Origin of the sequence: Chryseobacterium salipaludis (assembly GCF_022968825.1) — a bacterium.
Taxonomy (GTDB): Bacteria; Bacteroidota; Bacteroidia; order Flavobacteriales; family Weeksellaceae; genus Kaistella; species Kaistella salipaludis.
Genome location: NZ_JALHKS010000003.1, coordinates 57,672 through 173,014, shown reverse-complemented (window position 1 = coordinate 173,014; position 115,343 = coordinate 57,672). Strand labels below are relative to the sequence as shown.

Annotated in this window: 108 protein-coding genes and 2 tRNA genes (2 of these 110 cut by a window edge); 57 read left to right on the top strand and 53 right to left on the bottom strand. The window is 44.1% G+C overall.

Annotation, left to right across the window (positions count from 1 at the left end; translation table 11 throughout):
* From MVI27_RS06315 to MVI27_RS06295, 5 genes are all read left to right on the top strand, one after another.
* On the top strand, window positions 1–705 hold the 3' portion of the coding sequence (locus MVI27_RS06315; RefSeq protein ID WP_246959965.1) for a TolC family protein. Its footprint begins 702 nt before the window's first position; only the last 705 of its 1,407 coding nucleotides appear in the window; its start codon lies off the left edge, out of view; its stop codon occupies window positions 703–705.
* An 83-nt stretch (window positions 706–788) separates the two neighbouring features.
* Window positions 789–1,748 (top strand): HlyD family secretion protein, encoded by a 960-nt coding sequence (locus tag MVI27_RS06310; RefSeq protein ID WP_246959964.1) that lies wholly within the window; start codon window positions 789–791, stop codon window positions 1,746–1,748.
* A gap of 24 nt (window positions 1,749–1,772) precedes the next feature.
* Window positions 1,773–2,981, top strand: coding sequence for an ABC transporter permease (locus MVI27_RS06305; protein ID WP_246959963.1), 1,209 nt, complete (start codon window positions 1,773–1,775; stop codon window positions 2,979–2,981).
* A 187-nt stretch (window positions 2,982–3,168) separates the two neighbouring features.
* Window positions 3,169–3,729, top strand: coding sequence for a Crp/Fnr family transcriptional regulator (locus tag MVI27_RS06300; protein ID WP_246959962.1), 561 nt, complete (start codon window positions 3,169–3,171; stop codon window positions 3,727–3,729).
* 37 nt (window positions 3,730–3,766) lie between these two features.
* Complete coding sequence (locus MVI27_RS06295) at window positions 3,767–4,222, top strand: DUF1569 domain-containing protein (protein ID WP_246959961.1); 456 nt, start codon at window positions 3,767–3,769, stop codon at window positions 4,220–4,222.
* Window positions 4,223–4,271: 49 nt separating this feature from the next.
* Here MVI27_RS06295 and MVI27_RS06290 read toward each other — a convergent pair whose 3' ends face one another.
* On the bottom strand, window positions 4,272–5,486 hold the full coding sequence (locus MVI27_RS06290) for a 3-oxoadipyl-CoA thiolase (protein WP_246959960.1): 1,215 nt from the start codon (window positions 5,484–5,486) through the stop codon (window positions 4,272–4,274).
* Window positions 5,487–5,757: 271 nt separating this feature from the next.
* Between MVI27_RS06290 and MVI27_RS06285 the strand changes: the two genes are divergently transcribed.
* From MVI27_RS06285 to MVI27_RS06275, 3 genes are all read left to right on the top strand, one after another.
* Window positions 5,758–7,458, top strand: a complete 1,701-nt coding sequence (locus MVI27_RS06285; RefSeq protein WP_246959959.1) for a sensor histidine kinase — start codon at window positions 5,758–5,760, stop codon at window positions 7,456–7,458.
* Window positions 7,455–8,090 (top strand): response regulator transcription factor, encoded by a 636-nt coding sequence (locus MVI27_RS06280; protein ID WP_246959958.1) that lies wholly within the window; start codon window positions 7,455–7,457, stop codon window positions 8,088–8,090. Before MVI27_RS06285 ends, MVI27_RS06280 begins: the two co-directional genes overlap by 4 nt.
* A 125-nt stretch (window positions 8,091–8,215) precedes the next feature.
* Window positions 8,216–9,601 (top strand): glycosyltransferase family 2 protein, encoded by a 1,386-nt coding sequence (locus MVI27_RS06275; protein ID WP_246959957.1) that lies wholly within the window; start codon window positions 8,216–8,218, stop codon window positions 9,599–9,601.
* Window positions 9,602–9,704: 103 nt separating this feature from the next.
* Here the strand turns inward: MVI27_RS06275 and tatC are convergent, their stop codons facing one another.
* Window positions 9,705–10,526, bottom strand: coding sequence for a twin-arginine translocase subunit TatC (gene tatC / locus MVI27_RS06270; protein WP_246959956.1), 822 nt, complete (start codon window positions 10,524–10,526; stop codon window positions 9,705–9,707).
* 108 nt (window positions 10,527–10,634) lie between these two features.
* Window positions 10,635–11,594, bottom strand: coding sequence for a KpsF/GutQ family sugar-phosphate isomerase (locus tag MVI27_RS06265; RefSeq protein ID WP_246959955.1), 960 nt, complete (start codon window positions 11,592–11,594; stop codon window positions 10,635–10,637).
* 258 nt (window positions 11,595–11,852) lie between these two features.
* Here MVI27_RS06265 and recQ point away from each other — a divergent pair, with 258 nt between their 5' ends.
* Both recQ and MVI27_RS06255 read left to right on the top strand, forming a co-directional pair.
* The gene (recQ, locus tag MVI27_RS06260; protein WP_246959954.1) at window positions 11,853–14,054 is read left to right on the top strand and encodes a DNA helicase RecQ; all 2,202 of its coding nucleotides are present in this window, start codon (window positions 11,853–11,855) and stop codon (window positions 14,052–14,054) included.
* Window positions 14,041–15,141 (top strand): glycosyltransferase, encoded by a 1,101-nt coding sequence (locus MVI27_RS06255; RefSeq protein WP_246959953.1) that lies wholly within the window; start codon window positions 14,041–14,043, stop codon window positions 15,139–15,141. Before recQ ends, MVI27_RS06255 begins: the two co-directional genes overlap by 14 nt.
* On the opposite strand, the gene MVI27_RS06250 is transcribed toward MVI27_RS06255, so the two are convergent.
* On the bottom strand, window positions 15,138–15,662 hold the full coding sequence (locus MVI27_RS06250; RefSeq protein WP_246959952.1) for a hypothetical protein: 525 nt from the start codon (window positions 15,660–15,662) through the stop codon (window positions 15,138–15,140). The two genes, MVI27_RS06255 and MVI27_RS06250, sit on opposite strands and share 4 nt — an antisense overlap.
* A 263-nt stretch (window positions 15,663–15,925) precedes the next feature.
* On the opposite strand from MVI27_RS06250, the gene lpdA reads away from it, so the two are divergent.
* Together lpdA and MVI27_RS06240 are read left to right on the top strand one after the other, a co-directional pair.
* Complete coding sequence (lpdA, locus tag MVI27_RS06245; RefSeq protein ID WP_246959951.1) at window positions 15,926–17,329, top strand: dihydrolipoyl dehydrogenase; 1,404 nt, start codon at window positions 15,926–15,928, stop codon at window positions 17,327–17,329.
* 114 nt (window positions 17,330–17,443) lie between these two features.
* Window positions 17,444–17,917, top strand: coding sequence for a hypothetical protein (locus MVI27_RS06240; protein WP_246959950.1), 474 nt, complete (start codon window positions 17,444–17,446; stop codon window positions 17,915–17,917).
* A 2-nt stretch (window positions 17,918–17,919) separates the two neighbouring features.
* Here the strand turns inward: MVI27_RS06240 and MVI27_RS06235 are convergent, their stop codons facing one another.
* The gene (locus tag MVI27_RS06235; protein ID WP_246959949.1) at window positions 17,920–18,936 is read right to left on the bottom strand and encodes a catalase family protein; all 1,017 of its coding nucleotides are present in this window, start codon (window positions 18,934–18,936) and stop codon (window positions 17,920–17,922) included.
* Window positions 18,937–19,023: 87 nt separating this feature from the next.
* On the opposite strand from MVI27_RS06235, the gene MVI27_RS06230 reads away from it, so the two are divergent.
* A complete protein-coding gene (locus MVI27_RS06230; protein WP_281432078.1) occupies window positions 19,024–19,863 on the top strand; it encodes a CvfB family protein in 840 nt (279 codons plus the stop codon).
* Between the two features lie 30 nt (window positions 19,864–19,893).
* On the opposite strand, the gene MVI27_RS06225 is transcribed toward MVI27_RS06230, so the two are convergent.
* From MVI27_RS06225 to MVI27_RS06205, 5 genes are all read right to left on the bottom strand, one after another.
* Window positions 19,894–19,967: transfer RNA gene (locus MVI27_RS06225), tRNA-Pro, on the bottom strand.
* Between the two features lie 140 nt (window positions 19,968–20,107).
* Window positions 20,108–24,067, bottom strand: a complete 3,960-nt coding sequence (locus tag MVI27_RS06220) for a T9SS type B sorting domain-containing protein (protein ID WP_246959948.1) — start codon at window positions 24,065–24,067, stop codon at window positions 20,108–20,110.
* 25 nt (window positions 24,068–24,092) lie between these two features.
* Window positions 24,093–24,440 carry a hypothetical protein gene (locus MVI27_RS06215; RefSeq protein ID WP_246959947.1) on the bottom strand — a complete coding sequence of 116 codons (348 nt, stop codon included), beginning with the start codon at window positions 24,438–24,440 and terminating at the stop codon, window positions 24,093–24,095.
* Between the two features lie 90 nt (window positions 24,441–24,530).
* Window positions 24,531–25,496 carry a 23S rRNA (adenine(1618)-N(6))-methyltransferase RlmF gene (rlmF, locus tag MVI27_RS06210; RefSeq protein ID WP_246959946.1) on the bottom strand — a complete coding sequence of 322 codons (966 nt, stop codon included), beginning with the start codon at window positions 25,494–25,496 and terminating at the stop codon, window positions 24,531–24,533.
* A gap of 165 nt (window positions 25,497–25,661) precedes the next feature.
* Window positions 25,662–27,440, bottom strand: a complete 1,779-nt coding sequence (locus MVI27_RS06205; protein ID WP_246959945.1) for an AMP-dependent synthetase/ligase — start codon at window positions 27,438–27,440, stop codon at window positions 25,662–25,664.
* 166 nt (window positions 27,441–27,606) lie between these two features.
* On the opposite strand from MVI27_RS06205, the gene MVI27_RS06200 reads away from it, so the two are divergent.
* Genes MVI27_RS06200 through MVI27_RS06190 form a run of 3 tightly spaced genes read left to right on the top strand, consistent with a single transcriptional unit; the run spans window position 27,607 to window position 29,413 of the window.
* Complete coding sequence (locus MVI27_RS06200) at window positions 27,607–28,752, top strand: acyl-CoA dehydrogenase (protein ID WP_246959944.1); 1,146 nt, start codon at window positions 27,607–27,609, stop codon at window positions 28,750–28,752.
* A 12-nt stretch (window positions 28,753–28,764) separates the two neighbouring features.
* Window positions 28,765–29,127: a hypothetical protein gene (locus MVI27_RS06195; protein WP_246959943.1), complete on the top strand. Its 363-nt coding sequence runs from the start codon at window positions 28,765–28,767 to the stop codon at window positions 29,125–29,127.
* 55 nt (window positions 29,128–29,182) lie between these two features.
* Window positions 29,183–29,413, top strand: a complete 231-nt coding sequence (locus tag MVI27_RS06190) for a hypothetical protein (RefSeq protein ID WP_246959942.1) — start codon at window positions 29,183–29,185, stop codon at window positions 29,411–29,413.
* Here the strand turns inward: MVI27_RS06190 and MVI27_RS06185 are convergent.
* A complete protein-coding gene (locus MVI27_RS06185) occupies window positions 29,382–30,554 on the bottom strand; it encodes a DUF4349 domain-containing protein (RefSeq protein WP_246959941.1) in 1,173 nt (390 codons plus the stop codon). The two genes, MVI27_RS06190 and MVI27_RS06185, sit on opposite strands and share 32 nt — an antisense overlap.
* A gap of 89 nt (window positions 30,555–30,643) precedes the next feature.
* The gene (locus tag MVI27_RS06180; protein ID WP_246959940.1) at window positions 30,644–32,239 is read right to left on the bottom strand and encodes a peptide chain release factor 3; all 1,596 of its coding nucleotides are present in this window, start codon (window positions 32,237–32,239) and stop codon (window positions 30,644–30,646) included.
* Between the two features lie 130 nt (window positions 32,240–32,369).
* Between MVI27_RS06180 and MVI27_RS06175 the strand changes: the two genes are divergently transcribed.
* The 3 genes from MVI27_RS06175 (at window position 32,370) to pheS (ending at window position 34,877) form a co-directional block, all read left to right on the top strand.
* Window positions 32,370–33,203, top strand: coding sequence for a CPBP family intramembrane glutamic endopeptidase (locus MVI27_RS06175; protein WP_246959939.1), 834 nt, complete (start codon window positions 32,370–32,372; stop codon window positions 33,201–33,203).
* A 9-nt stretch (window positions 33,204–33,212) separates the two neighbouring features.
* Window positions 33,213–33,791 (top strand): RdgB/HAM1 family non-canonical purine NTP pyrophosphatase, encoded by a 579-nt coding sequence (gene rdgB / locus MVI27_RS06170; RefSeq protein ID WP_246959938.1) that lies wholly within the window; start codon window positions 33,213–33,215, stop codon window positions 33,789–33,791.
* Window positions 33,792–33,866: 75 nt separating this feature from the next.
* Window positions 33,867–34,877, top strand: coding sequence for a phenylalanine--tRNA ligase subunit alpha (gene pheS / locus MVI27_RS06165; protein WP_246959937.1), 1,011 nt, complete (start codon window positions 33,867–33,869; stop codon window positions 34,875–34,877).
* A gap of 70 nt (window positions 34,878–34,947) precedes the next feature.
* Here pheS and MVI27_RS06160 read toward each other — a convergent pair whose 3' ends face one another.
* Window positions 34,948–35,715 (bottom strand): DUF3108 domain-containing protein, encoded by a 768-nt coding sequence (locus tag MVI27_RS06160; RefSeq protein WP_246959936.1) that lies wholly within the window; start codon window positions 35,713–35,715, stop codon window positions 34,948–34,950.
* A 140-nt stretch (window positions 35,716–35,855) separates the two neighbouring features.
* Here MVI27_RS06160 and MVI27_RS06155 point away from each other — a divergent pair, with 140 nt between their 5' ends.
* From MVI27_RS06155 to xth, 3 genes are all read left to right on the top strand, one after another.
* Complete coding sequence (locus MVI27_RS06155) at window positions 35,856–36,908, top strand: NAD(P)/FAD-dependent oxidoreductase (RefSeq protein ID WP_246959935.1); 1,053 nt, start codon at window positions 35,856–35,858, stop codon at window positions 36,906–36,908.
* Window positions 36,909–36,928: 20 nt separating this feature from the next.
* The gene (locus MVI27_RS06150; RefSeq protein WP_246959934.1) at window positions 36,929–37,261 is read left to right on the top strand and encodes a 2Fe-2S iron-sulfur cluster-binding protein; all 333 of its coding nucleotides are present in this window, start codon (window positions 36,929–36,931) and stop codon (window positions 37,259–37,261) included.
* Between the two features lie 114 nt (window positions 37,262–37,375).
* Window positions 37,376–38,143 (top strand): exodeoxyribonuclease III, encoded by a 768-nt coding sequence (gene xth, locus MVI27_RS06145; RefSeq protein ID WP_246959933.1) that lies wholly within the window; start codon window positions 37,376–37,378, stop codon window positions 38,141–38,143.
* Here xth and MVI27_RS06140 read toward each other — a convergent pair whose 3' ends face one another.
* The 5 genes from MVI27_RS06140 to MVI27_RS06120 form a co-directional block, all read right to left on the bottom strand.
* The gene (locus MVI27_RS06140) at window positions 38,144–38,866 is read right to left on the bottom strand and encodes a DNA-formamidopyrimidine glycosylase family protein (RefSeq protein WP_246959932.1); all 723 of its coding nucleotides are present in this window, start codon (window positions 38,864–38,866) and stop codon (window positions 38,144–38,146) included. It lies immediately after the preceding gene.
* Window positions 38,866–39,987: a DNA topoisomerase IB gene (locus MVI27_RS06135; protein WP_246959931.1), complete on the bottom strand. Its 1,122-nt coding sequence runs from the start codon at window positions 39,985–39,987 to the stop codon at window positions 38,866–38,868. The genes MVI27_RS06140 and MVI27_RS06135 overlap by 1 nt, the downstream gene beginning before the upstream one ends.
* Before the next feature lie 3 nt (window positions 39,988–39,990).
* Window positions 39,991–40,155 carry a phosphatidate cytidylyltransferase gene (locus MVI27_RS06130; protein ID WP_246959930.1) on the bottom strand — a complete coding sequence of 55 codons (165 nt, stop codon included), beginning with the start codon at window positions 40,153–40,155 and terminating at the stop codon, window positions 39,991–39,993.
* Between the two features lie 45 nt (window positions 40,156–40,200).
* On the bottom strand, window positions 40,201–40,635 hold the full coding sequence (locus MVI27_RS06125) for a DUF6526 family protein (RefSeq protein ID WP_246959929.1): 435 nt from the start codon (window positions 40,633–40,635) through the stop codon (window positions 40,201–40,203).
* Between the two features lie 177 nt (window positions 40,636–40,812).
* On the bottom strand, window positions 40,813–42,360 hold the full coding sequence (locus MVI27_RS06120) for a M20/M25/M40 family metallo-hydrolase (RefSeq protein WP_246959928.1): 1,548 nt from the start codon (window positions 42,358–42,360) through the stop codon (window positions 40,813–40,815).
* Between the two features lie 127 nt (window positions 42,361–42,487).
* On the opposite strand from MVI27_RS06120, the gene MVI27_RS06115 reads away from it, so the two are divergent.
* From MVI27_RS06115 to MVI27_RS06100, 4 genes are read left to right on the top strand one after another with little or no spacing between them, the layout of a single operon-like run.
* Window positions 42,488–42,826 (top strand): phage holin family protein, encoded by a 339-nt coding sequence (locus MVI27_RS06115; RefSeq protein ID WP_246959927.1) that lies wholly within the window; start codon window positions 42,488–42,490, stop codon window positions 42,824–42,826.
* Between the two features lie 27 nt (window positions 42,827–42,853).
* A complete protein-coding gene (locus MVI27_RS06110; RefSeq protein WP_246959926.1) occupies window positions 42,854–44,734 on the top strand; it encodes a M1 family metallopeptidase in 1,881 nt (626 codons plus the stop codon).
* Window positions 44,735–44,736: 2 nt separating this feature from the next.
* Window positions 44,737–45,228 carry a PH domain-containing protein gene (locus MVI27_RS06105; protein ID WP_246959925.1) on the top strand — a complete coding sequence of 164 codons (492 nt, stop codon included), beginning with the start codon at window positions 44,737–44,739 and terminating at the stop codon, window positions 45,226–45,228.
* A 27-nt stretch (window positions 45,229–45,255) separates the two neighbouring features.
* A complete protein-coding gene (locus MVI27_RS06100; protein WP_246959924.1) occupies window positions 45,256–47,253 on the top strand; it encodes a S9 family peptidase in 1,998 nt (665 codons plus the stop codon).
* Between the two features lie 46 nt (window positions 47,254–47,299).
* Here the strand turns inward: MVI27_RS06100 and MVI27_RS06095 are convergent, their stop codons facing one another.
* Window positions 47,300–47,869, bottom strand: coding sequence for a hypothetical protein (locus tag MVI27_RS06095; RefSeq protein ID WP_246959923.1), 570 nt, complete (start codon window positions 47,867–47,869; stop codon window positions 47,300–47,302).
* 403 nt (window positions 47,870–48,272) lie between these two features.
* Here MVI27_RS06095 and queA point away from each other — a divergent pair, with 403 nt between their 5' ends.
* The 5 genes from queA (at window position 48,273) to MVI27_RS06070 (ending at window position 53,058) form a co-directional block, all read left to right on the top strand.
* Window positions 48,273–49,322 (top strand): tRNA preQ1(34) S-adenosylmethionine ribosyltransferase-isomerase QueA, encoded by a 1,050-nt coding sequence (gene queA, locus MVI27_RS06090; RefSeq protein ID WP_246959922.1) that lies wholly within the window; start codon window positions 48,273–48,275, stop codon window positions 49,320–49,322.
* Window positions 49,323–49,413: 91 nt separating this feature from the next.
* Window positions 49,414–50,442: a dual-specificity RNA methyltransferase RlmN gene (gene rlmN / locus MVI27_RS06085; protein WP_246959921.1), complete on the top strand. Its 1,029-nt coding sequence runs from the start codon at window positions 49,414–49,416 to the stop codon at window positions 50,440–50,442.
* A complete protein-coding gene (locus MVI27_RS06080) occupies window positions 50,442–51,158 on the top strand; it encodes a YoaK family protein (protein WP_246959920.1) in 717 nt (238 codons plus the stop codon). The genes rlmN and MVI27_RS06080 overlap by 1 nt, the downstream gene beginning before the upstream one ends.
* Window positions 51,155–52,018 (top strand): hypothetical protein, encoded by an 864-nt coding sequence (locus MVI27_RS06075; RefSeq protein ID WP_246959919.1) that lies wholly within the window; start codon window positions 51,155–51,157, stop codon window positions 52,016–52,018. Before MVI27_RS06080 ends, MVI27_RS06075 begins: the two co-directional genes overlap by 4 nt.
* Before the next feature lie 62 nt (window positions 52,019–52,080).
* Complete coding sequence (locus MVI27_RS06070; protein WP_246959918.1) at window positions 52,081–53,058, top strand: polyprenyl synthetase family protein; 978 nt, start codon at window positions 52,081–52,083, stop codon at window positions 53,056–53,058.
* Here MVI27_RS06070 and MVI27_RS06065 read toward each other — a convergent pair.
* The 5 genes from MVI27_RS06065 to MVI27_RS06045 all read right to left on the bottom strand — a co-directional run bounded on the left by MVI27_RS06065 (window position 53,055) and on the right by MVI27_RS06045 (window position 57,994).
* Window positions 53,055–55,559: a copper-transporting P-type ATPase gene (locus MVI27_RS06065; protein WP_246959917.1), complete on the bottom strand. Its 2,505-nt coding sequence runs from the start codon at window positions 55,557–55,559 to the stop codon at window positions 53,055–53,057. The two genes, MVI27_RS06070 and MVI27_RS06065, sit on opposite strands and share 4 nt — an antisense overlap.
* An 80-nt stretch (window positions 55,560–55,639) precedes the next feature.
* Entirely contained in the window at window positions 55,640–56,197 is a 558-nt protein-coding gene (locus tag MVI27_RS06060) for a helix-turn-helix domain-containing protein (protein WP_246959916.1), read from the bottom strand.
* Window positions 56,181–56,588 (bottom strand): acyl-CoA thioesterase, encoded by a 408-nt coding sequence (locus tag MVI27_RS06055; protein ID WP_246959915.1) that lies wholly within the window; start codon window positions 56,586–56,588, stop codon window positions 56,181–56,183. Before MVI27_RS06055 ends, MVI27_RS06060 begins: the two co-directional genes overlap by 17 nt.
* Window positions 56,589–56,602: 14 nt before the next feature.
* Window positions 56,603–57,361 carry a peroxide stress protein YaaA gene (yaaA, locus tag MVI27_RS06050; RefSeq protein WP_246959914.1) on the bottom strand — a complete coding sequence of 253 codons (759 nt, stop codon included), beginning with the start codon at window positions 57,359–57,361 and terminating at the stop codon, window positions 56,603–56,605.
* Window positions 57,362–57,382: 21 nt separating this feature from the next.
* Window positions 57,383–57,994 (bottom strand): L-threonylcarbamoyladenylate synthase, encoded by a 612-nt coding sequence (locus MVI27_RS06045; RefSeq protein WP_246959913.1) that lies wholly within the window; start codon window positions 57,992–57,994, stop codon window positions 57,383–57,385.
* A gap of 90 nt (window positions 57,995–58,084) precedes the next feature.
* On the opposite strand from MVI27_RS06045, the gene MVI27_RS06040 reads away from it, so the two are divergent.
* Window positions 58,085–58,157, top strand: a tRNA-Met gene (locus MVI27_RS06040).
* A 38-nt stretch (window positions 58,158–58,195) separates the two neighbouring features.
* Here MVI27_RS06040 and MVI27_RS06035 read toward each other — a convergent pair.
* The gene (locus MVI27_RS06035) at window positions 58,196–58,891 is read right to left on the bottom strand and encodes an SIR2 family NAD-dependent protein deacylase (RefSeq protein ID WP_246959912.1); all 696 of its coding nucleotides are present in this window, start codon (window positions 58,889–58,891) and stop codon (window positions 58,196–58,198) included.
* 90 nt (window positions 58,892–58,981) lie between these two features.
* Here MVI27_RS06035 and MVI27_RS06030 point away from each other — a divergent pair, with 90 nt between their 5' ends.
* From MVI27_RS06030 to MVI27_RS06005, 6 genes are all read left to right on the top strand, one after another.
* Window positions 58,982–59,497 carry a GNAT family N-acetyltransferase gene (locus tag MVI27_RS06030; protein WP_246959911.1) on the top strand — a complete coding sequence of 172 codons (516 nt, stop codon included), beginning with the start codon at window positions 58,982–58,984 and terminating at the stop codon, window positions 59,495–59,497.
* 62 nt (window positions 59,498–59,559) lie between these two features.
* Window positions 59,560–61,089, top strand: coding sequence for a 2,3-bisphosphoglycerate-independent phosphoglycerate mutase (gpmI, locus tag MVI27_RS06025; RefSeq protein ID WP_246959910.1), 1,530 nt, complete (start codon window positions 59,560–59,562; stop codon window positions 61,087–61,089).
* A gap of 109 nt (window positions 61,090–61,198) precedes the next feature.
* Entirely contained in the window at window positions 61,199–62,176 is a 978-nt protein-coding gene (locus MVI27_RS06020; protein ID WP_246959909.1) for an acyl-ACP desaturase, read from the top strand.
* 63 nt (window positions 62,177–62,239) lie between these two features.
* Window positions 62,240–62,671, top strand: coding sequence for a BT0820 family HAD-type phosphatase (locus MVI27_RS06015; protein WP_246959908.1), 432 nt, complete (start codon window positions 62,240–62,242; stop codon window positions 62,669–62,671).
* Window positions 62,672–62,695: 24 nt separating this feature from the next.
* Window positions 62,696–63,505 (top strand): type I methionyl aminopeptidase, encoded by an 810-nt coding sequence (map, locus tag MVI27_RS06010; RefSeq protein ID WP_246959907.1) that lies wholly within the window; start codon window positions 62,696–62,698, stop codon window positions 63,503–63,505.
* Entirely contained in the window at window positions 63,505–64,272 is a 768-nt protein-coding gene (locus MVI27_RS06005; protein WP_246959906.1) for a class I SAM-dependent methyltransferase, read from the top strand. Before map ends, MVI27_RS06005 begins: the two co-directional genes overlap by 1 nt.
* Here MVI27_RS06005 and ligD read toward each other — a convergent pair.
* Entirely contained in the window at window positions 64,269–66,830 is a 2,562-nt protein-coding gene (ligD, locus tag MVI27_RS06000; RefSeq protein ID WP_246959905.1) for a DNA ligase D, read from the bottom strand. The two genes, MVI27_RS06005 and ligD, sit on opposite strands and share 4 nt — an antisense overlap.
* Window positions 66,830–67,618: a non-homologous end joining protein Ku gene (ku, locus tag MVI27_RS05995; RefSeq protein WP_246959904.1), complete on the bottom strand. Its 789-nt coding sequence runs from the start codon at window positions 67,616–67,618 to the stop codon at window positions 66,830–66,832. The genes ligD and ku overlap by 1 nt, the downstream gene beginning before the upstream one ends.
* 157 nt (window positions 67,619–67,775) lie before the next feature.
* Between ku and era the strand changes: the two genes are divergently transcribed.
* The 5 genes from era to MVI27_RS05970 all read left to right on the top strand — a co-directional run bounded on the left by era (window position 67,776) and on the right by MVI27_RS05970 (window position 73,715).
* Window positions 67,776–68,654, top strand: coding sequence for a GTPase Era (gene era / locus MVI27_RS05990; RefSeq protein ID WP_246959903.1), 879 nt, complete (start codon window positions 67,776–67,778; stop codon window positions 68,652–68,654).
* Window positions 68,655–68,696: 42 nt separating this feature from the next.
* Window positions 68,697–69,128: a DoxX family protein gene (locus tag MVI27_RS05985; protein ID WP_246959902.1), complete on the top strand. Its 432-nt coding sequence runs from the start codon at window positions 68,697–68,699 to the stop codon at window positions 69,126–69,128.
* A gap of 100 nt (window positions 69,129–69,228) precedes the next feature.
* On the top strand, window positions 69,229–71,625 hold the full coding sequence (locus tag MVI27_RS05980; protein WP_246959901.1) for a S9 family peptidase: 2,397 nt from the start codon (window positions 69,229–69,231) through the stop codon (window positions 71,623–71,625).
* A gap of 346 nt (window positions 71,626–71,971) precedes the next feature.
* Entirely contained in the window at window positions 71,972–72,475 is a 504-nt protein-coding gene (locus MVI27_RS05975; protein WP_246959900.1) for a hypothetical protein, read from the top strand.
* 61 nt (window positions 72,476–72,536) lie between these two features.
* Window positions 72,537–73,715 (top strand): acyl-CoA dehydrogenase family protein, encoded by a 1,179-nt coding sequence (locus tag MVI27_RS05970; RefSeq protein WP_246959899.1) that lies wholly within the window; start codon window positions 72,537–72,539, stop codon window positions 73,713–73,715.
* A 28-nt stretch (window positions 73,716–73,743) separates the two neighbouring features.
* Here MVI27_RS05970 and MVI27_RS05965 read toward each other — a convergent pair whose 3' ends face one another.
* From MVI27_RS05965 to rsmG, 3 genes are read right to left on the bottom strand one after another with little or no spacing between them, the layout of a single operon-like run.
* Window positions 73,744–76,464: a PD-(D/E)XK nuclease family protein gene (locus MVI27_RS05965; RefSeq protein ID WP_246959898.1), complete on the bottom strand. Its 2,721-nt coding sequence runs from the start codon at window positions 76,462–76,464 to the stop codon at window positions 73,744–73,746.
* Between the two features lie 59 nt (window positions 76,465–76,523).
* A complete protein-coding gene (locus MVI27_RS05960) occupies window positions 76,524–76,943 on the bottom strand; it encodes a hypothetical protein (protein ID WP_246959897.1) in 420 nt (139 codons plus the stop codon).
* A 40-nt stretch (window positions 76,944–76,983) separates the two neighbouring features.
* The gene (gene rsmG, locus MVI27_RS05955) at window positions 76,984–77,613 is read right to left on the bottom strand and encodes a 16S rRNA (guanine(527)-N(7))-methyltransferase RsmG (protein WP_246959896.1); all 630 of its coding nucleotides are present in this window, start codon (window positions 77,611–77,613) and stop codon (window positions 76,984–76,986) included.
* A 92-nt stretch (window positions 77,614–77,705) separates the two neighbouring features.
* Between rsmG and MVI27_RS05950 the strand changes: the two genes are divergently transcribed.
* Window positions 77,706–78,911 carry a pyridoxal phosphate-dependent aminotransferase gene (locus tag MVI27_RS05950; protein ID WP_246959895.1) on the top strand — a complete coding sequence of 402 codons (1,206 nt, stop codon included), beginning with the start codon at window positions 77,706–77,708 and terminating at the stop codon, window positions 78,909–78,911.
* 54 nt (window positions 78,912–78,965) lie between these two features.
* Here MVI27_RS05950 and MVI27_RS05945 read toward each other — a convergent pair whose 3' ends face one another.
* Both MVI27_RS05945 and MVI27_RS05940 read right to left on the bottom strand, forming a co-directional pair.
* Complete coding sequence (locus tag MVI27_RS05945) at window positions 78,966–79,745, bottom strand: zinc ribbon domain-containing protein (protein ID WP_246959894.1); 780 nt, start codon at window positions 79,743–79,745, stop codon at window positions 78,966–78,968.
* A gap of 3 nt (window positions 79,746–79,748) precedes the next feature.
* The gene (locus MVI27_RS05940) at window positions 79,749–80,846 is read right to left on the bottom strand and encodes a Nif3-like dinuclear metal center hexameric protein (protein WP_246959893.1); all 1,098 of its coding nucleotides are present in this window, start codon (window positions 80,844–80,846) and stop codon (window positions 79,749–79,751) included.
* A gap of 56 nt (window positions 80,847–80,902) precedes the next feature.
* On the opposite strand from MVI27_RS05940, the gene MVI27_RS05935 reads away from it, so the two are divergent.
* A complete protein-coding gene (locus MVI27_RS05935; RefSeq protein ID WP_246959892.1) occupies window positions 80,903–81,733 on the top strand; it encodes an ion transporter in 831 nt (276 codons plus the stop codon).
* A 384-nt stretch (window positions 81,734–82,117) separates the two neighbouring features.
* Here MVI27_RS05935 and MVI27_RS05930 read toward each other — a convergent pair whose 3' ends face one another.
* The 3 genes from MVI27_RS05930 to MVI27_RS05920 all read right to left on the bottom strand — a co-directional run bounded on the left by MVI27_RS05930 (window position 82,118) and on the right by MVI27_RS05920 (window position 84,917).
* Window positions 82,118–83,173: a peptidylprolyl isomerase gene (locus tag MVI27_RS05930; RefSeq protein ID WP_246959891.1), complete on the bottom strand. Its 1,056-nt coding sequence runs from the start codon at window positions 83,171–83,173 to the stop codon at window positions 82,118–82,120.
* A gap of 84 nt (window positions 83,174–83,257) precedes the next feature.
* Window positions 83,258–83,770 carry an FKBP-type peptidyl-prolyl cis-trans isomerase gene (locus tag MVI27_RS05925; RefSeq protein WP_246959890.1) on the bottom strand — a complete coding sequence of 171 codons (513 nt, stop codon included), beginning with the start codon at window positions 83,768–83,770 and terminating at the stop codon, window positions 83,258–83,260.
* A gap of 73 nt (window positions 83,771–83,843) precedes the next feature.
* Window positions 83,844–84,917, bottom strand: coding sequence for a branched-chain amino acid aminotransferase (locus MVI27_RS05920; RefSeq protein WP_246959889.1), 1,074 nt, complete (start codon window positions 84,915–84,917; stop codon window positions 83,844–83,846).
* A gap of 84 nt (window positions 84,918–85,001) precedes the next feature.
* Between MVI27_RS05920 and mnmC2 the strand changes: the two genes are divergently transcribed.
* Window positions 85,002–85,676, top strand: a complete 675-nt coding sequence (gene mnmC2 / locus MVI27_RS05915) for a tRNA (5-methylaminomethyl-2-thiouridine)(34)-methyltransferase MnmC2 (protein ID WP_246959888.1) — start codon at window positions 85,002–85,004, stop codon at window positions 85,674–85,676.
* Window positions 85,677–85,721: 45 nt separating this feature from the next.
* The gene (locus MVI27_RS05910; RefSeq protein ID WP_246959887.1) at window positions 85,722–86,138 is read left to right on the top strand and encodes an NUDIX hydrolase; all 417 of its coding nucleotides are present in this window, start codon (window positions 85,722–85,724) and stop codon (window positions 86,136–86,138) included.
* Here the strand turns inward: MVI27_RS05910 and MVI27_RS05905 are convergent.
* Together MVI27_RS05905 and MVI27_RS05900 are read right to left on the bottom strand one after the other, a co-directional pair.
* Window positions 86,133–86,924, bottom strand: a complete 792-nt coding sequence (locus MVI27_RS05905; protein WP_246959886.1) for a S1/P1 nuclease — start codon at window positions 86,922–86,924, stop codon at window positions 86,133–86,135. The two genes, MVI27_RS05910 and MVI27_RS05905, sit on opposite strands and share 6 nt — an antisense overlap.
* Before the next feature lies 1 nt (window position 86,925).
* Window positions 86,926–87,630, bottom strand: a complete 705-nt coding sequence (locus MVI27_RS05900; protein WP_246959885.1) for a DUF4294 domain-containing protein — start codon at window positions 87,628–87,630, stop codon at window positions 86,926–86,928.
* A gap of 57 nt (window positions 87,631–87,687) precedes the next feature.
* Here MVI27_RS05900 and MVI27_RS05895 point away from each other — a divergent pair, with 57 nt between their 5' ends.
* Both MVI27_RS05895 and rpe read left to right on the top strand, forming a co-directional pair.
* Window positions 87,688–88,764 carry a M42 family metallopeptidase gene (locus tag MVI27_RS05895; RefSeq protein ID WP_246959884.1) on the top strand — a complete coding sequence of 359 codons (1,077 nt, stop codon included), beginning with the start codon at window positions 87,688–87,690 and terminating at the stop codon, window positions 88,762–88,764.
* Window positions 88,765–88,786: 22 nt separating this feature from the next.
* A complete protein-coding gene (gene rpe, locus MVI27_RS05890) occupies window positions 88,787–89,437 on the top strand; it encodes a ribulose-phosphate 3-epimerase (RefSeq protein WP_246959883.1) in 651 nt (216 codons plus the stop codon).
* A gap of 59 nt (window positions 89,438–89,496) precedes the next feature.
* Here the strand turns inward: rpe and MVI27_RS05885 are convergent, their stop codons facing one another.
* The 6 genes from MVI27_RS05885 to cphA all read right to left on the bottom strand — a co-directional run bounded on the left by MVI27_RS05885 (window position 89,497) and on the right by cphA (window position 96,557).
* On the bottom strand, window positions 89,497–89,916 hold the full coding sequence (locus MVI27_RS05885; RefSeq protein ID WP_246959882.1) for a nucleoside-diphosphate kinase: 420 nt from the start codon (window positions 89,914–89,916) through the stop codon (window positions 89,497–89,499).
* A 177-nt stretch (window positions 89,917–90,093) separates the two neighbouring features.
* Window positions 90,094–91,020 (bottom strand): ribosome small subunit-dependent GTPase A, encoded by a 927-nt coding sequence (gene rsgA, locus MVI27_RS05880; RefSeq protein ID WP_246959881.1) that lies wholly within the window; start codon window positions 91,018–91,020, stop codon window positions 90,094–90,096.
* 2 nt (window positions 91,021–91,022) lie between these two features.
* A complete protein-coding gene (locus tag MVI27_RS05875; protein WP_246959880.1) occupies window positions 91,023–92,090 on the bottom strand; it encodes a chorismate mutase in 1,068 nt (355 codons plus the stop codon).
* 24 nt (window positions 92,091–92,114) lie between these two features.
* Window positions 92,115–92,483 carry a hypothetical protein gene (locus MVI27_RS05870; protein ID WP_246959879.1) on the bottom strand — a complete coding sequence of 123 codons (369 nt, stop codon included), beginning with the start codon at window positions 92,481–92,483 and terminating at the stop codon, window positions 92,115–92,117.
* A 254-nt stretch (window positions 92,484–92,737) separates the two neighbouring features.
* Window positions 92,738–93,826 carry a DNA polymerase III subunit gamma/tau gene (gene dnaX / locus MVI27_RS05865; protein ID WP_246959878.1) on the bottom strand — a complete coding sequence of 363 codons (1,089 nt, stop codon included), beginning with the start codon at window positions 93,824–93,826 and terminating at the stop codon, window positions 92,738–92,740.
* 100 nt (window positions 93,827–93,926) lie between these two features.
* Entirely contained in the window at window positions 93,927–96,557 is a 2,631-nt protein-coding gene (gene cphA, locus MVI27_RS05860) for a cyanophycin synthetase (RefSeq protein ID WP_246959877.1), read from the bottom strand.
* A 194-nt stretch (window positions 96,558–96,751) separates the two neighbouring features.
* On the opposite strand from cphA, the gene MVI27_RS05855 reads away from it, so the two are divergent.
* The 3 genes from MVI27_RS05855 to MVI27_RS05845 all read left to right on the top strand — a co-directional run bounded on the left by MVI27_RS05855 (window position 96,752) and on the right by MVI27_RS05845 (window position 98,756).
* Window positions 96,752–97,642 (top strand): cyanophycinase, encoded by an 891-nt coding sequence (locus MVI27_RS05855; protein ID WP_246959876.1) that lies wholly within the window; start codon window positions 96,752–96,754, stop codon window positions 97,640–97,642.
* Window positions 97,643–97,654: 12 nt separating this feature from the next.
* Window positions 97,655–98,497, top strand: a complete 843-nt coding sequence (locus MVI27_RS05850; RefSeq protein ID WP_246959875.1) for an isoaspartyl peptidase/L-asparaginase — start codon at window positions 97,655–97,657, stop codon at window positions 98,495–98,497.
* A gap of 76 nt (window positions 98,498–98,573) precedes the next feature.
* The gene (locus MVI27_RS05845; protein WP_246959874.1) at window positions 98,574–98,756 is read left to right on the top strand and encodes a hypothetical protein; all 183 of its coding nucleotides are present in this window, start codon (window positions 98,574–98,576) and stop codon (window positions 98,754–98,756) included.
* A gap of 37 nt (window positions 98,757–98,793) precedes the next feature.
* On the opposite strand, the gene MVI27_RS05840 is transcribed toward MVI27_RS05845, so the two are convergent.
* Entirely contained in the window at window positions 98,794–99,816 is a 1,023-nt protein-coding gene (locus MVI27_RS05840; protein ID WP_246959873.1) for a 3-oxoacyl-ACP synthase III family protein, read from the bottom strand.
* Window positions 99,817–99,902: 86 nt separating this feature from the next.
* Here MVI27_RS05840 and MVI27_RS05835 point away from each other — a divergent pair, with 86 nt between their 5' ends.
* Window positions 99,903–100,805, top strand: coding sequence for a CorA family divalent cation transporter (locus MVI27_RS05835; RefSeq protein ID WP_246959872.1), 903 nt, complete (start codon window positions 99,903–99,905; stop codon window positions 100,803–100,805).
* Between the two features lie 34 nt (window positions 100,806–100,839).
* Here MVI27_RS05835 and MVI27_RS05830 read toward each other — a convergent pair whose 3' ends face one another.
* The 8 genes from MVI27_RS05830 to pdhA all read right to left on the bottom strand — a co-directional run bounded on the left by MVI27_RS05830 (window position 100,840) and on the right by pdhA (window position 109,915).
* The gene (locus tag MVI27_RS05830) at window positions 100,840–103,563 is read right to left on the bottom strand and encodes a sodium-translocating pyrophosphatase (RefSeq protein WP_246959871.1); all 2,724 of its coding nucleotides are present in this window, start codon (window positions 103,561–103,563) and stop codon (window positions 100,840–100,842) included.
* Window positions 103,564–103,694: 131 nt separating this feature from the next.
* The gene (locus MVI27_RS05825; protein WP_246959870.1) at window positions 103,695–104,306 is read right to left on the bottom strand and encodes an inorganic pyrophosphatase; all 612 of its coding nucleotides are present in this window, start codon (window positions 104,304–104,306) and stop codon (window positions 103,695–103,697) included.
* Window positions 104,307–104,315: 9 nt separating this feature from the next.
* Window positions 104,316–104,825 carry a DUF7935 family protein gene (locus MVI27_RS05820; protein ID WP_246959869.1) on the bottom strand — a complete coding sequence of 170 codons (510 nt, stop codon included), beginning with the start codon at window positions 104,823–104,825 and terminating at the stop codon, window positions 104,316–104,318.
* A 28-nt stretch (window positions 104,826–104,853) separates the two neighbouring features.
* The gene (locus MVI27_RS05815; protein WP_246959868.1) at window positions 104,854–105,729 is read right to left on the bottom strand and encodes a hypothetical protein; all 876 of its coding nucleotides are present in this window, start codon (window positions 105,727–105,729) and stop codon (window positions 104,854–104,856) included.
* The gene (radC, locus tag MVI27_RS05810; protein ID WP_246959867.1) at window positions 105,726–106,403 is read right to left on the bottom strand and encodes a RadC family protein; all 678 of its coding nucleotides are present in this window, start codon (window positions 106,401–106,403) and stop codon (window positions 105,726–105,728) included. Before radC ends, MVI27_RS05815 begins: the two co-directional genes overlap by 4 nt.
* 60 nt (window positions 106,404–106,463) lie before the next feature.
* Window positions 106,464–107,129, bottom strand: a complete 666-nt coding sequence (locus MVI27_RS05805) for an ABC transporter ATP-binding protein (RefSeq protein WP_246959866.1) — start codon at window positions 107,127–107,129, stop codon at window positions 106,464–106,466.
* 103 nt (window positions 107,130–107,232) lie between these two features.
* Complete coding sequence (locus MVI27_RS05800; RefSeq protein WP_246959865.1) at window positions 107,233–108,867, bottom strand: pyruvate dehydrogenase complex dihydrolipoamide acetyltransferase; 1,635 nt, start codon at window positions 108,865–108,867, stop codon at window positions 107,233–107,235.
* Between the two features lie 43 nt (window positions 108,868–108,910).
* Window positions 108,911–109,915 (bottom strand): pyruvate dehydrogenase (acetyl-transferring) E1 component subunit alpha, encoded by a 1,005-nt coding sequence (gene pdhA / locus MVI27_RS05795; protein WP_246959864.1) that lies wholly within the window; start codon window positions 109,913–109,915, stop codon window positions 108,911–108,913.
* A gap of 123 nt (window positions 109,916–110,038) precedes the next feature.
* Here pdhA and MVI27_RS05790 point away from each other — a divergent pair, with 123 nt between their 5' ends.
* Together MVI27_RS05790 and MVI27_RS05785 are read left to right on the top strand one after the other, a co-directional pair.
* Window positions 110,039–110,626 carry an ABC transporter permease gene (locus MVI27_RS05790; protein ID WP_246959863.1) on the top strand — a complete coding sequence of 196 codons (588 nt, stop codon included), beginning with the start codon at window positions 110,039–110,041 and terminating at the stop codon, window positions 110,624–110,626.
* A gap of 55 nt (window positions 110,627–110,681) precedes the next feature.
* Complete coding sequence (locus MVI27_RS05785; protein WP_246959862.1) at window positions 110,682–112,460, top strand: DUF4153 domain-containing protein; 1,779 nt, start codon at window positions 110,682–110,684, stop codon at window positions 112,458–112,460.
* 51 nt (window positions 112,461–112,511) lie between these two features.
* Here MVI27_RS05785 and MVI27_RS05780 read toward each other — a convergent pair whose 3' ends face one another.
* Entirely contained in the window at window positions 112,512–112,859 is a 348-nt protein-coding gene (locus MVI27_RS05780) for an RNA recognition motif domain-containing protein (protein ID WP_246959861.1), read from the bottom strand.
* Between the two features lie 303 nt (window positions 112,860–113,162).
* Between MVI27_RS05780 and MVI27_RS05775 the strand changes: the two genes are divergently transcribed.
* Together MVI27_RS05775 and MVI27_RS05770 are read left to right on the top strand one after the other, a co-directional pair.
* Entirely contained in the window at window positions 113,163–114,626 is a 1,464-nt protein-coding gene (locus tag MVI27_RS05775) for a T9SS type A sorting domain-containing protein (protein ID WP_246959860.1), read from the top strand.
* 160 nt (window positions 114,627–114,786) lie between these two features.
* Window positions 114,787–115,343 carry the 5' portion of a sigma-70 family RNA polymerase sigma factor gene (locus MVI27_RS05770; protein WP_039344711.1) on the top strand. Its footprint extends 310 nt past the window's final position, so the window shows 557 of its 867 coding nt (coding positions 1–557); it begins with the start codon at window positions 114,787–114,789; its stop codon lies beyond the right edge, outside the window.

Below are 115,343 nucleotides of genomic sequence, written 5' to 3'. Positions count from 1 at the left end.
CATTTACTGACCGGGATCGACCGGGATCGACTTGCGGCGATCCAGCCACAACTCGAGCGAATTACTTACGAAATAATTGACGAAAATATCGAGAATAGGGTAGAGATCAAAGCACTGGATCACGGCATCACCGCCACCGAGTATAAAATTAAAGCAGAAGAAAGATGGTGGGTTCCGAAAGTGCAGGCGCAAACGTCATTGAGCTATTTCGGTTTATATAACAATGCGATTGATGCTTCCCAGACATTAGTACCGAGTTTAACAGGAAAACTGAATGCAGAGTTGCCGAGCAGTCGGATCTTCCCACTGTTCCAGGCAGGGATTGGTATTAAATGGGACGTATTCGACGGAAACGAAGGCAAACACCTGACCGAGAAAGCCAAGATTGAAAAAGAAGTGTTAGAAAATAAAAAACGGGACGCGCTGAAAAAGTTACAGCTGAATCTGGCAAACAATAAAACCAACTATAATATTGCGGAAGCACAAATAAAACTAAAACAAAAGTCCCGCGACATTGCAAAACAAGGCCTCGAGCAGGTGGAAAAAGAATTCCGGTATGGAACGAAAACTTCCGCTGCACTGATTGATGCGGAGAACGACTTAGAAAATGCAGAACTGGAATTGAAAACCGCGGTCTATAATCAGCGACGAAGTGCTATTGAGCTCATGAAATCCACCCAGAATTTACAGATCGATAAACTATAAAGCGTAGATAAAAGAAATGTTAGTGCTCATCTCTCTGAACCTTGAAATTAAACTTGACCATTAAGAAAAAATAAAATACAAACATGAAAAATACAGTATTTACTTCCCTTCTTTTAATCGCAGTGCTTGGCCTGACGGGCTGTAAGGAATCCAAACCTGAAAGAGATATCGTTGGTAAAACGAAAAAAGAAGTAGTTTCCTTTGCGCCAAAACTCACCGGAAGAATATTAGCGATTAAGGTAGAAGAAGGCCAGGCTGTGAAAGTCGGTGACACACTGGCCATCCTCGATGTGCCTGAAGTTTCTGCAAAAATTGCACAGGCGCAAGGTGCAACATCTGCCGCGCGGGCACAGGTGCAAATGGCGCAAAACGGCGCCACAGCAGATCAACTGCGCCAGCTGAAAGCAAAGCAAAGCGGGCTGCAACAGCAGTTTCAGTTTGCACAAAAATCGTTTAACCGCGCAAAGAACATGTACCGGGACAGTCTGCTTTCTCCACAAGCGTATGACGAATATTTTGCAAAGTACCAAGGCGCCAAAGCCCAGCTTGATGCAGTGAACGCTGAGTTGCATGATGTACAACAGGGCACACGTTTAGAAAAAATCGAAATGGCACAAGGCCAAGAAAGCCAGGCCCGCGGTGCACTGCAGGAAGCGACGATCGCCAACGCTGAAAAATATATTATTGCGACCAATGACATGGAGGTCGAAACCATTGCGCTAAACAAGGGCGAGCTGGCAACAGCTGGATATCCCTTATTCACGGGTTATATTCCTGCATCAGCATACTTCCGGTTTACAATCCCCGAGTCGAAAATCGGGAAGTACCAAAAAGGACAATCAGTGAAGATGGTCGTAAATTATAATAAAAAAGAATTATCCGGTAAAATAATTTCCATCAAACAACTGGCGAAATATGCGGATATCACCACAGCGTTTCCGGACTACGAACCGGAAGAGGCGGTCTATGAAATTAAAGTGGTGCCGCAAAATAAAGAAGCAGCGAAGGATATTCTCGTTAATTCCAATGTGACTTTAAAGTAGCAAAAACGCAGAAAAAAGTACCTCATGAAGCAGATCAGATATTTACTGAAAAGAGAGTTCACATTATTTTTAACAAACAGGACACTGCTGTCCGTTTTCTTTTTGGCGCCGGTTTTTTATGCTTTGTTGATCGGCTTTACCTACAAATCGGGAAAGGTGGAGAACATACCGGTAATCGTGGTGAACCATGATCGCACGCCACTCTCCGACCAGGTAGTGGAAATGCTGCAGGACAATAAAACGCTGCACATCCTGAATTATGTGGAGGAACCTGCCAGCCTGAAGGACGAAACCATCAGAACGGAAGCGGCGGCTGTCATCATCATTCCCGAGCGTTTCGAAGCGATGATGCTGCAGAAGAAATACCCTGAGCTAAACGTATATGTAAACACTTCCAATGTGCTGACCGCAAATTTCGCCGCCAAGGCAATTCAGGTAACACTGGGAACTTTTTCTGCGGGAGCCGAAATGAAAGCTTTGCAGAAACAGGGCATGAATGCGGAGCTCGCCAAAACGCGGTACGAGCCTTTCAAGGCAAATTACATCACGCTGTTCAACACAACGAGCAATTATCTCATTTTTATGTGGCCCGCGATGATGGCTGTTGTATTACAGCAGGTCATATTGCTGGCAATGGCAGTTTCTTTTTCAGAGGAATTTAAAAGAGCGTCTTTTGTACGCGATTTTGCCGGTAAGGAGAAATATGCCGTGTTTGTCATGACAATCAAATGCCTGCCGATTTGGGTGTTCGCGAATTTTAATATTCTTTTCTTTTACTTGTGCAGCTTATACTTTAAAATTCCAGTACCGGATAATGCGTGGAATTTCTTCTTAATTACAGCCGTTTTCGTGGTCGCCGCAACCAATCTAGGGGTGCTGGTGAGCATTTTAGTCCCCGATGCGCTGAAAGCCACGCAAGTATTGATGGTGATTGCGTCTCCGGCATTTATTATCAGTGGGTTCACGTGGCCTACTTTTGCCATGCCGGAATTTATAAAAAAATTCACTGCTATAATCCCGCTCACGCCGTATCTGGAGGCGCTGAAGATTATGGTAGTTCAAAATGGCTCTGCAGTTCTGACTAAGAAATATTTGCTGCATCTCTTCATTTTGGGTTGGGTTTATTTTCTGGCAGCCTGGATTGCGCTCAAAATCAAAATTCACTTTTTATTTAAAAAATATAAAATTACTACAAGCGAGATAGCCATAGAAGATATTCCCGAATCTGAGTAATCTCCGCATTACATCCATAGCATTTAAACTGTCATTTTAGTTATGACGGCCGCTTTTCTTTAATTTATAAAAATTATCACTTAAGATACTGTTTGAGCTAGCCAACTGCACGAAGGTTACTTTTTTCCGACCAAATGAGAATGTTTATGCTCCATACTTTTTCATTAAATTCGCGAAAAACCTTTTAATGGAATTGATCGAGGTGCTGCCTGCGACTTTAAGGACCAAGCCTGAAATTCAGAAATTTCTTGCCGAAGATTTTAACACAGTGGATTATAAAAAAGGGGAACGGATCAGCAAGACGGATCAGTACAACAGGAACGTTTATTTCGTAAAGAAAGGACTCGTGCGCGCTTTCTATTATGAAAACGGGAAGGAGGTAACTATTAGATTTTACACCGAAGGGAGTTTAATGGCCAATACGGACACCCTGTTTCGGGACAGCCCCACGAGGTATAATTTCGAAGCGATCGAGGACAGCACTGTGCAGTCCTGTAATTACGCCCGGCTTGAAGCGCTGTGTGCTGTATCCCTGGAAAGTGCCAATTTTAGCCGGTTTGTGTTGGGAAGTATTTTAACGCAAATGACCGAACGTGTAGAATCGCTCCAATTTCTGACGGCGCGGGAAAAATACTTAAGATTGATGCAACAAAATCCTGATATCATCCTGCGTGCACCTTTGGGGATGATCGCCTCTTACCTGGGAATATCTCAAGAAACCCTGAGCAGAATCCGCAGCGAAATATAAATCACAAACCATTCTCGAAAAACTTAAAAGCTACAAAATGCAGGACATCTTTAATAAAAGTGTAGCGCAAAGCTATATTGACCGCATCAATCGACTACGACCTTATTCTCCAGCCCAATGGGGCACGATGAACGTCTCACAAATGCTGGCGCACTGTTGCGTAACCTATGAAATGGTGTACGAGCCCCAATTGCACCGGCCTGTGGGCGGACTGGCCAAGTGGATTCTTAAAAACTTCGTGAAGAAAAAAGTAGTCGGTGAAAAGCCATACCCGCATAGTACACCCACGGCGCCGCAGTTTCGCATTACGGGTACGCCCGATTTTGACGAGCAGCGAAAACGGCTCGTGGGTTATATTCAGAAAACTCAGCAACTGGGCCGCAACGCTTTCGATGGAAAAGAGTCGTTCTCCTTTGGTAAACTGACCGGGCAGGAGTGGAACAATATGTTTGCAAAGCACCTCGACCACCATCTGCGGCAGTTTGGGGTATAAAAAATGCTGATCGCTTGATCAGCATTTTCAGTTTTATAAAGTAAAAGAATTACAACGTTGCATTTTCCAGAACTACCGCATATCCCTGACCGACGCCGATACACATGGTAGCCAGCGCATACCGCTTGCCGGTTTCTTTCAGTTCCAGCGCAGCACTGTAGGTAATTCGTGTGCCGCTCATGCCCAGGGGATGCCCCAGCGCGATGGCACCTCCGTTCACATTGACCCGCTCATCGTCCGCCGCAATTCCCAGCTCTTTCAACACCGCAATACTTTGTGCCGCGAAGGCTTCATTCAACTCAATAATGTCGATGTCTTCCAGCTGGAGTCCTGCGCGCTCCAGTGCAAGTTTCGAAGCCGCGACCGGTCCGATTCCCATAATGCCGGGCTCAGTACCGGTTACTGCCGAACTCACAATCCGGGCCATCGGTGTGAGGCCATATTTTTCCACTGCTTCTCCGGATGCAACGATGACCGCTGCCGCACCATCATTCAGGCCGCTGGAATTTCCGGCAGTTACGGTGCCATTTTCTTTTACGAAAGCGGGACGCAATTTGGCAAGTCCTTCCACCGTTGTATTCGGTTTTAAGAATTCATCTTCCTGAACGATAATCGGATCTTTCTTTCTTTGCGGAATGCTGATCGGGCAAATTTCTTCCTGCAGCCTGCCGCTTTCCTGTGCCGCTCTGGCTTTAAGCTGTGACTGCGCAGCAAATTCATCCTGCTCCTCACGACTGATATTGTATTTTTCCGCCAGGTTTTCGGCTGTTTTACCCATCGCCTCCGTTCCGTACATTTTTTCCATTACCGGGTTGATAAAACGCCAGCCGAAGGACGAATCATACATTTTGGAATCAGTTCCGAAAGCAGTTTCCGGCTTGGAAATGACATAAGGTGCTCTGGACATTCCCTCGACACCGCCGGCGATGAAGAGGTCGCCTTCGCCGGAACGAATGGCGCGCATCGCCTGCACAATGGCACTCATCCCTGAGGCACACAGTCTGTTAACGGTTTCGCCCGGCACCGTTACCGGCAGGTCCGCCAGGAGCAGAGCCATTCGGGCCACGTTGCGGTTATCTTCACCCGCCTGATTGGCGCAGCCAATAATCACATCATCAATTTGATCGGCCGGCACTTCCGGATTTTTTCCCATCAGATGTTTAATAATGGTGGCCATTAAGTCATCCGGCCGCACGGTTGCCAGCTTTCCTTTAAAATTTCCAATAGGCGAGCGGGTCCCGTCGATAATGTATGCGTTTTTCATTCTTTAAATTTAATCAGCGTAAATTTAGGAAATTAAAAAAGGATTGTTTCCTGTTTGAACGATCATCATTTCAAGCCAAGCAGTAAAATTTTTGATAAAATCATGAGACAATTTTAATTTACATTTATTATTAAAATCGCATGAAAGCCCCTCTGTAAGGCAATCCGTGAACATGTTCGGCAGAGATTTTGCTGTGCGTACGGATTTACTGAGAATTATTTTTAGATTCTGTCGTGCAGTAATTGAGGCGGCTATTCTTAAAAACGTGCTATTGAAATTTAAATACAGACAACTTATTCATTATGCGCTTATTACCTGTGCAGTCTGCATTCAGGCAATTATCTGTATTTTTATTTACAATGAATACTTTAACGGCAAAAAACTTGAAGATATCCGCAGGCAAATTCAGCAAACGGAGGTGCTGAAAAAATTAATGCAGGATTCCAGGAAAAATCTGCTCGACGCACAGGACGAACTGCAGCGCTATGTGTACGGAAATGATCAGGAACATCTGGAAGCTTATTTTCTCTCGTTGCGAAGGTTAAATTCTAACCTGGACAGCATTACGAGTTACAAAAACATTAACCCCGGCCTGCGTACTTTTATTGACAGCAGGAAAGATGAACTTGCAAAATTACCGGATCTGCAAAAATCGATCAATTCGGTGTACAGCGAATTCAAAAAGCCGGCACCGCAGAAGAAAGAATTTAAAATTAAAGATTTCAAAGTCAAAAGCTATCCGAAAATTTATGACACACAAATTGAGTACAAACTCGATAGCGTCGAGAAGAAAAGTTTCCTGTCCCGGCTTAAATCTGCAGTGAAAAATGACGTAGAAATCCAGCGTGAACTGATGGTTATTTCCACCAGATATGGTGATTCGGTTAACACCAAACAATTAAAAAAAGACATTGACAGTATCATCAATGCCGTGAGTTCCCACTACGTCGGCGAAATGAAAAAATATGAATCCGGCATCAACGCCTCCAAAGCGAAAAATGACAAACTATATCAGATTTACGACCAGCTGATAGCATACAGCAACAATTGGATGGGCATTTACGATATTGCGGTGCATGACTTTAGTAAAAATCTGGAAAAGGAGTATTATGAGCAAAATTCGGCCAACAATAAGATCCGGAAATATGCCGTGCTCGGACTGATGGTGCTGATGTTTTTTGTGATCCTGAGTATTGTGTACTACAACAGGCAATCTGACCTCGATGAAAAGCGGCTCGCGCTGGCGTATCAGGAAATCAATAAAAATCTTAGCTTTAAAAATAAGATCCTCGGCATGCTGAGTCATGAGATCCGGTCGCCACTGAAGATTATCAATATTTTTCTGGACAGAATCAGCCGTAAAACACAGGATGAAACGATTTCGGATTATCTTAAAACTATTAAATTTACCAATAATTCGCTGCTCATTCAGGCAAACCAAATACTGGACTTCACCCGAAATCAGGAAAAACCCATGGAGCTGCAGCCGGTGGAATTTAATTTAAGAAAGGAAATAGAAGCGATTCTTACAGCCTTTGAACCGTACATTGAATCGAAAAATAATCAGTTTATAATAGAAGATAAAATTCCTGCCGGCATCAAGCTTTTTGCAGACAAGATCAAAATTTATCAGTTGTTTACCAATATTCTGGGTAATGCCAATAAGTTTACCGAAGGAGGTGAGGTCAGAGTGAATCTTACTTTATCTGAAATTCAAAACAATATTCAAAATTTGAAAGTGATTATCAGTGATACCGGGACGGGTATATCCAGATCCGATCTTTCGAAAATATTTCAGCCGTATTTTCAGGGCGCAGGAACTGCCGATATTGAAAACGTCGGTGCGGGCCTGGGATTAAATTTATGTAAAGAGATTATTGATTTATTTCGCGGCACCATCTCCGCTGACAGTATCTTGGGGCAGGGGACAACCGTATCTTTCACCATTCCACTTCAAGTATTACATTCATGAAAACATTTCGGATTTTACTGGGTGATGACCATCATATTGTGCGGCAGGGCCTGCAGTTAATTATTGATGATGTAATTCCGGACGCAGAAATTGTCCATGCCTCAAATCTGTCGGAGTTGCTCCGTGAAGTCGAAAAGTCACCATTTGATCTGGCGGTGGTAGATGCACAGTTTCCCGACGGAAATTCTTTGTCTGTCCTGCCTGAACTAAAACAATTTCAGCCGCATCTGAAAATTTTAATCTTTACAAGTTTTGAGGAAGAAATGTATGCGTTGAAATTTGTTGAAGCCGGCGCCGACGGTTTTTTAAACAAGCTGAGCACGGAAGAAGACATCGAATCTGCGCTGCGTGAAATAAAAGAAACCGGAAATTCATTCCCACCGCTTACCAAAAAGTTACTCCAGTTACCAGAGGAACAAGTAGCCTTACTAAATCCCCTGCATCAATTGAGCGACCGCGAACTGGAAATTGCAGTCTTATACGCTGACGGCTTAGGTAATCTGGAAATCGCCAATCAACTGGCTATCCGGCAAAATACCGTAAGTACGTATAAAAAAAGAATTTTTGAGAAACTTCAGATACACACATTAATTGAATTAACAGACCTGATCCGTTTGCATCATTCGCTTTAAAAAACCATCCTTTCGATAAATATCTACAAAGCCTTCGATAAACATCGACAGGCTTTTTTACAAATTGCGAAACTGTTCCTCTTACTTTGTGTGTGATTTTAATTCACGATACCAAAGCTAACAGAATGAGTAAAGTAAATATCCAAAGAGTGCCGGCCATGCGGTTGTGGTTTTACCGCAAGTTTTTAAAAAATAAATCTTTAAATCCGAAAGAATTCAGTGTTTTAGTATTTGCGCAGATTCTAATGTTCAGTGCCATCTACTCACTATTCAGGCTGAGTCCGTACTACGAACAATTGCATTTGGCCAGGATGCAAACTACGGCGGGGCAAGTACTAGTGTATTCTTTACTGGCGGTGTTACTATTTCAGGTGGTGTTTCTGCTGTATATCGCGTATCAGTTTTATAAATATAAACCCGTTGAATCGGTAAGCGATGCCGAATTGCCTACGTGCACGGTGATTGTTCCGGCCTACAATGAGGGCAGACTCGTTTATTCCACCTTATTAAGTATTGCTGCCAGTGATTTCCCCGCAGAGAAAATGGAAATTATCGCAGTGGATGACGGTAGTAGCGATGATACCTGGTATTGGATTAATAAAGCAAATGAAGATCTGAACAGACGCATCACCGTGTACAAACAACCCCAAAACCGCGGAAAAAGACATGCACTGCACCTGGGGTTTACCACCGGAACCGGGGAGATATTTATATCAATCGACAGTGATTCTGTGGTGGAAAAAGACACCATTCGTAATCTGGTGAGTCCGTTTGCAGTCAATGACAATTGCGGTGCTGTTGCCGGAAACGTGAAGGTTTTAAATAAAAAACAAGGCATGATTCCGCGGATGCTGAATGTAAGTTTTGTTTTCAGTTTTGAATTTATGCGGGCCGCGCAAAGCTCACTTGGTTTCGTATTATGTACGCCGGGAGCACTGTCAGCATATCGTCGCGACGCTGTGAAGCATTCCCTGGAAGACTGGATCAGTCAGAAATTCCTGGGCCGTGAAGCGACCATCGGTGAAGACCGCGCAATGACGAATTTAATTTTAAAACAGGGGTATGACGTGTTGTTCCAGAGAAATGCAAATGTGCTCACCAATACGCCGGTTACCTTCAGGACGCTGCATAAAATGTTCACGCGCTGGGGGCGCAGTAACGTCCGCGAAACACTGATGATGAATAAATTTGTCTTTAAAAACTTCAGAGTCAACCATAAAGCAGGTGCACGGTTTGTTTTTTTAAATCAATGGCTGAATCTGCTCTCTGCGGTGCCGCTGTTTTTATTGATGTTTTATTTCCTGTTTACACATCCGGTTTTATATGTCTGCTCGGCTTTATCCGCAACCTTTATTTTTGCCAGCATTCAGATGTTGTTTTTTGGAAAGAAATATAACTTCGCTGATGGTTTGTGGGCATATCCGTACAGTGTTTTTTATCTTTTTGGCCTTTTCTGGATTTATCCTTTTGCCATCGCTACGGTAAAAAACGGCGGCTGGCTGACAAGATAAATAAATACGTGTTATATGAATTAAAAATCCCTTATTCGCTGTGGAATAAGGGATTATTGTATAAGCAGTTGGTTAAAAAAACCTGTAATTTTTATAAAATAAATTATTCACGTACGGCCAGCGTTTGCTTCTTCTGAACACGCTTATAGGTATACGCACACATCATAATACTGAATTCATACAGCAATACCAACGGAAATGCAGCCATCAGCATACTTAAAACGTCCGCGGGTGTAATAATCGCGGCAACCACCATAATGAGGACAATCGCGTGGCGGCGGTACATCCGCATAAACTTAGGTGTAAGAATCCCGATCAGCGTGGTGAAATAAACCAAAACCGGAAAGAGAAAAATCAGTCCCATCCCGAGCACCACCTGCATAAATAAAGTAGTGTAATCCGTCAGGTCAAAAAGCTGCGTGATCGTGTCTGATACTTTAAATAACAATCCGAAATTAATCGCAAACGGCAGAATCAGGAAATACCCGCACAAAACGCCGGTCATAAAAAGAATCCAGATAAAATTAATCAGAAAGACGGAATTTTTTCTTTCGTTCGGATGTAAAGCGGGCGAGATAAACCGCCACAGTTCCCAGACCAGATACGGAAAAGCGGCCACCATACCACCAAAGATGGAAACGGCCATCATCACATTAAACTGCTCAAAGAGTTTTTTCTGCTGCACCGCGAAATTATCGGGCAGCATAATACTGTTTTCGCCAATCAGTTCACGCGAGAAATGATTAACCACGCGGAAGGTAAAAAAGTCATTGCGGGTCGGGCCGAAAAAAATATGGTCCATGATCCAGTTAACGTTAAAACCCACGACAATGGCACATACAATCACAGCAATCAGCGAACGAATTAAATGCCCGCGCAATTCGCCAATGTGGCCCCAGAATGACATATCTTTTGCTTCACTCACAAGATGTTATTTTTATGGTAGGCAGCCAGTTACTTTTCGGGCTGCGACTGCGAATTTACTGATTTAGCCTGGTTTCAGGAAATGCCGGAAGCAGCAAATGCTTTGGTCTTAATTAATTCCTTCGTCCAGCAATCTGTGCAGATCGATAATTCCTGAATAATTCCCTTGTTCCGTTACAATAAGCTGCCCGATATTATTCTGCTTCAGTATTTGCATTGCCTCGCGGGCGAGTGCGTCCTTATCAATACTTTTCGGATGATTACTCATAATATCTTTTGCCTGAATCTGCGAAAAATCCTGCTCGCTCATAAGCATTCGCCGCAGGTCACCATCCGTAATAACACCTGTTATATTTTCGCCGTCCGACACCACCGTAATGCCGTGCTTGGAACTGCTGATAGAAATAATAATATCGCGCAATCCTGCTTCGGGTGCCACCATTGGCTTTTGTTCAGATAAAAACTGACTCACACGAGCGGTGAGATTTTTCCCTAAGCTGCCGCCCGGATGAAACTTCGCAAAATCCTTTGGCTGAAACTGGTTAAGTTCCATGAGGGCTACTGCCAGAGCATCGCCCATCGCCATTTGTACTGTGGTGGAGCTGGTGGGCGCCAATTTGATCGGGCAGGCTTCTTTCTGCACTCTCGTATCCAGCACTACATCCGCGCCAAGTGCCAGTTTGCTGTCGCGGTTGCCGGTCATGCCGATCAGCGCAGCGGAATAATCTTTAAGAAAAGGAACCAGCGTTACAATCTCCGGTGAGTTGCCGGAATTGGAAATACACAGCACCACGTCCGATTTTTGAATCACGCCCAGGTCACCGTGAATGGCTTCTGAAGCATGGAGAAACTGCGCCGGAGTTCCTGTAGAATTTAAAGTCGCAACCATTTTATTACCCACGTGCGCTGACTTCCCGATTCCAACAACAATGAGTTTTCCGGCAGCCGCCCGGATCAGGTGTACTGCTTTTGCAAATTCTTCACCGAGGCGCTGTTCCAGCAGCTGCATTTCTCCAATTTCAGTAAGCAGTGCTTGCTTTCCGGCTTCAATAATTTCCTGGTCGGTCATGGTTTGTCTTTTGTGTGATATTTAACTTTTAATAAAAAATGTATCTAAAAACCGATTACAATAAGCCGCATCTTTTCTATTTAATGATAATTATCAATCAGAATTACCGGTTTCAGTTTAAAGCCATATTGGCATTTGTGATTTTTATTTTTTATCTTTGAATTTAGTGCAAATTTAAAAAAGAATAGCCAGACCACAGGTTGAATTTTTAGGGTTCAGCCTCTTCACGGCTTTAAGCACTTATTTACTTGAACGACAATGAATACATCTTACACCGATTTATCCCAGGAGTTAAAAAAATATTTCGGTTTTTCAACATTTAAAGGTCATCAGGAACGAATTATAGAAACGCTGCTTCAGGGTAACGATGTTTTCGTGCTGATGCCGACAGGTGGCGGAAAATCACTTTGTTATCAGCTGCCCGCACTCATTTCCGAAGGAACTGCGATTGTGGTGTCACCGCTGATTGCCCTAATGAAGAATCAGGTAGACGCCATCAATGGTTTGTCGCCGGTGGAGGGCGTGGCGCATGTTTTAAATTCATCGCTTAATAAATCACAGACCAAACAGGTTTTTGATGACATCCGTGCAGGCGTGACCAAACTGTTATATGTGGCACCCGAGTCCTTGATAAAAGATGAATATCTTGATTTTCTGAAAGACGTTAAAATTTCTTTCGTGGCAATTGATGAAGCGCACTGTATTTCGGAATGGGGACACGATTTCCGGCCGGAATACCGCAACCTGAAATCCATTATTGATAAAATTGCAGATGTTCCGGTGATTGCACTTACCGCTACAGCGACGCCGAAAGTACAGGATGATATCCAGAAAACGTTGGGCATGACCAAAGCAGTGGTATTTAAGGAAAGCTTTAACCGGCCGAATCTTTTTTATGAAGTACGCCCCAAAGTTAATATTGATCGCGAGATTGTAAAATTTATTAATCAGCGAAAAGGCAAGTCGGGCATTGTGTATTGCCTGAGCCGCCGCAAGGTGGAAGAGTTTGCCCAATTGCTACAGGTGAACGGAATTAATGCTTTGCCATATCATGCTGGATTAGACCAAAAAACAAGGGTGGCCAATCAGGATAAATTCCTGATGGAAGAAGCGGACATTATTGTGGCGACCATTGCCTTCGGGATGGGAATTGACAAACCCGATGTTCGGTTTGTCATACATTATGATATTCCAAAATCGCTGGAAAGTTACTATCAGGAAACAGGGCGTGCCGGTCGCGATGGTGGCGAAGGATATTGCCTGGCTTTCTATGATCCCAAGGACATTGAAAAACTCGAGAAATTCTTGGCGCAAAAACCCGTTTCTGAGCGCGAGATTGGTTTGCAGCTTTTAAATGAGGTGGTAGGGTATGCGGAAACATGCATGAGCCGCCGACAATATATATTATATTATTTTGGTGAACAGTTTGACCCGGTGAATGGTCTGGGGGCAGATATGTGTGATAACTCAGTGAATCCACCGGTGCTCAAAGATGCCGGCAATGCTTTACAGAAAATTCTGAACGTCGTAAAAGATCTGGAAGAGAAGTTCCGCACAAAAGATCTGATTGCCGTTCTTGCCGGGAAAGAAAATCCGGTGGTGAAATCCTATAAACTCAATACCTCAAAACACTTTGGCTCCGGTGCGGCTGAAACTGAAAATTACTGGAAATCGGTGATTCGCCAAGCAACGGTGCAGAATTATCTGCAGAAAGATATTGAAACCTACGGCGTACTGAAACTTACAGAAAAAGGCAGAGTAGCGCTGCAGGGAAATCACCAGCCCTTTATGATTGCGGAAGACCGTGAATATAATCTGGAGCAATCACGCGCTGATTCCGAGCGTGGTGCGGGCAAAGCAGTTAATACCATGGATGAAAAACTGTTTGCACAGCTTAAAGAGCTTCGCAAGAATATGGCGAAAAAGCTCGGTCAGCCGCCCTATACCATTTTTATGGATGCCAGCCTGGAGGATATGACACTGCAATACCCGACGACTGTGGAGGAAGTTGCTAACATTTATGGAGTGGGCGATGGCAAAGCGCGTAAGTTTGGGAAAGAATTCGCCGCGTTCATTAAAAATTATGTCGAAGAAAACGGCATTGAGCGCATGCAGGATATGGTGATGAAAACCGTTGCCAAAAAAGGCAGTCATAAAGTTTTTATCATTCAGAGTACTGATAAGAAAATTGACCTGGAAGATATTGCCAAAGCCAAGAATCTCTCCATGGATGATCTGCTGAAGGAAATGGAGCAAATTGTGTATCAGGGAACCAAACTGAACATAGATTATTATATCGATGAAAACTTCGACGAAGACATCGTAAGCGATTTCATGGACTTTATGAATGAAAGCGACAGCGACAGCATGAAAGTGTTGCTGGCAGAATTCGGGGATGATCTGAGCGACGAAGAAGTGCGGATGCTGAGGATTAAATTCATCTCGGATGTCGCAAACTAAAAGTGCTGCAGCAGGTAAACCGCTGCAGCTTATTTTTATACTTCCGGATCTGGAGGCTGGCGGTGCGGAAAGAATTGTGACAACCCTCGCCAATAACCTGCCGCGAGCATATTTTCAGCCAAAGATTATGCTCATGCGCAAAGAAGGCCCGTACCTGGCTTTTTTGCAAGATGATGTGGAAGTCATCGATTTGAGAGTTAAGCGTATTCGCTCTTCTTTATTTCCAATCCTCAGGGAAATCCGAAAACGGCAGCCTGATATTGTCTTTTCAGGTTTCGGCGAGGTGAACGCCTATCTTTCTCCCTTCATCAGATTATTTCCGAAAACAAAATTTATCGCGAGGGAAACCAACGTGGTTTCTGAGCATGTTACGCGCAGAAGTATTCGTTTTTTCTATAAGTTTTATCCGTCATACCATCGTATTATCTGCCAGAGTGATGACATGAAAAATGACCTGTTGAGTAATTTTAAACTTAAGGAAAAAAAGCTTATTAAAATTAATAATCCGGTTGATTTTGATTTTATAGAGAACCAGTTAGAAGGGCAGGAGCAACCTGTTGTGTACAACGGCGGACAAAAAAATATAGTCGCGGTCGGGAATTTATCTGCGCGCAAAGGTTTTGATAATTTGCTGCGCGTATTTGCTCATTTAAAAGATGAAAATATCCACCTGCATATTTTGGGCAATGGTGCAGATAAAGAAAAGCTGTTGACATTGCAGAAAGAACTTGGTTTGCAAAAAATATTTTTTCACGGACAGCAATCCAATCCCTATCCATATTTAAAATTTGCAGATGCGTTCGTATTATCTTCGCGCTATGAAGGTTTTCCGAATGTTTTGCTGGAAGCGGGCGCCTGCGGAACAATAGCGGTGGCAAATAATTGTCCGGGCGGAATTACTGAAATTATTGAGGACGGAATTAATGGCTACACAGGCAATATCGATGACCATACTGCCTTCGCGGAGCTTATAAAGAAAGTTCTTGATGAACCGGGGAATTCCGTCCGCATTAAAGAAAGCATTCACCGCAGATTTTCGTTACCGGTAATTTTGACCCAGTACGAAAAAGCATTACTAAGCCTTTAATTTTCCGCAACAAAAAGCTGCCAGTTTTCTTCAGAGCTATACTTTACTACCCACGACCGATCCGCTGGCGCCAGGAAAATTTCGCCATGCCATTGATTAAATAATTCCGCGGAGTAACGTTCCACCAATTGCTGTAAACTTATCTGAACCGTGCAGCCATATTTTCTATATTCAAGCGTAATAGCAGAATCATTTTTGTGCAGAAAGGAACTAATGTAGAGGAGTAAATCCTTGCCTTTTCTTTCTGTGCGATGCTCCTTAAGTTCAGAAAAGCTTAAAGTCGTTGTGTCAGTGTCAATACGTCCGAAACCGTAACGCGTAAACAGCGGTTTTTGGAAAAGATTTGCTACTGTCTTTTTATCTGCTGTATCAGGAATCGACAGGCGTACGATCCGATAGGAAATTTGCTGGTGGTGAAGCTCTTCCAGAATATCCAAGCAGGGCATTAATTGTTCGCGTATATAGCAATCGGTCGCAAGCCGCAGTTGTTTCACTCTTTTTTCATCATAAAAAGTTTCCATTTTTTTTCATTTGTGTGTTGCCGCAAATACACCCTGTTTCATAAGGTATATAAACATGAAGAAATAAAATTTGCCCATTGGCAAAAAAGCATTAAAATTTATAAAAGTCAATACCTATTATTAGGTATATTTACGATTTTTATTGAAATCAGGTTTTCAAGCTGGCGATATTCAAAAACCATATTTTGCCGAACTTCTATAGGCGTGGCTTAAATATTTTGTAAATTTGCAGCAGTTTTATTTAAATCTTAAACAAAAGAAATATGAGTCAGTTTGATGTTACCGTGATTGGTTCCGGCCCCGGAGGGTATGTGGCAGCCATCCGTTGTGCACAGTTGGGAATGAAAACCGCTATTATCGAAAAATATCCTACCATGGGCGGTACCTGCCTGAACGTGGGATGTATTCCTTCCAAGGCTTTGCTGGACAGCTCGGAGCATTTTGAAAACGCCTCAAAACATTTTGGGCAACACGGGATTATCATTGATACACCGAAAGCGGATATCCAACAAATGGTCGCGCGCAAAAATGAAGTAGTGGATCAAACGACCAAAGGAATCCAGTTCCTGATGGACAAAAATAAAATTACCGTTTTCGAAGGAGTGGGAAGTTTCGAATCTGCCACGAAGATTAAGGTTACAAAAAATGACGGCAGCTCAGAAGAGATTGAAAGTAAGTACACCATCATTGCTACCGGTTCCAAACCCAGCACACTGCCTTTTATTACCATTGATAAAGAAAGAATCATTACTTCTACTGAAGCCTTAAACCTGAAAGAAATTCCAAAGCACCTGATCGTGATCGGTGGTGGCGTTATCGGCCTGGAGCTCGGTTCTGTTTATAAAAGACTGGGTTCCGAAGTGACCGTGGTGGAATACATGGACAAAATCATTCCAACCATGGACGGCTCCTTATCTAAAGAACTTCAGAAAGTGCTGAAAAAGCAGGGAATGAAATTCAACCTTTCTACTGGTGTGAAAGCAGTAGAGAGAAACGGTGACACCATCAAGGTTTCCGCTACTGATAAAAAAGGAAAAGAACTGGAACTGGAAGGTGATTATGTTTTGGTTTCTGTTGGAAGAAAACCTTATACAGACGGTCTTGCACTGGATAAAGCCGGTGTGGATATGGATGAAAGAGGCCGTGTGAAAGTAAATGATCATCTTCAGACGAACGTTTCCAATATCTACGCAATCGGAGATGTGGTGCAGGGTGCTATGCTCGCGCACAAAGCTTCCGAAGAAGGCGTGCTGGTGGCTGAAACCATTGCCGGCCAGAAACCGCACATTGATTATAATTTAATTCCGGGCGTAGTCTACACCTGGCCGGAGGTAGCTGCAGTTGGCAAAACCGAAGAGGAACTGAAGGAAGAAGGCAGAGCTGTGAAAATCGGAAACTTCCCGATGCGTGCTTTGGGCCGCAGCCGTGCCTCCGGTGATACGGATGGTTTCATTAAAATCATCGCTGATGAAAAGACAGATGAAGTGCTTGGCGTACACATGATTGGTGCCCGCGCGGCTGATATGATTGCTGCGGCCGTTACGGCAATGGAATTCCGCGCAAGTGCGGAAGATATCGCGAGAATGTCGCATGCACACCCAACCTTTGCGGAAGGAATCAAAGAAGCTGCATTGGATGCAACCGCGAAGATCGCTATTCATTTCTAAGAGCAGTGGCCGATAAATTTAAAGGGAAGCAAATCCGCTTCTCTTTTTTTTGTGATAAAACTCAGAACCGCTTTTCAAATCTTGTTTGTAACTTGCTGTTTCAAATTTGTGAAAATGAAAAAAGGCATCATTATTCTTCTGGTTATTTCCATTCTCATTAATATTTTTTTGCTGTATCGTTTTTTTGCGGGCAGCACGGCTGAACTGAAGGAGGACACGCGCACAGTAATTACCATCAGCAATACCAATCGCGATTTTGTGATGGCTGAGATGCGTACCTTCCTGGAAGCAGTTCAGCATATTCAGGAAGGACTGCGGACGAACGATTATTCCAGAATTGAGAAGAATGCTGCCAATTCAGGCTTGTCGGTAGCCGAGCATGTGCCGGGCGAACTGTTCCGCACGTTGCCGGTACCTTTCAAAACGCTGGGCGCAGACACGCATACGAGATTTGATAAAATCGCTGAACTTGCCCGCCAAAATGCTAAGAAGGAGCAGATTAATGAGGAACTTTCCGGTGTCTTAAATAACTGTACTTCTTGTCACAGAACGTATAAACTGTCCGCGAAAGAATGGCAAACTCAATAATTTTAGGGCTGAGTAGGTTTTTGATTGATGAGGTTTCTGGTCCTGACAGAGATATCGTAGATCTTTTTCCGCGTTTGCTGCATACGGCCGACTGGTTGCAATATTTGCGGATTGTAAAAAGGATTAAAATTAATTTGCTCGGTTGCAGGTGCTGTGGGTTCTAGCAGATGATTAGCCGGCAGGGTTATTTTTCCTAATACAATTTCGGTTGCATCTTTCCATTCCTTCATTAAATCATTAATTGGCTGCTTTTCCAGATCACTGCACATCCTTAAAATCAGGTCACAGTGTAAATCATAATGGGTAAGATAATCCAGAACCGCATTCCCGGCGTTCTTATCCTTAATCTCTTTCACCGGATGCGGCCGCAGTTCGAGCTTCATTACATAATCGCCGATGCGATAGCAACCTATTCCTGAGTATTTAAAATTAAAGAAGAAATTTTTGCGTTTGCTTAAGTAGCCGGCACTCTTCTTTAACACATCAAAAGAAAAAAGCCCTCCGAAAAGTTTCACGCTTCTGGCAAGCAATAAAGGAAGGTCAAAGGCAGCGACCAAAAAGTTATCCTGTTTCGCAACGAGATAATGATTAACCGACGTAAAAAATTTCAGAAAATCACTAACCGAGTTGGTCGGAAATAAAGGAAAATTCACCAGCGGAAAGTTAGCATCTTCTCCCGCAACATCATGTATTTTTAAAGAAAAGCCATACAGCGGAATATCGGTTCCGGCTTTATTGATGACCAGGTTTGCATTGGAAAATCTGGCTGTGACTTCATATTTTTCTCCGGTGAAAATTTCTTTCACAAAATCCGGCAGGTCTTCCGCAACAATCAATTTCCCTTTAGCTACCGCATATGTTTTCGAATGTGCGTCACGGGTTGCATATGGCACTTTACTAATCGCGGCTGAACTGATAATAAACTGTTTCACGGAACGGGCTGCACGAACCAAATCCTTTTTTTCATCGCTGCTCAGCCGGTCAATTTCCGGTGTGTAGGGTACAAATTCTCTCATCATGTTTTTCCCGAAACCGCTGCAACAACTGTTCCCAAAGGATTGCGGGTAAATAACGTAACTTTGCAGAATTACCATTAAACTTCTTTTATGATATATCCCGGCAAAACACAATTACTAACTGTTAAAGAAAGAAACAGCTCCGGACTGATTCTCACCGATCATGACGGAGAACAATGTTTTCTTCCCAAAGTGTTTGCGCCCGCAGAAATTGCGGAAGGAACCGACCTGGAAGTTTTCGTCTATCAGGACGACGACAAACTGAAGGCAACTACCGAAAAGCCGTACGCAGAAGTAGGGGAGTTTGCAGTGGTGACGTGTGTGCAAAGTCTGCCGAGCGGCGCCTTCGTGGACTGGGGAATTATCAAAGACCTGTTTGTCCCCTATAAACAGCAGAAGGCAAAGATGGTCGAAGGCAAAAGGTATCTGGTTTATATCTATATTGATGAAGCCTTAGGCCTGGTAACAGGGACCACCAAGTTTAAGCGCAATCCGCAATATGATGACTTGCCGTTTAAAAAAGGGGATGCCGTGCAGCTTCTTATCATGGGTGAAGGAGAACTTGGCTGGAACGTGGTTATTAATAAAAAATACATCGGACTGGTGTACGCATCTGATGTCTATAAAAAACTCTACCCACTTTCAGAGGAGAAAGGTTATATTAAAACCATCAGGGAAGATGGCAAAATTGATGTTTCGCTCCAGCCGCAGGGATATGAAAACATCGATGAGTTCCAGCAAATTATACTCGATAAGCTGCACGAGAATTATGGACTGCTGTACTTGTCCGATAAATCAACTCCTGAAGAGATTCGTGACGAGTTAGAGATGAGTAAGAAAAACTTTAAGAAAGCGATTGGCGGCCTGTACCGCGATCACAAGATCGAAATTCTGGAAGATAAAATACGCCTCGCCGACGAAGGAGAATAAAAAAGAGCAGTACACACTGCTCTTTTTCAGTCGGGATGACTGGATTCGAACCAGCGACCCCTTGCACCCCATGCAAGTACGCTACCAGGCTGCGCTACATCCCGTTTTTGGTGGAGCAAAAGTAAGGATATTATTCAGATTTTGAAAGAGGTTTTCTGTGTATCATATCATCCGTCGTTTTGCGCCGGCGCACGCAAAGATTGTAGAACCGGCTGGTGGTTGAATTTCGGTGGAAAAGCAGCATTTACCTGTTTGTTAAATGCAGCCAGCCTGTAAACTGTCTTCCATCAGAAATTTTAATGCTGTACCAATAACTTGCAGTGGGTAACGGCCTTCCGCCGAAAGTTCCGTCCCATTCGAAATTATTATTTACAATTTTAAAAAATACTTTATTTCCATAGCGGTCGTAGACATGAACTTCACTACCGGGATAATTTTCGATGCCATCAATTTTCCAGGTATCATTAATTCCGTCCGCGTTGGGCGTAAAACTGTTCGAAATATTAAATAAGCTAAAATTAATCTGGCCGATAATACAATCTCCGGAAGTTTTTACATACGCTGTATAATTTCCATTACTGAGGCCTGAAAATGTATCATTGGTCTGCCAGGTACGGTTATCTAGTGAGTACAGGAAACTGCCGTTTTCGGAAAGTACAACTCTTGCTGTATTATTGCTTACATCCACGCGGATAATTGATGGTTGCGCTGCATAACTGACGACGACATCAGAATTGCTGCTACATCCAAAAATATTCTTCACCTCGATGGTATATATTCCCGCTTTTGTGACAGTTAAGTACTGAGAGGTGGAAAGTGGAGCAGGCGAGCCTTTTAAAGTCCATATATAAGCGGCAAAATCTTCGCCCGCATCCAACTCTGCACTCTGCCCTAAACAAAATTCTTTAACAGTATCAATGACAAGCTCGGATTTCGGATTTAAGATTAAGGTTAAGGTCTTCTGCACAAAACACCCGAGCGAGTTCGAGATCTTTACATTAAATACAGTTGTACCAACTGCAATTAGTGTATTTGATGGGTGTAAGATAGGCTGATTAGAGACATCAAAAAATTCAAAGATTAAACCTGCTGTATTGCTAATTAAATTGTTTTTATATTCATTGAGATTTACTATTTTGTTACCTCGTAGGTTGTCGCTACAAAGATTTACGTCAGCGTTGGTTGCGGGAATTCCTCCATCGGTAACTGCAACCTTTACGGCTAATTTTCTGCTGCTCTCACAGCCATTTACCGTTTGCGTACCAAAATACACCTGACCGTCAACAAGGGGAGTGTCAGGAGAAAAAATTGATCCGGCAGTATTATACCAGATAAGATTTTGACCAGTTGCCTGCAAATTTGCCACAGTTGGATTTTGCGCAGCACAAAATTCCTGCTCAGCATTTCCTGCAGGAGGAGCAGGATCACTTACTGTGACCGTTATTTCCACCTTTGCACTTTCGCAACCATCGACAGTTTGGGTGGCGAAATAGGATGTGCCATCAATAAGGGCTGTATTTTGATCCAATGTATTTCCCGCGGCATCGTACCATTTAATATCTGTGCCGATGATAGCAATATCTTTGATGGTGGGGTTGGTGGATTTGCAAAAAGTAGTATTTCTATCTCGTATAGGTTTGTCTATCCCTTTAACAATAACTTTTTGTTTTTGGCTGAGTGAAGTTCCATCCAAATCAGTATACGTCCACGTGATTAGATAGGTTCCTGGCGTGGTGTAAATCAGAGAATCGTTAGTTACACCGTAAACCTTTATTCCACAACCTGTTGTTGCTGTTGGAGTAGTACTTACTACGACAGTACAAAATGCTTCGATATCCGGAAGCGACAAATTGTCCAGTTGTAAAGGTCTGGTGTTTCCCACATGTACCCTGACAGAAAATATCCCTCCACACGACTGTCCTCCGGTCATCCGGACAAAATATTCGCCGGAATCATTTGCCTGGGCATTAATTATGGTTGGATTTTGTTCATAACTTTTAAATCCATTTGGTCCTGTCCATTCATATGTCGAACCACCGGAGGCAAATAACTGGAGATTTTGCCCAATGCAAGTTGGTGATGCCGATATATTTACTATTGACTCACAGTCTGCAAACTTAACTATGAACTGGTCATTGGTACGGTAATCCGTCGTTTGTTGGAAAGCGCCAGGAGTTGCGATGCCCGCTGTGTTTCTCGAGGACATCCCAGTAAGGTATAAATAACCTTCGTTATCCTGGGCCAAAAGACCGATTTGAGTTCCACCGTTTCCGGCGTAAAAGGTTGACCATACCTTGTTGAAGTCCAAGTCGTACTTCGTAAGAAAGATATTAGCTGAGCCATTATGCGCAGGCATGTACGCGTTGGGCGTAGTTACCGTCAGCAGTCTGGGATGATCGGCATCAGCTCTTCCGGTGACGAATATGTTTTTTTGATCATCGATATAAATTATTCCCGCGGTGTTTATGACATTAACTTCCTTATAGCTTTCAATAGTGCTTGTATTTGTGTTGATTAAGTAATAACAGAATGCGATTCTGTCCTGAATTCTTGCTCCAAGTAGAAGAGTGTCACCGAAACGCCGCCCATGGAGAAAAAGATATTCCGATGTATCATTCCCTAAATAGCTGGAACGTAGCAGACTGCCGCTTAGATTAAATTTTGCATAAATTCCGGTTAATTTTTTTCGGGTTTTTAACGGCTGGAAAGCTCTAATTTGTGGGAAATCTGTACTTGAGCTTGTACCAAGCAATTCGATACCAGAATCATTAATGCTGATGATGTTTTGGACCATCGTACCATGATTGCCGGTGAGATAAGTGAAATACTCTGGCGCTGCAGTAACAGCATCAAATTTGAGAAGAAAACCGGCTGTGTACATCATTTTATTTTCTTGAAATGCTCCGGGCGTTCCTAAATTTTCGACTACCGTATCCCCTACAAAATAAATTTTTCCATTGTAATATTTTACATCTGTTATGTGTGCTTCATCTTGATATGCGCCGTAGGCCTCATTCCCGGCTTCACTCCCATATTCATATATATTTTTAAAGGAGCCATTTTCTGAAAGAATTAAAAGCGTAAACTTTTGATGAAAGTAATATCGATTTCCGGGGTAACGCGGATTTGGTTTTTGCGAGGTAATACCAATATATACATTTGACTCTTCGTCAAAGTCAAGAGAACCAGCGTCATCAAAATAAGGCCTTCCATAATAAGTACCCCAAATTTTTCTTCCGTTTTTGTCAATTTTTATGACAAATGCATCAACAGCCTTCAAGTTATTTTGATATGCACCAGCAGTAGCAATATTATTAGAACTTCCGGTCCACCCATGGAAATAAATGTTGTTGTATTTGTCTGCTTTAATTTTGCCAAATTCCTCACCGTTTCCTCCCAGGTAACTACCCCAGATCCTCGTGGGTACCGGATCAATCACAATCTTCTGTTCTGATGTATCGATGTCTGATGCAAAGCGATAACGGTTTTTCCCAGTTTCTTTGAAAGTAACATCAAGTGCCTGCTTGCCGGAAATATTCTCTGTCCAGGACTGCGGGATTTCCTCTTCCATTTCGCCAAATAACATTTTCATCGCAATTTTTCCTTTCTTCAGCCGGGTTTTAGCACCTTTAAATTCAAACTGAATATCGGAAATTCTTCCACCCGGATGAATGATAAAATTATATTCTATTGCTTTTAAGCTATCATCCGGCTGAAAAAAAACGAGATCTACCTGTGGGTAAAGGTTTTTGTAAGTAAGTTTTTTGTAGCGATAAACCTTTTCAACAGACCTCACATTATCGGAAAAGTTGTGGTAATTGTCATAATCCGCGGATTTTCCTTCTACTAATATTTTGGGATTTGCGTTTGCATTTATAAAATCAATATCGACCCGATGAAAACGCTTCTTTCCCGCATCTTTAGCGTTTCCGAAAATTACTTCTTTCCCGGCAGTACGGTCATCTTGCCCTGATTTTTTCGCAATGATTCGTTCATAAACATCGTACGAAAATCCATTTTTCCGAAGCTGTACATTTAATCCGGGAGAAGTAAAAAGATATTTTACCGCCGTATTTTGATTGCCGTTTTGATCAATAATCTGTCCTTTATTTTCTTGAAAAGGGAAATCAGAAGAAGGTGCCTGTTGGCTTACTGTGTAAGAAGAAAATAGAATAAAGAAAGAAATAAGTAAATCTTTTATCATACAATGTATTTGCCGCCAAATATAATTATTCTTTCCGCACTACCAAGATCCAGTCCTCTTCCAGTAGTTTATAACCAATATCATAGACGAAGCGGTACTCAGCGCCATTTTTGTACACTTTGAGCGAAGTAAAGTATTCGAAGTCGAAGCCTTCCGAGATCAGTTTGTTGCGGGTTGTCTTTGCCTTGCCGTCCACGAAGTTAATATCGGCCAGGATGCGGTGGTTTTTGCGCAGTTTGTTATTGATGTTGCGCATCAGATTCGTTGCATCTTTATTGTGCCGGTTGTTGTAGGAATTGCGGCAGCCATCATTGCAGAACTTTTTATCGCTGCGGCCAAAAATCGGATCATTACATTCAAGGCATTTTTGCATGGCAGTAGTTTGATACTCAAAGATATCAAAATTAATGATGGACATACTCCTAAAAAGAAGGCACACCGCCGCAAAGAAATTTCGGTAAAATTATGCTTTCTTCCAGCGGGCTGCGCGCCATTCCTGCTGTTCTTTTTTGTCCAGGAAAGACCAGCAGATGATCCGGCTTACTTTATTGCCGGTTCCCATCGGAATTGTTTTTACGGACATTACTTCGTGATCCGTCAACGTTTTATAAATACTTTTTAGGTTCGACTGTTTCGAGACCAGTGTGGAAAACCAGTAGATGTTTTTGCCAAATTCGACACTTTCGCTGATCATCTTTTTAATGAAACCCAACTCACCCCCCGGACAGACCAATTCTTTGCTTATGCCACTGAAATTAAGTGCAGGCCTTTTAACATGCTTTCCGAAAAGATTATTTGTTTTTCGCCGGGTTCCGTTCGCTGCTTCTTCCGTGCTGGCATGAAAAGGTGGATTACACATGCTGAAATCTACACGCTCGCCTTCGTTGATGATATTTTTAAAAATTTTCGTCTCATCCGGCTGCAACATGCAACGGACGCGCTCAGCCAACTGTGAATTTACAGCAACAGTCTGCTCTGCTGATTCCACCGATTTAGCGTTAATATCAGCGGCGATGAAATTCCAGCCATACTCAGCCACTCCGAGTACCGGATAAATGCAACTTGCACCGGTACCAATGTCCAGCACAGTGATTTTAGAGGCCGGCGGTATAACACCGAAGTTGCTCTGCGCCAGCAGGTCGGCCATATAATGAAGATAATCCGCGCGGCCCGGCACCGGTGGACACAGGTTCTCATCCGGAAAGTTCCAGTTTTCGATCCCGTAATAATGTTTGAGCAATGCTTTGTTCAGCAATTTTACCGCAGCAGGTTGCGTGAAATCAACGGACAGCGCACCATATTTGTTTGGTTTTATATACTCTGAAAGTGCCGGTACAGCCGCCGCCAAAGCTTTTAAATCATAAGGTTCCCTGTTGCGGTTGCGTTCATGCAGGCGTACTTTTTCAGCCGTTTTTCGTGGTTCAGACATAGCAATTACTTGTAGCCGCGAATGTAGAACAATTTGACCGGTTTATTGCAAAAGGTCCTTCGCTATAACATTCGTCTGGTAGAGGAGTATAATAAATAACCGCTTCAATTCAGAAGCGGTTTAAAGATAAATTCTCTACGAAGGAGGAGCAGTATTCGGCCAGTATTAATTTTGATGACCGTACATCTTGTCATATAAATCAATGTATTTTTCTTTCACCGCTTTTCGTTTGAGTTTAAGGGTAGGGGTGAGCAATCCCAGGTCTATCGACCAGACGTCCGGCGTTAGCTCAAAGCGCTTGATTTGCTCCCAATGTCCCAGCTTGGTATTCAGGTAATCGATTTCTTTTTTGATGCGGTCGTGCAGCACGGTGCTTTTCGCAATTTCTTCGGCAGAAGTCCCGAGGTCATGTCCTTTCCTTTCCGCCCAGTTTTTCGCGAAGTTAAAATCCGGTTGGATTAAGGCACACGGCATTTTTTCGCCGTCGCCCACCACCATGATCTGTTCGATAAACTTGGAACCTTTTGCCAGGTTTTCGATCACCTGCGGCGCAATATATTTACCGCCTGAGGTTTTAAACATTTCTTTTTTACGATCCGTAATGTGCAGATATCCCTCATCATCTATATGGCCAATGTCACCGGTTTTGAAGTATCCGTCATCGGTGAACACCTCCCGGGTCATTTCTTCGTTTTTAAAATATCCTTTGAAAACAGAAGGGCCTTTTACTGTAATTTCACCGTCTTCCTGAATTTTAACATCCACATTATCCAGCGGGTGCCCCACAGTTCCAATTTTAATTTTCCCGAAACTGTTCACTGCAATTACAGGCGAAGTTTCCGTAAGTCCGTATCCTTCCAGAATAGGAATACCTGCATTCTGGAATAATTTATTCAGTCTTGCCGAGAGCGCGGCGGAACCTGAAACCAGCGTAATAATATTTCCGCCCAGGCCTTCGCGCCATTTCGAAAATACCAGTTTATCTGCAATGATTTCTTTCAGTCCGGATGGTTTTCCGATCCCTTTTTTGTTTTTATTGACGCCCAGTGCCCACAGGAATATTTTGGTTTTCAAACCACCCGCGCTGGTTCCTTTGTCATAGATTTTATCGTAAACTTTTTCAATGAGCCGCGGGACCACCGACATAATGTGCGGCTGGACTTCCTTAATGTTTTCGCCCATTTTATCAATACTTTCAGCAAACCAGATTGCATAGCCGTTGTGCTGATAAAGATAAAACAGCATCCGTTCAAAAATATGGCAGATCGGCAAAAAGCTTAGAATACGCATGCCGCTGTGCTGCATTCCTTTAACGACAGGAATCCGCGGATTGGAACCCAGCACATTGGAAACAATATTCTGGTGGGTAAGCATTACACCTTTTGGCCGGCCCGTTGTTCCGGAGGTATAAATTAGTGTCGCTATATCCTCTGAATTAATAGAATTGGATAAATCTTCCACTTCTCCCTGTGTGGCATCATCCGCGCCCAGATCCAGAATCTCGTGCCAGTTCGCTACGCCTTCAATTTCATCGAAGCTAAAAACGCCTTGCAACGTCGGCACATTCGGACGGATTTTGGCTACTTTCTCATAAAGCGCTTCGTCAGAAAGAAAGCAATATTTTACTTCGGCATTATTAAAAATGAAATCATAATCTTCCGGCGAAATGCTCGGATAAACCGGAACTGTGATGGCACCAATCTGTGCAATCCCGAGATCCATAACAGCCCACTCCGTGCGGGTTGCTGTGGTAATGAGTGCAATCTTGTCACCCGGCTGAATGCCTAATTTAAGTAACCCTCTGGAAATAGCATTTCCTCTGGCCAGGAAATCGGCAGTGGACGTTTTGTGCCATTTGCCATTATATTTTGTGACAAACATATCCTCTCGAGGATATTTCTGTAATGCATTATGTGCAAAATCAAAGGTTCTTCTTATAGTCATAGCCAAGCGGTGTTGATTAAACTTTCAATATTGCCGGTAGGTCCGGTGCAGTTGTAAAAATATCAATTTTATTTAAACCTGCAACATTCCTAAAATTTTTAATAGAATTATATTTTTTCCGTTTTTTTATTTATCGTATTTTTACAGCCAAACAATTTATTTTTCTATGAACTTTAATTTATCTGAAGAGCAGCTGATGATTCAGCAGGCTGCCAGAGATTTTGCACAGGCGGAGTTACTTCCGGGCGTGATCGAGCGCGATAACGAACAGAAATTTCCGCACGAGCAGGTTAAAAAAATGGGCGAACTCGGTTTTCTGGGGATGATGGTTGACCCGAAATACGGAGGTGCCGGTATGGACAGTGTTTCATACGTTCTGGCGATGGAAGAGATTGCCAAAGTGGACGCTTCCGCAGCAGTCGTCATGTCGGTTAACAATTCACTGGTATGCGCCGGCCTCGAAAAATTCTGTAATGAAGAACAGAAACAAAAATATCTGACGCCACTGGCAAGCGGTGAAGTGATTGGTGCTTTTGCATTATCTGAGCCGGAAGCAGGTTCCGATGCGACTTCGCAGCAAACTACGGCAATCGATAAAGGTGACCATTATCTGTTAAATGGCACCAAAAACTGGATCACCAACGGCGGAAATGCAACGTATTATATTGTAATTGCGCAAACCGATGCTGAAAAGAAACATAAAGGAATTAATGCTTTTATCGTAGAACGCGGCTGGGAAGGTTTCGAAATCGGACCGAAAGAAGATAAGCTGGGTATTCGCGGCAGTGATACGCACTCACTTCTTTTCACCGATGTAAAAGTTCCAAAAGAAAACAGAATTGGTGACGACGGCTTTGGATTTAATTTTGCGATGGCAGTGCTGAATGGCGGCCGAATCGGAATTGCGTCACAGGCTTTGGGAATTGCATCCGGTGCTTATGAACTTGCGCTGAAATATGCCAAAACCCGCAAAGCTTTTAAAACCGAAATTATTAACCACCAGGCAATTGCTTTTAAACTGGCCGATATGGCGACGCAGATTACAGCGGCGCGGATGCTTTGCTTTAAAGCAGCTGTTGAAAAAGACGAAGGAAAAGACATCAGCGAAAGTGGCGCGATGGCGAAACTATATGCTTCACAAGTTGCGATGGATACAACCATTGAGGCCGTACAAATCCACGGAGGGTACGGTTATGTGAAAGAATACCACGTGGAGCGTATGATGCGCGACGCGAAGATTACGCAGATCTATGAGGGGACTTCCGAAATTCAAAAGATTGTAATTTCCCGCAGCCTGGCGAAAAACTCTTAATTTTTTCAGTAGATGAAATATCTGTGGATTGTTATTGCAGCGCTGCTTCTTTTTCTGGGTGGTTTCATCTGGTACCGGTACTTTTTTGTATTCGGGGAAGGGGTGAAATCCGGCTACCTGAATTATGCCATGAAAAAAGGATACGTCTGGAAAACCTATGAGGGAAAACTCATTCAGGAAGGATTTGGTCGCGGCAAAACCGGTGGTCTCACCTCATATGAATTTGAATTCTCTGTTGAAAATGAAAGCGTATTCAAGGAACTGGAAGAAAACAGCGGCAAGCATTTCGATCTGCATTACAAGGAATACAATGGCGTGCTGCCTTGGCGTGGCAACACACGCTACATTGTGGACCGCGTAATCAACAAAAAATAATTATTACAACAATAAATCCTTTCTTTGCGGAAAGGATTTGTTTTTAAAAAGAACTATGGAAAATACTCCCAATCCGCGCCGGCGCGTGTACCACTTCTTATCCCTGGCGGTCATTGCTTCCTCGATTTTTGTGGAAGAAGCAGCTTTCAAAATCGCCTTACTGCTGTTGGGGATTACCGGTTTGCTGTTAATTGCCGTGGCAAATAAGCAAAAAACGTTGATTTTTATTTACGCCGGTTTAATGGCAGTTGCTGTTACGGTCTATTTCCTGTTCCTGCGTCGTTAGGATTTTGGTTGCCCGGCATGAAGCGGGAATAATCATCATCTGATTTCGCATGTTTGACTTCGGCATCAGCACGGTCAGCGGCTGGCTCGCCAGTTATTTGCTGTACTTTCTGGGCAGCTTCTTTTTTCGCTTCACGGTGCTCCTCAAATCGTTCTTCGGCCGGTGTTTCCACGTATCCTTTGCGTTTATTGTTATGGCTTTTCACAATAAGAACGGCGATGACACATAGCAAGAGAAGCGGAACTGCCAGCAAAAATTTCGTTAAAGTCCCTTCAGTTTTCTCGCCTTTATCTTCCTGAAAATCGGCTAACGGCGCATCCTGTTCCGCAGTCGGTATTTGTTGAAATCCGGTGGAAGCCAGCTGCGCATCGGCAACCAGCATAATTTCCACTTCACTTTCTGTGGCACGGCTGTCCTGCATCATCGTTTTGCTTTTAACGATACCGGGAATTGCCGCCACGGCATTATAAAAGTTTCTGTAATCTTCCGACGGAACGCGCACCTGCACAATTTCCTGTTGCTGGCGTTCATCGTTGCTGTATTTTTCTGCGATAATATCTGCGTTGTAATTAGCAGCAGCCTGTGCAATTTCGCTTTTTGCTTTGCTTAGATCTGCCACCTGGATTTCCAGCGAGGCCTGCTGCCTAATGGTTCCGGGCGGTACCGGTTCGGAACGGAACGGTTTTTTTTCCTGATCAGAATCAGAACTGCTACCGGTGTATTCTTTGGTTTGCTGTAAAATCCGGTCAGCGGTTTTACTCAAAACGCTCAATGCATTTTCACCATTTTTCAGCATACTGTTCGCCGAGTCCAGCGTGCGCGCAACATCGCTTCCGGCTTTCACATTTTTCGTGAATTCACGAACCTGCACACGCATCGAATCAATTTTCCAGCTTTTATTTTTAGCAAGGCTATCAATTTTTCTGGCTTGTCTTTCAATTTCCGGCACAACTTCTTTTTTTACCGCGCCGCTTGAATCAGTGATGCGTTTCGTGATGGACTCAATCGTTTTCAGGCTTTGGTTTGCTTTGGTGAACAAACTGTCGGCTTTGTTAATGGAGTCACGCGTTTCTGTGAATTCCTGTTTACTGCAGGAGAATGCCAGGAACAGTGTGCAGAAGGGTATGATGAGTTTTTTCATTTCTTTATTTTTACGACCCAGAATAATCAAATTCTGTTCCCTTAACATAAAAAAATACGCCTGGTTTCAGGCGTATGTAAGAGTTCATTTTAAACGTTGGCAAATTCACTGATGAAGTGCAGTTTCACATTGGGAAACTTTTCCTGTGTCATGTGGATCGTGAAAGCCGAGTCAGCCAGGAAAACCAGCTGGCCATATTTGTCTCTGGCCATGAAGCGCTGTTTAAGCCGTGCGAATTCCTTAAATTCTTCTGATTTCTCGTCAGCTTCGACCCAGCAGGCTTTGTGAATGGATAATGGTTCGTACGAACATTTTGCACCATATTCATGCTCGAGACGATATTGAATAACTTCGTACTGAAGCGCGCCCACGGTTCCGATTACCTTTCGGTTGTTCATTTCGAGCGTAAAGAGCTGTGCCACCCCTTCGTCCATTAACTGATCGATTCCTTTGGCAAGTTGTTTTGCTTTCAGCGGATCATCATTATTAATGTAGCGGAAATGTTCCGGGGAGAAATTGGGAATTCCTTTAAAACTTAGTTTTTCTCCGGCCGTCAGTGTATCGCCAATCCTGAAATTCCCGGTATCGTGCAGACCGACAATATCACCCGGGAAACTTTCGTCCACCACTTCTTTCTTATCAGCAAAGAAAGCATTCGGTGAACTGAATTTCATTTTTTTGTTCTCGCGGACCAGCAGATAATTTTCATTTCTTTTAAAAGTTCCGGAAACGATTTTCACAAAAGCCAGCCTGTCGCGGTGCTTCGGATCCATGTTGGCGTGAATTTTAAAGATAAAACCACTGAAGTTTTTTTCTTCCGGTTTTACAATGCGGATATCGCTTTCCTTTGCCTGCGGATTTGGTGCAATTTGGATAAAGGCATCCAGCAGTTCCCGTACACCAAAGTTATTTAGCGCGGAACCAAAGAATACCGGCTGCAGGTTACCCGCCATATAATCTTCGCGGTTAAATTCTGGATACACTTCCTGAATCAGTTCCAGTTCTTCGCGCAATGTTTCCGCGGCTTTCTTGCCGATGGCTTCATCTATCGCTTCATCATTGATATCATCAAAGCGGATGGTTTCACTCACCTTCTGTTTCTTTTCCTCCAGGAATAACTGAATATTATGTTCCCAGATGTTATAAATACCCTGGAATTCACTTCCCATCCCGATAGGCAAGGAGAGTGGCACCACAGAAAGTCCCAGCTTTTGTTCCACTTCATCTAGCAGGTCAAAGGCGTCTTTTCCTTCGCGGTCCAGCTTATTGATGAAGACGATCATCGGGATATTGCGCATGCGGCAAACCTGTACCAGTTTTTCAGTCTGTTCCTCAACCCCTTTGGCAACATCTACCACCACAATCACGGAATCTACGGCGGTCAGCGTACGGTAGGTGTCCTCTGCGAAATCTTTGTGGCCTGGCGTATCGAGAATATTAATTTTATGCCCTTTATATTCAAAAGCGAGTACGGAAGTGGCTACGGAAATCCCACGCTGCCTTTCAATTTCCATAAAGTCAGACGTTGCACCTTTCTTGATTTTATTGGATTTCACGGCGCCTGCTTCCTGAATTGCACCACCGAATAACAGCAGTTTTTCCGTCAACGTGGTTTTCCCGGCATCGGGGTGTGCAATGATGCCAAATGTTTTTCTTTTCTGTATCTCTTTCAGAAGTTCTGCCATAGCTAAATTTGTGGGTGCAAAAATCGTGTTTTTTTATGAATTCTGAAAATCAGCGTTTTGTCATTCTTTCATTTGGAAAGTTACTGTCCGTTTCCCCACTGTATGTTTATATTTGTGGAAATTTAAAATTATGAAGGACCGTATACAAAGTGGTTTTACCTTCGGTTGGCTGGGCGGATTGCTGCTGTTTGTGGGAATGATGGCGGGGAGTTTGGTGGCAAGCGTACTCATATCATTATTAATGTCAATGCTGCCGGCGAATAGCTTTTTAGAAAATTTTAATTTATTGATTACAAACGCCGGTGGCTTCCTGGGTTCTATTTTCGCCTTTGATTATTTTATAGTGCGCCCGCAAACCGGGAAAAAACTGAGCTTCAATATGTCCACGGCCAATTTTGGCACGTATCTTTTAATTTTTCCGATGATGGCAGGCATGATGCTCATTGCGGAATTTTTCACCAATCTCATCCCGACAACCGGCCCGTTCTTCGGTCCTGCGTTTGACATTTTCCAAAAATTAATGGACAGAATGACGACAGACCCTGCGACCTTGGTTGTGCTGGCCGTCTTCATGGCGCCGCTCTTCGAGGAAATTGTGTTCCGGGGAATTATTCAGAAAGGACTGATTAGAAAAGGAATGAAGCCGATGTACGCAATTTTGCTTTCTGCTGTTCTTTTCGGATTGGTCCATGCCAATCCGTGGCAGTTTGTCGGGGCAGTTTTACTTGGCTGTGTGATGGGTCTGGTGTATTATAAGACTAAAAGCCTGCTGATGCCTATATTGCTGCACGCCTTTAATAATCTGATCAGCAGCTTACTGATATTTTACACTACTTCCGAAATTATTTCGGAGGCTACCGGGCTGAAACCTTATTTCTTACTTGCGATTGGAATCATCATATTTGCCTTGTTCACTACTATTTTTCTGCGCAGGAACAGAATTCATTATCGCGAAAACGACTAAAAAAATCATATGAAAGAATTATTGGTTGCCACTCATAACCAGCATAAAAAAGAAGAAATCCAGCAAATCTTGAACAGCCAGTATGTAGTGCGCTCACTCACAGATTTTGATTTGTACGAAGAAATTGTCGAGGATGGTGCCACCTTCCATGAAAATGCCTGTATTAAAGCAAAATATTGTTTTGAAAAAACAGGTAAAGCAAGCGTGGGTGATGACTCCGGTCTCGTCGTGGAAGCGCTGGACGGACGGCCCGGGATATTTTCGGCACGGTATGCCGGTGATCATGATTTTGCAAAAAATATAGAGAAGGTTTTAGAAGAAATGGAAGGTATTGAAAACCGCCGCGCTTATTTCGTGACGGTGATGTGCCTGGCAGATCAAACCGGCGAGCGCTATGTTGAAGGTCGCGTGTACGGTCATCTGACCACGGATACAAAGGGCGTTCAGGGATTTGGATATGACCCCATCTTTGTGCCGGACGGCCACCAAATCACTTTTGCCGAAATGCCCGCCGCCGAAAAAAATAAAATAAGTCACCGCAAACATGCGCTGGACTCCTTGCTTATCCAGTTGCAACAAAATGCGTGAAGACAAAGAATTCTGTGCCACGCGCTTTATACAATGAAAAATTGTATTTTTGCTTCTTCAAATTAAACCTTAGAAATGTTAGAAAAAATACAGGAATTATTGCAGGAAGTTGACGCGTTCACCTCATCAGACGCAGCAGAAATCGAACAGTTCCGCATTCGCTTTAGCGGAAAAAAGGGTATCCTGAATGATATTTTTTCTAAGTTTAAAGAAGTTCCGAACGACCAGAAAAAGGAATTTGGCCAGCGCATCAATCAGCTAAAGCAGGCGGTGGAACAAAAACTGGCAACCCTGAAAGAAGGCTTGGTTACCGAAACTGCAGAACAGAAGGAAGATCTGACCAGACCGGGTTTCCCGACTGAGCTCGGTTCCCGCCATCCGATCAGCCTGATACGAAACCGCGTTATAGAAATTTTCCGTTCGATTGGATTTGCTGTCGCCGACGGTCCGGAGATAGAGGACGACTGGCACAATTTTACCGCTCTGAATCTGCCGGAATATCATCCGGCGCGCGATATGCAGGACACTTTCTTCATTGAAACCAATCCGGATATTCTGCTTAGGACACACACCTCGTCTGTGCAGATACGTTATATGGAGCAGAATGAACCGCCAATTCGTATTCTTTCGCCGGGTCGCGTGTTCCGTAATGAAGCTATTTCCTCGCGGTCGCATTGTATTTTCCATCAGATAGAAGGGCTGTATATCGACCAGAATGTGAGCTTTGCTGACCTGAAACAAACGATCCAGTATTTTACAACCGAACTTTTCGGGAAATCTAAAATCAGGTTAAGACCGTCATATTTCCCGTTCACCGAGCCAAGTGCGGAAGTGGATGTGTACTGGGGCCTGAATTCGGAGACCGATTATCGCATCACCAAAGGAACCGGCTGGCTGGAAATTATGGGTTGTGGTATGGTGGACCCGGCCGTTCTGACCAATGTCAACATTGATCCTGAAAAATATTCCGGTTACGCATTTGGAATGGGAATCGAGCGAATTGTAATGCTGCTGTACCAAATGAGCGACATTCGCATGTTCTTCGAAAACGACAAGCGAATGCTTCAGCAGTTTAAAAGTTTATAAAGATCATTTTAGAAAAAACAAAGCCGTTTCGTCAACAGATAAAACGGCTTTTTATGTTTAAGATCTAAAGCTATTTCGTAAATCTCAGTGGATACTTCACATTGCTGTATCCATCCAGATCGGCCTTCAAACTTCCCACGGCCAATTCTGCTTTAATAGAAACCGGAATATGATTGGCATCATTACTCACCCAAAGTGTCACCCCTTCCTTGTCTTTGAAAACACGGCCGCTGATGACCTGCGGAACTATCTTTAAGCAATTGATGTAACCGTACTTGGTTTTCACATTTTCGGTACCGGTCACGCGCAGCTGAAACGGAAACATTTCATCGTCAATCCAAACGCTCAGTCGGTGGGTACTGCCGGGCCGCAGTTCCTGATTGCTCATCGTTCGCAAAAAATAGAAAGCCGACAGCATATCCTGCATTCCTTTCACCGAGGGAAGCGTGCGCACGGTATTCTTCTCCTTGTCAGTTAAGGAAAGGGTGTTATTGTTATGATTAAAAGTGGTCTGGAAATGCTGAGTATAAGTTCCTTCCTGCACGTTGCGCACATAATAACTTGGCAGGCCGGTATTGTAGTTAATATAGCTTTCGTATAAATCTTCTACTTTAAAAAACGCACGCACCGCACCGGTAGTTCGTCCATATCCTTTCACATATAGATGCGGCTGTCCACGGTAGTTTGTTTTTAGGGTAGTGAGTGTGGCATTACCGGCTGTTAAAACGCCATAATGAATTCGGTAACGGAGAACTTCTCCGGATTGAATATCAGAGAGCTTCTGCGCCGGTGAGAGTACCATCAACACAAGGCTACAGAGGAATAAAATCTTTTTCATAGCCGTAAATTTGCAAAATATCTGCCATACTGAAAAATGCATCATTTTGGCAGCAGGGCTCAGATGAGAATAATCATGTTGAGTCTAATTTCTTTTAATATTTCGTAAATTTGAAAATCTTAAATCAAAACAAAGAATAGATGATTACAACCGATATATTGATAATAGGTGCCGGGCCTACCGGCCTTTTTGCTGTTTTTGAAGCAGGTTTACTTAAGCTGAAGTGCCATCTGATCGATGCTTTGCCACAGCCTGGTGGACAGTTAACAGAACTTTATCCTAAAAAGCCTATTTTCGATATTCCTGGTTTTCCTTCTATCAATGCCGGCGATCTGGTTGACAACCTGATGGAACAGATTAAGCAGTTCCAGCCCGGTTTCACCTTGGGAGAAACCGCCCAGACTTTAACTAAACTGGAAGACGGCACGTTTGAAGTAGTGACTAACAAAGGTACAGTGCATCATGCGAAAGCAGTAGCTATTGCCGGCGGCCTCGGAACCTTCGAACCGAGAAAACCGCAGCTGGAAAATCTGGAAAAATATGAGGAAAATGGTGTAGAATATTTTGTAAAAGATCCTGAACATTTCCGCGGAAAGCGTGTCGTGATAGCCGGCGGGGGTGACTCTGCACTGGACTGGTCTATTTTCCTGGCGAATGTAGCAAGTGAAGTAACGCTGATCCACCGAAGAAATGAGTTCCGGGGCGCACTGGATTCTGTTGAGAAAGTTCAGCAACTAAAAGATCAGGGAAAAATTAAATTAATGACACCGGCCGAAGTAACCGGCCTGAAAGGCGAATCTCATTTGGAAGCCATTACCGTGGAGCGAGAGGGCGAAGTGACCGAACTGGAAACAGATTATCTGATTCCGCTCTTCGGACTGACACCAAAGCTGGGCGATATTGCGAACTGGGGCCTGGAAATTGAAAAAAATGCCATCGTTGTTAATAATGCACTGGATTATCAAACCAATATTCCGGGTGTATATGCTATTGGTGATGTGAATACCTATCCGGGAAAACTCAAGCTGATTCTGTGTGGTTTCCACGAAGCAACGCTGATGTGCCAGAGCGTATACAATATGCTGAACCCGGGTAAAAAGTTTGTGCTTAAATATACCACCGTGAGCGGCATTGATGGTTTCGACGGCAGCCGTAAAGAAGCCGAAAAAGCAGTGGTGAAAAAGATTGATTAAGAAATTTAATAAAGAAATACATGCAGGATATTCAGTTAAAAATAACCGACCGCCAGGGTGAGGTTCATGAAGTAATGGCACCGACGGATATGTCGATGAACCTGATGGAAGTGATTCGTTCCTACGAATTAGCTGAGGAAGGAACCATTGGCGTTTGCGGCGGGATGGCCATGTGCGCGTCGTGTCAGGTTTATGTGAAGTCCGGTGCAGAGTTGCTTGAAGAGATGGGTGATGAAGAAGATGCGATGCTGGGCGAAGCACTGTATGTACAGGATAACAGCCGCCTGGGCTGCCAGATCCACATTACTCCGGAAATCCACGGCCTGGAAGTAGAGATTGCTCCTTATCCGTGATTTTAATAATTTTCAGTTATGAATCCTTTCTCTTTTTGGGGAAGGATTTTTTTATATCTCATCTGACTGTCTAAAGGCGTGCAATTTGTTGAAGTATTGCGAAATAATATTTCTATGAAAATTGCTACCTACAATGTAAACGGAATCGGCAGCCGCCTGCCGGTCTTGCTGCAATGGCTTGAAAAAAGTAAGCCAGATATTGCGTGTCTTCAGGAATTAAAAGCACCACAGGACAGATTTCCTGAAGAGGAATTGCTCAATGCCGGATACCATGCACAGTGGATGGGCCAAAAAAGCTGGAATGGCGTCGCAATTTTATCTAAAGAAAAATCAAAAGTTATACGCACGGCCCTGCCGGGTGATGATACAGATGAGGCCAGCCGATTCCTGGAAGTGGAGTATCCGGGAATGACGGTTGTTTGCATCTATGTACCCAACGGAAATCCGACACCCGGGCCCAAGTTCGACTATAAACTCAACTGGCTGCAGCGTTTTGCGGCGCATACGGAAATGCTGATTACTTCGGGTAAAAAGGTAATTATTACAGGAGATTTTAATATCATCCCGACACCCGCTGATGTGTACAAACCAGTGAAATACGAAAAAGATGCTTTGTTTGTTCCTGAGGTGCGGGCTGTTTTCCAGGAAATCCTACAACAGGGCTGGATGGATGCACTACGAAAACTGCATCCCGACACGAAAATATACACCTTTTATGACTATTTCCGCAAAGCATATGAAAGAGATGCAGGCATGCGGATTGACCATTTCCTGCTAACGTCTGAGCTGGCGGAGAGGCTAACGTCGGGTGGCGTTGATAAGGAAGTGCGCGGCTGGGAAAAAACGAGCGATCATGTGCCCACGTGGATTACGCTGAAATAATTACTGATAAACTTTTTGCAGGCCTTCGACGATATACGTCTTCCTTTTAATCTTTGGGGAAACAACCTGCGAGACTGGCTGTCCATTGCATTGCTGTTTCTTATAAACAGAGGCGGTTGATTTCCATATTTTTTGTTCGATTAATTCTACCGAAGCAACAGAAAACTCCTGAATGGTAAGAAGCAATTCTTTCAGCTTTTTAGCCGGAATTTTCGAAACAATACTTTCGGGGTGAATTTTGCTCAGGAATAAAACTTCGTTTCTGATGATATTTCCCAGACCCGGGAACACCGCTTGCTCCAGCAGAATGTCGCCCACCTGGTTTTCCGAAAATTTCTCAAGCAGTAATTTCTTGGTTGCGTTCAAGTCGTACTCGGGAGAAAACGGATCAAGTTTCCAATCAAAATCAAAATCGGGCGGTAACTGTTTTACTTTAACAATGTAAAAATTAATAAAATCTTCTTCAAAGACAAGAAAGAAACTGGCATTTACTTTTTTACGGTCATTGATCAGGAAACTGCCAAATAAGCCAAAGTGAACGGTGATGATACAGTCATCAAAGTACAGGAGAAGGTACTTTCCAAAAGTTGTAATACGGTTAAGCTTTTGCCCCGAGATCTGCGCGCCATATTCATTGTTATAACCGCCACTATCTGTGACGATTTTACCCTCGAAGCGTTTTAACTGTTTTTTGATAGCAACCAGCGTGGGACCTTCAGGCATCAGAGCGGTTTTTCATTTTTCAAAATTTTCATAACAACTTTTTCTTCGGCAGTCAGGCCCGCTTGGCCATCGTTTTCCTCGATTTGATCCAGTTCTTTCAGGTAGGAATCAATTGCCTCATTTTCATATAGGTTAATGAGCAGGGGATGGATATAGTATTTCCGGCAAACGGTGGTGGTGTTTCCCAGTTCGCAGGCGACCAGTTCCACCGCCTGTTTAATTTTCTGTTTTAATGTTTTCTTTTCTACCGGTTCAGCTTCTTCCTCAATATGTTTTATGGCAATCAGCGCGTTCACCGTGCCGGACCACGTCCGAAAATCTTTGGCCGTGAAATCTTCGCCGCTAATTTCTTTTATATAATCATTCACCATCCCGCTTTCTATTGCGTGGCGTTTTCCTTCTTCATCATAAAACTGAAACAATTCCTTACCTGGAATATCGCGGCAATTTTTAACGGCTTTTGCCAGTTTTCTATTTTTCAGATCAATGTCATGATAAATTCCTTTTTTGCCTTTAAAGCTGAATCTTATTTTCTGGCCTTTAATTTCAACATGCTTATCCTTTAAAGTAGTTAGTCCGAAGGAGCCGTACATTTTTTCATAAATATTATTACCGATTCGGATGTTCGTGCGCTCCATCAAACTAACGACGAGCGCCAGAACTTTTGTTTTGTCCAGTTTTCTGTGTGCCAGATCCTGCTCGAGCCGTAATCGTATTTTCGGTAACACTTCGCCGAATTGCAGCATGCGGTAAAATTTGGTATGATTTCGCAGCGCGTTCCATACAGAATGATATCGGTATTGTTTGCGGTTGCGCGCATCAATTCCCGTAGCCTGAAGGTGGCCGTTATGTGCGGCACAAATCCAGACATCTTTCCACGCAGGCGGAATGGCCAGCTGTTTAATTCTGGCCAGTTCGTCGGCATCTGTGATTTTCTTGCCATTCAGATAATAAGCAAATCCCTTCCCGAATTTTTTCCTGGTAAAACCTTCGGTTTCGCTGTCGCTACTGTAGATCAGTTTCACAGCACGCGCTGATTTTACCGGATCTTTCATAATTTTCACGATCCGGGAAGCACTGATTTTGGAAACCAGTTCAATGCTTGGTTCTGTGGCCTGCATCGCTTAAGATTTACCGCGTGTAAACAACCAGATAATAAGCGCGATAACGGCGCCAACCAGGAAGAACGCCCACCACATACCGGCTTTAAAAATTGTACCGATGGCATCGCAGCCGGTGAGGGTCAACAGCGCAAACACAGCTAAAGTTAAAAATGTGTACTTTTTCATAATTTTCTTTTTTAATGTTTATAAATGATTTGACGTGTTTATTATCTAGACACGATGATGGTCCGGCCGCCATTTGGTAATGGCTTTCTTAATAGCATCACCGCTTAAATTTTCCTCCAAGGTGCGCTCCAGCAACTGCAGGAATTCGTCGTCATAGGCAAATCGCAGTGCTGCAATCTGGTCAAATGTTAACTTGTTTTCGACCTGATCAGAACGTTTGCCGCTAAGCTCGAAATAACGCTGCTTAAATTCCAGCCGTACAATTCTGTTTTGGTTTCCAAGGGCGTAATGCTGGCGAACCATCAAAGCTAAATACAGGATTAAAAAAACAGCCGTGGCAAAAAGAATCCACGTGAGTTGCGATCTTTGAACCGTAATCGCTTTCCATATTCCAAAAACGAGCAACACCATCAGTAAAGGCAAAAAAATGAAATGGTGCGGCGCGTAAAATTTTTTGTGGTTACTGTAGTTTTGTTCCATACTCGGTAGCTTGCAAATTATCAACCAAAATTTCAGAACAGATATAAAAAATTCCTTTTCCAAAACGTACAGTCCAAATACGGATTGTGTTTCAGCTTATTGATGTGCATAAAAAAACGGTACAAGCGCCGCCGGAGCATTACTTGTACCGTTTATATACCCGAAAAAAATCCCGGTTTAATCGAAACCGCCTCTGCGAGTAGGCTCTTTCACTTCCGGCCATTTCAGCGGCGAACCGCTGTTGTCCATTGGCATTGCAATTTTCTCTGCAGATGCTTTCTCAGGATCTTCGCTGGCCATATAGGCTAAAATCGCGATGGTGGCTACGTTGCTTTTTACATCATCAAAAACAATTTTATCGTAGGTGTCACGGTTGGTATGCCAGGTGTACGTGCCATAGCTCCAGTTCAAAGAACTCAGCATAAACGCCGGCACACCTGCTGCCACAAAGGACGCGTGGTCAGACCCGCCGCCGCCGGGGAAGCCAGGGAAGGAATACTCAATGTCTTTCGTTAATTCACGTGGTACCGCGCGCAGCCATCTGCCCAGGTAATTGTAAGAATGCAGGAATCCCTGACCGCTAATATTCGCGATGCGTCCTGTTCCGTTGTCCTGATTGAAAACAGCCTGTACGTTTGGCATCTCTGCCTTGTGTGCAGAAACGTAACCCCGGGAACCATTCAGCCCCTGTTCTTCGCTGCCCCAAAGTCCAACTACAATCGTGCGTTTTGGATTTGGGTAATATTTTTTCAGAATACGCGCTACTTCCATCATCGTGATGCTGCCGGTGCCGTTATCAGTGGCACCGGTGCCGCCGTCCCACGAATCCAGGTGGGCAGAAAGGATTACGTATTCATCTGGTTTTTCAGAACCTTTAATGGTTGCTACTGTATTGAAAGTCGGTGCCGTGCCCCGGTCTTTGCTGTTTGCCTGCAGTTTGAGTTTCGGCGTGGTGCCGTGCTGGATCATGCGGTACAGTTGTCCGTAATCTTCCAGTGCAATATCAAACACCGGAATCTTTTTTGTGTTGGCACCGAATATTTTATTTACACCGAACCCGCGTGACCAGTAAGAAGACAGAATGCCCGCCGCGCCAGCAGTTTCCAGAGTTGTATTAAGTGTTCTGGAGTTCTCGCCCGTAGCAGCAATGGATTTACGCCAGTTTTCTGCCTGCTCCTGCGCTTCTTTTTTCATCTTTTCGTAAGACTCCGGCGTGGCAAACTCTTTCCAGTTGTAATCCGGCCGGCCGTTTGGCATGTACTGCGAAACCATTACCAGCTTTCCTTTGACGGAAGGCAGCCACTTTTGAAAATCTTCTTTGGAGGTAAACATCGGCAGCATCACCACGTCTGCGGTAATACCGCGCGAAGGTGTGGACGGACTCCAGGCCAGCTGCATCCCTTCGATGGATTTGGCATAAGGCTGTACCATTTCTACGGATGAAGTTCCCCGTTCCCAAGCTTTCCATTCACCCCATTTTTCATTTTGTGCACTGATTCCCCAATTCTGGAAACGCTGTACGGCCCAGTCATGTGCCTGCTGCATTTTGGGACTGCCCACCAGGCGCGGCCCGATGCCGTCCATCAATTCATAAGCAAGTGTTTCGAGTTGGGAGTTCTGGTACGTTTCATTCATAATGTTTTTCACCATTTGATCCTGAGTCTGCGCCTGCACGCTGACTGCAAGAACGGTGGAAACCATCCAGAGTTTAGCATAGTTTTTCATTGACTAAAAATTTTGGCGATGAAGATAATAAAATTATCGCTAAACAGAGGGTGGAACCTGCATTATTACTAAGCAAAAGCAGTCCTTCTTCCTGAATATTTATTACTTTTAACAAAAAAATAGAATTATGAATTTAATTATCCGCTTGTTGGTTACTGCCGTAGTTGCCTTCGCACTCACCTATATTCTTTCCGGTGTGCATATGGACAGTTTTGGAACGGCCCTTGTTTTCGCGCTTATTCTGGGAATATTAAATCTGATCGTAACCCCGATCCTTAAGTTACTGGGATTGCCGCTGACGATTATCACACTGGGCCTTTTTTCCCTGGTTATTAATGCCGTCGTCGTGCTGCTGGCGGCTAATTTCGTGAGTGGTATGACCATCGATAATTTCGGCTGGGCGTTCATCTTCAGTATCGCTTTGTCTTTCATCAGTTCACTTGTTTCAGGTATTTTTACCCGGTAACTTTATAAATTCTTTTAACTTTCACCAATGACTTTTTCTTCAGTTTCTTTAAAAGCCTGTGTCGCGGCCGTATTTTTAGTTTCGTCGGCAACCGTTCAGGCACAGGAATTATGGATGCCCCGCAATATTGCAAAGGCATATAATCAGCAAACCCGCTCGATCGACGGAAAGCCCGGTGCGCACTATTGGCAAAACGGTGGTGATTATACTATTCATTTTAATGTAGATGTGCGCACAAAAACCATCTCCGGAAAGGAAACCATTATGTATTCCAACAATTCGCCGGATGATCTGAAAACACTTGTTATCCGTTTTGTAAACAATCTGCATAAGCCCACTTCTCCCCGAAATGCAAAAGCAGCAACCGATTTTCTGAGTGCCGGACTGAATTTGAAATTACTGAAAATTAACGGCAAAACCTACAAGGTTAATTCGGCGGACTGGGAAACATTTCACGAAGTAAAACTTGACCAGCCGTTGGCCGCAGGCGCTACCCATAAAATAGAAATGGAATGGTCTTACCCTTTGTCAAAACAAAGTGGCCGCGAAGGACAGATTGATGAGACCACCTTCTTCTGTGCCTATGCCTATCCGCGCATTTCGGTGTACGATGATTATAACGGCTGGGATAAACTCCCGCATATGGGCAGAGGAGAATTCTATAATAATTTTAATAATTATGAAGTTGCGATCACCGCCCCGAAAAACTTTGTGGTGTATGCGACCGGGATTTTCCAAAATCCGAATGAAGTATTGCAGCCGGCAATTGCGCAGCGTTTCGAAAAGTCATTAAATTCTGACGAGGTAATTCATGTGGCAACTGCAGCGGACATGAAGGCGAAGCGCGTTACCAAGCAAAACGCCCGCAATACCTGGAAATTTACGGCCCAAAATGTCCCTGATTTTACCTTTGCGGTCAGCTCTTCCTATATCTGGGATGCTGCCAGTGTACAGCTGGCTTCCAAGCGGGTGAGCACGCAGTCCACGTACAAAGCCGGTACGCCCGACTTTGAAAAATATGTGGAGTGGGAGCAGTACAGCATCAAATGGTTTTCGGAGAACTGGCCGGGAATTGAATATCCGTATCCCACAATGACCGGTTTCCAGGGTTTTGCCGATATGGAATATCCGATGATGATTAATGACACCTCGGTGCCGGATGATTTTGCCGACGCGCGCCAAACCGTAGATCATGAAATCGCGCATACCTACTTTCCGTTTATGATGGGAACCAATGAAAGCCGGTATGCTTTTATGGACGAGGGCTGGGTGACAGCATTTGAATATCTGATCGGTGAAGCGGAGAACGGAAAGGAATTTAACGATAAAGCGTTCACAGATTTCCGTGTAAAGAAATATATTTATGACCCTTCTGCCGAGCAGGACCAGCCGCTAATTTCCATGAGCAGCCAGCTCACGGGGATGGGCTACAGCAGCAATGCGTATATTAAACCGGCATTTGCTTATCTGGCACTGAAACACCTGCTGGGCGATCAGAAATTTAAGCAAACCTTGCATTATTACATGAATACCTGGGCGGGCAAACATCCGACGCCCTGGGATTTCTTCTACAGTTTTAATACCGGCAGCGGGCAGAACCTCAATTGGTTCTGGAAAAACTGGTTCTTCAGTACCCATTATATTGATTTAAAATTAACCTCCGCGGTACAGGAAAATAATCTCGTAAAATTCACGGTGCGAAATGCGGGTGGATTTGCTATTCCTTTTACGGTCATTTATGAATATACAGACGGCACGTCTTCACAGCAAAAATTCACGCCCGGTGTCTGGGAAACGCAACAGTATTTCAGTGGCGAATATTCCACTGATAAAAAGGTGAAAGCGGTGAAGATAGACAACGGAATTTTCTTCGATTACACCCCTGAAAATAATTTGTTACAACTATAAATATGGCTACATTTCGTCCTGCTGCCGCTGACAAAGGCGTAAAAGTTATTACCCTTGCGATACTCATTCTTTTAGCTTTGATCATTATTTCAATTAACCTTTCAGAGGCTTCTCCGTTTAACAAAAGTTTTATTTCTGTCATTTTAATAGGTATTGTTGTAATAGCCTACATTTCGAAGCCCTCTGTTTTTATTATCCAAGACAATAAACTGATAATAAAAAATCTGCGTCGGGAAAAAAGTCTGATGCTTCGCGATATAGAAAATGTTTGTCGCGCGGAAACCTTACCGCATTTCCGCACACTGGGAGTGGGTGGCTTATTTGGTTATTACGGCCTTTTCAACGGTAACGAAAAATGGTGGGTTACCAACCAAAAGAAAAAGGTAGGAATAAAATTAAAAAATGGAAAAGTATTCATGATCAGCCCTGAGGAACCCGCACAGTTTATCAAAGAGTTGAAGTCAGTTGTCCAAAGTAAATTAAGCGTTTCTTAATAATTATATTTGTAAAAAGTTTTTTTAATGAAAATAAAAAATACCCTCGTGGCTTTGGCCGCACCCTTTTTGATGAACGCGCAAGATGTGATGACGCCCGAGAAATTATGGACCATGAACCGGTTGAGTGTTTCAGCCGTTTCACCGGATCAGCATGCGTTGCTGTACACCATTGCGCAAACCGATTTAAACACCGAAAAAAATAATAAGAAATCCTATTTTCTTAATCTTAAAAATTCTGTAAGTACAGCGGTGGATTTCGGTAAAAAATCGCTGGTGCAGTGGGATAAAAACGGTTTATATGCCAAAGAGGGCGAGATGCTGTATAAATCCACGGATGCCGGAAAATCCTGGACGGAATTTTATAACATAGGAGACGCTGATAATATTGTGATTTCCCCCGATGGGCAAAAAATTGCTTTCAGCAAAGAAGTCCTGGTTGAAAAAGTGATGGCAAAAGATAAATACACCGACACGCCGAAATCCACCGGACATATTTACACAGACCTGAATCACCGCCATTGGGATTATTTCAATGAAGGAAAGTACAATCACGTCTTTGTCGTGAGTGTCGGCCAACCCGTCGGCAATGCGAAAGATTTACTGGAAGGCAAACCGTGGGATTCACCGCAGCGCCCGTTTGGCGGAAGCGAAGATTTTGTATGGACACCGGATTCCGCGCAATTGCTGTATGTAACAAAGCCTTTGAGTGGTAAGGAGTACGCCACGTCTACCAATACCGATGTTTTCGCGTACGACCTTACCACCGGCAATACCCGCAACCTGACGGAAAGCAATAAAGGGTATGACACCCAGCCGGTGTTTTCCCCGGACGGCAAATATCTGACCTGGACCTCCATGGCGAGAAACGGCTACGAAGCCGATAAGAATGATATTAAAATCATGGATTGGAAAACAGGTGCCGTGCGCAACCTGACACAGGGCTGGGATGAAACTGTGGCCGGCGCCGTAAAATGGTCACAGGACAGCAAAATGATCTATTTCACCACGGCCTACCGTGGCACAAAACAGCTGTTCTCTCTAGATCCAAAATCAGCTGCCGTAAAGCAGGTGACCGCCGGAAATTTTGATATAAACGACATTTTTGCTGATGCTAAAAATGCAGTGCTGGTTTCGCGCACCGATATGAACCATAATGCGGATTTATTTATGGTAAACACCCGCAAAGGAACCATGACGCAGCTCACAGAGGTGAACAAAGATTTTTACGCACAGACGAAACCTTCCCGAACCGAACTTAAAATGGTGAAAACCACCGACGGTAAAGAAATGGGTGTCTGGTTTATTTATCCTCCAAATTTCGATCCGGCTAAAAAATATCCAACGTTGCTGTACTGCCAGGGTGGTCCGCAATCAGGATTAACCCAGTTTTTCAGCACGCGCTGGAATTTCTCGCTCATGGCGGCCAACGATTATATTATCGTAGCACCGAACCGTCGCGGGATGCCGGGCTGGGGAACTGCCTGGAATGAGCAAATCTCCAAAGACTGGGGCGGACAGGTGATGAAGGACTACCTGTCAGCTGCAGATTTTGCAGCCACGCTTCCCTTTGTGGACGCCAACCGGATAGGTGCTGTGGGTGCAAGCTACGGTGGTTACAGCGTATTTATGCTGGCTGGAATTCATGAAAATCGTTTTAAAACCTTTATTGCGCATGACGGTTTATTCGATATGAAATCCTGGTATCTGACCACAGAAGAATTGTTTTTCGCCAACTGGGATCTGGGCGGATCGCCGTATGATGAACCACTGCCAAAATCGTACACCGAGTTTAATCCGTCAAACTACGTGAAGAACTGGAACACACCGATTATGGTAATTCAGGGTGGGATCGATTACCGCGTACCCTATGAACAAGGTCAGGAAGCTTTCCAAGCCGCGCAGTTGCGGGGGTTGAAATCTAAATTCCTGTATTTCCCAAATGAAAATCACTGGGTCCTGAATCCGCAAAACGGATTGGTCTGGCAGCGTGAATTCTTTGAATGGCTGAAAGAAACATTATAAATACAAACGGCTTCTCAATTAGGAAGCCGTTTTTTTATAGTTTAATTTAAAATCCAACCGAGATTTTAAAACTTGGATTGATGTTGATTGTAAACTCATCCAGTGTCAGTTTGCGTCCCTGAATTTCGAGTATCAGTGAGTTTTTCGTGCTTTGGAAATAAGGAAGTAATTCAGCATCCGTTGGTGTAAAAACAATCTTGTCTCCGAACGTATTATTTTCCGCGGTGGCGACAAGAATTTTTTCGAGGTCCGGTGTTTTAATATAGACGCGCGCATTTTGAACAGCACTTAAGTCCCCACCCAGAAGTGATTCTTTTAATTCGATGTTAAAGCTGGAGAGTTTTGCGGATTTTAGGTTATTGATAGAAAGCTTCGGATATTCTTCTTTGATCTTGGCATTAAGGTCAATGTCGAGGTCAATTGCCGGGTAGGCGAGATAGGAGTCTGTTTTCACAGAGGCAAACGGAATCTTTTGCTCGATACTTAGAGGAATATCAAACGGCACCGGTATCGCCACATCCTCTACGGCTTCCTCGATCCGGTCGCAACTGGTAAGTGTTACAGCAGAAAAGGCAAAACCACCGACCAGCAAGGCTGTCGAAATCAATTTTTTCATAATAGGTAAGCTTTTTTAGATTTGCCTGTAATTATCATAGTTTGTACCAAAAAGCCAGTATTAATAAGCTTTAACGTTTGCTAACAAATTTTTGATGTCACGGATTTTCAGTTTTCGGCCCATCATTTTTTCTGACTTTAAAGTTTAGTTCTGGATTCTGTTTCTGGTGTCCGGTCGCCCAAATAACAGCAGTACGTTTTTGACTCGCTAAATCACCGCTGCTAGCGCATGAAACTTTAACACCGTTTTTTTTTTTAGTAAACGTCTTTAAAACAACTGAGGCAGGCGAAATCGCGTCCCTGCAAAGGGCCTTGACAAAGGCTTTTAAAATCCGTATATTTGCACTCGCGAAAAAAACTGCTTTTTTCGCTCCTTATTTTTAAACCGTAATTTAAAAAATACAATGAAGACTTCTGATTTTAACTTTGATCTGCCCGAAGAACTTTTAGCTGAGCATCCTGCGGAACACCGCGATGAGGCAAGGCTGATGGTTTTGCACCGGAAAGATCAGACCATCGAACATAAACTATTCAAAGATGTAGTGGATTACTTTGATGAAAAAGACTTGTTCATTTTCAACAATACCAAAGTATTCCCGGCGCGTTTGTACGGTAACAAAGAAAAAACCGGCGCAAAAATCGAAGTTTTCCTGTTGCGTGAGCTGGACCGCGAAACCCGAGTATGGGATGTGTTGGTAGATCCAGCGCGTAAAATCCGTATCGGGAATAAATTATTCTTCACCGAAGATGAAGCACTCGTTGCAGAAGTGATTGATAACACGACTTCCCGCGGCCGTACGCTTCGTTTCCTGTATGACGGTTCTTACGAAGAGTTCCGCGCAAAACTGAAAGAACTGGGCGAAACGCCGCTGCCAAAATATATTAAGAGAGAGGTAGAACCGGAAGATGCTGAGCGTTACCAAACGATTTATGCCAAGCACGAAGGTGCCGTAGCTGCGCCGACCGCCGGACTTCACTTCTCCAAACACCTGATGAAGCGACTGGAAATTAAAGGAATTGATTTCGCAGAGGTTACACTGCACGTTGGCTTGGGAACTTTTAACCCGATCGAGGTTGAGGATTTATCCAAGCACAAAATGGAATCAGAAGAAGCCATTATTGACCAGAAAAATGCGGACATTATCAACAAAGCTGTGGAAGAGGGCAGAAGAGTGTGCGCGGTAGGTACAACCACCATGCGAACGCTGGAAACTTCTGTTTCATCCAACAAGAAAATTGGACCTTACCACGGCTGGACCAATAAATTCATTTTCCCGCCGCATGATTTCGGTGTGGCGAACTGTATGATTACCAATTTCCACACGCCAAAATCTACGCTGATGATGATGATTGCTGCTTTTGCCGGCAAAGATTTTTTGATGCACGCATATGAGGAAGCTGTTAAAGAAAAATATAAATTTTACTCTTACGGAGATGCGATGCTGATTCTGTAAGAGAATTCTTAAAACTTATCCTAAAGATAAATTTCAGTTTCGCTTTTACTTAAGTTATACTGGAATTTATCTTTTTTAATTTTAAATTACTGTGAAAGATATCCGAACTTTATCGCTGGAACAACTGCAGGAATATTTTGTGTCCCTGGGTGAAAAGCCATTTCGCGCAAAACAGGTGTATGACTGGCTGTGGAGCAAAAACCTGCACTCCATTGATGAGATGACGAATCTTTCGAAAGCTCTGCGCGACCGCATCAGTCAGGAATATACCATCAATCCGATTTCGGTGGATCTGCTGCAAAAATCCAACGACGGAACTATTAAAAATGGCGTGCGGCTGCATGACGGACTTTTGGTGGAATCCGTACTCATTCCTACAGAAACCCGTACAACCGCCTGCGTTTCATCTCAGGTAGGATGTTCGCTAAACTGCGAATTCTGCGCAACGGCGAGGCTTAAAAGAATGCGCAACCTGGAAGTTGCCGAGATCGTGGATCAGGTAGCGCTTATTGATCAGCAAAGCAAAATGTATTTTGATCGACCGCTGTCCAATATCGTTTTCATGGGTATGGGCGAACCGATGATGAATTATAAGAACGTGGTGGAAGCGATTAAGAAAATTACCGAGCCGGAAGGTTTGGCAATGGCTCCGCGGCGCATTACCGTCAGCACATCGGGCATCCCAAAAATGATTAAAATGCTTGCCGACGAAAACCTGCGCGTCAAGCTGGCCCTTTCACTGCACTCCGCGATTGAGCATAAACGAAATGAAATTATGCCCTTCTCGGATAAGTTTCCGCTTACGGATATTATGGATGCTTTGCAATATTGGTATCAGGCTACGGGCAATACCGTTACTTTTGAGTATTGTGTCTGGAAAGGAATAAATGACCAGGATGAAGACATCAAAGCTTTAATTAAATACTGCCGCCAGGTGCCGTCAAAAGTAAACCTGATTCAGTACAATCCCATCGGCGACGGTAAATATGATCAATGCAATAAACAGGCAGAGGAAAACTATGTGCGTCAGCTGGAAAATGCGGGCATTACAGTAATGATACGCCGCAGCCGCGGTGGCGATATTGATGCAGCCTGCGGACAGCTTGCCAATAAGAGCTAATGTTTTCTCACGTAGGGCGCACGCGGACTCCGGCACATAACCTGAAACTCGCCTCCTTACTTTCCTTTGTAGCCGGCTCGGTAAACGTTGCCGGTTTTTTCTCGGTACACATCCTCACGACCAATGTAACGGGTCACTTCGCTTTTTTCACAGAGGAAGTTTTTCTGCTGAATTTCCCGGCGGCCGTGCATCTTGCCTTGTATGTCTTTGCTTTTTTCTTTGGCGCTTTCGCGGCTAACTTTATGGTAGAAACTCTTTCCCGAATCCGCGACAGTTACACGTATGTATTTCCCGTGTTACTGGAAGCACTGATCCTGGCTGTGGTTGGTTTTTATGGAGCAGCTTTGAAAGCGGCCATGCCTGAACTAATTGCCGCTACGCTTTTGTTTGCCATGGGAATGCAGAACTCGCTGGTGACCAGCATATCGCGCGCGATTGTGCGAACCACCCATCTCACCGGCTTATTCACTGATATGGGAATTGAAGTTTCTCAGTTATATTTTTATAAAACAACAGAAAGAAGAAAAAAACTGCTGAAATCAATTAAACTTCGGCTCACCATTATCGTGATGTTTTTCAGCGGCGGTATCTGTGGCGCACTTTTATACACAAGAGTTGGAATTCAGGCATTGTATCTCGGCAGCATTTTGTTGCTGGGCGGCTTGTTATTTGACTATATCAGGATCCGGCTGATTTTAAAATTGAGAAAACGATGAAGAAGATACTTGCGCTTTTAATAGTGCTGATCAGTTGGCAGGTGTATGGCCAAAGGCTGGAATGGCTTAAATTAAAACCATACAGAATTGCTCAATTAAATAAGACGTTGAAAGAAACTTCGGCGCTTGAGTTTCGTAATGGTAAACTTTTTACTTTAAACGACAGCGGAAATACAGCAGACCTTTTCGAGATTGATGTAATGGACGGCCACATTGTAAATGTCATCCCGACCGGTTTGCAGAATAAAGACTGGGAAGCCTTAGCCTCGGATGGAATATCTTTTTTCATAGGCGATGTCGGGAATAACAATGGTGACCGGAAAGATTTAACTGTCTATAAATGGACTGATAGTGCAACTGTGGCGTTACCGTATTTTTATCCTGAACAATCAGATTTCACTTCGTCGCCGCTTGCCACTGATTTTGATGCCGAAGCGATGATTCACCTGAACGGCAGCCTCCACATTTTCACCAAAGAATGGCTTTCCAAAGGAACGACACATTATATTTTAAAAACAGAAAGTGAAGCGAAGCAGGCTGCACAAAAAGCGGAATATGTTCACTTAGGTTATGCAGTAACTGATGCTGCGTATCATAAAGGTTATTTGTATCTGGTGGGATACACCAGGAAAGCGGACGTGTACATGAGCATTTTCAAAGAAACAGAGCCGGGTGTTTTCTTTGGTGAAAAAGGTCGGAAGTTTTATCTGGGTTCTTCCCTTACCATCGGACAAATTGAAGGAATTGCCGTAAACGAAAAGGGAATTTACATTTCCGGTGAAGAGCTTAATATTCCGATTTTCAAAGTGAAGCCTTATTTTTATTTTATTCAGGCAGAGAAGGTGCAGCCGCTACCGTAGAATTGCCCGATTAAATCTTATATTTGTAGGCTTATTATGCTATCCATTCTTATTCCTGTTTTGTGGCCAATATAGTTACCGAAATCAAAAGACCCATCAGCAACGAAATGAAACTTTTTGAAAAGAAGTTTTATGAGTCGATGCGAAGCAATGTACCGCTGCTGGATAAGGTAACGCGCTTTATTGTGACCACCAAAGGCAAGCAGATGCGGCCTATGTTCGTTTTCCTTTGCGCGAAGCTGGTGGGCGAAGTTTCTGATAAAACTTTTCGCGGCGCCTCGATGATCGAACTGATTCATACCGCTACGCTGGTGCATGATGATGTGGTGGATGAAAGTTTTAAGCGCCGAAACTTTTTCTCCATTAATGCTTTGTGGAAAAACAAAATTGCGGTGCTCGTCGGTGATTATCTGTTATCGAAAGCTGTTTTGCTTTCTACCGATCACAAGGAATATGATATGCTGGCCGTGATTTCGCGCACGATTCGCGAAATGTCGGAAGGGGAATTACTGCAACTTGAAAAAGCGCGCAAGCTCGACATTACAGAGGAAGTCTATTACGAAATCATCCGTCAGAAAACGGCAACCCTGATTGCAGCGTGCTGCGAAATTGGCGTTCTTTCCGCCTCTGCGGAAGAAGAGAAAGCGTCACTGATGATGCAATTTGGCACTTACACCGGCATGGCTTTCCAGATTAAAGACGATTTATTCGACTATCTGACCTCAAATATCATCGGTAAACCGGTCGGTATCGATATCCAGGAAAAGAAAATGACACTGCCGCTGATTTACTCGCTGCGCAATGCCTCGGAACAAGATCGCAAGTATTATCTGAACACCATTCGCCGCTACAACACTGATAAAAAGCGGGTCAAGGAACTCATCGAGTTTGTGAAAAGCTCCGGCGGCCTGGATTACGCCGTTTCCGTGATGGAAGATTTCCAGCAAAAAGCGCGCGACATCCTGGCAGGTTTCCCCGAGTCTGAAGCGCGCACTTCCTTACAGCTGATGCTGGATTATGTGATCGAACGCAAGTTCTAATCCTTGCTTACTTTTAAGTCAACACCGTTCAGCCGGAGCGAATTCAGAATAACCGAAACGGAACTGAAACTCATGGCGGCCGCGGCAATCATCGGACTCATCAATAAACCGAAGAACGGATAGAGAATTCCGGCTGCGATCGGTACGCCCAACGTGTTGTAAATAAAGGCAAAGAACAGGTTTTCCTTAATGTTTTTCAGCAGTTTAGAACTGAGAATCCGGGCTTTGGCAATGCCGAGCAGATCGCCTTTCACCAAAGTGATCTCGGCACTTTCCATCGCGACATCGGTGCCGGTTCCCATAGCAATGCCCACATCTGCTTTTGCCAGGGCGGGTGCATCGTTAATTCCGTCGCCGGCCATGGCCACTACTTTCCCGTCTTGCTGCAGCTTTTGGATAAACTTCAGTTTATCTTCGGGCAGGCTGTTCGAATGAAATTCCTGAATTCCGGTTTGTGTTGCCACAGCGCGTGCCGTTTCTTCATTATCACCTGTCATCATAATTATTTCGATGTTTTGTGACTTTAAAAAGTTCACAGCACGAACCGAGCTTTCTTTTATCCGGTCGGTAAATGCCAAAGCGCCGACTACTGTTCCGTCGATAGCAAGATAGGAGCGGGTGTATGCCTGCTTTTGCTGAGGACTCTCCGAGGATTTTAAATCAAATATTATATTTTCCTGCGCCAGTAAGCCTGCGTTTCCGAGCAGTACTTTTTCGCTGTTAATAGTTGCTTTTATTCCTTTACCTGAAATATTTTCAAACCCGTTTACCGGCAAATATTCTGCATTCTGTTCCGCAAATTTTTGCAGCACGGCTGCCGCCAGCGGATGTTCCGAATTTTGGTTTAAGGAAGCTGCAAACTGTAATATTTCATTTTCTGGTGTGTCAGTCCATTTTTCAATATGGTCGAGTACCGGCTTTCCTTCGGTGAGTGTCCCTGTTTTATCAGTAATCAGCACATTCACTTTTCGCATTTGTTCCAGTGCCTGCGCATTCTTAATTAAAATGCCATTCTGCGCGCCTTTTGCAATCCCCACCGTCAATGACATAGGTGTGGCTAAACCAAGCGCACACGGACAGGCTACAATGAGAACAGCCACTGCGTTTACCAAAGCGTAGAGCAGCGCATTTTCCGGTGCCAGGAAATACCATAAAATAAAGGTAAGCACCGATATTCCAATCACCACCGGCACAAATATTTTAGAGATTTTATCCGCCAGTTTTTGAATCGGTGCCTTACTGCGGCTGGCTTCGTTCACCATCCGGATTATGTGTGACAACAGGGTTTCATCGCCTACTTTTTCAGCGGTCATAATGAAAGAGCCATTTCCGTTAATCGTTCCGGCGGTTACCGTTACACCTTTTATTTTTTCAACCGGCACCGGTTCTCCGGTAATCATACTTTCATCAACAGACGAACTTCCTTCTGTAATGGAACCATCAACCGGGATTTTTTCGCCTGGTTTTACGCGCAGGAAATTTCCTTTTTTAATTTCCGACAAAGGAACACGCTTCTCCAAACTGCCTTCAATCAGGTTCGCTTCCGCCGGCGAAAGGTTCATCAGTTCCTCAATCGCCTTTCCGGTTTTCTGGTGGGCGCGCGCTTCCAGCATCTGACCCATAATGACAAGGGTTAAAATAACACAGACCGATTCAAAATAAAGCGGCACAGCACCATTATGCTTTACTTCATGCGGTAAAATATCAGGAAAAACAATGGCGATCAGGCTGAATACAAATGCTGCGGCCGTACCCAAAGCAATCAGGGAGAACATATTAAGATTGCGGGTACGGAAGGAAGTCCAGCCGCGTTGCAGCAAAAACCAGCCTGCGTAAAATATCACCGGTAGCGAAAGTGCCAGTTCCAGATAGGGCAGTACGCTGGCCGGCAACGGAAACTCGTACCACATGCCGCCCATCGATAGGATGAAAACAGGAATCGTGAAGACTAAAGCTATGACAAACTTGCGTTTCAGCTTTTGGTAGGTATCGTCTTCCGCCGCTTCACCATCGTTTCCCGGTATGCGAACCAAGTCCATTCCACAGACCGGACAGCCTACATTGCTGTCATACAGCTTATCACCTTCGCAAAACATGGGGCAATAATATTTGCCTGCATTTTTCTCGCTCAGCACTGGCTTTTCGGGCTCTTCTTTTTCAGTTGGTAAACCTTGCTTCAGCAATTCTGCAGTGATCGGCTCCTGGTGCATATGGCAGACGGGACAACCAATGTCTTCAGGATATGTTTTTTCACCTTCGCAAAACATCGGGCAAAAATAATCGCCTTCGTGCGCTGCAAAAGTTGCGGGCAAACTGGTTTTTGAAAAAGCCTGCGTCTTGTGCTGGTAATCGGCTCGCTCCTCGATGGGAACCAAATACATATTGCAAACGGGGCAGCGCTTGCCGGGCTGAAAATAGACTTTTTCGCCTTCGCACTCCATTGGGCAATAATAAACGGAGCTCGGAGAAATTTTATCTTTAGGGTGAACGGATGCGCACATAAAATAAATTTTAAGACAAATTTCCTTAAAATTAAATCAAGCCGCTTATATCTAAATAGAAGGTTGTTATAAAATTCCGCTTATAACAAATTGATAGGAGTGCGCTCGGATTTTCGTTTTTTAAACTCAGTGGGAGAGTAGCCGGTGACTGAGCGGAACTGCGCGGATAAATGCTGAACCGTGCGATAGCCCAGCTGGGCTGCAATTTCGCTTAGAGTCTGCACTTCATAAGACAAAAGTTCTTTCACCTTTTCAATCTTCTGTGCGATGAAAAATTTTTCAATGGTGCAGCTCTCAAGCGCAGAAAACTGTCGGGAAACGGAGGAGAAATCTTTGTGCAGTTCTGCTGTGAGATATTCGGAAATCCGGAAATCGTCGGAGATATCCAACGTGTTGATTTTTTTAATTAAAAGATTCCGGACCTGTTCATTCTGAATGGTACCGGCATCTTTCAAAATTTCGAAACCGAGGCTTTGAAGACCGGCCTCCAGCCCGTTCCAATTTGATTGAGTAAGAGGATAAGCCGTAACGGCAAGACCCAGTTCAAGATGCTGAAGTTGCACAGCTTCCTTTTCAAAAATCTGCCGAACTGCCATAAGGCAGCGGTCACACACCATATTTTTAATGTGAATTTTCATCGCGCTGCTGCAGTCTGTCTTTCACAAATTCAATTTGTGTTTTTCCGTGCCTGGTCGGTTTTCCTTCGATATCTACACCTACAAAAACGATTTTGTCAATGGTAATAATCGTCTGGTGGGTCATTTTATTCCGGACATCGCACCGCAAGGTAATCGAGGTGTTTCCAAAATCAATGGCTTCAATTCCTATTTCAATGATGTCGCCCTGGCGTGCCGAACTGATAAAATTAATTTCAGAAATATATTTGGTGACGCAGCGCGGCGTTTCCAGCTGGACGATGGCGTACAGCGCCGCTTCTTCATCAATCCACTGCAGCAGCCGGCCGCCAAATAAGGTGTGGTTGGGATTCAGGTCCTCCGGCTTAATCCATTTTCGGGTGTGGTAGTTCATAATTGTAAATTTAATCAGCGGACAAAAACAAGTTTCGTGTCAGTGGACAATTTTGCGTCAAATAAATAATTTTCTGCCTGAAACTGTTTCACCTCATCCAGGGTTTGCACCTTATTTTCCGCGCAGTGGCGCACCATCATTCCGCGGGCATGCTTGGTGTACACAACGATATTTTTAAGTTCTCCACCTTTATAGTTATAAAACTCAAAATCGATCACAGGACATTTCAGTTTGTCGCGCTGAATGGCTTTAATGTATTCATTGCTCGCCAGGTTTAAAACAAAGTCATCAGCAGCCAGTTCTTTTTGTAAAGCTTTGGTCAGCTTGTTATCCCAGAACTGATAAAGATTCTTCGCGTCGGCAGCTTCCAGTTTTTTGCCCATTTCCAGGCGATACAGCATTACTTCATCAGAAGGACGCAGCAATCCGTAAAGACCGGAAAGAATCCGAAGATGCTGTTGTAAATAATTTACCGCCGCTGCGCTGAGTGTGGACGCCTCCAGGCCGCGGTACACTTCACCGGTGAAAGCCTGCAAGGCTGGCGCTGATTCTGTCGCGTTTGGTGTCGCGGTCCATTTTTGATTTCGTTCCCAATTCTCATCTGCCAGCTTTGCGGAGATTTTCATCATTTCTGCCAGTTCCCTGGGAGATTTCTTTTTCAGCGCTGCATGGAGCTGTTTGGAATATTTTAAAAACTGAGGTGTTGTTCTGTTAATAATTTCTTTTTCCGGCTGAACGTTCATTAGCTTCGCCGGTGAGATTAATATCTTCATAAATGTATAAATCGCTTTTTTTTAAAGAAGGCCTTTCCCCTGACGCAGAATCTCCGGTTCGCCGCTGGTCAGGTCCACCACCGTGGAGGCTACATTATCACCATAGCCCGAATCAATAACAATATCAACCAAGTGGTCATATTTCTCGGCAATCAGTTCCGGGTCGGTGGAATATTCAATCACCTCATCATCATCCTTAATAGAAGTTGAGGCGATCGGATGCCCCAGTCTTTCCACGATCAGATGCGGCACGGGATGATCGGGAACACGGATTCCCACGGTTTTTTTGCCTTTATAGGCGAGCGGCAAACTTTTGCTCGCTTCCAGAATAAAGGTAAACGGACCGGGCACATTATTTTTAAGATAGCGAAAAACTGCCGTATTCACAGGCCGTGTAAACTCCGACAAATGGCTTAAGTCGTTGCAGATAATGGAGAAATGCGCTTTTTCCAGCTTCACCTTTTTGAGCTGCGCGAGTTTTTCCATCGCACGGATATCGAAAATGTTGCAGCCGAGTGCATACACTGTATCAGACGGATAAATAATCAAGCCGCCGTTATTTAAAGTCTTAACGACTTCATTGATAGCGCTTTCCTGCGGATTTTCCGGGTAAATTTTAATGATTTTGGCCATACACAAATTTACTAAAAATTAAAATGAGAAAAGAATTTCACCGGAAAATTTGGAGTGTAAGAAAATAGCTGTATATTTGCATCACAATACCGCGGGGTAGAGCAGTAGGTAGCTCGTCGGGCTCATAACCCGGAGGTCGCACGTTCGAGTCGTGTCCCCGCTACTACTAAAAGAGAATCACACACGTGGTTCTCTTTTTTGTTATACATTGAAGCCAGAATTCACGACCATTTTCCGAAACCTCACCATGCCCTCTGTTGCTTTCATAGTCATAAAACGATCGCTTTCTTTAAAACGCGCCGGAAGTTCCGGGTCAATCACATATAAATCTGCCTGATTTGTAAGGTAGTCAACCAAGCCGGCTGCCGGGTAAACATTAAGCGATGTGCCGATGACCAGCAGAATATCTGCCTGCCCAACCAGCTCTAGTGCATTCTCCATTTCAGGGACCATTTCACCAAACCAAACAATATGCGGCCGCAGCTGTTTTCCGCGTTTGTCAACATCGCCTAGATTTAAATCCTTCTTCCAGGTAATAATATCTGTTTGCCGGTCCACAGGCCTTGCTTTCAAAAGTTCGCCGTGCAGATGCAGGACATTTCGCGAGCCCGCCCGTTCATGAAGATCATCCACGTTCTGGGTAATAATCTGCACATCGAAATCTGACTGAAGCTCCGCCAGTATTTCATGTGCACGGTTCGGAACCACGTCCAGCAACTGGCGGCGCCGCGCGTTATAAAAGTCTAAAACAAGTTGCGGATTGCGTGCAAAGCCTTCCGGACTTGCCACTTCATTAATATCATGATTTTCCCACAAACCATTGGCATCACGAAATGTACGTACGCCACTCTCGGCGGAAATACCGGCACCGGAGAGTGCGACTAGTTTTTTCTTCATCTTTTTTAAGGAAATATAGGGATTAAATTAAACATGGAGGTAGGCGCAAAGAATATACGATGCTTATATTTGTGTTTAAATAAACCGACGATGACTCCTAACTTTATAATGACTTCTGCCTCGATCTCACAACTTGATGCAATTTGGGAGATTTTTGACGCTGCCATCGAACGGCGTCGTGAAGAAGGGAGCCAGCAATGGCAGGATGGTTATCCGAACCGTGAAATTATCCAAAACGATATGACGCACGGGTATGCTAAAATCTGGCAGCAGGAAGGTAAGGTTGCGGCCTATGCAGCGGCTATTGATCAGCCAGATCCGGATTATATTGATATTGAAGGTGCGTGGCTCACCGATGGATCCTATTTGGTCATCCATCGTATTGCTGTTTCCACAAGTTTTCTGAACCGCGGCCTGGCCACACAGGTTATGAAAGACCTGGAATCCGTTGCCTTGGAAAAGAAATTACCGAGCATTCGCGTAGATACCAGTTATGATAATCCTGCCATGCAACGCGTTTTTGAGAAACTGGGATACACACACTGCGGCACGATCCGGATCCGCGGCAAAAAACGACTGGCGTTCGAGAAGATATTGTTTTCATAAGGTAAGTCTGAAAATTACCCGCGTCAATTTTCGTAAATTTGTAAGTCAACAAAAATTTAAAAATGTCAAAGAAAGCTATACTTGCCATTTTGGACGGTTGGGGCATCGGCACAAACCCGGCCGTATCCGCTATCGACCAGGCACATACTCCGTTTATTGATTCCTGTTATCAGCATTTTCCACACACCACTTTGGAGGCCAGCGGCATTTCCGTGGGATTGCCGTTCGGGCAGATGGGAAATTCAGAAGTGGGTCACATGAACCTGGGTGCCGGCAGGGTAGTCTATCAAAACCTGGTGAAACTGAATATGGCTGTTGAAAATGCGACACTCGGCACGGAAAACGTGATCACCGAAGCTTTTGACTATGCATTAAAGAATGGCAAGCAGGTACATTTCATTGGTCTTGTGTCCGATGGCGGTGTACATTCTCACATCAACCACCTCAAAGGTTTACTGACGGCCGCGAGCGAAGCAGGTCTGCGTGAAAACGTTTACGTTCATGCTTTCACCGATGGCCGCGACTGCGATCCGCATTCGGGAAAAGGATTCATTGCCGAGATTATGGATCACATGTGCGAAACCACCGGTAAGCTGGCAAGCGTCACGGGGCGATATTACGCCATGGATCGCGATAAACGCTGGGAAAGAGTTAAATTGGCCTATGATGCGATGATGCACGGTGCCGGAGAAAATACGCGTGATGTTCTGGCAACTATTCAGAAATCTTATGATGAAGGAATTACTGATGAGTTTCTGAAACCTATTATCTGTCTGAGAGATGGCAGCCTGCCCATGGCAAGGATTGAACCTGATGATGTCGTTTTCTGTTTCAATTTCCGCACTGACCGCGGGCGCGAAATTACCGAGGCTTTATCCCAACGAAGTTTTCCGGAATATGGCATGAATCCGTACCGCCTGTATTTTGTGACCATGACAAACTACGACAAGGATTTCCACAATTTGCATGTGGTCTTTAATGAAAATGTACTGCAGAAAACCATGGGCGAAGTATTGGCTGAAAATGGTAAAACGCAGATTCGGGTCGCTGAAACGGAAAAGTATCCCCATGTTACATTCTTCTTTTCGGGCGGCAGAGAGGAGCCGTTTGATGGGGAGAAGCGCATCTTATGCCCCAGTCCCAAAGATGTTCCTACCTATGATTTTAAACCCGAAATGTCTGCCTATGATATAACCGAAAAAATCCTTCCGGAAATTGAAGCACAAACTTCAGACTTTATCTGTCTCAATTTTGCCAATACCGATATGGTGGGACATACCGGCGTTTTCGAAGCGGCAGTGAAAGCGGCGGAAACCGTGGACGAATGTATTGGCAAGGTAGCGCAGGCTGCTTATGAGAACGGGTATGCCGTTTTTATATTAGCGGATCACGGAAATTCGGATGTAATGATGAACGAAGATGGCACACCAAATACACAGCACTCCACCAACCTGGTACCGCTTATTGTGATGGATAAAGACAGGGCCTGGAACCTCAAACCGGGAAAACTGGGCGATATCGCGCCAACTATATTAAAAGTGATGGGAATCAGCGCACCTGAAGAAATGGACGGAGAAGTGCTGGCGAGTTAAATTTTCTTAAACAAATATAATATTTGCCTTCTGTACGGCATTTCGCTGCATTAATTATGTATAGAATACTATTTTAAATTATATTTGCCAACAACATAAAAATTACTTGATGTACAATAAATTAATGAGGATTGAAGTCATGCGCACGCTTGGAAAGAACGTGGAAGATTTCATTAACTCATATCTTACGCCCGTTGAAAAAATCTGGCAGCCCACTGATTTCCTGCCGGATCCTTCGGCGGAGAGTTTTAAATATGACGTGGAAGAACTCCAGACTTTCGCCCGCGAAATGGATTATGATCTTTTCGTAACGCTGATTGGCGACTGTATTACGGAGGAAGCGCTGCCCAGCTATGAGTCCTGGATTATGGGAATTGACGGTGTTGATCAGGAAGAGCGCAGTGGCTGGTCGCAGTGGGTGCGCAGCTGGACGGCAGAAGAAAACCGCCACGGTGATTTGCTGAATAAATATTTATATCTCTGCGGACGCGTAAACATGCGCGAAGTGGAGATCACTACTCAATATCTGATTCAGGATGGTTTCGATCTTGGCACCTCGATGGATCCTTACCGGAACTTTGTTTATACCAGTTTTCAGGAAACAGCCACGAATATTTCGCACCGCCGCGTAGGTTCTCTGGCCAAGCAAACCGGCAACACAAAGTTATCCCGCATGTGTGGTGTGATCGCCGCGGATGAGGCACGCCACGCCAAAGCATACAAGCATTTCGTTACCAAAATCTTTGAACTGGATCCGTCCGAAATGATGCTGGCCTTCGAAGATATGATGCGTAAAAAGATTGTCATGCCGGCACATTTGATGCGTGAATCCGGCCAGAAGGCAGGAGAACTTTGGGAACATTTTTCGGACGCGGCGCAGCGTGCAATGGTGTACACCGGACAGGATTATATCAACATTCTGAAAGTGCTGTTGGAAGACTGGAAAATTGAACATATTACCGGCCTGAATGAAAAAGCACAAAAGGCTCAGGAATATCTGGTGAAGCTGCCGGCTCGGCTGCAGCGAATCACAGACCGTATTGCAACACCCGATCTGCAGTATCAGTTTAAATGGGTAAAATCTTAAATAAAGGCCTTGAAAAAGGCCTTTTAAATTTATTATATTTGCGCAACTGAATGCTGAAAACAAATGACTAACAGTAAGAAACTTGCGATTGATTTTGATGGAACGGTGGTGGATGACGCGTATCCGGGCATCGGAAAACCGAAAATTTTCGCGTTTGAAACGCTGCGCAAACTGCAGTCCGAAGGGTACCGATTAATTCTCTGGACCTATCGTCACGGAAAAACGCTGGATGAAGCCGTAGAATTTTGCCGCAAAAATGGCGTGGAATTTTACGCAGTGAATTCCAGCTTCGAAGGTGAAATTTTTGACCACAGCCAGGCAAGCCGAAAAATTGACGCAGATTTATTTATTGATGACCGTAACCTGGGCGGCTTTCCGGGTTGGGGTGAGATTTATAATATCATCAAACAGCGCATTGAGTTCCGTGTGGATGGCCAGGAAGTCTTGGCTTATTCCAAATTAAAAAAAGAAAAAAAGAGAGGCCTGTTCTGGTAACACCTTTTTAAACTCCTCTGTATTTTGATTCAACTAAAAACAATAGAAGAACTTCGGCTGATGCGCGAAAGTGCACAGCTGGTTTCCAAAACGCTCGGTATGCTGGCGGCTGAAATCAAGCCCGGCGTCACCACTTTACATCTGGATCGTCTCGGCGGTGAATTCATCCGTGATCACGGTGGCGAACCTGCTTTTCTGGGGATGTATGGTTTCCCTAACAATTTGTGTATCTCACCAAATGAAGAAGTGGTGCACGGAATTCCGAACGAAAAACCCTTGCAGGAAGGAGATATCCTATCGGTTGATTGCGGCGTGTATATGAACGGTTTTTATGGTGACCACGCTTATTCTTTTCAGGTCGGCGAAGTTGCGCCTGAAGTAAAGAAATTACTGCAGGTCACCAAGGAATCTTTGTATAAAGGAATTGAGCAATGCGTCCGCGGCAAAAGGGTGGGCGATATTTCCTTTGCCATACAGCAATATAATGAAAAGCATGGCTACGGCGTTGTCCGCGAACTGGTAGGACACGGGCTGGGCCGCAAAATGCACGAAGACCCGCAGGTTCCCAATTATGGCCGGAAAGGAAGTGGTAAAGTCTTAAAGGACGGAATTGCACTTGCCATTGAACCGATGGTGAATCTCGGTACTGAAAAAGTAAAATTCCACGAAGATGGCTGGACGGTAACTTCACTCGATAATTCTCCTTCCGCGCATTTTGAGCACGATGTGTGCATCATCGGCGGAAAACCGGTGTTGCTTTCTACTTTTAAATATATCTATGACGCGCTTGGTATTGTGAGCGATGAGGAAGATCCTTTCACCTTAGACTTTTAATGAAGAAAGCCGCCGGCATACTGCTCAATACGTTTCCACGTCCTTTGCTGATCCGGCTGAGCATCTGGCTGCGCCCGCTGATTTATCTTTTTTTTAAAGGAAACCGTTTCACCGATCCAATTGACGGAAAATCGTATCGAAAATTTTTGCCGTACGGCTACGGCAAACAAAGGCTCAATGCACTTTCACCCGGCACACTGAGCCTCGAGCGGCACCGCCAAATGTGGTTGTATCTTCAGCGGGAAACTGATTTTTTCAGCGGACCGCTTAAAGTATTGCACATTGCACCTGAACAGGAATTTTTAAGGCGATTCAAGAAATTACCCAATCTTGACTACATTTCAGCCGATCTTTTTTCACCTATCGTTGATGTGAAAGCTGATTTGCTGGATCTGCCTTTCGAGGATAACAGTTTTGATGTGGTCTTTTGCAATCATGTTCTGGAGCATATCGAAGACGACCATCAAGCCATGCGCGAATTATACCGCGTCCTGCGTACCGGCGGGTGGGGTATTCTGCAGGTTCCGCTGAAAAATGCAAATCAGGAAACATACGAAGACTTCACCATTACCGATCCGAAAGAACGACAGAAGCACTTTGGCCAATATGACCATGTCCGGTGGTATGGAATGGATTATTTCACACGTTTAGCCGACGCGGGTTTTGAGGTAGAAACTTTATATTATTCCCGGCAGTTCAGTACTGAAGAGCAAAAGCGTTTTGGCTTAATTGCTGATGAAATTTTACCGGTGGTTCGCAAACCTTAATCCGCACCCAGGTTCTCCAGCGCTTTCAGCATATCAATTCCTTTGCCCAGGACAGGTTTAAACAGATCTCCTTTTTCTTTGATTCTATCCAAAGCATTCGCAATGGTAAAGTCAGTTGGGAGCAGTCCTTTTTTAACTTCGTCCCATTCGAGTGGCATCGAAACAGGGGCGTGGGCACGTGGCCGGATGCTGTACACACTTGCGAGTGTCTGGCCGGTTCTGTTCTGCAGATAATCGAGATAAATTTTACCGGGGTCGCGCTTTTTGAGATTACGTTCAAGCGTAGTTATTTTGGGAAGTTTTGCCATTACCCGTTCCATCAGTAGTAAGGCAAAATCTTTCACCTGATCGGCGGTATATTGCGCTCCCATCGGAATGAAAATATGGATGCCGGTGCTCCCTGAAGTTTTCGGGTAGCCTTTTATTTTAGCGATATCTAATATTTCTTTTACACATTGCGCGGTTTCAATGACATCATCGAAACTGTTTTTATCTGATGGATCCAGATCCAGGGCCAGCCAAGTCGGATGTTCCGGTTCCTGCTTGGTCGCATTCCAGGGATTGATATCGATGCAGCCTAAATTATTGAGGTACGCCAGGTCCGCTGCTGTATTACAAATCATGTAGGTAATGTCCTTATCATTTGACTCCGAGTGTACGGACACCGTATCCATCCAGGAAGGTGCATCGTCGCCGGCATCTTTTTGATAGAAACTTAAACCTTTTATGCCATTGGGAAAGCGATGCAGCGATTGCGGACGGTCTTTCAAATAAGGCAGAATATATTTACTCACCGACTGATAATATTCAATCACGTCTCCTTTGGTAATCTCATCATCCGGAAAATAAATTTTGTCAGCGTGTGTAATTTTCACTTCCTGCTTGCCGGCCTTTAATTTTCCGTCCTCAATTTTTTTATCGGGCATACTGCTTTGTCTTTTTAAGGTTTTTCTTTCGTCAGGTTGTATCACTTCTGTGTCTGTCTTCCGGATATCTTCCACAGTTTTATCTTTTCTTAAAGTAATAAATACCGGATGCCGGAATATACCATCCTGTGTTACTTCTGTATATTTAATTTCACAAACCAATTTAGGTTTCAGCCAGGTGGCCGGCGTATTGGTTTTAGGCTTTTTATCAAAGGGCAACCGGTCCGTAATCAGCGGTTTAAAACAATCATAGAGGTCGTGAAGCTTTGCCGCAGAAAAACCTGTTCCCGCATGACCGCAGTACACCAGTTCACCGTCGCGGTATGTGCCGAGGATTAAGGCTCCGAACATTTCGCGCGATCCTTTCGGTTCCGTAAAACCACAGATAATCACGTCCTCTGTTTTTTCGAATTTCACTTTGAGCCAGTCAGCGGATCGTGAACCTTCGGCGTAGGTGCTGTTTGCTTTTTTCGCCATCATGCCTTCCAGTTTCATTTTTTCCAGCTGCTCATAAAATTCTTTGCCTTGTTCCGGCACATGTTCGCAGTACCGGATAACCTCATTTTCCACGAGTGCTTCTTTCAGTAATTCTTTTCTTTCAAGTAGGGTCAGGTTCTCCGTGGAGTGGCCGTTCAACCACAGTAAATCAAAGACCTGATAGGCAACTGGTGCCTCGGGGTGATCCATAATTTGCTGCAATGCCTGGAAATCCGGCTTGCCTTCCTTATTAAAAACAACAATCTCACCGTCTACCACCATTTCCTGAGGCTGTTCCTGCAAGGCTTCGGTTACTTTGCCGAACTTCTCCAGAAAGGAAAGTCCGTTCCGCGAATAGAGCAGCAATGATTCGCCGCGTTTTTCAGCAATCGCGCGGTAACCATCCCATTTGATTTCGAAGACCCAATGTGGATCATCGAATGGCGCAGAAGCGGTCTGTGCCAGCATCGGTACAATGAAGTCCTTTACTTTTTTCTCGCCGTCCGGCAGAATGGCTGTTTTTTTCTTAAAAGGATCGGTTGTTTTTTCTTTACTTACGGTCTTTCTTCTTTTAGATGGGCGCGCATTTTCCCGTTCGGTTACCTTTGAATTTTTGGGAGTATGATCTTCCGCGTCGTACGGTTCTTCCGCGTATTCGTCCTTGTGTTTAATAAGAAGCCAGGCATTATCATCTTTGCCATTTTTAATTTTAACGAGCGCAAATTCCCCTTTCAGTTTGTTACCGTGCATTCTGAATTTAAGCGATTCGCAATGCAACTGATGACGCATCACCAGATCGTCTGATTTACCGGCTTTAGGTTCTATGGGTTCATAAGTCCCATGGTCCCAAATTTCCACTTCGCCGCCACCGTAATTTCCTTCGGGAATACTGCCTTCGAAATCTTTATAAGAATACGGATGGTCCTCGGTCATCATTGCCAGCCGTCGATCATGCGGATCCAGCGAAGGTCCTTTCGGCACGGCCCAGCTTTTCAGAACGCCGTCCATTTCCAGCCGAAAATCGTAATGGAGCCGGGTCGCGGAATGGCGCTGCACCACGAAAACAAGTTTTCCACCGGCGTCCGCTTTTTCTCCTTCCGGTTCGGGCGTTTCATCAAACCGTCTTTTGCGATTGTATTCGTCCAGTGACTTCATCAGGATACTTTTTTATTCTTTTTTGAATGTTCGAGACTTGCTTTTAGCTGAGCCATCAAATCAACCACTTTTCCGCTTTCTTTCGGTTCGTTCTCCACTTTTTTAATGTGCGTGCCTTTGGCTTTTCTTTTAATAATTTTCATTAAATCTTCCGCGTAGGTGTCATGGAAGGCCGCCGGATTAAATGTTTCCGAAGTCTGCTCAATCAGCGAAATAGCCATTTTAAGTTCACCTGCCTTAGGTTCCTTCTTCGGAGGCAGTTTTAATTGCTTGTAATCCCGGATTTCCTGCGCAAACCGCAACCGGTTCACAATCAGGATATCATCCTGGTACGGCCGGATCATTCCCAGGACTTCCTTATCGCGCATCACAAAAGTTCCCACGCCGGCACGCTTGCTTTCTTTTAAAGCTTTCAGTAAAAGATAATACGCACTTTCCGCGTTTTTCTGAGGTTCAAGGAAATAAGGTACTTCAAAATACACCGAATCAATTTCATCCTCCATCACGAATTCATCGATCGAAAATATCTTTGATTTCTCGGGGCTGGCGGCGGCATAATCCTCTTCATCAAGCACGATATATTTGCCATCAAGGTTATAACCTTTGACAATATTCTCATATTTCACCTCGGCACCGGTGTCTTCATTCACGCGCTTATATCTGATGTGTGCCAGGTCTTTTTTGTCGAGCATGTGCAGTTCCAGGTTGCTGCTTTCCACAGCAGAATACATTTTTACGGGGATGTTTACGAGCCCAAAACCGATGGCTCCGTTCCAGATTGCCTTCATAATGGTGGTATTTAATTGAAAATGACCATGAAATAACTGTGCCTGCGCAAATTTTAATTATAAAGTTGTACATCTGTTGCTATTGAACGGAATACCAAAGTAAAATCTTAACTTTGCGTGAGTACAGCCACATTACCCGTGTTATTTAATTTTTAATATGTCTCACAAAGCAGGATTTGTAAATATTGTAGGAAAACCCAACGCCGGAAAAAGCACCTTGCTTAACCAGCTGATGGGAGAGAAGCTCGCCATTGTTACTCAAAAAGCCCAGACAACTCGTCACCGTATTTTCGGGATTTATAATGAAGAGGATGTCCAGATTGTTTTTTCGGATACCCCCGGGGTGCTCGACCCAAAATATGGCCTGCAGGAAAAGATGATGGATTTTGTAAAAGATTCATTGCAGGATGCCGATGTCTTTTTATTCATAGTGGATATTACCGATCGCGCTGAACCGAGTGCCTTCCTGATTGAAAAGCTGAACAAAATTCCGGTGCCTGTGCTTATTTTAATAAATAAAATAGATGCCTCTAACCAGCAAGATCTGGAAAAAGTGATGGAGGAGTGGCACGAGCGTCTGCCGAAAGCCGAGATTTTACCGATTTCTGCCCTGACCGGTTTTAATACCGAAGTTATTCTGCCAAAACTCAAAAGTATGTTGCCGGAAAACCCGCCGTATTATGACAAGGACATGTATACCGACCGACCAGAAAGGTTCTTCGTCAACGAAGCGATCCGCGAGAAGATCTTGCTGAATTATGAAAAAGAAATTCCATATTCGGTGGAAGTAGTTACGGAGCAGTTCAAGGAAAAGGAAGGAATTATTTTCATAGATTCCATTATTTATGTGGAGCGGGAAACCCAGAAAGGAATAGTTATCGGCCACAAAGGAGAAGCTATCAAAAAAGTGGGTACCGAAGCACGTCTGGATTTGGAAAAGTTCTTTAATAAAAAAATTCATCTGAATCTTTTTGTTAAAGTAAAGAAAGACTGGCGGAAAAATGACCGCGATCTGAAAAATTTTGGTTACCGATAGCAGCATCCGGCTAGTGTAAACTTTTAAAAAGCAATAATCTGAATGAAATTTTTATATCACAGCCGTACGTATCCGGCGATGAGCAATTTTGTGATTTTATTGGTGCGGATTTTTATCGGCTTTTCTATGATTCTGCTGCACGGCCTTCCAAAGCTGGAAAAATATATGTCCGGCGGACCATTCAATTTTTATGAATTTCTTGGGTTGAGCGCAGGCGCAACAATGCTTCTTGCGCTGATCGTGGAGATTGTGGCGTCGTTTCTTTTAATCATCGGTTTGTTTACAAGGCCGGCTGCACTTTTATTAATGGTGACTATGCTGGTTGCTGCCTTTGGCGCTCACGCCGCCGACGCGTTTTCCGTTCGGGAATCCAGTTTACTGTACTTTGTGATCTATCTGCTTATCTTTACCGTGGGCCCTTTACAATATTCCGTCGATCAGATGCTGATGAAGCGGCGCGAAACACGTTGGTAATTTCCTAATAATAAAGAAACCGGCACTATTGCTGGTTTTTTCGTTTTATAAACACTTGTTTGGACTGCACATTTATACTATTTTTACGAAAAAAGAATACATGAGAAAATCAATTACTGCCATTGCCCTTATTTTCCTGGGCTTTGCCAGTGCACAAGAGAACATTACGTATCAGAAGCCGTCGGCGGAAATTATGAAGCTGGCTGATTTTGAACGCGCACCGTCTGTTTTTATGAACAGTAACCGCGACTGGATGGTGCTTTCGTACCGCGATACCTATAAATCGCTCGAAGATTTAAATCAGGAAGAAATGAAGCTGGCAGGCTTAAGAGTAAATCCGGTAACTAATATTTCCAGCACACTGACTTACGTGAACAATCTGAAGCTCCGCAGGTTGAAAGATAAAACGGAAATGCAGGTGAAAGGCCTGCCGGCAAATCCGCGGATTGCTTATCTTTCCTTTTCTCCGGACGAGAATACTTTGGCATTCACGCACACCGGAAGCAAGTCCGTTGATCTTTATGTAGTTGATCTTGCAACACAAAATGCCAGAAAAGTTTCCTCTGCGCCTTTAAATGCAAATTTGGGCAGCCCGTATACCTGGATGGCAGACAGTAAGCATTTGATTGTAAAACAAATTCCTGCCAATCGTGCAGAACTGATTGATGAAAAGAGCGAACTTCCGAAGGGACCGACCGTTTCTACTTCGGACGGAAAAGTTTCGCAAAACAGGACATATCAGGATTTGCTGAAAAACCCGCAGGATGAGGCTAATTTTGAAACCCTTGCCAAAGCAGAATTGGTGAAAGTGGATCTGAATGGTAATATGCAGCAGTTTAAAGAGGCAGCGATCTATACTTCAGTTAATTTTTCGCCAAACGGTGAGTACCTGATGCTGACAACGATAGAAAAACCATACTCTTATATTGTGCCGCTGAATCGTTTCCCAATGACCAGTACCGTGTACGATGCCGCCGGAAATCTGGTGAAAGTAGTAAATGAAATGCCGCTTAACGAGATTATGCCTAAAGGTTTCTCCAGCGTACGCACCGGGAAAAGAAATATGACCTGGCGCGATGATCAGCCGGCCACCCTGGTTTATGCTGAAGCACTGGATGGGGGAGACCAATCGAAAGCTGCTGAGTACCGCGATGAACTGTTCCAGTGGAAAGCGCCTTTTACTACTGCGCCCGAAGGTTTCTTTAAAACTAAACAAAGATACAGCGGAATTGACTGGACCAATGGCAATTACGCGATAGTTTCCGACAGCTGGTACGATACCCGTAACACAAAATCATATCTGGTAGATCTTAAAAACGGAACGTCAAGGCTGATTGAAGACCGCAACTATCAGGATGTGTACAGCGATCCGGGTAAATTCGTGGAAAGTAAAAATGAATTCGGACGTAAAGTGGTGGACCTTAAGAACAATACAGCTACCTTGATTGGTGCCGGTTTTACCAAGGACGGCCAATTTCCGTTTATCGAGCAGATCAATCTCGGGAATCTTACGAAAAAGAGAGTATATACCTCTAAGCTTAAGAATTCCAAAGAAAGTATTGTAGATATCCTGGACGCAAAAAATGCTTTGGTGGTTGAGCAGTCTGCGAGCCAGTACCCAAATTATTTTATCAGAAATATCAAAAATGGAAAGGCCACGGCAATCACGAATTTCGCCAATCCTTTTGAAAGTATCAAAGATGTTTACAAGGAGGTGATTACCTATAAAAGGAATGATGGAGTAGAGCTAACGGGAACACTGTACTTGCCGGCAGGCTATGACCGAAAAAACCATACAGAAAAGCTGCCTTTATTGATTTGGGCCTATCCACGGGAGTACAAGAATAAAGACACGGCCGGACAAAATACCCAAAACCCAAATGATTTCACTTTCCCGAGCTATGGTTCATTTATTTACTGGGTAACAAAAGGATATGCCGTGTTGGATGACGCTTCTTTCCCGATTATCGGAGAAGGTACAGCAGAGCCTAATGATACCTTTATTCCGCAACTGGTTGCAAACGGACGGGCTGCGATCGACGCGTTGGATAAAATGGGCTATATCGACCGTAACAAAGTAGCAGTAGGCGGACATTCGTATGGCGCCTTTATGACAGCGAACCTGCTGACGCATTCCAATGATTATGCATGCGGTATTGCCCGCAGCGGTGCGTATAACCGGACGCTTACGCCATTTGGATTCCAGAGTGAGCAGAGAAACTACTGGGACGTGCCGGATATCTATAACACCATGTCACCATTCATGCAGGCGCATAAAATGAAAAAGCCGTTATTGCTGATTCACGGGGAAGCCGATAATAATCCGGGAACATTTACCTTGCAGACCGAGCGTTATTTCCAGGCGCTGAAAAATCTGGGCGCACCGGTGCGTATGGTGTTATTGCCGAAAGAATCTCACGGTTATGCGGCGAAGGAAAATATTTTGCACACGCTTTGGGAACAGGATCAGTTTCTGGAGAAGTGCCTTAAGAACTAATATGTAATCTGAAAAGCCTCCGTTGCAAAGCGGAGGTTTTCTTATAGAAATGTTACTGTGAAGAGAAAGCTTGATATTCTGACTAAAGGTCTGCCTGTTGAAAGGTTGAAAAATATCCTATTTAACATAATATAAATTATAGGACCTTTTGTATATTGATTAATTACGTCAAAATAAGATCTAACCTATGATCACTTGTACTTGGTATAAGGTGTTAGCTTTCTGAAACTGGTACACTTCGAAATCTGATTAGTTTACTCGACCAGATAACATTATCAACATGGGTAACTGCGATTCTTTTCTAAAAAAATGGTATTTTTAACCAATCAATACAATTCAATTTTTTATGAAGAAAGTTTTTGCTGTACTGACTGTCGCTCTGGTGATGACTGCTTGTGAGAAAAAAACCGCAACTGAATCTAATGATACACCGGCTACAGATTCCACTGTAATTCCTGAAACCAATGAGCCACGCGCTTCATCCACTAATCAGACTTGTTATATGAGCGTTGTTAAGAAAGACTCTGTATTCTTGTCATTGGAAGATAATTTAGGTACCATTACTGGCGCAATGAAATATCAAAATTTCGAAAAAGACGGCTCGCACGGTACCGTGATCGGGTTTAAGAACGGTGATACGCTGAAATTGAATTATACTTTCGAAGCTGAAGGGACCACATCTGAAAGAGAAATTTATTTCCTGCAAAAAGAAGGAAACCTGATTGAAGGCATCGGCGACCATAATTCAGAAGGATATAAAAGCACGTACAAATCCCCTTCGAAACTAACATATAACGGCATGAGCCTTTCATCTGCCGACTGTGAAATGGTAGAAAAACACTTGAAGTAAAGTTGTTTATATCCCTATAATATAATAGTTTACACCTTATTATCTAAGCCAAAATATTAATATGTCTTATTACAACTTAAATTCAGTTCCGGATTATTATGGGATTGAATCTCTTCTCACTGAAGAACATTTGCTGATCCGCCAATCTGTTCGTGACTGGGTTGAATCTGCCGTGATGCCGCAGATTGATGAAGCAGCACAGGAGCACCGCGATATTCCGGGCCTCATGAAACAACTTGGTGAAATCGGAGCGCTGGGCCCCTATATTCCTGAAGAATACGGCGGCGCCGGACTGGATCAGATTTCCTACGGGCTGATTATGCAGGAACTCGAGCGCGGCGATTCTGCCGTACGTTCTGCTGCTTCCGTTCAGAGTTCGTTGGTCATGTTCCCTATTTTTGAATATGGAACTGAGGAACAAAAAAAACGTTTCCTGCCGAAATTGGCAGCCGGTGAAATTATCGGGTCATTCGGTTTAACAGAGCCGAATCACGGTTCAGATCCGGGTTCGATGGAAACCACCATTAGCGATCAGGGTGATCATTATTTGCTTAATGGCGCGAAAATGTGGATTACCAATTCGCCGGTATGCGATATTGCCGTGGTCTGGGCCAAAAACGAGGATGGAAAAGTGCAGGGCGTTATTGTGGAACGCGATTTTGAAGGATTTACTACACCGGAAACGCACAACAAATGGTCGCTCCGTGCTTCGAAAACAGGTGAGCTTGTTTTTGATAATGTAAAGATTCCGAAAGAAAATCTGCTGCCCGGCGTGACCGGCCTGAAGGGTCCCCTCTCCTGCCTGAACTCTGCGCGTTATGGAATTTCCTGGGGCGTGATTGGTGCGGCGATCGATTGCTATTGTACCGCCGTGCAATACGCACTTGAAAGGAAACAATTTGGAAAACCGATCGCTTCCTATCAGCTGCAGCAGAAGAAACTTGCGGAGTTCCTGACGGAAATCACAAAGGCACAATTGCTTTGCCTGCAACTAGGCCGTTTGAAAAATGATGGAAAAGCCACACCTGCACAAATTTCCATGGCGAAACGCAATAATGTGAAAATGGCGATTGACATTGCACGCGAATCGCGTCAGATCCTGGGCGGAATGGGAATCATGGGAGAATTCCCAATGATGCGCCACGCTGCCAATCTGGAATCGGTGATTACCTATGAAGGAACACACGATGTTCACCTGCTTATCACTGGCATGGATATTACCGGCATTAATGCTTTTTAAATGTAAAAACCGCTCAGAGCGGTTTTTTTTATGCGTTAGCTGTTAACGCGACCCTTTCTTCAAATGAAAGCTCAGGATTTAATATTTCATTGATTAAAACTTCAACGGATCGCATCGGTTCCGCTACCAATTCTTTACTAACCTTTTCTTCACCCGATAAGCTCAGCCAGGCCGGCCCCGCAGAAGCGCTGGCAAAGCTCCAGATACCGCACTGAACGGTCGATGCTTTAAAGTCCGGTGCCTGCAACGCCGCATAAGCATACACAGATAACTGCATGGCTTGCTTCATTTCATCTTTCAGAAAATACTGTGGTGCTTCGCCGTCCGAGTTTTTACTTTCTTTAATCTCAAGCTTACCGATTTTAGCTGTTTTATAATCAATGATCCGCAGCTGGCCATCCAGGCGGTCTACCCTGTCCATTAATCCTGTGAAGGCGACTGGCCCACCATTCTCAAGCGGCATTTGAACTTGTCTGAATTCTTTTTCAATGCCGACAATTTCCAATTGGCGACCAGATCTGATGAGCCCCAGATCGTATTGTAAAATCATCCGGACGACCCTTTCAGCCACCGACCGATGAATATAATTCATTCCGCGGCGATAATGTTCCAAATCATGAGACATCTTCACAATTGCCTGGTCAATAATAGCAGACAATTGCAGTGTTGAAATATTCAGGTCTTCTTCCTGCAGTATGTTACCGCTTAATTTTTCATAAATGATTTCCAAGGCATAATGAACCAGCGTGCCGTACGAGCGCTGAGAAATCTGCTCTTCGATTTCGGTACCTTCGCGCAGTTTCAGCACGCGCGCTAAGTAAAAATCGACTGGATTATATAAATAAGAAGTCAGGCTGGAAACTGATATTTTCTGCTGCCATTCACCTAACCTTTCCAGGACTGCAGGTGTTTTATCAATCTTCATCAAAGATTCACTCACCGGCTTCGAAGTGTTTTCAACTATGATATGCTCCAGTGTGTGGTGTTTATCTTCTATTTCCAGCTGAGTGATAAATCTGCTTTGTTCGCCGGTACTGGTTCCACTGCTCAAAGCGTTATATAGAATATGGATATTTTCAGCCCCCTGTAACAAGCGGTAAAAATGGTACGCGTAAATGCTGTCAGTGTCCAAAAAAGTGTGCAGTCCAAACTGCCGGCGTACTGCAAAAGGCAGATACGAATTCAGGCTATTTCCCGGTGGCAGTTTGCCCTCATTCGCTGACAGCAGAATCACATTTTTGAAGTTAAGCAACCTGGTTTCCAGCAGACCCATCAGCTGCAGGCCTTGCAGCGGCTCCCCTTCAAAGTTGATCACTTCTGTATTAACAAGGAAAGTAAAGAGGACTTCCAGTGTTTCCATGGAAAGTGAAATATGATAGGGAGTCAGCTGATTGCGGATCACTTTCAGGTTTTTCTCAAACAGTGATACATTTTCATATAAGATATCGTCAAGTGGCCGGAACTTCAGTTGGAAGCAAAAGTTCGTCAGTAGGTCCAGATAAGCCAGCGAGGACGCTGCTTTTTCAAGAAGAACTTTGTATGAAAGTTTTTCAAGCTGCTCGTGCAGCAGCCGCGCGGGAATGTAGGCCAGATTCCGCTCCTCGAGCAAGGCTTTGAACTGACTAATGATCAGCTGATCTTCGTCCGTATTGGGAAATTCGTCCAGCACAGCGAGAACATCGGTATAATAATATACCTGTGCGTTTTTTTCGAGTTGTTTCTGAAGGTAAAACAACTGACGGATGGCATTGCTGAAAGACAGATTTTTCAGTGGAAACCCCATCGTAATATTCAGCTTTTCCACATCTGATAAGGAATCAAGACAAGCGGGCAACAAGTTCTCATCCAGCAGCACGACAGCGGTATGGTTAAAACCGGGATCATCCGTATTTTTAAAAATTTCCGGCAGCACTTTCGCCTGCGAAATATTACCGGATGTTTCATAAACGCAAATGTTTTTATGTCCGGCGAAATCATTGTTGAGCCATTTAAATTCCCGCGATGGATTGAATTCCTTCCAGGTCATCATTTCCCGCAGGAACTGCCCCGCCTCCTGTCGCTCGTCCCGGATGTAGTATTCATCTGCTTCAAAAAAGCACTGCGCTTTTCCGCGCTGCATTAATTCCCGAATCAGCATTTTTTCTGCCGGCGCTATGGCATTAAAACCACAGAAAACATAATTATTAATAATACGGTCCGCAAAGGCAGGAATCTCAGCACGCACTGTTTCGTGGATCATTCCCATGGTCGCCCAGTTTCTTTCCTGCAACTTTTCTTTAAGCGCGGGCAGGTAGGATTTCATTCTGCGCCAGAAACTAATGTGTTTTGCCGTGGAAGACTGATCCTCAAATCCCAGTGTTTCCGACCAGTTTTTGATGCGTTCTTCTGCAAGCATGTGGTCCAGCACTTTTTCGTCTGACTCGCCGAACTGCATCATGTCGTCCCAATCGCTGACAACGGTGGGAAACCATTTAAGGAAGGAAGAAAATTCTTCAGACGGTTGTTGTTCTTTATAAACCTCAAAAGCAAATAACCAAAGGCTGATTCCCTGCACCAACTGTTTACCGCTGATTTCCAGCAGCAGATCCTCGATGGTGAAAAATAAAGGTAAAATCCCTGAATATTGTTGTTCGGCGAGAACTTTTTTCAGAAAAATAACCGGTCTTTTGCCCGGCATTACCAGCACAAAATGAGAAAGGTCGCCGTTCTGAGCGCGCAGTTCAGCTATGATATTTTCAAGGAATTTCATAAAAGCTAAAATACAGTTTTTGGGTATGTAAAACTGTATATTAAATAATAAAAGTACAGTTAACGGACGTGGATTTTACGCTCTATCCACTGGTTTTCGCCGGCTGCATCTTTACCATTAAAGAATCGGAAAATAAAATTACCGGTATATTGCGGGCGGAAATTAATTTGTGAGGCGAGTACCGTTGGCTCGGTGCAGTTTGCCTTCGTTTTATATTTATAGGAAACTACCTGGCGGTTTCTGACGTCGGTGTGCAGATAATCATATCCATAAAAACCCTCGCAATTTCCGGCGTAAGTTGAATACGTGCGGATGAATTGGATATCAAAAACGTTCATCGTGTCCTGTGCAACGCGTACGCTGTCGATCGCTACCGGCTGCACGTCCGTTATGAGGTGCTCCTCATCCCGCTCGTTACAAGAAAATAACAATGCCACCGCTGCAGTAATAGTCAGAAAAGAAGAAATATAAGTTTTCATATCGCCGGTTTTACAGGTTAAACGTAACGCATTCAAAGAATTAAATATTTCCTTTAGATAAATATACTACTTTTTTAGTTTCAAAAAAGGGTTCATCAAAATAATCGGTGAGCTGAAAAATTTCGGCACGCAAACCGGCCAGTTCTTCTGCGAGATCGCCTCCTTTTAAATATAAAATACCATTGTGTTTCGGGTTGAACTGCTCTTTCTCGAATTTGCCATGCAGCCAACGCAGAAATACCGGCATTTGGGTTACGGCGCGACTCACCACAAAATGAAAACGATCTTTGATTTGCTCTGCGCGCGTGTGAACTGGTGTCACGTTTTGTAAACCAACAGCTTCAGCTACTTCGCGCACCACCGTAATCTTCTTCCCAATGCTGTCGGCTAGTGTAAAGGAAACTTCCGGAAATAATATCGCCAGAGGAATGCCGGGAAAACCGCCGCCCGTTCCGATATCCAGCACTTTGGTGCCTGGCGCGAATTCCATCACTTTTGCGATACCAAGCGAATGAAGAATATGTTTCTCATAGAGCGAGTCCATATCCTTACGGGAGATGACATTAATCTTTTCATTCCAGTCATCATATAAAGTTTCGAGCGCGGCAAATTGTTCGCGCTGGTGATCAGTCAGGTTCGGAAAATATTTTTCAATTAAAGTGACGGACATGCAAAATTCTTTTTGGCAAAAGTACGGAAAGCGATGCTTATCTCGCCTTTGTAACTTCTAATTCTGCTACCTTTGTGGTTTTTAAATTCCCTATGAATAAATATTCTGAACGGCTGCAGCGGTTGAGTTTTTCGCAAACCTTCGTCATGAGCAACAAAGTGCGCGAACTGCGTGCGGAAGGAAAACCCGTTATAAGCCTTACACTCGGTGAACCGGATTTTGATGTGCCGGATTTCATAAAAGATGCAGCGATCACAGCTATTAACGAAAATTACAGCCACTACTCGCCTGTGCCGGGATTTCTGGAACTGCGGGAAGCCATTTGCCATAAATTAAAACGCGACAACAACCTCTCCTATTCCGCCAAACAAATTTGTGTTTCCAACGGCGCAAAACAGTCTATTTTAAGTGTGTTGGCAGCAATTATTGATAAAGGTGATGAAGTATTGCTCCCCGCACCGTTCTGGGTGAGCTATGAAGAGATGGTGAAAATGATGGACGGCAAACCGGTCGTAGTGAAAACAGAAATCGCGGATGATTACAAAATGACCGCCGCACAACTGGAAGCAGCCATTACGCCAAAGACGAAAGCGATTTTATACAGCTCGCCCTGCAATCCTTCCGGAAGTTATTACAGCCGCGAGGAATTGGCAGCCATTGCAAAAGTGGTGGCGAAACATCCGCAGATTACCATTATTTCCGATGAGATTTATGAATATATTAATTACGACGGCAATCACACGTCCATTGCGGAATTTCCTGAGGTGTACGAACAGACGGCGGTGATCAACGGAATGTCTAAAGCATTTGCCATGACCGGCTGGCGCATCGGATACTCCGCGTGCCCGCAATGGCTGGCAAGCGCCTGCGAGAAAATCCAGGGACAAATGACCAGCGGCCCGAACACGGTGGCGCAAAGAGCGTCTATTACCGCTTTGCAATATCCTCGCTCAACTTATCAGTTCATGATTGACGCATTCAAAAAAAGACGTGACCTGGTTCATGAACTGCTGCAGGAAATTCCCGGTTTTATAGTAAATGATCCGCAGGCTGCATTTTACTTTTTTCCTGATATTTCTTTTTATTTAAATAAAGAAATTAACGGAACTGAAATGCGCACAGCGGATGATTTTGCAATGTTCCTGCTGGAAAACGCCTTTGTCGGAACGGTGGGCGGAAATTCCTTTGGAAACGGCAATTGCATTCGCCTCTCGTACGCAACCTCTGAAGAAGATTTGCGCAAAGCATTAAAACGAATAAAAGAACTGCTTGAAAAAGCAACCATTACCGAACTATAAGAACAAAAAACGGCTGAAAAATTTTCAGCCGTTTTTATTTATTGAAACATCAGTTTAATATTTGATGATTTCTTTCATCTTTTCTGTTTCCTCATTTACCAAATCATCATCTACCAGAATCTTTCCTGAATGCTCATCGATAATGATTTTTTTACGTTGCGCAATTTCCATTTGCTTCTGCGGAGGCAAGGTAAAGAAAGAACCTTTTGGCGCACCACGCTCCAGACCAACTACTGCAAGCCCGTTCAAAGAGCTCTTGCGGATGCGCTGATAGGAAGCAAGTAATCTGGCATCGATATTCTTAGCAAATTCTTCAGATTTAGCAGTCAGAAACTCTTCCTCTTTCTGAGTTTCAGCCACCAAAGTATCCAGTTCCTCTTTTTTAAATTTCAGGTGTGTTTTCAGATCGTCAATTTTTGCCAGCAATTCATCCAGGGTTTCTTTTTTGTGTTCAATTTTAACACCGAATTCCTTGATGCGCTTTTCTGCCAGCTGAATTTCCAGGTCCTGATACTCGATTTCTTTTTCCAAAGATTCGAATTCTTTATTATTTCTTACGTTATCCTGCTGGGTTTTATACTTTTCAATCAGCGATTTGGCATGGTTGATGACTTCATTTTTAGTATTGATTTCATCATTCTGCAACTTGATTTCATTCTGAAACTTTTCAGCTCTTTTCTCCAGGCCTTCAATTTCAATTTCCAGATCCTCCACCTCAATTGGCAGTTCACCGCGGGTGCTGCGGATCTCATCGAGTCTGGAATCAATGATTTGCAGATCGTACAAAGCGCGAAGCTTATCTTCTACAGAAATTTCTACGTTTTTTTTAGCCATATTTTATAAAAAATAATTAACGGGATTGGTTTTCTCAGCAGATTTTGAGACTGCAAATGTAGTGAATTTTTGCGACAATAAATCAACCAGCTGCTCAGTTACAAATTGTTCCGACTCGAAGTGGCCGATATCGCAAAGCAGCATCCGGCCTTCGCTTCGGAAGAAATCATGATATTTTAAATCTCCGGTTAAATATGCATCGCAGTTCATGGCAAGTGCGGCAGAAATTCCACTCGCACCGCTGCCACCCAGCATGCCTACCCTTTTAATTTTTTTGCCATTACCGGCACTGTGTCGAATTACTGAAAGATTGAATGTATTTTTAACCAAGCTTAAAAAGTCATCTTCTTCCATCGCTTCTGCCAGTTCCCCATAGCGACCCAAGCCAAGAAACTGATTGTCATTGTCCAGTGAAATTAACTGATACGCTACCTCTTCATACGGATGTGCCTGTTTCATTGCCTGTACCACCTGTGCACTTTTGTATTTTTCGAAAACAACCGAAAGCAGTACTTCGTCCGCATTTTCGCGTTCGCCAACGGTTCCGGAATACGGATCAGCTCCTTCCAACGGCCGGAAAGTGCCGCTCCCTTTCAGGGAAAAACTGCACTGATCATAAAAACCAATCTGGCCAGCACCGGCAGAAAACAACGCTTCACGAACTTTCTTCGCATGGTCCTTCGGAACGAAAACCTCCAAAAGCTGAATACTGCCTTCCTTAGGCATTAAAATTTTATGGTTGCGCAGCTCGAGCTTTTCACAGATCCGGTGGTTCACACCGAAATAATGATTATCCCACGCGGTGTGCACCGCATAAATCGCAATTTTATTTTCCAGCGCAAGAAGTACAGCGCGTTCCACATAATTCTTTCCTGTAATGCTTTTTAAACCGTTGAAAATGATGGGATGAAAGCAGACAATCATGTTCACCTTTTTATCAATAGCTTCCTGCACTACATTTTCGAGCGCGTCGTGACATACCAGGATCCCGGTGACCTGCCGCTCAGGGTTCCCGCACAGGAGACCAACATTATCATAAGGTTCAGCATTTGCTGTGGGGATCAGGTTACGCAGTTCGGCGGTTACCTCTTTTACCGTCATTTGTTTATGTTTGTAAATTATTATGATTAAAAACTGACCGGCACGCCAGCCTGCTTATGGAAAGAGAACATAATTTTATACCGGAACGCACCAAGTGGAAACGGCAGGTATTCCGGATTATATTCAAGTCTGACACAAAATTAGGAAAACTTTTTGACCTTCTTTTGTTGCTGCTCATCATGCTTAGCACGTTCATTGTTATGATGGAAAGTGTGCAGGTATTCGATGCCAAGCTCCATCTTACATTTGTAATTCTGGAGATTATCATCACACTGTTTTTTACGGTGGAATATGTTTTAAGAATCGTCACGCTAAAGAATAAAAAATCTTACATTTTTAGCTTTTTCGGGATAGTTGATTTCCTGGCGATACTTCCTTTCTATCTCAGCCTCTTCTTCCCGATTACGAAGTACTTCCTGATTATACGGATGCTGAGGATGTTGCGGATTTTCAGGATTTTAAATTTGCTGGACTTTATGAATGACGGCTATTTTATTGTCCGTGCCATCCGTAACAGCTCCCGGAAGATTTATATTTTCCTGCTCTTCCTTGTTATATTTTCAGTGATTATTGGATCACTTATGTTCATGGTGGAGGGCCACCGCGAGGGTTTTGAAAGCATTCCGCAAAGCATTTACTGGGCAGTAGTCACCGTAACGACCGTTGGCTATGGCGATGTCTCGCCGGGCACGCCACTGGGCAAATTCCTCTCCGTTTTACTGATGCTGGCCGGTTATTCCATCATTGCGGTACCGACCGGAATTGTAACTGCGGAAATGCGGAACAAGCGACAGAATCTCGAAAAGGTGTGCCCGCGCTGCGGTAATGAAGATGTGGATGATAATGCGCGGTATTGCAAAATCTGCGGAGAACGTATCGTTTCATAAAAAAAAGGTGCATCGCTGCACCTTAGTTGTTTCCCATCATTTGTGTTTTGTCGATTTCAAGGGATTGATGTATTCTTTAAACAGAACAACATCATTGGTCTTGTAGTTATTAGTTTTTACCCGTAACCGAAGATCTTGAAAGGAAACAGTATGAAGAAGTTTATTACTTAATAATTCATTATGACCGCTTACGGATAAAAAGCAATTGGTAATTGTTGCTCATGTATTTCATTTTTGCTAATACAAATGTAAACTAAATATGAACTATTTTTCGCGGTGAAATCACCCAAAATATTTCTTGTCATTAATTAAAAGTAATTAAGTGTACAAAAACAAAAATGCCACTTTGTTGAAGTGGCATTCATTTACCAGGCGGTAATATTTCTATCTCGTAGCGGCATCTTTCACTTCCACGAGTTGAACATCAAAGATCAACCACGCATTTGGTGGAATAACACCGGCTGCACCACGGGATCCGTATGCTAACTCCGATGGAATAAGGAACGTGGCAGATTCTCCTTCTTTCAGCAGCATAATGCCTTCATCCCAGCCTGCAATTACACGGCCCATACCGATCGGAATCTCAATAGGTTCATTGCGCTTGAAAGAACTGTCGAACTCCGTACCGTTCACGAGTTTACCGGCATAATGCACGGACACAATATCTCCTTTTTGTGGTTTCTTGCCCTCTTCGATTGCAGTGGTAATACGATAATGCAAACCGGACGGTGTTGACTGCATCCCGGCCTTCATATCTTCTACCAGTTTAGCCTGCGCGGCAGCGAATTCTTCTTCCTTACGTTTCTTCTCCGCTTCAATTTTTTCAGTCATTGCTTTGTTATGAGCAGCGATGTTTTTCTTTCCTTCTTCGAAAGTTTTAGCAGCATCATAGTTCTTGTACTGGTCACCTTTTGCAAATACTGACACTTTTTCCAGAACTACATCCGTTTTTGGTTTGTCCTGCGGACCTTTCTCCACATTGGCAATGGCATCGATGACATCTTCTCCCTGAACTACCTTTCCGAAAATGGTGTGGCGCCCATCCAACCACGGCGTCGCTACTTCTGTGATGAAGAATTGTGATCCGTTGGTATTCGGCCCGGAGTTCGCCATAGAAAGGATTCCTTTGCCCGTGTGCTGCAGGTCATTTTTTTCATCTTCAAATTTGTAACCCGGATCGCCCATGCCGGTGCCTTTCGGGTCTCCGCCTTGGATCATAAAATCCTTAATCACGCGGTGGAAAATGGTACCGTCATAAAACGGAACTCCTTTGCTTTTTGCTTTATTGGGTATTTTACCTTCGGCCAGTCCGATGAAATTAGCAACCGTCACCGGTGCTTTTTCTTCCTCGAACTTCACAATCATATTTCCTTTGGAAGTTTGAAGGTTTGCGTACAAGCCATCCGAAAGGCCTGCGTAAGTTTCTTTGTCTACGTTCATCTTTTTATAAATTGGGGTACAACTTGTTATCATTGTCGCTGCTATTGCAGCAAGGATCATTTTTCCTGTCATTTTAGTTTTTGTTTACAGCTTTTTTAGTTTAATGATCACCGGCAGATCTCCCGGGATCTGATCTCCGTCACCATCGGGCCCGAAGGCTAATGAGGAAGGAACCAGCAAGGTAGTTTCCTCACCGGATTTCATTCTGCGGAGCGCGTCTTCTACCGGTTTTAATTCCTCGAAACGGCCGAACACAACGTTTTGATTCTGTACAGGTTGCTGCTTCAGCAGCTGGTAATCAAAATCATAAAGATAATATTCGTACGAAACCGTTTCACCATTTGAAAGTAAATTTCTGCCAGGCAAATCTTCGAGATCGGACCAATAGCTCATTGGCAACGCAACGAAACGAGTATTTTGGCCCTTGATCCAGTCTGAAATTTGTGCGCGCTCCAACTCATTCAGCTGTCGCGTGCGCTGACCGGATTTTTGCAGATCTTCCTGAGAAAACATTCGCTCTGCAGGCGGATGTACGGTGGCATGCTTGGTGCAGGCCATCATAAAAAAAACTACCGCAGGAAAAAACTTTTTGATCATTGATGCGAAAATACGCATTTCTAATTGTATGACAGAAAAAAGCCGGGCAAAAACCCGGTTCCTATATTTCTATTTATACAGTTTCATGCACATTCTCTTCCACCTTATATCTCCAGCCAAACGGATCTTCGGTCAGATTATTCTGGATGGATACCAGATCATTCTGCAGCGTAAGCGCGAAGGATTCTTCCTGTGGAAGTTGTGGCAGTTCCAGCCGCTCCTCTTCATAACCTAAGGCTTTGAACACCGTTGTAACCACGGCTGTCCCCACGCCCCAAATTTCTTTCAGGCTGCCGTCTTTGTGTGCACTGATCACTTTTTCCACTTCGATCGGCTCTACTCTGATATCGATACCGCGTTTTTTTGCAAGCTGAATAAAACTGTCGCGGGTAACACCGTCTAGGATTTTTTCAGAAGTGGGAGGCGTATAAATCGTATCATTGATGCGCACAAAAACGTTCATGGTACCACTTTCTTCGAAATAACGGTGTGTTGCGTCATCGGTCCAGATAATCTGCTCATACCCTTCTTCATTGGCAAGTTTGGTAGGATAAAAAGAGGCTGCATAGTTTCCTGCTGCTTTGGCAAAACCAACACCGCCGCTCGCTGCACGTGAATAATAATCTGCAATTTTTACGGAAACCGGTTCAGAATAATAGCTTTTAGCAGGAGTTGCTACAATAGCGAACATATATTTATTCGAAATCCGCGCTTTCAGCACTTCTTCTGTTGCAAAAACCAGCGGACGCAGATACAGTGAATTTCCTACGCCAAACGGAACCCAGGCTCTGTCAATATCGACGAGCGCTTTCAGCCCGCCCATAAAAACTTCTTCCGGAATCTCCGGAATCGCAAGTCTTGCGGCTGATTTATTAATCCGCGCAAAGTTTTTCTCGGGACGGAACAGGAATACATTATTATCTTTGTCTTTATATGCTTTCATCCCTTCGAAACAAGCCTGACCATAGTTCACGCCCATCATTGCCGGAGAAAAAGGCAGCGGACCATAGGGAACTACTTTCGGTTCGCCCCATTTGCCGTCCTCATATTCACAGATGACCATATGATCGATAAATGTGTCACCGAAAGAAAAGTTTTCAGGATCAAATGAGGAGATTCTTGGGTTCGTAGATTTCTGGATTATCATTTTAAAATTTTTAATGGATATTCTACAAATTTAATATAATTTTTCAATTTAAAAACATTTCCGGTATTTTTGCCAAAATTAATCATGAAAAGAGAAATAAGAACGACTTCTGACGGTAGTAACACGCTATATATCAGTGATTTAAAGGAAAGCTATCATTCGCATCACGGCGCCGTACAGGAAGCAAAACACGTCTTTATCGAAAATGGATTAAAACAAATATATAATTCGCAAATTAATATTCTTGAACTGGGTTTCGGTACAGGATTGAATGTTTTAGTTACTATTGATGAATTTATTAAAACTGACAAATGTCATGTTTGCTACTACGCAACGATTGAAAAATATCCGGTAACGGAGGAAGAAGTTGCCAGTCTGGGATACGCAGCATTATTTGAAAACGAAGAGATGCGTTCTATATTCAGGAGAATCCACGAATGTGAATGGAATGAATTCACAGAGATAGTTCCGGGCTTTTTTCTCCGGAAAATCCAAGGTGACTTTCATGAACTTCATCAACTGGGCATCGAACCGGTCGACCTTGTTTACTTTGATTGTTTTGGCTCAAGGGTACAACCTGACCTGTGGGAAAGGGATTTGTTTATGAAGGTTAGTAACCTCATGCGCTCCGGCGGCCTTTTGACAACCTATGCCTCCAAAGGTTCTGTGCGCAGACTTCTGCAGGAGCTTGGTTTTAAAGTTGAAAAAAAACAGGGCCCACCCGGAAAGCGCGAAATGATCAATGCAACCAAACTGTAAGCAGCAAACCTTTTTTATTAACTTTGTTGTTCACCCGACAGAAATATGATCGATAAAATAAACGTTAGAATCTACGCAACCATTGTTAAAAACGGCCATGTGCTGGCTTTAAAAGAGGAATATGCCGGCGAACAACTTCTGAAATTTCCCGGCGGCGGACTGGAGTTTAACGAAGGAGTACTGGACTGCCTGCACCGCGAATTAGGAGAAGAGCTGAATGTGAAAATTGAAAACCTGGCGCATTTTCATACGCAGGAAGATTTGGTGCTATCCCGGTTTCGTGAAAATGAACAGCTGCTGAGCATTTATTACACGGCGGACATTGTAGATGAAACCGAATTGCTCATTATGGACCCTTGCATTGAAAAAGCCGAATGGGTTCCCCTCAATGCTGAAGAGAACCCATTCCCGTTACCCGTTGATCAGGTCGTGTTCCGAAAACTTGTGGAAACTTTTTTATAAAATATCGTTGAGGACTTTAGCCAGTCGTAAACCGCCGTACAACAACTGTCTTTCGAGCAGCGGCTCAAATTTGTAATTATACTCGTAGGCGTAGCTAGCACCTTCCTGTGATTCGCGGTAGATGCGGTTGGCTTGCTGGTGACTGTCGTGCAACCAGTCCTCCAGTGTTCCAGACTGTATTTGTTTTATCTCTTCCTTAGATTTAACATCCAGTACGCGCGCAAATTCCGTATAACTGTATTTTTGGAAATCGACCAGTTTGGAGTCCCAGAGCGAGTGCAGATTTGTATTGTCACCAAAGAACTTTACTTTAATCTTATTTCCGCCCAGGTCTTCGAAGCGGCCCAGATGAAGTGGCTGTGCCATATCTCCCATCAGGTGAATAACGAAACGCAGGGCAATCTCGCGATCCCGGGCAGAAGTTTTCTTATCCTTGATCTGCTCAGAAAGTACTTTAATCTGCGTATAGATATTCGGACCTGCCTGTGCTAAAAGTGCTTCACGGACTTTCTGGAAATTCGGCTGCGGATCCACGTTGATGTAGTGCCACTGCTGTGTTTCTTTCCACACGCCGGTAGTATCAGCTTTGATGAAATCCGGCCAATTGGACCAATACGCCAGTTTCTGATCGCCAATGATTTTTTTCAAATGACGCTTCGCCTTCGGTGTGAGGTGATTTTCGGCAATTTCTGCCACAACGCGATGCCCGGTCGTTCCCCACGAGTATCCAAAATTAAAGCATAAAAGCGCCAGCAGGACTGCTGCGTTTTTCAGAGTTTGTTTCATTCTATTTTTTGCTGCCAAAGGTAAGATATCCCGGATACGGTTGCAAGTAGCCACTGTTCCAATTGCTTTGCAGCAAGGACTCAATAAACAGATCGGTGCGGTCTGCGTGCGGATCATAAGGCTGCTTAATATCCACATCGGCAATATTTCCTTTCACATTCCACCAAAAGGCGCTCCAACCGCCACGTAGTTCACGAATGATTTCGTACACCGTTTTTCCAGTTGCGCGGTTCATCAGTTTGGCAAAAACGCGCCCTTCCGACGTGGTGAGATCACGCAGCTGTTTTTCATATTCCGCGGCGAGCTGCTGTTGGCGGTCGCTTACATATTTGCGCTGCTCTTTTTTATCCAGTGTAGCCAACTCGTCCTCAATTTCGCGGTATTGTTCGAGCGCAGTTAAAAACAAAGGATAAACGCGGTTGAGCTTTTTATTTAAAAAGAAATAATAATTCTGGTCAAGTTGGTTATTAAAACGGGGCTTGCTTCGGAGGATCAGTTCATCCATCACTACTACATTTTCCCCGTCGATTTCATATATCCTGGCTTTCTGTGCCTGGTCATAGTAATATTTATTACCCATTTCGTCTCTTTTCAGCAGTTCCGGCGGATACTGACTGATGGGTCTGGCAATTACTGAATCTTGCTGCGCCGCCGCCCAAAGACAGGCAAAAACGGCTACCACAAAAAGTGGTTTCTTAAAATTCATTATTTTTACGTTCTGATAAATTGGGAGTTACCCTAACAAAAATTATACCTTTTTTTTATGAAATTTAAAGATACTTCACTGCAATTCTTAGAGCAGTATTTAAATACGGCGTCGCCAACGGGATATGAGCATGAAGGGCAGAAAATATGGATGGATTATCTGCGTCCGTTTGTAGATACTATTGAAGTCGATAACTACGGGACCTGCTACGGAATCATAAACCCTGAAGCAGCATTTAAAGTGGTGATTGAAGCGCATGCCGATGAGATCTCCTGGTACGTAAATTATATTACCGATGATGGTTTGATCTACGTCATTCGCAATGGTGGTTCGGATCACATGATTGCGCCCTCCAAAGTTGTAAATCTGCATGGCGAAAAAGGAATAGTTAAAGGCGTGTTCGGCTGGCCGGCCATTCATACGCGCGGCGCGGGCTCTGACAAACCAGTTCCTAAAATTGAAAATATATTTATTGACTGTGGCGCAACCTCTAAAGAAGAAGTAGAAGAACTGGGCGTTCACGTGGGCACCATGATTACCTACCCTGACCAGTTTTTTGAACTGAATGACCGATATTTTGTTTCGCGTGCCCTCGATAACCGGATCGGTGGTTTTATGATTGCCGAAGTAGCAAGGCTTTTAAAGGAACACGGTAAAAAACTTCATTTCGGCCTCTATATCACAAACTCCGTTCAGGAGGAAGTTGGATTATACGGGGCGGACATGATTGCTGATACCATTAAACCCAACATTGCAATCGTCACCGATGTTACGCATGACACCAGCACACCAATGATTGAAAAAAAGAAAGAAGGTGATCAAAAATGCGGCAATGGACCGGTTGTATTTTATGCCCCTTCTGTGCACCATACCATCCGCGAATTGATTGTGGACGCAGCCAAAGAAAACAACATTCCTTTCCAGCGAGCCGCCGCAAGCCGGGCAACCGGTACGGACACGGATGCTTTTGCTCATTCCAACGGTGGTGTTCCGTCTGCTCTTATCTCCTTGCCGTTAAGATACATGCACACTACGGTGGAGATGGTTTCCAAAAAAGATGTTTCGCATGTGATCGATTTGATTTATCAGACGGTTTTAAAAATTCAGCCGGACATGAAACTTAAATATCATTAATAAAGTATAATAAAAAGTAAGAATGAAAACAAAATTAATCGCTCCTTCCCTGCTCTCTGCGGACTTCGGGCATTTGCAGCGCGACATTGAGATGCTCAACCGATCGCAGGCAGACTGGCTGCACATCGATGTGATGGACGGATGCTTTGTACCGAACATTTCTTTTGGTTTCCCGGTGATGAAAACCGTGCAGCAGCATAGCACCAAATTTAAGGATGTGCACCTTATGATTGTGGAGCCTGAGAAATATGTGGAGCAGTTTGTGCAGGCCGGTGCTGATTTGGTCTCGGTGCATTATGAAGCGTGCACGCATTTGCACCGAACCATTACGCAGATTCAGCAGAAAGGTGCGAAAGCTGGCGTGGTTTTAAATCCGGCCACACCTGTCCTGTTATTGGAAGATATCATCAACGAAGTGGACCTGGTATTGCTGATGAGTGTGAATCCCGGCTTTGGCGGACAAACCTTTATTGAAAACACCTACCGCAAGATTTCGCAAACGAAGGATTTAATTCTGGCAAATAATGCAACAGCGCTGATCCAGGTGGATGGCGGTGTGAATACGGAAAATGCGGGTAAACTTTTTGACGCGGGTGCTGATGTATTGGTAGCCGGCAATGCTGTTTTCAGTTCTGCGGACCCGGAGCGGACCATTGAACTGCTTAAACTTTAAAAAACAAATAAACCCCGCCAGCAAGCGGGGTTTGTTTTTATCTCGTTGATTTTCTTTATTTAGAAAACCTCGCGGCCGGCAAAATGGAAGTCAGCTTCAATTTTGGCATTCTCGTCAGAGTCTGAACCGTGCACTGCGTTCTCGCCCAGGCTTCTGGCAAACATTTTACGGATTGTTCCTTCTGCAGCTTCCGCCGGATTGGTCGCGCCGATCAGTTTACGGAAATCTTCTACGGCATTGTCTTTTTCCAGAACGGCTGCGACAATAGGTCCGGAGCTCATGAAATCCACAAGTTCACCATAGAAAGGACGCTCAGCATGTACTTCGTAAAATTTCTTTGCATCAGCCACCGTTAGCTGCGTAAGCTTCATCGCTTTAATTTTAAAACCTGCTTCAGAAATTTTTCCGAGGATTGCACCAATATGCCCGTCTGCCACTGCATCCGGCTTAATCATGGTGAATGTAATATTACCTGACATAAATCGTATTTTTTAGTGGTGCGAAAATACAAAAACTTTTATATATTTGTCTTGAAATTCTCAATGAGAACGGCCGGATTTCATTTGGCACAGAACTTGTAAATCTGATTTACGATTCTCATGTTTAATTTGAGTTTTCATGGTTATTAGTTTTTACCCAGCCTCGGCTGGGTTTTTTTATACCATGTTTTGCTCTTCAGTTTCTTCCATAAGTTTCAGATAGGTCAGATAGCGGCTCTCCTCTATCGCGCCGGTTTGCAGTCCCGCAAGCACGGCACATTTCGGTTCGTTCAGATGGAGACAATTGTGAAACTTACAGCTTCTGCCGGTGGCAAAAATTTCAGGAAAGAAATGCTGAATATCTTCCTTTTCCATATCGATCATTCCAAATTCGCGGACCCCCGGCGTATCGATAACGCTGCCGCCAAAAGACCAGAAATGCATTTGGGCGAAAGTGGTTGTATGCTTCCCTTTCAGATGCGTTTCGGAAATTTCAGAGGTTCTTAAATTAAGATCGGGTTGCAAGGCATTTACCAGCGTAGATTTGCCGCTGCCGGAATGGCCAAAAAAGACACTGACCTGATCTTTTAATAAATCACGCAGCGCCTCCAGATTCTGACCACTGTAGGAAGAAATGAGCAGGCACTGATAGCCGATTTGCTCGTACATGAGTTTTAAACTTTCACAAATTTCAGTTTCTTCCGCAAAAAGCAAATCTGTCTTATTAAAAAGAATAACCGGACGTATCGAATAGGCTTCGCAGCAGGCCAGGAAGCGGTCCAGAAAACCAAGTGAAGTTTCAGGATGTTTAAGGGTGAAGATGAAACACGCCACATCAATATTGGACGCGATGATATGGGCTTCTTTACTTAAATTAACAGATTTGCGGATCAGGTAATTTCTGCGGGGTTCAATCTTTGTGATCCAGGCAATATCATCCTTTTCCAGACTAAACTGCACGTGATCACCTACAGCGAGCGGATTCGTGAGGCGGGTTTTCAGTAATTTAAATTTTCCGCGAATGCGCGCTTCGTAAATCTGCTGCGATTCCTGCTCCAGCACCTGATACCAGCTCCCTGTAGATTTAATGATCAGTCCCTGCACTACTAAATATTATTCTGAACTTCAATAGATTCCTCGTGGATTGCCTTAAAGATGCGCTCGATGAATTCTGCAGACATACCGGATTCATCAGCTTTTGCATTAGCGTATTCGGTAATCACTCTCCAGCGGTCTGGCTGGAAGATCGCAATATTATTCTTCTTTTTCAGTGTTCCGATTTTTTCTGAAATTTTCATTCGCTGGGACAATAGGTCAATCAGCTGAAAATCGAGATCAGAAATAAAAGTACGGTGGCGGCCCATTTCATCATCAAATTGGGAAATATCCTGCGTACGGATCTGCAGATTATTGATCATGGAACCCAGCACCTCCGGCGTGATTTGCTGTGCAGCATCACTCCAGGCTTCGTCCGGCTGGTAATGAGTTTCAATCATCATTCCCTCATAGCCCACGTTGAGCGCTTCCTGTGCTACTGCTGCTAAACCGGTGCGGTTCCCGCAAATGTGGGAGGGATCTACCAGCATGGGAATATTAGGAAATTCGTTTTTAAAATCAAGCGCAATCTGCCAGTTCGGGATATTGCGGTATTTCGTTTTTTGGTAATTAGAGAAACCACGGTGAATAACCCCGAGGTTATGAATATCCTGGCCCAGAAGTCTTTCCAGTGCGCCGATCCACAAGGGTAAATCCGGATTCACGGGATTTTTAACGAGCACCGGCTTATCGGTTCCTTTCAGCGCGACGGCGATTTCCTGCACCGTAAAAGGGTTCACTGTACTGCGTGCGCCAATCCACAAAATATCAATATCGGCAGCCAAGGCTTCTTCCACGTGGTAGGCATTTGCCACTTCCGTCGCCGTTTTAAAGCCGTACTCTTCTTTTACCTTCTGCAGCCATTTCAAGCCGATCGCTCCTACACCTTCGAAACCGTTGGGTTTCGTTCTGGGTTTCCATATCCCCGCGCGATAGACAGGCACCGGCAGATTATTTTCTTTAATAAGACGCGCGGTTTCCATCATTTGCGTTTCGCTTTCAGCGCTACATGGTCCGGCAATAATCAGCGGTTGCGGAAACTGGTTGATCCAGTTGTTTTCAAGGGTTTTCAAGTCCATCACGATAAAATATGGGTGTAAAATTTAGTTAAAGTCGAATTTAAAGTATTCATCCAGTTCTTTAAGAACCGGATTTATTTCAACAAATTTATCAAAAATCTTTCGCTTGGTCATGACTTCGCGCTTCATTGTTACATCAAGTTTATATTCCGTCTTAATGTTAAAATGATTCACCTTATGCATGAAGTGATTGAAAAACTCAGCGCGCACCTTGTCAAACTCAGTGCGGGCTGATTCAGATGGGTAGGTGACTTCCACGGTATCCTCACCTTTTTTGTTGAGCTGAAAGGAGCTGATGGCATTAAACACCAATACTTCTTCCTGCTGCAGTTTTCGCAGAAACAATTGCCATTCCTTGTGCAAATCGGTTTCGCTCCAGTGCGAACTCGGCAAAACCTTCGTTTCGACCAGAACGTTTTCTTCAGGCTTTTTCTCTGATTTTTTCAGAGCAGCGGTAATGCTAAAGCCTGAGCTGCTTCTTCTTGTTCCAATCGGCGCCGTTGTTTTAATCTCGGGCGTTGCTGCTTCTTTAAGCGGCTCAAAAGTTTTTTTTGCATCAAGCTTGGGAGCTGGTTCTGCAATGACCTGCGCTGCCGGTCGGGTAACTTTTGCCTTTTCATCGCCGGTCAGTTTAGCCGGCGGTAAAATCAGGAACTTTTTTTTTTAAGCGCGTTTTCTCCTGCCGCTGTCAGTGAACAGAGTTGCATGAGTGCAATTTCCACCGTCAGCCGCGGGTTTTTAGATGATTTGTAATTAATATCGGCATGGTTACAGATTTCCACTGCATCCACCAACTGCTGTGGTGTCCATCTCGCGCTTTCTTCACGGAAACGCTGCTTCGTATGCTCGCTGGCTTCAATGAGTGAGAGAGTCTGCGGGTGTTGCGACATCATCAGATCACGGAAATGGCTGCCCATTCCACCGATAAAAATGTGCGGGCTGAAACCGCGACGGATAATTTCGTCCAAAGAAACCAAAGCTTCACTTATTTTATTATCAAAACAAAGTGAGGCCATATTGAGGTATTGCTCGTAATCCAGAACATTCAGCACCTCGGCGGCCTTGGCCATGGTAATGTTTCGCTGGCAAAAAGTTGCCAGGCGATCAAAAATGGAAAGCGCATCCCGAAGTGCGCCGTCTGCTTTCTGGGCAATTAAATATAATGCGTCATCTTCGTAGGAAATCCCCTCCTTTTCTGCAATCTTCTTTAAATGCTGCTGGATATCCTCGATCGTAATTCTTTTAAAATCAAAAATCTGACATCTGGATAAAATCGTCGGAATGATTTTGTGCTTTTCTGTAGTGGCGAGAATAAAAATTGCGTGTGCCGGTGGTTCCTCCAGGGTTTTCAGGAAAGCATTGAAGGCCGCCTGCGAAAGCATATGCACCTCATCAATAATATAAATCTTGTATTTCCCGACCTGCGGACCGAAACGAATCTGATCGGTGAGTTCCCGGATATTATCTACCGAGTTATTGGAAGCTGCATCCAGCTCGAAAATATTATAGCTGAAATTGTCTTCCGAAGTAGATCCGTCGCGCTCATTAATCTTGCGCGCCAGAATGCGGGCGCAGGTCGTTTTACCCACACCGCGCGGGCCGCAGAATAGCAACGCTTGTGCCAACTGATTTTCAGCAATGGCATGCTCCAGCGTATCCGTAATGTGCGATTGGCCAACGACCGTATCAAACTCCTGAGGACGATATTTGCGGGCAGAAACTACAAAATTTTCCATTGGTCAAAAGTACGGAATTAAATCAAAAATAAAAGGAAAAACCGATGACTGCCCTTCTGTATGAACTGCAATCACCGGTTTAAATTAAAGTGTATAATCCTTAAGCCGAACCTCCTTCTTCCAGGATTTCTTTTTGCTGATATTCCTGCACAAGATCAATCGCATTTGCCACCACATCACTTAAAGCAGTAATAAAAGTGCCTTCCTCAGCCATGCTTATGGCATGTTTCAGTGCTTCGGTTTCCTTGGGAATATTTTCATAGTGAACATTTCGGCCCGCTTCCAGAATTCCGGCGATCAGCAACTCATTAATTTCCTCCTCCGTTCTCCCACGCAGATGCCGCTCATTTCGGATGATAATGTGATCAAACATGCGACCGGCAATCTTGCCGCATTCTTTAATGTCGCTATCCCGGCGGTCTCCAACACCGGAAATAATTCCTATTTTTTTGGTCGCTTCCACATTTTTCAGATAATCCTCAATGGCCTCATAACTGGCCGGATTATGCGCAAAGTCAATAAGCACTTTAAACTTCTTGAATTTAAAAACATTGAGCCTGCCGGGTGTGAGCATGGGGCTTGGAATAAAAGTGCGGAGTGAATTAGCAATATCCTCAATTCCGAAACCATAAAGGTACGCAGCCAGCGATGCCGCCAAGACATTGGCGACCATGAACTTCGCTTTTCCATCCATCGTGATCGGGATATTGTTGGCTTTCGCAATCCGGATTTTCCAATCGCCTTTTTTAATGGTGATAAAACCTTCCTCGAAAACGCAGCATATTTTTCCTTCCCTGGAGAATTTTTTAATGTGCGGATTGTTTTCATCAAGGCTGAAAATAGCCACTCTTGCATCGAGGTCATTCAGAAGTTTCATGGAATATTCATCTTCAGCGTTGAGAATATTCCAACCGTCTTTTTTCACCGCATCCAGCACAACTCTTTTAACTCGGGTAAGATCCTTAAGACTGTGGATATCGCTCAGACCCAAATGATCTTCTTTAATATTGGTCAGAACACCGATATCGCATGAACTGAAACCCAGGCCGGAGCGCAAAATTCCCCCGCGCGCAGTTTCCAGCACGGCAAATTCCACAGTTGGATCCTTCAATACAAATTCCGCTGACAAAGGACCGGTTGTATCCCCTTTGCTCAGCATCGTATTTTGAATATAGATTCCATCTGAGGTGGTGAATCCCACACGGTAGCCATTGCTTTTGACGATATGGGCAATTAATCTGGTGGTCGTAGTCTTACCATTGGTTCCGGTAACAGCGATAATGGGAATGGTGGCCGGTTTGCCCGGTGGATATAACATATCAACTACAGGCGCTGCAACATTCCGCGGCAGACCTTCTCCGGGCGCGAGATGCATCCTGAAGCCGGGCGCGGCATTTACTTCCAAGATGGCGCCACCGCTTTCTTTTAAAGGTTGGGTCAGGTTTTCAGCGATAATATCAATACCGCATACATCCAGTCCCACAATACGGGAGACACGTTCCGCCAGCGTTATATTTTCCGGATGCACGAGATCTGTAACATCAATAGAAGTTCCGCCGGTCGATAAATTGGCAGTGGATTTTAAATAAATAATTTCACCGCTTTTTGGTACTGACTCTAAAGTGTACTTAAGGTTTTGCAGCAGCGCGTGGGTATCCTTATCAACGATTATTTCCGTCAAGACATTTTCATGGCCGAAACCGCGGCGCGGATCCTGATTCTCCTTATCGATCAATTCCTGAATAGTGAGCTTTCCGTTTCCGATCACGTGTGCCGGAACGCGTCGTGCGGCTGCTACCATTTTGTTATCAATCACCAAAACACGGAAGTCGTAGCCTGAAATATATCTTTCTATAATAACCTTTTCGGAAAACTTCTGCGCAAACTCAAGTCCTTGCAAAGCCGTTTCGTAATCCTGGATATTAATCGTAGAACCTTTACCATGATTACCATACAGCGGTTTCAGAACAATCGGAAAACCGAGTTCTTCGACCTTTTTTTTAAGGCCGGCTTCATCCGAGATTACGGTTCCGCCGGGCACAGGAATAGCTGCGTCGGTCAGCATTTTTTTTGTAAGCTCTTTATTACAGGCAATTTCCACTGCAATAGAACTGGTTTTGCCGGTAATGGTGGCCTGGAAACGCTGCTGGTTTACACCATAGCCCAATTGCACCAGAGAATTCTTGCCCAGGCGAATCCACGGAATTCTTCTGGCAACTGCTTCCTGAACAATGCTTCCGGTGGAAGGCCCCAGTCGTTCTTTTTCGCGGATCTCACGCAGTTGCTGTAGGCAGGCATCAATGTCATAAGGTTCGCCCGCGATCAGCGCTTCGGCAATTGCCACTGATTCTTCGGCGGCAAATACGCCGCAGTTTTCTTCAAGATAACTGAAAACGACATTATAAGTGCCCGGCGTTTTGGTTTCTCTGGTACGACCAAAACCAGTGTCCATACCCGCAAGTGTCTGTATTTCCAGGGCAATGTGTTCAATGACGTGGCCCATCCAGGTGCCCATCTCTACCCGTTGAAAAAAGCCGCCTTCGACGCCTTCCGAGCAGCGATGCGTGTGCAGCGAAGGAATCAGAGCTTCCAGCCGTTCGCGGAAGCCATCAATCTTGTTGGTCGGCAGTTGTTCAACCTCCTCGAGGTTCAGCCGCATCTGTACCAGCTTCTGCCGGCGAATACTCCAGATGTTCGGTCCCCGTAAAACTTGTATTTTTTCAATTTTCATATAGTAATGTAATCTTTATTTGAAGTCGCGAATCTTGATTTACGTAAAGATAAGCGAATTGCTGAAAATTTTTATAAATAAATTTATTTAAGGTTAAGTTTTCCTCCTGCTGATAGCATTTTACGGACCACTCTTACATTCTGGAAGCAGAATTGTATCTCCCTGAGCTAAATATATTTTTTAATTTTGCATTTATGGAAGCAGTTGGAAAACTTATGATCATCGGGGGAGCCGTAAACAAAGGCAGCTTTTCGGAGGTCGACTACGATAATAACATAGAGAAAAACCTCAACTTTTTCGAACGCGGAATCCTGCGGAAGATGATAAATGAGAGCCGCCTGAAAGAAGACAGCGTTATTGAAATTATCACCACCGCCTCGCAAATCCCGCAGATTGTCGGACCGGAATATAAGAAAGCTTTCGAGTTTCTCGGTGCTAAAAATGTGAACATACTGGATATCACCAACCGCGAACAGGCCAACAGTGATGCCATCACGGCGCGTGCAGCCGCAGCAGACGTAGTTATGTTTACCGGCGGTGACCAACTGCGATTAACTTCCATTCTGGGAGGCAGCCGCTTTCATGATATCATCCTCATGAAATATCTCAAAGAAGATTTTATTTATGCAGGAACTTCTGCCGGTGCCGCAGCATCTTCTGAAAATATGATTTATCAGGGTTCCAGCGGTGAAGCGCTGCTGAAAGGCGAAATTAAAACCACCCAGGGATTAGGTTTTATTGAAAACGTAATTGTAGATACCCATTTTGTGCAACGCGGCAGAATTGGCCGGTTATTTCAGGCGGTGGTGAACAATCCGCGCACGCTCGGAATCGGTCTGGGTGAAGACACCGGCTTGTATATCTATAAAGATATTATGACTGCTATTGGCTCCGGCCTTGTTATTTTAGTGGATGGACGTTTCATTAAAGATACGAACCTGACCAACGTAGAATTAGGAAAACCTATTTCAATTGATAATCTGACGGTGCATGTGATGTCGCAAAATGACTTTTTTGATTTAAAGACCAAAGAACTCACGATTGTCAATAGCCAGTATAAGGCAGTGCCACAGGAAGTCAATTAAAGAAAGTTTAAAATGAAAGTTATTATACACGGAGGATTTTTCTCCGAGAGCGAACAGTCGCATGAGGTCAAAGTGGCAAAACAAAACGCACTAAAATCAATTGCTGAAAAAACACATGCATATTTAAAAAATCATACCGCAGAAGAAACTGTGGTCTATGGTGTAAAACTGCTGGAAGACGATGAACTTTTTAATGCGGGAACCGGTTCTCAGATACAAAGCGATGGCAGAATCAGGATGAGCGCAGCGCTGATGAACGGAGAAACCCAGCGTTTCAGCGGGGTGATGAACGTGGAGCATGTTCGCAACCCGATTGAGCTGGCTCTTGCTCTAAAAAATGAAGATGACCGTGTTTTGGGTGATTCAGGCGCATGTTTGTATGCCCAGCAGCATGGCTTTGAAAAATATTCGCCGGAAACCGAACAGCGTCGCCGGGAATTTGAAGAAAAGAAAGCCAACGGTGGCAAAGGCACCGTAGGATGCGTCGCGCTGGATGCGAATGGCAAATTAGCTGCCGCCACCAGCACAGGCGGAAAAGGTTTTGAATTGCCGGGCCGGATTTCGGACTCCGCTACAGTCGCAGGAAATTTTGCCAATGCACACTGTGCCGTAAGTTGTACCGGTGTAGGTGAAGATATCGTGAGCAATGCAACGGCTGCTAAAATCGTGACCCGCGTAACGGATGGAATGTCGCTTTCGGCCGCGTTTGAAAAAACATTTTCCGAATTAAAGGAAATCAATGGATTTGCGGGCGCAATTGCGATTGACAGAAACGGCAATATCTTCCATCAGGACTCTGAACCCACCATGGTCTACGCTTCTTTCGATGGCGACCAGTTTAATATTTTTGAGTAAAAAGCCGAAGCGTTTCCCAACAAAAATTAGCTTCGCACTCTTTTTGCTACTATAGTTTCTATTAAATTAAACTATTATGAAAAAGCTATTATTCGCCGCACTGTTCGGTTCTGTATTTCTGTTCAGCTGCGCGCAAAAAGAAGAAAAACGCGAGGAATTTAAAGCAGAACACGACAAGGATTTTAAAAGAAACGCCGGTGTGGATTCGGCTGCTTTATACGATGAGGAAAAGCTGGATTCACTGCAAACCCAGCCTTAGAAAAAGAATGCGACTCAAACGAGCCGCATTTTTTATTTTAATAATTAAATAATACAGAGCCCCAGGTAAAACCGCTGCCAAAAGCAGACAGCAGTACAAGATCTCCTCTTTTGATTTTTCCCTGGTCGATCGCTTCGCTCAGCGCAATAGGAATGGATGCCGCCGTCGTATTTCCGTATCGCTGAATATTATTGAAAACTTTCTCTTCCGGCAGCTGCAACCGTTGCTGAATGAACTGCGCAATCCGGAGGTTTGCCTGATGCGGAATGAACATATCCAGATCTTCAATAGTCTTTCCGGCAGCCTGCAGGGCTTCCATCATCGTTTCAGGAAAACGGGTCACTGCGTGTTTAAAAACAAAGTTGCCGTTCATTTTCGGGTAGATTTCCTCATCGGTGATCTGATCCGGCTCTTTCGCCAGGCGATCACTCCAGCCATATTTGGAACCCGGAAATTTGGTGCAGAGTTCGTCCGCATATTTACCTTCCGAGTGCATATTGGTATTTAAAATATTGCCGCTGCTTTCTTCATCGGAAGCCGAAAGCACCACAGCCCCTGCCCCATCACCGAAAATCACAGAAACGCCGCGCCCGGCATCGGAAAAGTCCAGGCCAAAAGAATGAATTTCAGCGCCCACTACCAAGATGTTTTTATACTGACCTGATTTAATAAAGGCATTGGCCACGCCCATCGCGTACACAAAACCGGAACACTGATTGCGCACATCCAGCGCGCCGATATTTCCGCAACCGAGCATTTCCTGGAGCAATACGCCGCACCCCGGGAAATAATAGTCCGGCGAAAGCGTGGCAAACACGATATAATCAATATCCTTCGCTGTTAAGCCCGCACTGGCAATTGCTTTCTCTGCTGCTTTAAAGCCTAAATATGCTGTTGTTTCTTCGCTGTCATTTCGGTTTTTGCGGTGATGCCGCTGTTTGATGCCGGTACGCTCGGTGATCCATTCGTCACTGGTTGTCATGAGCTTCGCCAGATCATCGTTAGTGACAATATTTTCCGGTACATAATGGCCGTGTCCGGAAATGGTACTTTTTATCATGTGATGGTATTTTTAACAAAGATAAAATATATTTAGCCATACATAAGATCGAAAGAATGATGCATTAAAAAAAGTATTTTTGCAGTATGCCCATTATAAATATCTACAGTTCTGCCGGTTGTGAATGGATTGATGTGCGCAGCGCCTCTGCGGATGATCTCGCTTTTATTCAGCATAAATATAACATTAATCCGCTGCTCCTGGAAGATACGCTGGACGCGAATCACCTGCCTAAATACGAAACCGACGGCGAGGTACGGTTTTTCCTGATGCGCGAAAACACCAAATCAGAACGCGACAATCTGAACACAATTTCCGACGTTTCCACCAAACTCGGCGTTTTTCTCACGGGCAATACCATCATCACGATTCACCGGATGCGTAATGCCAGTATTACCGAAATGAAAGCGGAAATCGCAGACAATCGCTACCCTGCAATTACACGGGACGAAATTGCACTGCAGCTGGCCTTAAAAGTTTTAAAATCTTTCGATGAAGAATCGCAGCGCCTGCTCACACTTATGGATGAAATTGAAACGGAAGTGTTCCTGAATAAAATTAATAAAACGGATCACATTAAAAGGCTGTACCGCCTGAAAAGGAAAGCGGGCCTGAATGCCAGAATTTTGTCCATTTCGCATACGTGGGTCGATAAGTTTTGTCAGCTCAAGCTGGAAGAAGTTGCTGTTACTGATTTAAAGGACAAACAGCGCGACGTGATCGGCGATTTCGATCACCTGACTGTACAGGTTTCCAACTTAATATCGATGTTTCTGGCATTAAGTGATCAGCGTGCAAATCAGGTGATGAAAATGCTGGCAATTTACTCGATGTACTTTTTCCCGATTACCTTTATTGCGGGAATTTACGGGATGAATTTTGACGCGATGCCGGAACTACATACAAAATATGGTTATTACATTACACTTGCAGTGATGGGAATTATTTCGCTCATCACATTTTTATACGTGCGAAGAAAAGGATGGTAAAACAAAATCCGGCCAGCAGCCGGATTTTTATATTTTAAAAGTTTAACAATCGGATTTCGATACGCCTGTTTTGCGCCAGACATTCTTCGGATTCATCTTCGTCACATATTGGATATTGAGAACCGTAGCCTTCCGCTTCGATGCGGTCTGCGGCAATTCCTGCTTCCAATAACTTCAACTTAACTGCCTGCGCGCGAAGGTTAGAAAGTTTCATATTGCTTTCCTCGCTGCCAGTTTCATCTGTATAGCCGCCAACTTTGATTTTCGCCGTCGGGTAATCGTTGAGGATCTGCGCCAGATTATCCAACTGTTTTTCTGCACCGGGCTTCAGGTCGCTGCTGCCGCTCATGAAATGGATGTTTTCTACTGTATACCACTGGTTTGGTTCCAGCATGCGCTTATCCTGCAACTTCAGACTGTTGTAAAACTCATACAGCTGACTGTTTTCACCGATCGCAATATTTTTGTTACTTAGTCGAATTTCCTGAATGTTTCCGGTATCATATACGTAATCCCCCTCTTCATTAAGGTTCCCGATTGCGACCACCGGTGTGCTCACGGCACTTCCTTCCGCCGGAAGCATCACTTCCCCTGGTACATTAACCAAGCGACCTAATCTTTCCATACGTTCTGTTTCAATTTTATCTTTATGCATCACTGCCAGGGTCGGCGCGATCACAAGCGAAACAATGGACATTAACTTAATTAAAATATTCATGGACGGTCCGGAAGTATCCTTAAAAGGGTCACCCACCGTATCACCTGTCACAGAGGCTTTATGCGGATCAGAACCTTTATAATAAGTCTGACCGTTAATATCAACACCTTTTTCGAATGATTTTTTTGCGTTATCCCACGCGCCGCCGGCATTATTCTGGAAAATGCCCATGAGCACACCCGCCACGGTAGCACCGGCCAGAAATCCGCCAAGTACTTCGGGACCGAAAATAAAACCAATAAGCAGCGGTGAAGCTAAAGCAATGGCACCCGGCAATATCATTTTCCGGATAGAAGCATCGGTGGAGATGGCAACACATTTCTCATATTCCGGAACCGCATTACCTTCCAGAATGCCCGGGATCTCGCGGAACTGGCGACGTACTTCCTCAACCATAGCCATCGCTGCCTGACCTACTGCGGTAATCGCCAGAGAAGAGAAAATGAAAGGAATCATAGCGCCGATGAAAAGCCCTGCCAGCACATCTGCTTTGTAAATATCTATACCATCAATGCCGGCAATGCCAACGAAAGCAGCGAAAAGTGCTAAAGCGGTTAGCGCGGCAGACGCGATCGCAAATCCTTTACCGGTGGCCGCAGTAGTATTTCCAACGGCATCCAAAATATCTGTACGCTCGCGCACTTCCTTGGGCATTTCGCTCATCTCGGCGATACCGCCGGCATTATCTGCAATTGGCCCAAAGGCATCAATGGCAAGCTGCATAGCAGTGGTCGCCATCATTCCGGCTGCAGCAATCGCTACACCGTAGAGTCCGGCACATAAATAAGATCCATAAATTCCGCCCGCCAGCACCAGAATAGGCAACAACGTGGATTCCATCCCAACAGAAAGGCCGCCGATAATATTGGTGGCATGCCCGGTGGAGGACTGTCGGATAATATTTTTAACAGGCCTTTTGCCCATCGCGGTATAATACTCGGTGATGATACTCATTAAAGTTCCTACTAAAAGACCCACGATAATGGCGCCGAAGACGCCCATTTTTGTAAAGGCAAACCCACGAAGTTCCATGGTGTCCGGCAATAAATAAGTAACCAGGAAATAGGACGAGATGGCAGTCAGGATAATGCTGCCCCAGTTGCCGAAGTTTAAGGCGTTCTGAACCGGCGAGGTATCCAGCTCATTGGTTTCGGCAATCTTCACAAACAAAGTTCCGACTATAGAATAGATAATTCCCGTTCCCGCGATCAGCATCGGCAATAAAATAGGTGCGAATCCGCCAAAGGCATCCTGAGAAATCGTTTCGCGGCCCAGTACCATAGTCGCTAATACGGTGGCTACATAAGAACCGAAAAGGTCAGCGCCCATTCCCGCTACGTCGCCCACATTATCACCCACATTGTCTGCAATGGTAGCAGGATTGCGCGGATCGTCTTCCGGAATTCCCGCTTCAACTTTCCCGACAAGGTCAGCACCGACATCCGCGGCCTTGGTATAAATCCCGCCACCTACTCTGGCGAATAAGGCAATGGATTCTGCCCCGAGTGAAAAACCAGTCAGAATTTCAACGGTCCGCTCCATTTCCACCGAATCGACCGGTGCGCCGCTAGCGAATATTTGTTTAATGATAAGGTATAGCGCACCCAGCCCAAGAACAGCGAGGCCTGCGACACCCATTCCCATTACGGAACCGCCCGTAAAAGAGACTTTGAGTGCCTTCGCCAGCGAAGTTTTAGCGGCTTCTGCTGTGCGGACATTGGCCTGCGTGGCAATTCGCATTCCGATAAAACCGGCCGCGGCGGACATTACAGCGCCGAGCACAAATGAAAGACCAATGGTCCAGTGCGAGTTGGTGTTGGAGGCGCCCATCACGGCGAGCAGGATGGCAGCGATGATAACAAAATACAGCATCATTCTGTACTCTGCCCGGAGAAAGGCCATGGCGCCATCGGCGATGTGACCACTGATTTCGCGCATTCGGTCGGAACCGCTTTCCTGCCGTGCGACCCAGCGGCTCTGTACAAAAGTGTACACCAGTGCGAGAATACCAAAGATTGGTACGAGAACAAATAATTCCATAGGCGTTTTTTTTAATTTGGTGTTAAAATGATAACTAAAGTACATAAAATAGTGGAATTATGATATGCCTAAAATAAAAAGAGCAGCTGCCTTTAACCGGCAACTGCTCTTTATTAACTATTATAGCAAGATTATCCGCCAAATTTATTGGCATAGTCTTTCTGGGAAGCTTTCACAACTGCCATTGCATGTTCGGCACCGTATACTTCCTGAATGTGGCACTTTGCGGGCTCATCCGGCAGGTTTTTGTAGGTAAGGAAATAGTGCATCAGTCTCTTCACTTCTGCCTGGGGCAATTCGTTGATATCGCGGAAGTGGCCAAATGCGTGATCACCTTTCATGACGGCAACAATTTTATCATCAGCTTCACCTTTGTCGATCATCTTAAAACCACCAATAGGAATAGCTTCCAGCAGCATTCCGCCGGCGTGGATGCTGTGTGAACTGAGTACACAGATATCCAGCGGATCCAAATCGCCTGTATTAACGTCAGTTGCACCGCTTTCCAAGGCCAGTTTCAAAACTTCATCGTGGCAATACGTGCGCGGCACAAAACCGTACAAAGCCGGAATAATATTGGAAAACTGCTGAGGGCGGTCCACCTTCAGGTAGCCGCTTTGCTTATCAACTTCATATTTAATGGTATCGCTCGGAACAATTTCCACAAAAACATTAACCACGCGTGGTGCTTCTTCTCCGGCGGAAATCCCGTGCCAAGGATGTGCTTTAAAATTAGGTATCATTTATATAGTTTAATTTACAATCATGTTTTCTTTTCTTAAAAAATCGATCGCCGCGGCAAGGTAATCCTCTCCTTCCATATACTTCATAAGCAGCACCGTTTTGTACTCCTGCAAAGTGCTGTTCTCATTCAGCGTATCGTAGGTGGAATGCAACAGGTGCAATATATTCTCTTTCGATGCAACCACTGATTCCCAGGACTTTTTGGACAGATATAATTGCTGCGCCGCATTATAATCAAACTCCTGGGTGATGGCTTTTTCCGTCAGAAAGACAAACTCGTGAACGGCCAGATCTTCACCGAATCTTTTGATGAGTTGAGCAGGTTTAATCCTGTCCAAAAACAAAATCATCCGCTCATATGCCTGAATACGCTGTGCAGACTGCCCTTTCACAGAGAGCAGGCTGATTTCCTGTTTTTTAAATTTCAGGTAGTTGTACACGAACTGCCGTACATACACAAGAAAGGGCACGGCGATCAACAGTGCAAAAGCATACGGAAAATACGATGATTCTATCATTTTTTAAGAGTGTACAAAAGTACGAATTTTACCGCTTTAAAAGGAGATTTAGCAGTAATTCTTTCTTAGTGTAACGAAGGACAGGATACGGCTGGCAAACGGAACCAAAGCTTTTGAAAAAGCTTTCTACTCCCGGCAGGACGCTGCCCATGAAATTAAAGGTATGGGTGGCCGAATACTGTTGCAGCAACATATCAATGATAAAGGCGGACCCGTTATGTTTCCTGTTTTCTTCACTGTCCATGAGACTTAAAAGAAAAACAGTATCAGCTGTAACCACAAGGGTTGCTGCAGCAATTATTTTGTCCTCGTGAAGAGCAGCGACCGTACGAAGGAGCGAAATATTCTGAAGATAGTGAAGATATTTTTTAAGTTTTAATTTATCTTTTTGCTTTGCAAGACCCTTAAAGTTTAGCTCAATAAATGGCAATGCTTGACTTAACTTTACTTCTTTAAAACATAAATGCTGCGCTTTCTTCACCGCTGATTTTCTGCCTTTGTAATATAGTTTCCTTATTTGATTATAGTCACCGGCAGGAATACTATAATTTCTTTTAGATTCTAAATCAAGAATCTGATTGCTGTGATGAAAAGCATAATAAACAATACGGAATTTCTCTTTTAATGCCTTAAAAAAAAGTAATTCGATCTCGGGATTTGGTTTTGGTCCCGAGACTCCCAGCTGCTGACAAAAAAGCGGCATGATTGCCCACTGAATAAAGTATTTCCTGACAACCGGCACCGGCATGACATATTCATAATCGCCATATATCAGCAGTTCCCACCGCGGCGACAAATGATCAAGGATATCCTGTCGCGCATAAAAATTTTGTTGACTGGAATTTGCCAGACAAGTGTTATACTTTGAAAAATTTATTTCGTGATGCTTTAATCGGCGAATCATAGCAACCCTTCATCTGCAAAACTCAGGTAGGCAGTTTGTGTAATAATAAGATGGTCGAGCAGCTGAATATTCAGCAGCTTCCCGGCTTCCTGAATTTGTTTGGTTATTTTTAAATCTTCAGCGCTGGGTTTCAAATTTCCGGACGGATGGTTATGTGAGATAATTAAACCGGTAGCGAGATGTTCCAAAGCGGTTTTAAACAAAATCCGGATATCCACCACCGACTGATTGATCCCGCCTGAAAATAATCTGCTTTTATAAATGATTTTATTGCTTTGGTTTAAAAATACAGCCCAGAATTCCTCCGTACGCAAATCAGCCAAATGTGCGGCTAATACCCGGTAGGTATCCTGACTGCAAGTTACCTGAATACGCTCCGGGACTTCCTGCGCGGCACGCCGGCGGCCGATTTCTAACGCAGCGGCCACAGAAACTGCCTTAGCAGGGCCTACTCCTTTAAACTTGGATAAATCAGAAATCTGCAGCAACGAAAGCTGGTGCCAGTTATAATCGACCGACTGCAAAAGCTCGCGCGCCAGCTCGACTGCCGATTGCTCCCGCGAACCGCTGCCCAGAATAATCGCCAGAAGTTCCGCGTCGGATAAAGCAGCTCTGCCCTTCAGCAAAAACTTTTCGCGCGGACGGTCATCTTCAGCTAAAAATTTGATGGACATAGCGGGCAGTATATTTAGAAATTTATTTTTTTCTAAGATAGCCAATTTTCTGGTTATAAATCAGATAATGTTACCATCCTTCATCACAAGCTTTCGGTCGGCAGTGTCGGCGAGCTGTGTGTTGTGCGTTACAATCACGAAGGTTTGATCATATTTATCACGAAGGTCGAAAAACAACTGATGCAGATCATCCGCATTTTTAGAATCCAGATTTCCGGTCGGCTCATCGGCAAAAATTATCTTGGGTGAATTAATGAGTGCCCGTGCCACCGCCGTCCGCTGCGCTTCACCGCCCGACATTTCACCGGGTTTATGATGCAGCCGGTCTGCAATATTTAAATCCTCGAAAAGTGCAAATGCTTTCTCCAACGATTCTTTTTCATTTCGTCCGCCAATGCGGGTGGGCAGCAATACATTTTCCAACGCGGTAAACTCCGGCAGTAACTGATGAAACTGAAATACAAATCCGATATTTTCATTCCGAAAGCGCGACAACTGGCGGTCGTTCATATTAAGGAAGGATTCTCCGGCCAGTGAGATTTCCGACCGGTATCTTTTAGTATCGGAAGGACTATCCAAGGTTCCGAGGATTTGTAGTAAAGTGGATTTTCCTGCACCGGACTCTCCTACAATGGAGACAACTTCGCCCGGCGTGATGTGAAGGTTTACCCCTTTCAGCACTTCCAGATCACCATAGGATTTGTGGATATTAACAGCTTTAATCATAGGTCCAAAAATACGGCTTTCAACTTAAAGTTTGGCATGATGCCGATAAACAAAACTTCCGGCACTGTTGTACCGGAAGCTTATTGAGTTTTCAATTGGTATTTTATCCTAACAGCAAGGTCAGCGGCTGCTCCAGATATGTTCGCAGGGTTTGCAGGAACTGTGCTCCGGTGGCACCATCAACCACACGGTGGTCGCAGGCCAGGGAAAGCTTCATGGTATTTCCGACAACAATCTGTCCGTTTTTCACTACCGGTTTTTCCACAATGGCTCCTACCGACAGAATTGCAGAGTTCGGCTGATTGATAATCGAAGTAAAGGTTTCGATTCCGAACATTCCCAGATTAGAAACAGAGAACGTGGAACCTTCCATTTCATTCGCTTTCAGTCCTTTTGATTTGGCACGGGACGCCATATCCTTCACACCGGCGGAGATCTGATTGTAATTCATCTGATCGGCATTTTTCAATACCGGTACAACTAAACCATCCGGGATCGCTACCGCAACACCTACGTTGATATTTCCGTGGTGAATGATGCGGTCTTCCTTCCAGGTTGAATTTACCTGAGGATGTTTGCGCAGAGCCATAGCGGTCGCCTTAATGACCATATCGTTAAAGGAGATCTTCGTATCAGGCAGGCTGTTAATTTCTTTTCTGGCTTCAATCGCTTTATCCATATCGATTTCTACCATTAAGTAATAATGCGGCGCAGAGAATTTACTTTCAGAAAGACGCTTGGCAATCACGTTGCGCACCTGTGAGTTCGGTGTTTCGCTATCTTCGCCCTGAACGAACTGAACAGCGGGTTGAGCCGGCGCAGCAGCAGCTGCCTGTGGTTTTTCCTGAACAGCCTGCGGCTGATAGGACTCAACATCTTTTTTCACGATACGGCCGTTTTCTCCGGAGCCTTTCAGCGTGTGTAGATCTATACCTTTTTCTTCGGCCATTTTGCGGGCCAGCGGACTGATGGCAATGCGATCACTTAAATCAGCATTGGCGGAAACAGCTTTTTCCTCTTTTGGTTCAGCGGACTTTTCTTCAGTTGCTTTTGGTTCCTGCGGTTTCTTTTCTTCTTTTTTAGAAGATCCGCCGTTCAGTACAGCAGAAACATCTGTTCCCTCCGGACCAATAATGGCCAGGACGGAATCTACCGGCGCGCCTTCACCTTCCTGCACTCCAACGTGTAACAAAGTACCATCAAATTCAGATTCAAAATCCTGAACTGCTTTATCAGTTTCAATTTCTGCCAGGATGTCGCCTTCTTTTACTTTGTCTCCCACGTTTTTGTGCCACTTGGCTACCTTTCCTTCCGTCATCGTATCGGAGAGGCGCGGCATAGTGATCACCTCTACTCCTTCCGGAATTTCAACATCGGCTTCTTTTTCGTAAGAAGTGCTTTCGTCTTCGGTTTTATGTTCGTCGTCGATTTTCTTCTCTTCCTTCTTTTCGCTCATTCTTTCATCGCGCATCGGACTTTTCAATCCGCTGATATCTTCCCCTTCTTTACCAATAATGGCCAGGACAGAATCCACGGGCGCAGATTCATTTTCCTCGGTTCCGATGTATAATAAAGTTCCGTCGAATTCAGATTCAAAATCCTGTACCGCCTTATCAGTTTCGATTTCAGCCAGGATGTCGCCTTCTTTCACTGCATCACCTACCTTCTTATGCCATTTGGCCACTTTTCCGTCGGTCATGGTGTCGGACAGGCGGGGCATGGTAATTACTTCTGCCATAGTATTTTCTTTATAGCTTCGGCTGCCGGAGCAACGTCAGTTTTTAGTTATTTTCTAATTTATTAATGAAAGGATAATCTTCCTGCGCGTAAACATAATCGTAGATCTTTTCGGTGTCAGGATACGGAGACTGCTCCATAAATTCAACACATTCTTCTACGAACTCTTTGGACTGCTGATCGATTTTTTCCAGTTCTTCTTCGGTTGCCCAGTTATTTTCGAGGATGCGGTGCTTCACAATTTCAATAGGGTCATCTTTTTTATGTTCCGCCACTTCATCTTTACTTCTGTACGGTTCCGCGTCAGACATGGAGTGCCCACGGTATCTGTAGGTTCTCGCTTCGATGAAGGTAGGTCCGTCTCCGCGGCGTGCGCGCTCGATTGCTTCAAAAGCAGCTTCTGCTACTTTTTCCGGATCCATCGCATCTACCGGCAGGCAAGGCATTTCATAACCCAAACCTAATTTATAAATATCTTCATGGTTGGCTGTTCTTTTAACGGAAGTTCCCATTGCATACTGGTTATTCTCCACCACAAAAACGACCGGAAGTTTCCAGTTCATCGCCATGTTAAAGGTTTCATGCAGAGAGCCCTGGCGCGCCGCACCATCGCCGAAGAAGCAAATGTTTACGGCTTTTCTGTCGAAATATTTATCAGCAAAAGCGATCCCCGCGCCTAATGGAATCTGGCCGCCCACGATACCGTGACCGCCGTAAAAGCGGTGCTCTTTACTGAAAATATGCATAGAGCCACCCATTCCTCCGGAAGTTCCTGTTGCCTTGCCACACAATTCAGCCATGATTCTTTTTGGGTCCACGCCCATCGCCATTGGGTGAATATGGCACCGGTAGGCGGTAATCATGCTGTCTTTAGACAAATCCATTGCATGCGTAAATCCGGCTGGGATTGCTTCCTGACCATTGTACAGGTGCAGGAACCCACGGATTTTCTGCTTCAGGTACAAAGAGCGGCACTTGTCTTCAAACCGTCTCCACATGGTCATCTCCTCGTACCACTTCAGGTAAACTTCTTTCGAAAATTCTTTCATATCTCTAAACAAATATTCAGCAAAAATAATAAAAATCTTTGTGATTTCCGCTACACCATGGCTTGCATATCGTTGCGACCATCGATGCTTAAAATGCTATTTTTACGGAGTTAAAAGCGACCGATGAAAACAAACACCTGTTTAGATAATCCGAAAGTTCCTTCTTTTATTTCCAATTTCTTCAATCCTATTTTTTCGCTGATATTTTACTTTGTCCTATACAGTGCATATAATTCCTCGCTGAAGGAGGCTTCGGTGCGTTTTGCCGGTCTGCTTTTGCTGGCGATTGTTCCGGTTACCGGCTGGATTATCTGGAATGTGAAACGCGGCTCGTACACAAACATGGATGTTTCTGATCAGCGGCAACGGCGGAGCCTCTATCCTATTATAGCCGCCGCACTGTTGCTTTATCTGTTCGTTACTTATTTTCAGACACAAAATGTTGATACGCCCGTCGTCGGGCTTTTGGTTTTATTGCTGTTATTGCAGGCGAGCAATTATTTTGTGAAAAGTTCCATGCATACCGCCTTAAATGTTTATGCCAGTGCGCTGATGTTTGAAGTGAAGTGGTATTGGGGTCTGATCTGGCTTATCATCACTTTTCTGGTTGCAATCAGCCGATTAATCCTGCAGCGGCATTCGGTAAAAGAAGTATTGACCGGTGCCGGTATCGCGACTGCCATTTCCGTTTTGTATTTGTTTCTAAAATAAGCCATTCGTATTGGCATTATTTTAATAATATCCCTAATCACTAAAAATTAAATAGATGGCAGCAAAGATAAAAGCACTCTTGCAAAAGTTGGTGGAAATTATCAGATTATATCCGTTTGTATTGCTTTCTGCGATAACGGCTACAGTGTGCATGATAATATCAAATGATTTCACCGGTAATGTACGGATGGCGACCTACCCCTACACCAAAATTACAATCGTCGCGGCGCTGGGAATCTCTCTGTTTTTCGGCTTGCGGATGCTAACACAGCAAACGGGTAAGAAGTATATCTTCCAGATTGCCGGCTTGCTGCTGCTGCTTATTCTCCTCTACTTCATTTTGCCCGCTGATTATCGGGATTTCACGGAAGTATATGCTTATTTGCTGATTCCGGCATTTTTGATCAGCCATTTGTTTGTGGCCATTGCTCCCTTTGTAAACAACAGGAACAGCAAGAATTTTTGGAATTACAATATTCTGTTGTTTATCCGTACGGTCCTGACAGCGATTTTCACGGGCGTGATGACCGTGGGGTTGTTGCTTGCCATGGCTTCCATTGATGAGTTATTTATGCTGCGTGTGCCTTCCCAATACTATGCAAATGTTTCCTACACCATGCTCTTTGCCGGCAGCTCTATCATCTTTCTTTTATTTAATTCGAATGGCCTAGCTGATTTAAAAGAGCAGCGTGAGTATCCGCAGGTATTGAAATTCTTCACGCAATTTATTTTAATTCCCTTGTTATTGCTGTATAGCTTGATCTTATATGTGTACCTGGCAAAAATTATAATTTCCTGGGAATTGCCACGAGGCTGGGTTTCCTATTTAATTTTGGCCTATGCTATGGTGGGAATTTTAGCGTTGCTGTTAGTGCATCCCCTCAAAGAAGAGTCACGATCCTGGGTACAGGTTTTTGACAGGATTTTTTATTACAGCCTTTTGCCACTATTGGTACTTTTATTTGTTGCAATTTTTACCCGTGTACTGGAGTACGGTTTCACAGAACCGAGATATTTTGTGCTGGCGCTGGCTATCTGGTTGACGATTATAGCCTTCTATTTTATTACAAGCCGTGACAGACAAATCCGTTTTATCCCGCTGAGTCTGGTTCTTACAGGATTATTTGCAATTGCCTTTCCGTATTTTAATGCCTTTTCGGTATCGAAGCGAAGCCAGGAAAATGAACTGCTTACTACTTTGCGAAATAATAATCTGCTTATTAATAATACGATTGCATTCAGCCAAAAAGTTCCTGAACCGGTCGTTCAGCAGATTAGTTCCCAACTCGTTTTCCTCGCCATGCGAAATGAACACGATTTAATTTTAGGACTTATACCGGATTCCGATAAAGTGAAGCTCAAACTGCAGAAACGCGATTACTACACACTCGGTTTCACCGTGAATCAAATGTTTTCAAAAAAATATGAAGTTAAAAAACCGGAAACTCAGCTCGATTACGCGAGGTCCTTTACTCTGAAGACTGAACCAGAAATACTCCCGGTAGCAGACTATTCGTATTTGTTCAAAGCGGTGCGCGGCGAAACCAATCAGTTTAACGTGGATGGCGAAATCTATGACTTTACTTTTCCACTTATGGACAATACCCTTACCTTAAAATACCAAGGAGGAACCGTTGATCTTACTAATGAAATTGCTGCATTGTTTTCCGGATTACCGGCTGAGGGTACTGATACTGCTCCGCTTCAGGTTAAAAAGAAAATAGGAACCCGTGAATTCATTTTTCTGCTGGAGTCTGTGACGCGTCTGCAGAAAAAAGGAAAAGCGGATGTTTACATGATCAATTCTGAAACGATCGTTATTCTTGTTAAATAAAATAAGCAGCCTCAAACAAGGCTGCTTATCATTTTCTCTGTGTACAGGAGATTACCAGTTGCTTCCGCCACGGTTTCCGCCACCATTGTAGCCACCTCCGCGGTTTCCACCACCGTAACCACCGCCACGGTTGTTATCAAAACTTCTGCGTGGTTTGTCCTCGCGAGGTTTTGCTTCTGAAATATTCAGTGTTTTTCCGTCCAAGTCTTTACCGTTCAGGTTTTCGATCGCGTTTTTTCCGTCCTCGTCACCCATTTCCACGAAACCAAATCCTCGGGATCTTCCGGTTTCTCTGTCGGTAATAATTTTTGCAGAGGTTACTTCACCGTATTCTGCAAATAGGTCATGCAGAGACTCTTCCTGCGTTGCGTAGTTAATGTTTGAAACAAAAATGTTCATCTTAAAAAAAATTAAAAATATTAATACTGTCGAAATTATAATTGAACTCAACAATTGATGAACAAAAATTGATTTCACGCTATAAAAACGAGTGCAAGATACAACTATATCTACATTATGCAACAATTTTAGATTTCTTCCTTAAAATAATTTTTGATTGATGCGGAGCACCCGTCCTATTTCGATGCATCAACCTGATTGTGAATGTTTTATAAAATTATGAAACACATGGGAAAAGTACTGTCTTCCCACGCTGAATCTCCGAGCGCTTTTAATTTTTTAAATTTGATAAAAATTAAAAATATGAGAAAACTTTCCATTTTGTTATTCACCGCTCTTTCAGTCACAACTTTTGCACAATTTACCTCGCCAGGAAACGGCACAACCTATACGGTTGAAGAACTGCGGCTGGCGGCACCGGAGATGATTACGAAAGAGGGAAATAATTATTTTATCACAAAAGATGTCATCATTTCTGAGGGAGACGTAATTTTGTTTGAAAGCAGCGGCGTTATTGCTTTTTCCGAGGGAACAGTTTTTACGGTGAGCGGAACATGGACCGGCGATGGTGAGTGGATTCTTACAGCTGCTGATAAGTCTAAACCTTATAAAGGGATTAAGTTCGACGAAACTGCTGTTGCCAATATTAAAAATAAAATATTTGAGTACGGTGGCGGCATTCAGGTACGCACAGGCAATTTCATAATGGAGAACTCCACTGTGCAGTATTTTAAGAAAGGATTGGTAACAGGATCTGCGATCAGTTTTTCCGCAGGTGCGCCCACCGTTCGAAACTCTAAGTTTATTGAAAATCAGTTACCGGCTGTTTCCTCCGGAGCGAATCAAAACGTAACTCTCACTTTCTCCGACAACTATCTGTTTAAGAACACACAGGAAAACTCCAATCGCCCGCAAATCAATATGGGGCCAAGCGGAAGCGGTACCACACGCATTGTAAATAATGAAATCATTGGTGATCCTGCTTTTTCAAAGGTCGGCGGCGTTTCTGTTTCGTCGCTGCTGGGCACCCGCAATGATGTAGAAATACGGGGCAATATCATAAGAGACAACCGCTACGGAATTACGGTAGCCGGTGCAGCATCGACCGGAATTATTGCTGAAAATATTCTGACAGATAATAATGCGGACCCTAATCCACTGACCGGCGGCAGCGGCATTTCACTCAGCGGCGGTAACAGCGCAACTCCGATGGCCATGCGTATTGAGAAAAATGAAATCCGCGGACACCTTTGGGGAATTACTTTGATTGGCAGCGTGAAAGCAGACCTTGGCGGCGGCTATTTGAACAGTGCCGGCAAAAACATCTTTAAAGAAAATGGTAACGGCGGCAACGTTTATGCCTTATATAATAATACGCCTAACGCGATCTCGGCAAAAAACAATTGCTGGCGCGAAGGTGAACTGTCAACGGACGCTATGGTGGAAGAAGTTATTTTCCATCAGCCGGACGACGCCGGACTTGGGTTGGTGGATTATTCAGAATATTTGTGCGCCGCTCCGTTGGCTACGCAAGATGTTCAAAGAGAAAAAATAAGGGTTTATCCAAATCCGAGTAATGGACACTTTAACTTACACTCCACTGCAGACGGAACGGCTGCCATAACAGATATGAGCGGTCGTCAGATTTATTCAGGAAAGATTCAAAAAGGAAATAATCAAATACGGCTTCAGGCAAAACCATCGGTTTATCTGATAAACGTTTATACTGAGAAAGAAAAGATGCAAACAAAACTCATCATCAAGTAACTAAGTTCCCGCCACGGCGGGAATTTTTATATACGCCCTTGGAAAGCAAAATTTAATAAAAATAATTTTAAATAAAAACAGAAAAAAGTTTTTTTTGTAACCTTTTACCAAATCCCGTCGTATAACCTAATGCAGTCCTATAGTGGACCTTTTTTTATACATGAGACAGTTAAAAATTACCAAACAGGTTACCAACAGAGAAACCGCCTCTCTCGACAAGTATTTGCAGGAGATTGGAAAAGTGGATTTGATTACCGCTGATGAGGAAGTGGAACTCGCACAGAAAATTCGTGCGGGAGATCGTGTAGCATTGGAAAAACTGATTAAAGCAAACCTTCGTTTTGTGGTATCAGTATCCAAGCAGTATCAAAATCAGGGACTATCTTTGCCCGACTTAATTAATGAAGGAAACCTCGGGTTGATGAAAGCTGCCAAGCGCTATGATGAGACCAGAGGGTTTAAATTTATTTCCTATGCCGTTTGGTGGATCCGTCAGTCGATTCTGCAGGCCCTGGCTGAGCAGTCTCGTATTGTGCGTTTGCCACTGAATAAAATTGGTTCCATCAATAAAATTAATAAAGCCTACGCGCACCTGGAGCAGGAAAATGAGCGCCCGCCATCACCGGAAGAACTTGCGGAAGTGCTTGATATGAGCGAGGATGATATTAAGGAGTCCATGAAAAACTCCGGCCGTCACCTGTCCATGGATGCACCGCT

Excerpts from the sequence above, each read along its gene's own strand:
- MVI27_RS06310 (WP_246959964.1), top strand. The coding sequence starts at position 789 with ATGAAAAATACAGTATTTACTTCCCTTCTTTTAATCGCAGTGCTTGGC.
- MVI27_RS06305 (WP_246959963.1), top strand. The coding sequence starts at position 1,773 with ATGAAGCAGATCAGATATTTACTGAAAAGAGAGTTCACATTATTTTTA.
- MVI27_RS06300 (WP_246959962.1), top strand. The coding sequence starts at position 3,169 with ATGGAATTGATCGAGGTGCTGCCTGCGACTTTAAGGACCAAGCCTGAA.
- MVI27_RS06295 (WP_246959961.1), top strand. The coding sequence starts at position 3,767 with ATGCAGGACATCTTTAATAAAAGTGTAGCGCAAAGCTATATTGACCGC.
- MVI27_RS06290 (WP_246959960.1), bottom strand. The coding sequence starts at position 5,486 with ATGAAAAACGCATACATTATCGACGGGACCCGCTCGCCTATTGGAAAT.
- MVI27_RS06280 (WP_246959958.1), top strand. The coding sequence starts at position 7,455 with ATGAAAACATTTCGGATTTTACTGGGTGATGACCATCATATTGTGCGG.
- MVI27_RS06275 (WP_246959957.1), top strand. The coding sequence starts at position 8,216 with ATGAGTAAAGTAAATATCCAAAGAGTGCCGGCCATGCGGTTGTGGTTT.
- MVI27_RS06265 (WP_246959955.1), bottom strand. The coding sequence starts at position 11,594 with ATGACCGACCAGGAAATTATTGAAGCCGGAAAGCAAGCACTGCTTACT.
- recQ (WP_246959954.1), top strand. The coding sequence starts at position 11,853 with ATGAATACATCTTACACCGATTTATCCCAGGAGTTAAAAAAATATTTC.
- MVI27_RS06255 (WP_246959953.1), top strand. The coding sequence starts at position 14,041 with ATGTCGCAAACTAAAAGTGCTGCAGCAGGTAAACCGCTGCAGCTTATT.
- MVI27_RS06250 (WP_246959952.1), bottom strand. The coding sequence starts at position 15,662 with ATGGAAACTTTTTATGATGAAAAAAGAGTGAAACAACTGCGGCTTGCG.
- lpdA (WP_246959951.1), top strand. The coding sequence starts at position 15,926 with ATGAGTCAGTTTGATGTTACCGTGATTGGTTCCGGCCCCGGAGGGTAT.
- MVI27_RS06240 (WP_246959950.1), top strand. The coding sequence starts at position 17,444 with ATGAAAAAAGGCATCATTATTCTTCTGGTTATTTCCATTCTCATTAAT.
- MVI27_RS06235 (WP_246959949.1), bottom strand. The coding sequence starts at position 18,936 with ATGATGAGAGAATTTGTACCCTACACACCGGAAATTGACCGGCTGAGC.
- MVI27_RS06230 (WP_281432078.1), top strand. The coding sequence starts at position 19,024 with ATGATATATCCCGGCAAAACACAATTACTAACTGTTAAAGAAAGAAAC.
- MVI27_RS06220 (WP_246959948.1), bottom strand. The coding sequence starts at position 24,067 with ATGATAAAAGATTTACTTATTTCTTTCTTTATTCTATTTTCTTCTTAC.
- MVI27_RS06215 (WP_246959947.1), bottom strand. The coding sequence starts at position 24,440 with ATGCAAAAATGCCTTGAATGTAATGATCCGATTTTTGGCCGCAGCGAT.
- rlmF (WP_246959946.1), bottom strand. The coding sequence starts at position 25,496 with ATGTCTGAACCACGAAAAACGGCTGAAAAAGTACGCCTGCATGAACGC.
- MVI27_RS06205 (WP_246959945.1), bottom strand. The coding sequence starts at position 27,440 with ATGACTATAAGAAGAACCTTTGATTTTGCACATAATGCATTACAGAAA.
- MVI27_RS06200 (WP_246959944.1), top strand. The coding sequence starts at position 27,607 with ATGAACTTTAATTTATCTGAAGAGCAGCTGATGATTCAGCAGGCTGCC.
- MVI27_RS06195 (WP_246959943.1), top strand. The coding sequence starts at position 28,765 with ATGAAATATCTGTGGATTGTTATTGCAGCGCTGCTTCTTTTTCTGGGT.
- MVI27_RS06190 (WP_246959942.1), top strand. The coding sequence starts at position 29,183 with ATGGAAAATACTCCCAATCCGCGCCGGCGCGTGTACCACTTCTTATCC.
- MVI27_RS06185 (WP_246959941.1), bottom strand. The coding sequence starts at position 30,554 with ATGAAAAAACTCATCATACCCTTCTGCACACTGTTCCTGGCATTCTCC.
- MVI27_RS06180 (WP_246959940.1), bottom strand. The coding sequence starts at position 32,239 with ATGGCAGAACTTCTGAAAGAGATACAGAAAAGAAAAACATTTGGCATC.
- MVI27_RS06175 (WP_246959939.1), top strand. The coding sequence starts at position 32,370 with ATGAAGGACCGTATACAAAGTGGTTTTACCTTCGGTTGGCTGGGCGGA.
- rdgB (WP_246959938.1), top strand. The coding sequence starts at position 33,213 with ATGAAAGAATTATTGGTTGCCACTCATAACCAGCATAAAAAAGAAGAA.
- pheS (WP_246959937.1), top strand. The coding sequence starts at position 33,867 with ATGTTAGAAAAAATACAGGAATTATTGCAGGAAGTTGACGCGTTCACC.
- MVI27_RS06160 (WP_246959936.1), bottom strand. The coding sequence starts at position 35,715 with ATGAAAAAGATTTTATTCCTCTGTAGCCTTGTGTTGATGGTACTCTCA.
- MVI27_RS06155 (WP_246959935.1), top strand. The coding sequence starts at position 35,856 with ATGATTACAACCGATATATTGATAATAGGTGCCGGGCCTACCGGCCTT.
- MVI27_RS06150 (WP_246959934.1), top strand. The coding sequence starts at position 36,929 with ATGCAGGATATTCAGTTAAAAATAACCGACCGCCAGGGTGAGGTTCAT.
- xth (WP_246959933.1), top strand. The coding sequence starts at position 37,376 with ATGAAAATTGCTACCTACAATGTAAACGGAATCGGCAGCCGCCTGCCG.
- MVI27_RS06140 (WP_246959932.1), bottom strand. The coding sequence starts at position 38,866 with ATGCCTGAAGGTCCCACGCTGGTTGCTATCAAAAAACAGTTAAAACGC.
- MVI27_RS06135 (WP_246959931.1), bottom strand. The coding sequence starts at position 39,987 with ATGCAGGCCACAGAACCAAGCATTGAACTGGTTTCCAAAATCAGTGCT.
- MVI27_RS06130 (WP_246959930.1), bottom strand. The coding sequence starts at position 40,155 with ATGAAAAAGTACACATTTTTAACTTTAGCTGTGTTTGCGCTGTTGACC.
- MVI27_RS06125 (WP_246959929.1), bottom strand. The coding sequence starts at position 40,635 with ATGGAACAAAACTACAGTAACCACAAAAAATTTTACGCGCCGCACCAT.
- MVI27_RS06120 (WP_246959928.1), bottom strand. The coding sequence starts at position 42,360 with ATGAAAAACTATGCTAAACTCTGGATGGTTTCCACCGTTCTTGCAGTC.
- MVI27_RS06115 (WP_246959927.1), top strand. The coding sequence starts at position 42,488 with ATGAATTTAATTATCCGCTTGTTGGTTACTGCCGTAGTTGCCTTCGCA.
- MVI27_RS06110 (WP_246959926.1), top strand. The coding sequence starts at position 42,854 with ATGACTTTTTCTTCAGTTTCTTTAAAAGCCTGTGTCGCGGCCGTATTT.
- MVI27_RS06105 (WP_246959925.1), top strand. The coding sequence starts at position 44,737 with ATGGCTACATTTCGTCCTGCTGCCGCTGACAAAGGCGTAAAAGTTATT.
- MVI27_RS06100 (WP_246959924.1), top strand. The coding sequence starts at position 45,256 with ATGAAAATAAAAAATACCCTCGTGGCTTTGGCCGCACCCTTTTTGATG.
- MVI27_RS06095 (WP_246959923.1), bottom strand. The coding sequence starts at position 47,869 with ATGAAAAAATTGATTTCGACAGCCTTGCTGGTCGGTGGTTTTGCCTTT.
- queA (WP_246959922.1), top strand. The coding sequence starts at position 48,273 with ATGAAGACTTCTGATTTTAACTTTGATCTGCCCGAAGAACTTTTAGCT.
- MVI27_RS06080 (WP_246959920.1), top strand. The coding sequence starts at position 50,442 with ATGTTTTCTCACGTAGGGCGCACGCGGACTCCGGCACATAACCTGAAA.
- MVI27_RS06075 (WP_246959919.1), top strand. The coding sequence starts at position 51,155 with ATGAAGAAGATACTTGCGCTTTTAATAGTGCTGATCAGTTGGCAGGTG.
- MVI27_RS06065 (WP_246959917.1), bottom strand. The coding sequence starts at position 55,559 with ATGTGCGCATCCGTTCACCCTAAAGATAAAATTTCTCCGAGCTCCGTT.
- MVI27_RS06060 (WP_246959916.1), bottom strand. The coding sequence starts at position 56,197 with ATGAAAATTCACATTAAAAATATGGTGTGTGACCGCTGCCTTATGGCA.
- MVI27_RS06055 (WP_246959915.1), bottom strand. The coding sequence starts at position 56,588 with ATGAACTACCACACCCGAAAATGGATTAAGCCGGAGGACCTGAATCCC.
- yaaA (WP_246959914.1), bottom strand. The coding sequence starts at position 57,361 with ATGAAGATATTAATCTCACCGGCGAAGCTAATGAACGTTCAGCCGGAA.
- MVI27_RS06045 (WP_246959913.1), bottom strand. The coding sequence starts at position 57,994 with ATGGCCAAAATCATTAAAATTTACCCGGAAAATCCGCAGGAAAGCGCT.
- MVI27_RS06035 (WP_246959912.1), bottom strand. The coding sequence starts at position 58,891 with ATGAAGAAAAAACTAGTCGCACTCTCCGGTGCCGGTATTTCCGCCGAG.
- MVI27_RS06030 (WP_246959911.1), top strand. The coding sequence starts at position 58,982 with ATGACTCCTAACTTTATAATGACTTCTGCCTCGATCTCACAACTTGAT.
- gpmI (WP_246959910.1), top strand. The coding sequence starts at position 59,560 with ATGTCAAAGAAAGCTATACTTGCCATTTTGGACGGTTGGGGCATCGGC.
- MVI27_RS06020 (WP_246959909.1), top strand. The coding sequence starts at position 61,199 with ATGTACAATAAATTAATGAGGATTGAAGTCATGCGCACGCTTGGAAAG.
- MVI27_RS06015 (WP_246959908.1), top strand. The coding sequence starts at position 62,240 with ATGACTAACAGTAAGAAACTTGCGATTGATTTTGATGGAACGGTGGTG.
- MVI27_RS06005 (WP_246959906.1), top strand. The coding sequence starts at position 63,505 with ATGAAGAAAGCCGCCGGCATACTGCTCAATACGTTTCCACGTCCTTTG.
- ligD (WP_246959905.1), bottom strand. The coding sequence starts at position 66,830 with ATGAAGTCACTGGACGAATACAATCGCAAAAGACGGTTTGATGAAACG.
- ku (WP_246959904.1), bottom strand. The coding sequence starts at position 67,618 with ATGAAGGCAATCTGGAACGGAGCCATCGGTTTTGGGCTCGTAAACATC.
- era (WP_246959903.1), top strand. The coding sequence starts at position 67,776 with ATGTCTCACAAAGCAGGATTTGTAAATATTGTAGGAAAACCCAACGCC.
- MVI27_RS05985 (WP_246959902.1), top strand. The coding sequence starts at position 68,697 with ATGAAATTTTTATATCACAGCCGTACGTATCCGGCGATGAGCAATTTT.
- MVI27_RS05980 (WP_246959901.1), top strand. The coding sequence starts at position 69,229 with ATGAGAAAATCAATTACTGCCATTGCCCTTATTTTCCTGGGCTTTGCC.
- MVI27_RS05975 (WP_246959900.1), top strand. The coding sequence starts at position 71,972 with ATGAAGAAAGTTTTTGCTGTACTGACTGTCGCTCTGGTGATGACTGCT.
- MVI27_RS05970 (WP_246959899.1), top strand. The coding sequence starts at position 72,537 with ATGTCTTATTACAACTTAAATTCAGTTCCGGATTATTATGGGATTGAA.
- MVI27_RS05965 (WP_246959898.1), bottom strand. The coding sequence starts at position 76,464 with ATGAAATTCCTTGAAAATATCATAGCTGAACTGCGCGCTCAGAACGGC.
- MVI27_RS05960 (WP_246959897.1), bottom strand. The coding sequence starts at position 76,943 with ATGAAAACTTATATTTCTTCTTTTCTGACTATTACTGCAGCGGTGGCA.
- rsmG (WP_246959896.1), bottom strand. The coding sequence starts at position 77,613 with ATGTCCGTCACTTTAATTGAAAAATATTTTCCGAACCTGACTGATCAC.
- MVI27_RS05950 (WP_246959895.1), top strand. The coding sequence starts at position 77,706 with ATGAATAAATATTCTGAACGGCTGCAGCGGTTGAGTTTTTCGCAAACC.
- MVI27_RS05945 (WP_246959894.1), bottom strand. The coding sequence starts at position 79,745 with ATGGCTAAAAAAAACGTAGAAATTTCTGTAGAAGATAAGCTTCGCGCT.
- MVI27_RS05940 (WP_246959893.1), bottom strand. The coding sequence starts at position 80,846 with ATGACGGTAAAAGAGGTAACCGCCGAACTGCGTAACCTGATCCCCACA.
- MVI27_RS05935 (WP_246959892.1), top strand. The coding sequence starts at position 80,903 with ATGGAAAGAGAACATAATTTTATACCGGAACGCACCAAGTGGAAACGG.
- MVI27_RS05930 (WP_246959891.1), bottom strand. The coding sequence starts at position 83,173 with ATGAACGTAGACAAAGAAACTTACGCAGGCCTTTCGGATGGCTTGTAC.
- MVI27_RS05925 (WP_246959890.1), bottom strand. The coding sequence starts at position 83,770 with ATGATCAAAAAGTTTTTTCCTGCGGTAGTTTTTTTTATGATGGCCTGC.
- MVI27_RS05920 (WP_246959889.1), bottom strand. The coding sequence starts at position 84,917 with ATGATAATCCAGAAATCTACGAACCCAAGAATCTCCTCATTTGATCCT.
- mnmC2 (WP_246959888.1), top strand. The coding sequence starts at position 85,002 with ATGAAAAGAGAAATAAGAACGACTTCTGACGGTAGTAACACGCTATAT.
- MVI27_RS05910 (WP_246959887.1), top strand. The coding sequence starts at position 85,722 with ATGATCGATAAAATAAACGTTAGAATCTACGCAACCATTGTTAAAAAC.
- MVI27_RS05905 (WP_246959886.1), bottom strand. The coding sequence starts at position 86,924 with ATGAAACAAACTCTGAAAAACGCAGCAGTCCTGCTGGCGCTTTTATGC.
- MVI27_RS05900 (WP_246959885.1), bottom strand. The coding sequence starts at position 87,630 with ATGAATTTTAAGAAACCACTTTTTGTGGTAGCCGTTTTTGCCTGTCTT.
- MVI27_RS05895 (WP_246959884.1), top strand. The coding sequence starts at position 87,688 with ATGAAATTTAAAGATACTTCACTGCAATTCTTAGAGCAGTATTTAAAT.
- rpe (WP_246959883.1), top strand. The coding sequence starts at position 88,787 with ATGAAAACAAAATTAATCGCTCCTTCCCTGCTCTCTGCGGACTTCGGG.
- MVI27_RS05885 (WP_246959882.1), bottom strand. The coding sequence starts at position 89,916 with ATGTCAGGTAATATTACATTCACCATGATTAAGCCGGATGCAGTGGCA.
- MVI27_RS05875 (WP_246959880.1), bottom strand. The coding sequence starts at position 92,090 with ATGGACTTGAAAACCCTTGAAAACAACTGGATCAACCAGTTTCCGCAA.
- dnaX (WP_246959878.1), bottom strand. The coding sequence starts at position 93,826 with ATGGAAAATTTTGTAGTTTCTGCCCGCAAATATCGTCCTCAGGAGTTT.
- cphA (WP_246959877.1), bottom strand. The coding sequence starts at position 96,557 with ATGAAAATTGAAAAAATACAAGTTTTACGGGGACCGAACATCTGGAGT.
- MVI27_RS05855 (WP_246959876.1), top strand. The coding sequence starts at position 96,752 with ATGGAAGCAGTTGGAAAACTTATGATCATCGGGGGAGCCGTAAACAAA.
- MVI27_RS05850 (WP_246959875.1), top strand. The coding sequence starts at position 97,655 with ATGAAAGTTATTATACACGGAGGATTTTTCTCCGAGAGCGAACAGTCG.
- MVI27_RS05845 (WP_246959874.1), top strand. The coding sequence starts at position 98,574 with ATGAAAAAGCTATTATTCGCCGCACTGTTCGGTTCTGTATTTCTGTTC.
- MVI27_RS05840 (WP_246959873.1), bottom strand. The coding sequence starts at position 99,816 with ATGATAAAAAGTACCATTTCCGGACACGGCCATTATGTACCGGAAAAT.
- MVI27_RS05835 (WP_246959872.1), top strand. The coding sequence starts at position 99,903 with ATGCCCATTATAAATATCTACAGTTCTGCCGGTTGTGAATGGATTGAT.
- MVI27_RS05830 (WP_246959871.1), bottom strand. The coding sequence starts at position 103,563 with ATGGAATTATTTGTTCTCGTACCAATCTTTGGTATTCTCGCACTGGTG.
- MVI27_RS05825 (WP_246959870.1), bottom strand. The coding sequence starts at position 104,306 with ATGATACCTAATTTTAAAGCACATCCTTGGCACGGGATTTCCGCCGGA.
- MVI27_RS05820 (WP_246959869.1), bottom strand. The coding sequence starts at position 104,825 with ATGATAGAATCATCGTATTTTCCGTATGCTTTTGCACTGTTGATCGCC.
- MVI27_RS05815 (WP_246959868.1), bottom strand. The coding sequence starts at position 105,729 with ATGATTCGCCGATTAAAGCATCACGAAATAAATTTTTCAAAGTATAAC.
- radC (WP_246959867.1), bottom strand. The coding sequence starts at position 106,403 with ATGTCCATCAAATTTTTAGCTGAAGATGACCGTCCGCGCGAAAAGTTT.
- MVI27_RS05805 (WP_246959866.1), bottom strand. The coding sequence starts at position 107,129 with ATGATTAAAGCTGTTAATATCCACAAATCCTATGGTGATCTGGAAGTG.
- MVI27_RS05800 (WP_246959865.1), bottom strand. The coding sequence starts at position 108,867 with ATGGCAGAAGTAATTACCATGCCCCGCCTGTCCGACACCATGACCGAC.
- pdhA (WP_246959864.1), bottom strand. The coding sequence starts at position 109,915 with ATGAAAGAATTTTCGAAAGAAGTTTACCTGAAGTGGTACGAGGAGATG.
- MVI27_RS05790 (WP_246959863.1), top strand. The coding sequence starts at position 110,039 with ATGAAAACAAACACCTGTTTAGATAATCCGAAAGTTCCTTCTTTTATT.
- MVI27_RS05785 (WP_246959862.1), top strand. The coding sequence starts at position 110,682 with ATGGCAGCAAAGATAAAAGCACTCTTGCAAAAGTTGGTGGAAATTATC.
- MVI27_RS05780 (WP_246959861.1), bottom strand. The coding sequence starts at position 112,859 with ATGAACATTTTTGTTTCAAACATTAACTACGCAACGCAGGAAGAGTCT.
- MVI27_RS05775 (WP_246959860.1), top strand. The coding sequence starts at position 113,163 with ATGAGAAAACTTTCCATTTTGTTATTCACCGCTCTTTCAGTCACAACT.